The sequence below is a fragment of the Frigoribacterium sp. 2355 genome (assembly GCF_054060695.1).
The window spans coordinates 1-113,317 of the sequence record NZ_JBSSDL010000001.1; the positions used below are offsets into that span (position 1 = coordinate 1).

The following is a 113,317-nucleotide window of genomic DNA, read 5'->3' on the forward strand; positions in this document are numbered from 1 at the left end:
GCGACCAGCCACTCGCCTCGACGAGCTCGAGTTCCTCCGGGCCCGTGGGCCGCCAGAGCACAACGCTGCTGTCAGCGTCCGATCGTGTGGTCATGGGAACAGAATGCTGGATGGAACGCTCATTTCCTAGCTGTTTACCCGTCGACGTGGGCGAGCGTCGACGAGGCTCCTCCGCGGCGCCCGATAGACGATCGGTGAGCGAACAGCTAAAGCATTGAGGGGCATCCTCGCGCCACACTTGATGGGTGACACGCATCGTTCAGGCCGAGACCGGCGACGCGGACGCGATCGGTCTCTTTCAGACCCGTTGCTGGGAGCAGACGTACAGAGGTATCGCCCCGGACGAGTTCCTCGACGCGACGACCACTCAGACTCGAGCCAATCGCTGGGCAGAACGGATCGCTAACGGTTCTCGTCGGGTATCAATGGCCTTGTCTGACGACGGCCTCCTCCTCGGCGTCGCCAGCACCACACGTCCCGACCAGGCCGTCGGTGGTCTGCCGGCGCTGGAGCTGTCCACGATCTATGTCGATGAGCGAGCGCACGGCACCGGTGTTGCTGCCCAATTGCTGCAGGTAGCGCTCGGGGATGAGGACGCGCACTTGCTCGTGTTCTCGTTCAACGAGCGAGCGCAGCGTTTCTACTCCAAGCACGGCTTTCACCACACCGGGGACAGCCAGACCGACCCCGGAACGGGACTAGAGGAACAACGATGGGTACGCCAAGGACTACAGCAAGCTCCGTTCCGATAGGGGATCGTCCATCGAGGCAGCGTGTGCTCACTGCTGCGCGACGTCGCGGTTAGAGGCCTCCCGCGACCCTGAGGGTCGCCCCCGTCGTGTAGGCCGCGTCTGAGGAAAGCAGCCACGTCACGGCTCCGGCGATCTCATCGGGCATGCCGGCTCGTCCGAGGGGTATGGACGAGGCGACCTTCGCGGGCCGGTCGGGGTCTTGGTGAAAGTCCGTCCACACGGTGCCTGGTTCTACGCAGTTGACGCGTATGCCGTCGGCGGCGACTTCTTTGGAGAGCCCCAGGCTCAGAGCGGCCACGCCGGCCTTGGCGGCGGCGTAGTGCACATAGCTCCCAGGGCTGCCGAGGGTTGCCGCTGCCGATCCGATCAGGACGAGAGACCCGCCTGCTCTGGCCAAGTGGTGCACTGCGGCACGGCTGGTCAGGACGGCACCGAGGAGGTTGACCTCGAGGTCCTCCTTGAGGTCGGCGGGGTCGAGATCGAGGAGTCGACCGACACCTCGGACGGCACCCGCAGCAGCGACGACGCCGGTCAGCTGCCCCAAGTTCTGCGCTTCTCCCAGGAACGCGTCGAGCGATTGGGGGTCTGTCACATCGACGGCTGCGGTCACCGCTTCGCGCCCGAGGGCTCGAACTTCAGCTGCTACACGAGTCGCGGCGTCGGCATCGTCGCGGTAGCCGATGATCACATGGTGTCCTTCGGCTGCTAGTCGTCGCACGACCGCTGCTCCGATGCCGCGAGATCCGCCAGTGACGGCTGTGACTGGTACGAGGTTCTGCATGCCGCCATCCTCGTGGACGGAAGCAACCGGGCTGGCATCGGCACCGCCCGGTAGGGGATCGTGCTCCGGTCGCTACCGTGAACGAATGACAGTCACGCTGATCACCCTGTCGTCGGACGACTGGAGAGTCTGGCGCTCCTTGAGGCTTGCGGCGCTGGCTGAGGCCCCGAATGCTTTTGGCTCTCGGTTGGCCGACTGGATCGATGCTGATGAGAGCCGGTGGCGCGAGCGCCTCTCTATCCCAGGGGCGATCGACCTCGTAGCCCTTGATGGAGGAGCGGGCAGTCCGATCGGCATGGTGACCGGAACGCCGTCAGCACGGCCCGGTGCTGGCGCAGAACTCATCTCCATGTGGGTGGACCCCGCCGCACGAGGACAGGGAGTGGCGACCTTGCTCATCGACGCCGTCGCAACGTGGGCAGCAGCCGCAGGGGCACCGCGCCTCGAGCTGTCGGTCATGGCCCAGAACGAGCCCGCCCGGCGCACCTACGAGAGGAGCGGATTCGCCGTCGCAGCCAGCTCCAGGGATGAGCTCACGATGATACGGGCTCTCTGACGGCGGCAGCCGACTGGCACGCCCGCCTCCTGCCCGACAGGGGATCGATTACCGAACTGGCGGTGGCAGTCAGCTACTTCCAGCGTCGACGCCAACGCTCGGCGTATGTCGCAAAGGCGAGCATTGCGAGACCTAAGACATACCCGAGCGCTATCCACCCTCAGCCCGGAAGGGCAAGACTTCGTCCCGAGGTCCATTCCACGAAGTCGTCGGGACCACTCGTCGCCCACCGGTAGGAGCTGTAAGCAATGGAGAGGACACCGGCGATGTAGAAGGCGATGACCGCCCAAAGTGCCGGCTTACGTGTGGGCTTGGGCATGCGTTCGACCGTAGAGCGAATGCGCCTCACAAATCTGCCCGATAGCCGATCGACCACCGGCCGAATGGCAGCAGCTCAGCTGGTCCGTCCTCGGCGGATCACGACGGCTCTGGCGACGCCGATGACGAGGAGCAGGCCTATAACTGCTGGGCCGTAGGTGAGCCCGGTAAGAATCCACGCATCGCCAGCCCCTCGCGTCGTCTCGATGACTGCCCCATTCATGTAGGTGCACTCGCGGCCCAGCGGCCAGGCAGAGAACGAACCGGAAACGAGCTGGGCCTCGCCAGAAGAATGTCCGAGAAAGGGCCCATCGACGGCGCACTTGTATGTCACGCCCTTATAGACGTAGACCAGCCGTACGGCGAGGAAGAACGCTCCCGACGCTACGAGGAGTGCGACGCCAGCCAAGCCCTGCAGGCGGTAGGACGTGAAGAGGGGGCGCATGTATCTACTCAAGAGGCCGTGCGAGTAAGACGCATCCACCGTGAGGGCGACTCTAGGGACGGCACCCTGCTCCTGTCCCGTTAGGGGATCGGTTTCCGGCACGGTGGGGACGATTCAGGGCCACGTCGCTTGGACGCCGCGATCGGTTCCGAATTGAGTAGCGATGTCGTTGTGCACGGCGAGCAACTCCGCCATGGGCACGGCCCGCTTGCTGGCGCTGCTGACGTCCTTTCCCTCTGCCGTGAACGGTTGAGGGTAGAGAGACAAGCCTTGCCTCGGCTGCAGTGTGGCGATGTCGGCCTGCCACCCCGGCCACCGGAGGGACTCGTAGAAGCTCGTGGTCGCACCGGCGAGCATCCTGGTCACAAAGGCCGCGTGGCCCAACTCGAGGTCTTCCCAACTCAAGGAGTCGACCGAGAAGTGGTGGACGGAGCCGTTGCCTGTGCCGAGGGCACCCCCGTCCAGGGCGAAGACGCCGCCCAATACGTCGAACGCAACCACCAGCAGCCCCGTGGTGCCGGCACTGGCCTGGTCGAGACCAGGCAGGCCATCGGCGCTGGAACTACCTCCGAGGAGGCGCAGCCACCCGTCGTCCACCATGACGCCAGAAGTGTTGCGAGCGAACGCGCCGAGAAAGGAGCCTGTGCCAAGTCCCAGTGTCGCCGCGGTGGCTGAGGCGTCGTCTGGTGGGCACACCATGACATTCAGGGGCGAGGTGGCGATGAGGTTCGACAACTCGGACCAGGCGTCACCTCGAGAATCGACCATGCCTCGATTGTGGTCCACCATCGGGTCTTCTCGCGGTCGGGGCGTGAGCTTCTGCCCACACGAGGGTGACCTACCGGTCACGTCGGCGTCGTGTCCTCTCCGACATGGCCCTCTTGCTCGTTCCCGTCTTCGTCGTCGAAGTCGACGACACCCAAGCCTTGACGCATCTCGCGCGTTGTCGCGCTTCGGCTCCATGAGTATGCGCCCGGCCAGCCGCTGGGAGGAAGCCAGGGTGCAAGCCAATCGGCGAGGGTCGCAGCGTCGTCCGGGTCGCACAAGACGACGTCGACGCCGCCGTCGTAAGCACTGATCGCCCAGCTCAGGTCCTCGGCCAAGAGGATGAGGTCGTCGTCGTGTTCGTGGACGAGCATGACCAAGGCGTCGAGGAGGCGATCCTCGACTGGGCCTGTCGTGAACGAGTGCGTCGGCAGCGGCCACTCCTTCCCGTCCTCGTCTTCCCCGTCCTCATCCCGGTCGGAGTCTTGCCAGTCCACGTCGGTCCCGAAATCCATGGGCGGGTCGGTGACCCATGACTCGAGGTGGGGAAGAACTGACAGCGCCCGATCGCGCAAGGGCCCGGGCCGAGGGTCGTCGGCAAGCACGATCACCATGGCGGGCAGATCCGTCAGTTGCTCGACAGCGCGGACGATTCGTCGGAAGCGACGGCGGACCGCCCGGGCATCACGACGGTGACGAATCTGTTGCCTGCCCTCGGTCAGCGTGTGGAAGCGCACCCATGCCTCCGGCCGCGCTTCTCGGGGTGCCCACCGCCAGGGCAGCACACCCTGCCATTGGACATTCCACCGGTCGAGGAGGGCCTGCGCTCGAGGGGACCCGCCGGGTGTCAGCGTGAGCGGTGGCGTCGAGTCGGTGTCGGTCACGGGGCGATCCTTCCATAGGGCGGCAGGCGGTCGGCGAGGTGGCTGCCGGTCAGTGGCCCGCGCACAGGAGTTGGTCGTCTGGGCCATCCTCATCACATGCAGTTCTCGTGGTGGACCTGGTCGGGGCTCGTGATCGTCGCCCTCGGGGGACTCGGGCTGATCGGACGCGCCTGTGTGATGGCCGTTCGCCGAGACGGCATCGCGGGGGCCAGGGCGGAACGCGGTCCGAGCGCTCCGTGGTTCTGGTCCGGAATCGGGTTGCTCGTGGTGACCGGTGTCGTACTGGCCCTCTGGGTCCTCGCGCTCGACAGCTGACTGGCTCACGTGCAGCTCTGACCGGGCGGCCAGCCGTCCGGATGGACGATCTTTCATCGGACCCCATCTGAGACCGAGGTCTGCTGCGGTGGAGGTGATGATCGGGACTGGGGCCCCGAGGTGTTCTGTCGTGAGGGTGTCGGCTGTTTGTCGGGTCCGTGTCGTGGACCTCGGGGCTGGTCGTTCTTAGTGTGAGGTGCATGAACGAGACACGGATCGTCGATCTCCGGACCCAGATGGGTTGGACCCAGGAACGCCTCGCAGACGCGAGCGGCGTGACCGTCCGCACCGTCCAGAGGCTCGAGGCGGGCAATGACGGGAGCCTCGACACGCTGTCGCGGGTGGCGAAGGCCTTCGGCGTTCCAGTCCGTGACCTCTTCGTCACCGTCACCGAGGACGACTACGGCCGCTCGGTCACCGCCCTCGACGAGCGGACGACTCGCCAGCAGGATCGGCGAGGCCGGGTCGAGGAGGGCTTCCGAGCCCTGTACTACGGCGTGGGCGTGCTCGTCACGATCACCGTGGTCGTCGCAGTCGCCACCGACGTCGTGCCGAACGTCGTGATCTTCTCGATTCCCGCCTACTGGGTCGCCGGGTGGTTGCTGTCGATGTTCTTGTTCCTCGTCGTCCTCAGCCCCCGCCTGGACCGCGCCTATCCCCTCTCCCGTGCCGCCACGGATGAGGCGACGAGCGGGTAGCCACAGCGTGTCGATGGACGACGACCGTCCGGTCGACCTGCGAAGCTCGGGTCATGTCATGGCCCCGGGCTGACGCCCTTCGAACGGATCGTCTCTCTCTCGAGCCGCTCGCCGTGGAGCACGCGAGCGAGATGGTGGTCGCTCTGGCGCCACAGGATCTGTACCGGTTCACGGGTGGGGAGCCTCCGACGCTCGAGGAACTCGAAGCGCGTTATCGCCGTCAGTCGACGGGTCAGTCCGAAGAGGGACGTGCCGTGTGGCTGAACTGGATCATGCGATCTGCTGGCGGTGGGCCGGCCGTCGGATTCGTCCAGGCGACGCTCACACGCGAGGGCGCTGACCTCGTCGCTGATCTCGCGTGGTTGGTCACGGCCTCGGAACAGGGTCGCGGTCTCGCCGGGGAGGCGGCGACAGCCGTCGTGACGTGGCTGACCTCGCTGGGTGTCGGGCGTCTTCAGGCCTACGTCCACCCCGACCACGAGGCGTCAGCCCGGGTGGCCCGTCGGCTCGGGCTCGTACCCACGTCGACGGTCGTCGACGACGAGATCCTCTGGGAAGCCGTCGTCGCTCCCATGGCACAGCGGCACGAGGGCGTCCGTCAGCCGATCGTCCAGCGGGGGTAGGTGCAGATCGGCCGTCGGGCATCAGCCTCGTGGTGGAGTCGGGGCTCGTCCGGCCACCCCAACCGGCCACGGGGGCGACGGCTGCGGGCGACCCGGTGCGGCGTCCCAGCCCCGCGGCGCATCATGAGGCCATGCCCGCCTTCCGCCGCCCCTCCCGTCCGTCCCACCCCGTCCGCGTCGAGCCCGGCCCCGGGCAGGAGTCCGTGTGGGACTACCCCCGCCCGCCGCGCGTCGAGCCCCGCACCGAGCGCGTCGTCGTCCGTCTCGGCGGCGTCGTGGTGGCCGACACGACGGCCGCGATCCGCGTGCTCGAGACGAGCCACCCGCCCGTCTACTACCTGCCCCGCTCGGACTTCGCCGCAGGAGCCCTGTCTCGCGCCGAGGGGCGAAGCCTCTGCGAGTTCAAGGGCCAGGCCGGCTACCTCGACGTGACCGGCGGGGGAGTCGTCGCGCGCCGCGCCGGCTGGTCCTACGCCGAGCCCTGGCCCGGCTACGAGTCCCTCGTCGACCACGTCGCGCTGTACCCGGGCGCCATGGACTCCTGCGAGATCGACGGCCAGGTGGTCCAGGCGCAGGAGGGCGACTTCTACGGCGGCTGGATCACCGCGAACCTGGTCGGTCCGTTCAAGGGCGCACCCGGCACGATGGGCTGGTAGGGACGAGGGCCCCGACAGGAGGAGACTGGACGGATGTCCAGACGACCCCGCCCCCGCCCCACGTCCCTCGCCCGCACCCTGGGCCGCATCGCCCTCGGTGGCGCCCTGGTCTTCGCCGGCACGAGCCACCTCACGTTCGCCCGTGAGCCGTTCCAGGCCCAGGTGCCCGAGTGGTTGCCGCTCGACGACGACTTCGTCGTGCTCGCCTCCGGCGTCGTCGAGATCGGCATCGGCGCGGCCCTCGTCGTCGCCCCCAAGCACCGCGTGACGGTCGGCTGGGTCGCCGCGGCGTTCTTCACCGCGATCTTCCCCGGCAACATCTCGCAGCTCGTCACGCACACCGACGCGTTCGGCCTCGACACCGACGGCAAGCGCGCCTTCCGCCTGGTCTTCCAGCCGCTGCTCGTCCTGCTGTCGCTCTGGTCGACGGGCGCCTGGCGCGACCGTCGCAGCATCGGCCGCCGCGCCAAGTAGTCACGGTCGGCCCCGACGGGCCCCGTCCGGCCGACCGGCCCCGACCCGAGGAGGCGCGGCTCAGCTCGACAGCGCCGCCACGACCACCTCGGCGTCGGGGAACCACTTCGCGTAGTGGTCGGGGTCGGCGTTGACCTGGACGGCGTGCGCCGCCTGGGTCGGGGTGAGGTCCTTCCAGCCCGGGATGGCCACGAGCTTCGTGAAGAAGCTGGTCGCCGCCGTGTAGGGGTCCATCCGCTGCTCGTAGGTGCCCCACTGGCCGTTGTCCCGTTGCTGGAAGAGCCCTCGGCTGTCGGGCCCGACGGCGTCGCCGTAGTCGATGTTGCGAAGGCTCGACTCACCCATCGCGGTCATCACGCCGATCGCCTGGGTGTGCTCCCCGATGCCCTGCGCCCGGGCGGCCAGCATGATGTACGCGGCGTTCACCAGCCGGTCCTGGCAGTACCCGGCGACCGGCCCGGCCGGCACCTCGATGTCGCCGACCATCACCGGGTCGACCTCGGGGCAGGCCGGCACGGGCGTCGACGTGATCGCCGTGACGTCCTCGTCGCGGGGCGCCGTGAGCGCCGAGACGACCATCGCGACGGCGACGACGAAGGCGACGAGCCCCACGCCGAACACGACGGAGACGGCGATCAACACGCGGCGCACGGCGGGCCTCCTGAGGGTCGGGTGGGGTGGCGATCAGCGGGTGGCGACCCGCACGGAAGTCGTCGTCGAGGATAGGCGATCCGCTCGGCAGTTCGTCCCGCGTCGGCTGGGGGGTGGGTGTGCCTCCCTCCGAATGCCCTGGCAATGCGCCGCCGACATGCCGGTAACGTTGCCCGCCGTCGACCCGACCACTCGGGCCGCGGCAGCCGGGCACCGCCCCTCCGCAGCTCGATCGCCGCGGCGCCCGTCCCTGCGACCGGCGCCCGAGATCCAGAGGAACGTCGTTCATGGGAACCCCACCCACCCCTGCCCGCGAGACCCGTCCCGACCACCCGACCCGCGCCTCCGGACGGAGGCGCCCGCGGCGTCTGCGCGTCGACGACGTCACCGTCGTCGACCCGGCGATGATGAAGCGCGCCATCGGCGGCACCGTCGTCGGCAACACCATGGAGTGGTACGACGTCGGCGTCTACGGCTACCTCGCCGTCACGATGGGCCGGGTCTTCCTGCCCGAGGCCGACCCGTCGCTGCAGATCCTCTTCAGCCTCGGCGTCTTCGCCTCGACCTACGTCGCGCGTCCGCTCGGCGGGGTCGTCTTCGGCCGCCTCGGCGACCGGGTCGGACGTCAGAAGGTGCTCGCGACCACGCTCATCCTGATGGCGGGCGCGACCTTCCTGATCGGCGTGCTGCCCGACTTCGCCGCGATCGGCGCCCTCGCCCCGATCGCCCTCGTCGTGCTCAAGCTGCTGCAGGGCTTCTCGACCGGTGGTGAGTACGCCGGGGCGACGACGTTCGTCAGCGAGTACTCACCCGACAAACGGCGCGGGTTCTTCGCGAGCATCCTCGACCTCGGCAGCTACCTGGGCTTCGCGCTCGGCGCCGCGGTCGTGTCGGTGCTGCAGCTGCTGACCACCGAGCAGCAGATGCTCGACTGGGCCTGGCGCCTGCCCTTCCTGCTGGCCGGCGTGCTCGGCGTCGTCGCCATCTACTTCCGCCTGAAGATCGAGGAGTCGCCCGCGTTCCAGGCGACGCAGGACGCGCAAGAGAACAAGGTCGGCGAGATCGCCGACGCGCAGGGCCGTCCGCGCAACACCCTCGCCCTCGTCCGGCAGCACTGGCGTCCGATCGTCATCGCGATCGGCCTCGTCGCCGCCTCCAACACCGTCGGCTACGCGCTGACCAGCTACATGCCGACCTACCTGACCGACTCGCTCGGCTACGACCCGCTGCACGGCACGCTGCTGACCATCCCGGTGCTCGTGCTGCTCGCCCTGCTGTTGCCCGTCGCCGGGCGCCTCAGCGACCGCATCGGCCGACGTCCCGTCATGTGGCTCGGTGCCGCATCGGTGCTGCTGCTCGCCCTGCCCGCGTTCCTCCTGATCGGCGTCGGCAGCATCGCGACGACCCTCGCCGGGCTGTCGCTGCTCGCCGTGAGCGTCGCGCTCTGGGTGTCGAGCCAGGCGTCGTCGCTGCCCGCGCTCTTCCCGACCGCGAGCCGCTACGGCGCGATGGGCGTGTCGTACAACGTCGCGATCGCCGTGTTCGGCGGGACGACGCCCCTGATCATCCAGGCGCTGCTGCAGGCGACCGGCAACGAGCTCGTGCCGGCGTTCTTCCTGATGGCGACCTCGCTGGTCGGAGCCGTCGCGGTGTGGTTCATGAAGGAGTCGTCGCAGCGCCCGCTGCCCGGCTCGATGCCGAGCGTGGCCACCGAGGCCGAGGCGCACGAGCTCGTCGAGACGCAGGACGCCAACCCGAACATCGACCTCGGCGACCTGCCCTTCCTCGACGCCGAGCCCGCCCAGCCCGTGGACCCCGCCGAGCCTGACGAGCCCGCGGCGACGACCGCGTCCGCTGCGTCGCCCTCGCGGGGGACCGTGCGCTAGAGCAGTTCGGCCCGATCGGCGAGGTACGCGGCGAGATCGCGGACCTCGCCGATCGCCGTGCCCCACCGCACGAGGGCGTGCCCGTCGCGGACGAGGAGGCGCTGCTCGCCGCCCTGCAACGCCGCGGTCGACAGGTCCACCGGTTCGTACCCGTAGTTGACGACCTCGCCCTCGGCGAAGTGGCCGCGCACGGCCGCCCGCCGTTCGGCCTTGCGCTGCTCGACCTGGGCGGACAGGTGCTGCGAACGGGTCGGTGTGACCGCCCGGGTGATGCGTCCGGTCTCGAAGACGCGGCCGTCGGTGCCGAGCAGCAGCACGCCGAGTCGCCAGGCGCGCCCGGCGGGCTCGAGCGACTCGGCGGTCTTCACCACGACGATGCGCCGGGCGGGCTTGTGGCGGGCGAGGGCCTCGGTGCGCGCCCCGCGCGCGGCCAGGTCGGCGGCCGCCTGCTCGACGAGGGTGCGGAGCGAGGCGGCCGCCTCGTCGTCGCACGGGGACTCGGGGGCCGGCACCGCGCCTCCTGCGGTCGGGTCGTCCACGTGATGCTCGGGCGGTGGGCTCAGGCGTCGTAGCCGTGGTCGAGGAAGTCCTCGATCACGTCGACGACGAACGCGTGGTCGTCGGCCTGCGGCAGGCCGGAGACGCCGGCCGAGCCGACGACGCCGACGCCCGTGACCCGCACGGGGAACAGCCCGCCGTGCGCCGCGTAGAGGCCGGTGTCGAGGCGCGACTTCTCGTCGAACGTGCCGCCCTGCACCCGGAACGACTCGCCCACCCGGTACGAACTCTGCCCGTAGCGCTCGACCACGCGGGCCTTGCGGTCGAGCCACTCGTCGTTGTCGAGGCTGCTGCCGGGCAGGGCCGCGTGGAACGCCCGCTGCCGACCGTGCCGCACGGTGACCGCGACGGCGAGGTCGCGGCGTCGGGCCTCGGCCAGGAGGTGGGCGCCCAGGTCGAGGGCGACGTCGAGGGTGAACCGCCGGAAGACGAGGCGCTCTTCTTGTTCGATGAGGGTCTGGAGCAGGGTGTCGTCGGTCATCGGTGGCCTCCTGGGGTGGTCGGGCGAGCTGGTGGGTCGGCACGGGCGCGCGGCGGCGCGCCGTCGCGGGACGACCCGAGCCTAGGCCCGGCCCCCGTCAACGGGCTGGTGGCGTCGGGAGGGGTCAGGCCGAGGCCGCGGCGCAGGGCGACCCCTGGCGGGCGAGCGACCCGCAGTAGACGCCCACGAGGTCGTCGGCCGAACGCGACCACGGGTGGTCGAGGGCGTGGGACCGGGAGGCGCGCGAGAGCCGGTCGCGCAGCCCGGCGTCCGCGAGCACCTGCGTCATCGCCCGGGCCCAGGCCTGCGGGTCGCGCTGCGGCAGCACGATGCCCGTGACGCCGTCGACCACCGACTCGCGGAGGCCGCCCGACGCCGCGGCGATCACCGGGACCCCGCTGGCCGCGGCCTCGAGAGCGATGAGCCCGTAGGTCTCGGAGTGGGAGGGCACGAGCACGAGGGCTGCGTCGCGCAGCAGTGCGGCGAGGCCGGGCCGTGACCGCGGGCCCAGGAAGTGCACGGTGAGGTCGAGGTCGTCGCTCAGGGTGCTCAACTCGGACTCGTACCCGGCGAACTCGGTCGAGGCGCCTCCGGCGATGACGAGGTCGGGGCGCACCTCGGCGGGGACCGCCGCCACCGCGCGCAGGGCGAGGTCGGGTGCCTTGAGCGGTTCGAGTCGCCCCGCCACGACGACGTACGGGCGGCCCGGGGCGGTCCGGCCCGCCTCCGCCGGGTGGAAGAGCTCGCCGTCGACGCCCGGCAGGACGACGTGGACGCGGTCGGGCGAGCCGCCGAGACGGGAGGTGACGGTCCCGGCCTCGGCGTGGCTGATCGCGACCACGGCGTCGGACTCGCGGGCGACCCGTTCTTCGCCGGCGATCCTGCCGGGGGACTCGGCGCGTTCGCCGTGCGAGAGGGGGGTGGAGTCGTGGGCGGCGATCGAGTGGAAGCTCTGCAGGTGGGGCACGCCGAGGGCACGGGCGACGGGAAGCGCGGCCATGCCCGAGAACCAGTGGTGCGAGTGGACGACGTCCCACGGGCCGAGCTCGGCGAGCCGGTCGCGGAACTCGTCGACGTAGAGCTCGTTGCGCCCCTTCGTGACCGGTTCGGCCGGGCCGGCGTCGAGGAACCGCAGCGTGACGCCGGGGGCGAGGGCCAGGCTCGCCGGCTCGTCGGGCGAGGACCGGCGGGTCAGGATCTCGACCTCGTGGCCCGCGGCGCCGAGCGCCTCGGCCTGGTTGCGGACGACGACGTTCATGCCGCCGACGTCGCCCGACCCGGGCTCGGCACCGGGGGACGTGTGCAACGACACGAGGGCGATGCGGAGCGGGGAGGAGGCGGTGGTCACTTCCCGAGGGTACCGGCCCACCGCCCCCGCGGTCTGCGCGTCGCCGGTCAGGCGACCCCGCCCGCCCAGAAGGCCCGGACGTCGTCGAGCACGGCCTCGGCCTGTCGGCGACCGGCCTCCGCCGCGGGGCGACGGGTGGTCGTCGCGAGGACGTCGGTGCCGAACGCCTGCAGGGACTCGGCGTCCGCCTGGACGACCAGGACGTCCCGGCCGGCGGTGCGGCGCGCCTCGACGACCTGCGGCAGCGTCGGGCCGAGCGGCGAGACGTCGAGCTCGGGTCCGCACGACAGCACGAGCACCCGGTCGTAGTCCTCGGCGAGGTCGGCGTTGGTGCCCGAGCGCACGCCGCCGTCCATGGTCGGGCGGCCGTCGACGTCGACGGTGGGCCAGACGACGGGCACCGAGCAGCTCGCGGCCACGGCCCGGTACAGGTCGACGTCCGAGCCGGCGTCCAGCGGACGGAACGAGCCGTCGGTGGCGTCCACGGTGCAGACGGTCAGGGCGGCGTCGGGCCAGGCCACGCCTCCGAAGCGCTCCCGCATGGCGGTGACGAGTTCGGGTTCGTCCGCGACCACGGGCGTCTCGCGCGCCAGGGCGCCGATGCGGGCCCGCGCCTCCTGCTGGTCGGTCGCCCCGGCGAGGGCCTGCCCGAGGGTCTGCTGGAACACCTCGGGGTCGATCGAGCCCGAGGGCAGCTCGGTCACGGCCTCGAACTGCTCCCGCAGGCCCTCGTCCACGCGGCCGAGCCGCACCATCGTCCCGACGACCGATCCGGCCGAGGTGCCGACGACGAGGTCGGCCTCGTCCACGGGCACGCCCGCCTCGAGCAGCCTCGACAGCACGCCGAGCTCCCAGGCGATGCCGGTGATGCCGCCACCGCCCAGGACGAGGGCGGTGCGAGTGGGGGTCGTGGTCGTGCTCATGTCTCTCCTCGGTCGTGGTGGCGGTCCGGGCAGGAGGCGCGGTGCGTCCCCCGGGGCCGCGCTCGACACTAGGCCGGTCACCTCGCCACGTCCTCGGGCGGGTGTCAGGCGGCGCGCAGCTCGTCGGCGCGGCCGAGGTCCTGCACGTGCCACTCGGTCTGTGCGAGGGCGGAGCCGAGCCGGTAGCCGTGCAACGAGGCGATGCCGCCGCTCCACGACATCCGCTCGGCGACCTGCCACACCGTCGGCCGGTCGAGCGCGTCCAGGGCGGCGGCCGCGTCACGGCTGCGGTCGGCGCGGTGCGCGATCAGGGCCTCGGCCCGTGCGCGGAGGCCGACGAAGCGGTACTCGTGGCCGGGGCACACCTCGAGGGCGTCGGGGCCGGCGACGTCGAGCGCCACCATGCGGTCGAGCGAGGCGAGGTAGTCGGTCAACGGGTTCGCTCCCGTACGCCCGCCGAGGCCGATGCCGGGGTTGATCCGCGGCAGTACGTGGTCGCCCGTGAAGACGAGTCGCTGCTCGGGCTCGACGAAGCAGAGGTGGCCCGCCGTGTGCCCCGGGGTGTGCACGGCCCGCAGCAGCCGTCCCGCGACGGGCAGCACGTCGCCGTCGCCGAGCAGCAGGTCGGCGGTGAGCGCGGGCAGGTGGCGACCCGACCCCCACGACGCGACCAGCGCCTGCTGGTCGTCCCGGGGCGCGCCCCACCGGGCGATGTCGGCGTCGGCGGCCGCGGCGTCGGACGGCCGTTCGCCCAGCGCGCGCTGCTCGGCGGCGTGCAGGGCGATCCGGGCGCCGGAGGCCCGGCGCAGCGCCTCGGCTCCGCCCAGGTGGTCGGCGTGCAGGTGGGTCACGGCGATCAGCTCGACGTCGGCCAGCGAGTGGTCGACGTCGGCGAGGGCGCTCTCGAGGCGGTCGAGGTTGGCGTCGACTCCCCACCCGGGATCGATGACCGTCAGGGCGCCGTCGGAGCCCTCGACGACGTAGCCCAACGAGTGGTCGTCGATGCCGTCGCCGAACTCGAACGCGACCGACCAGACGCCGTGCCGGACCTCCTCCACGGGCGGCAGTGCGCCGCGACGGACGGCGTCGGCCTGCACGGGGCTGAGCGGCACGGGAGGGGCAGGAGGCGCGGGTCGGCTGGTGGCGTCGGTCACCCCGCGAGCCTAGCCAGCGCCGCCCGCACCGACCCGCGTCCGTCGCGGCGGCGTCGGGCCACGCGCAGCCCGTCGTCGACGCGGCGCAGGTCGACTACTCGGCGGAGACCTCGATCAGCACCTTGCCGACCACGTCGCCCTCGACGGCCTCGTGGGCGGCGGCCGTGTCGGCGAGCGGGAAGGTGTGCAGCGGCAGGCCGGCGGCCTCGCCGACCGGCAGCACGCCGTCGCGCAGGGCCGCGGTGACGTCCTCGACGGCGGCCTGCAGCGCCTCCTCGCCCACGGTGTAGAGCAGGACGAACTGGAACCGGGTGTTCGTGATCATGTTCGCCCGGATCGGGATGGTCGTCGTGTCGCCGCCGTTGTCGGCGTAGATCGCCACGGAGGCGCGGTGGGCGACGACGTCGGCCAGCAGGTCGGCGTTCTGCGAGATGGCGACCTCGACGACGACGTCGACGCCGGCGGGGGCGATCTCGCGGATGCGGGCGGCGGCGTCGTCCGTGCGGTAGTTGACGACGTGGTGGGCACCGGCGGCCGTGGCCAGGGCGGCCTTCTCGTCGCTGCTGATGGTCGTGACGACGGTGGCGCCGGCCCAGCGGGCGAGCTGGATGGCGGCGTGACCGACCGCACCCGCGCCTCCGGCGACGAGGACGACGGCACCGTCGAGGCTGCCGGGGATCAGGCGGCTCGGGCCGTCCTCCCACACGGTGAGCGCGCGGTGGGCGGTCATGGCGGGGACGCCGAGGCTCGCACCGACGTCCAGGCCGACGCCGTCGGGCAGCGGGACGACGCGGGACGCGGGCAGGACGGTGAACTCCTGCGCGGTGCCGGTGGGGCGCTGGTGGGCCGAGAGGTAGGTCCAGACGCGGTCGCCGACCGACAGGCCGGTGACGCCCTCGCCGACGGCGTCGACGACGCCCGAGCCGTCCTGGTTGGGCGTGACCTCGGGGAACGGCAGCGACTCGCCGGGCCCACCGCCTGCGCGGGACTTCCAGTCGGTGGGGTTGACGCCCGAGAACACGACGCGCACCCGCACCTCGCCGGCGGCGGGTTCGGGCAGGTCGCGGTCGACGAGCTGCAGCACGGTGGGGGCGGGTCCGGTCTCGGAGTACACGATCGACTTCATGCCCGGAGCCAACCAGACCCGGCCCCGCCGTGTTCCCTCCCGAGCGCGGTCGGACTCGGCCCCCGAGCTCGGCCCCCGCTCGGCCCCGGGCCCAGCCCCGGCTCAGGACCCGGCGTCGCGGAACAGGGCGAGCGCCAGCAGGTCGTCCTCGAACCCGCCGCCCTCGTGCCCGTTGTACGGCCAGACCGTGACGTCGGCCGCCCCGGCGTACGCGTGGAACGCGCCGAACACCGTCGACGGCGGGCAGGTCGGGTCCATCAGCGCCGTCGTGAACAGGGCCGGGGCCGTGGCCCGCCTCGCGAAGTTGACGCCGTCGAAGTACGCGAGGACGTCGTGCACCGAGGAGGCACGGTGCCGGTGGACCGCCAGGTAGCGTCCGATCTCCTTGTACGGGTCGGCGTCGGTGATGACGGTCGCGCGCCGGAAGTCGCAGAGGAACGGCACGTACGCCGCGACGGCGGCGAGGTCGGGGACGAGTCCCGCGACGGCGAGGGCGATGCCGCCGCCCTGGCTGCCGCCGACGACGGACACCCGGGAGGCGTCGACGACGTCGAGCCCGCGCGCGGCCTCGACGGCGCGGACGGCGTCGGCGAACACCCGGCGGTAGTAGTAGGTCTCCCGCGAGTCGATGCCCCGCGTCATGACGCCGGGGTGAGCGGGACCCGAGCCGTCCGGGTCGGGGGTGGCGCCGAGGCTCCACCCCGAGCCCTGGCCGCGGGTGTCCATCTGCAGGTGAGCGAAGCCGGCCGACGACCAGAAGAGGTTCTCGACGGCGGCGCCGCGACCGCCGCCGTAGCCGACGAACTGCACGACCGCCGGCAACGGTCCCTCCGCTGCGGCCGGCACGCGCAACCAGGCCCGCACGGGCTGACCCGCCCACCCGGAGAACGTCACGTCGTAGACGTCGACCGTCGTCAGCCCCGTGTCGACCCGGTCGACCCGCAGGTCGAGCGGGTGCGCCCGCGTCTCGGCGAGTGTCGTCGCCCAGAACTCGTCGAAGTCGTCGGGGTCGGTCTGGGTGCTGCGGTACTCCCGCAGGGCGGGTTCGGGCAGGTCGGTGAACATGCCCCCTTGTCTACCGCAGCCCGCGACGACAGCCGAGGAGGCGCGGTGCAGGAGGCGCGGCTCAGCTCGCGCGGGCCAGGTTCGGCACCCAGCCGAACGCCGGGGCGACGTGGTCCGCCACCGTCTGCAGCAGACGGGCGTTGTAGGCGACCCCCAACTGGTTGGGCACCGTCAGCAGGATCGTGTCGGCGTCCCGGACTGCGGCGTCGGCGGCCAACTGCTCGGCGATGACGTCGGGTTCGCCCACGTAGCTCTTGCCGAAGCGTGACTGCACGCCGTCGAGCAGACCGACCTGGTCCTGCGAGTCGGCCTGGGCGCGGACGCCGAAGTAGCGACGGTCCTCGTCGGTGGTGATCGGGATCACGCTGCGGCTGACGGACACCCTCGGCTCACGGGCGTGCCCGGCGGCGCGGTAGGCCTCCCGGTACAGCGCGATCTGCTCGGCCTGCAGCTCGTCGAAGGGCACCCCCGTGTCCTCGGTCAGGAGGGTGCTGCTCATCAGGTTCATGCCCTGCTCGCCGGTCCAGACGGCCGTCGACCGGCTGCCGGAACCCCACCAGATGCGCTCGCCGAGGCCGGGGGAGTGCGGCTCGATCGAGAGCCCGTGCGACCAGCCGGTCATCCTGGGGTCCGACTCGGCGACGTCGGCGCCGTCGATCGCCGCCCGGAACGCCTCGGTGTGCCGGCGGGCGAGGTCGGCGTCGCTCTCGCCGTCGAGGGGGACGTGGCCGAAGGCCTCCCAGCCCCGCAGGGCGGGCTCGGGTGATCCGCGGCTGACGCCGAGCTGCAGACGCCCCGCGCTGATCAGGTCGGCGGCCGCCGCCTGCTCGGCCATCGAGAGCGGGTTCTCGTAGCGCATGTCGATCACGCCGGTGCCGAGTTCGATGCGGGTCGTCCGCGCGGCCATCGCCGCGAGCAGCGGGAACGGGTTGGCGGCCTGGCGCACGTAGTGGTGCACGCGCACGGCGGCCACGTCGACGCCGATCTCCTCCGCGGCCTCGGCCAGCTCGATCGACTGGACCAGCGCCTCCCGGGCGGTCGGCGTCGCCGAGCCCCGCACGTCCTGGTAATGGCCGAACGACAGGAACCCGATGCGCTTCTTCATGACCGGGCGAACCCCCGACGTCGCCCGGCCATTCCGTCGGGCGGCCGTGCTGGGTAGCGTGGTGCCGTGGAGAACCGCTTTCGCATCGACGGTGACGACCTCGGCATCGACCTGCGCGCCTCCTCGGTCACGCTCGGAGATGACGGCGTCGTGGACGCCCGCATCGTCGCGGGTCGGGTGCCCGAGGTCGCGGACTGGTCCGACGAGCCGCCGTCGCTGGTGTTCCGTGACGTGCCCGTGAAGTTCGACGGTGCCACCTTCGGCGCCACGGTCGACGACGACCTGCTCGACGAACACGAGATCGTCTTCCGGCTCGGCGAGAACCTCGACGTGCACGGGGTGCTCAGCCTAGGTGCCGGCGACCGGCTGCGCTTCGTGGGCACCACGCACGTCTCGGGCGAGCCGAAGGCCTGGCGCCTCGACGTCTCGATCGGCTTCGGCGGATCGGCGCGGCGCACCGCGATCTGACGCGGCTCGCGGTCGACGCCGGGAGGCGCGGGTCGTGCCCCTTCGACGGCTTCCGACCGGGAGTGGGTTGCGGGGTGCGCGACCGGCCTGGGGACGTGGTGAGGGTCGGACGGTCGCGCACCCGCGCGTTCTCCTGATGCTTCGGGTTCACCAGGCGATCACGATGGTAGCGCCTGGATACCCGTCGGTATGCGCCTTCTCCGGGGGCGGCGCGGGTGACTTCTGAGGATCACCCGCACCCGTTAGGGTCGCAGCATGGCCACCACCTCCGGGGCTCCGATTCCCCGCATCCCACGAGTCGAGGTCAAGCAGCGGCTGCTCGACGCGGCGGCCGAGCTGTTCTCCCGACGCGGGGTGCACGCGACCACCCTGGACGACGTCGCGCGGGCCGCCGGGTTCAGCAAGGGTGCGGTCTACTCGAACTTCTCGTCGAAGGACGACCTGGTCCGCAGCCTCATGCGTCGCGAGACCGACGGCGCGCTCGGCGCCCTCGAGGGCATGTTCTTCCCGGGCACCTCGCTCGACCAGCTGCCCGAGAAGATCGGCACGGCGTTCGCGCCCTACGGCCCCGGGCAGGTCGAGGACTTCGCGTTGATGAGCGAGTTCCGCGCGCACGCCCTCTCGCACCCCGAGGTGATGGCCGACTTCGTCCGTCAGCGCCGCGAGGTGCTCGACGCCCTGCACGGGCTCGTCGAGGAGGTCTTCAAAGGGCAGACCGTCCCCGTGACCGGGCTCGAACCGCGGACGCTCGCCCGCGTCCTCATCTGCATCACGCTGGGCGTCGCCTTCGACTGGCCCGCCACGGGTGAGCAGGCGGCCGGCGACCTCATGGGCGACGTCGTCGCCGCCCTCACCCGCGGCGTGACCCCCTGACGCCCGCCCGGCCTAGCGCTGCTCGATCGTGACGACGGGCACGTGCCAGCGGGTCCGCACCTGCAGGGTCAGCTGACCCCGCCGGGCGAGCACCAAGGCCGTCACGGCGGCGGCGACGGCCGGCACGCCGCCCGAGACGATCATGCCTACGTGCGTGCCGAAGGTCTCGACGATCACGCCCATCAGTGGTCCGCCGATCGCCTGGCCGCCGAGCAGCACGAGGATGTACAGCGACATCACGCGCCCCCGGATCGCGATGTTGCTCGACATCTGCACCAGCTGGTTCGCGGCCGTCAAGAACAGCAACGACGCGAGCCCGACGCCGACGAGGACGACGGCGAACGGCACGAGCGAGGGCATGGAGCCGGCGACGGCCTGCAGCACGCCGGTGACGAGCACGCCCAGCACGATGGTGCGCAGCCGGATCGTCGCGCGCCGCGTCGACAGCAGGGCGCCGGTCAGGGCCCCGACGGCGATCATCGAGTTGAACAGGCCGTACCCGCCGGGCCCCACGTCGTAGACGTCGGCCGCGAACGACGCGAGCAGCACGGGCATCGTGAGGCCGAACACGGCGTAGACGCCGACGAGCAGCACCGGCACGACGATGGTCGGCTTCGAGCGGGCGTAGGCGAGGCCCTGCCGCAGCTGGCCGCGGCCTCGTGCCGACGAGGCGACCCGGGTCATCTGCGCGGTCCGCAGCATCGTCAGCATCACGACGACCACGAGGCAGGCGACGCCGTTGACGACGAACGCCCACCCCGCGCCGACCGCCAGCAGCAGCACGCCGGCGATCGCGGGGCCCACCATGCCGCCCAGCTGGAACACGCTCGAGTTGACGCTGATCGCGTTGCGGAGGTGGGTGTGACCGACGAGCTCGGTGACGATCACCTGTCGGGCCGGGTTGTCGACGACGGTGACGAGGCCCGTGGCGAAGGCGATGGCGAAGACGTGCCAGGCCTCGACGACGCCCGCCAGGGTCAGGGCGGCGAGCCCCAGGCTGAGCACGGCGAACACGCTCTGCGTGACGAGCATGAGGGCGCGCTTCGAGAAGCGGTCGACGATGACCCCGCCGAGCAGGCCGAAGAACAGCATCGGGGCGAACTGCATCGCCACGGTGATGCCCACGGCGGTGGCGCTGCCGGTCAGTTCGAGCACGAGCCAGTCCTGGGCGATGCGCTGCATCCACCCGGCGGTCATCGCCACGACGTTGCCGGCCGTCCAGAGACGGAAGTTCGGCACGCTGAGGGCGATGAAGGTGTGCCGCCACGGCGGGCGGGTCGTGCTGATCGGGAGCGGGGCGGTCGGGGGGAAGTCGGTGCGGGGCGGGGCGGACATCACGTTCCTGCGCTGGTGGTTCGGTTCACGGTCTGCACCAACGGTAGGGCCGGCCTGGTCATTCGGACCCCGGTGGGGGATGATCAATCACATTGGCTTCGTGAATGACGAGGCCCGAGACCCTTCGACGGAGGAGGCGCGGTGTACGACCCCACGCTGCTCGCGACGTTCCTCGTCGTGGCCGAGACGCGCAGCTTCACCCGGGCCGCGCAGCGCCTCGGCATCAGCCAGCCGACGGTCAGCCAGCAGGTCGGCCGGCTCGAGAAGGCCGCGGGCCGCACGCTCGTCGCCCGCGACACCCGGGACGTCCGACTGACCGACAACGGCGACGCCATGGCCGGCTTCGCGCGCACGATCCTCGCCGCGCACGCCGCGGCCGAGAGCTACTTCAGCGGCTCGGCCATGCGGGGCCGCCTGCGCTTCGGCGCCGCCGACGACCTCGCCATCACCCAGCTGCCGCGCATCCTGCGCCACTTCCGCCAGCTCTACCCGCAGATCAACCTCGAGCTGACCGTCAACCAGTCCGCGCCGCTGCGCCGTCGACTGGCCGCGGGGCACCTCGACCTGATCTTCGTGAAGCAGACCGCGGGCGAGTCCGACGAGGGCACGCGGGTCGCGGGCGACGCCATGGTCTGGATCGGCCAGGAGAAGCTCGTCGTCGAACCCGGCCAGCCCGTGCCGCTCATCGCCTACCAGGCGCCCAGCCTGAGCCGCCAGATGGCCATCGACGCCCTCGAGCGCGCCGGCCGCACCTGGCGGATCACCTGCAACACCCGTGACGTCAACGGCGTCCTCGCCGCCGTGCGGGCCGGCATGGGGGTCGCCGTGTTCCCGTTCTCGCTGATCCCCACCGACCTCGTCAAGGTCAGCGACCGGTTCTCGCTGCCCACCCTCGGCGACGTCGACTACGTGCTCGTCGCCAACCCGGGTGCCGCCCGTGAACCCGTCGACGCCCTCATGTCGGCCATCACCAGCCGGGGCGTCAGCCGCGCCGTCTGACCCGGTCCGACGGGACGCACCGGTCAGCCACTCCGGCGCGCCGCCCCCGCCCGACCCCGGGAGGCGCGCGCAAGATGGTCGCATGAGTCACCGCCCCACACGCCGTCAGAAGTCCGCCGCCCGTCGGGACGCCCGCGTCCTCGCCGCGATCCTGGGCGGTTCCGGCCTCCTGCACCTCGCCACACCCGCGGTCTACGACGCGGTCGTCCCGAGGAGCGTCCCGGGGCCGGCCCGCTTCTGGACGATCGGCTCCGGTCTCGCCGAGGTCGGCATCGCCGCCGCCCTCCTCGCCCCGCGCACGCGTCCGGTCGGCGGGCTCGCCGCCGCCGCGCTCTTCGTCGCCGTCTTCCCGGCCAACGTCTCGATGGCCCTCCGCGCCCTGACGAGCGAGCGGGCCACGACGGCTCGCCGGGCCGTCACCCTCGTGCGGCTGCCGTTGCAGGTGCCCCTGGTGACGCGCGCGCTCGGCGTGCACCGCGCCTCCTAGGCGTCCGGGCGCGTCGCGGTCGCGGGGCGGGGCCGTTGCTGGGTGCACCCTGGGCACGCCCTATCCTGTTCTCTTCCCCCTCGACATCCGATCTCACCGGAGACGCATCGCCATGGCCACGAACGCCCCCGTCACCACCCCGCCGAGACCCGGAGTCGGGGGCACCCTCGACCGGTTCTTCGAGATCACCCATCGCGGCTCGACCTGGGCCCGCGAGATCCGGGGCGGCGTCGTCACCTTCGTCACGATGGCGTACATCGTCATCCTGAACCCGTTGATCCTCGGCGGCTTCAGTGCCGACCAGGCCGCCAAGGACGTCGCCGGCAACTGGCTGCAGAACGGTCAGGTGGGCGCGGTCACGGCCCTCACCGCCGGCGTCATGACGATCCTCTTCGGAACCGTCGCGCGCCTCCCGTTCGCGTTCGCCGCCGGACTCGGCATCAACTCGTTCCTGGCCGTCAACGTCGTGCAGGACGTCACCTGGCCCGAGGCCATGGGTCTCGTGGTGATCAACGGGCTCGTCATCACGATCCTCGCCGTGACCGGTCTGCGCAGCATGATCTTCACCGCGGTGCCCGCCGCGCTCAAGACCGCGATCACGGTCGGCATCGGCCTGTTCATCGCCTTCATCGGCCTGGTCGACTCGGGCTTCGTGCGCACCAGCGGGACGTCGTCGCCGCCGCTGCAGCTCGGTGACTCCGGCTCGGTGGCGACCCTCCCGACCATCACCTTCGTCATCGGCCTGCTCGTCATCGGCGTGCTGATGGCCCGCAAGGTGCGGGGGGCGATCTTCATCGGCATCGTCGCGTCCACCGTCATCGCCATCGCCCTGCAGGCGATCTTCCAGGTGCCGCCGTCGAACGGCCAGAACCTCGACGACTGGAACCTCAACGCCCCCGTGCTGCCCACCCAGATCGTGGCCCTGCCCGACCTCTCGCTGGTCGGCCAGTTCAGCTTCGGGGCCTTCGCCCGCATCGGCGTGCTGTCGGGGGTCATGCTGGTCTTCACGCTCGTCTTCACCAACTTCTTCGACGCCATGGGCACGATGACCGGCCTGGCCAAGGCCGGCGACGTCGCGGACGCCGACGGCACCTTCCCCCGGCTCCGTTCGGCCCTGATCGTCGAGGGCGTCGGCGCGGTCGCGGGCGGTGCGACGAGTTCGTCGTCCAACACCGTGTTCGTCGAGTCCGCCTCGGGCATCGGCGAAGGCGCCCGGACGGGCTTCGCCTCGGTCGTCACCGGTGCGCTGTTCCTGCTCGCCATGTTCTTCACGCCGCTGACCCAGGTCGTCCCGCTCGAGGTCGCCGCCTCGGCGCTCGTGATCGTCGGCGCGCTCATGGTGTCGCAGATCAGCCAGATCGACTGGACCGACTTCTCGATCGCCCTGCCGGTGTTCCTGACGATCATCACCATGCCGCTGACCTACTCGATCGCGAACGGCATCGGCGTCGGCTTCGTCAGCTGGGTGGTCGTGCGGGCGTTCGCGGGCAGGGCCCGCACGATCAGCCCCCTGCTCTGGGTCGTCGCGGCGGGGTTCCTGGTCTACTTCGTGCGCGGCCCGATCGAGGCGCTGATCGGCTAGGCATCCACCGGGACGTCACGACGTGCCGCTCGGCGTTCTGGCCGCGCGGTACGACGTGACGTCTCGTGCCACGATCCGCTCCGCAGTACGCTGACCGGCAGCAGGCGGCGACGGCGCCGCCTGCCCACCCCGAGGAGGCGCGTCATGCCCCGCATCACCCCCACGCTCTGGTTCGGTCGTGACGTCGAGACCGCAGCGGACTTCTACGTCACCCTGTTCCCGTCGTCGCGCGTCACCGACGTGTCGCGCTATCCCGACGACTTCCCCGACGCAGCCACGGCCGGTCAGGCCCTCGTCGTCGACCTCGAGCTCGACGGCCAGCCCTACCGCCTGCTGAACGGCGGCGACGGAGGGCCGAGGCCGACCGAGGCCACGTCGTTCTCGATCTCGGTCGAGACCCAGGACGAGCTCGACCACTACTGGGACGCCTTCGCGGCCGACGGCGGACAGGAGGGGCGGTGCGGCTGGGTGACGGACCGCTGGGGCTTCTCCTGGCAGGTCGTCCCGTCGGTGATGGACCGCTACCTCGGCGGGCCCGACCCCGAGGGCGCCGCCCGGGCCATGACCGCGATGATGGGCATGACGCGGTTGGTCATCGCCGAGCTGGCGGCGGCCTACGAGGGGTGACCGACGCGCTCGCCCGCGCCGCGCCTCCTCGTCACCAGTCGTGGACGGTCCCGTCCGCGAGGCGGTTGTAGGGCAGGTAGGCCTGCGCGTAGGGGTACGCCGCGGCGGCCCGCTCGTCCAGCTCGACCCCGATGCCGGGCTGCTCACCCGGGTGCAGCATGCCGTCCTCGAACGTGAAGCTCTGCTCGAAGACCTCGTCCGTCCTCGCGCCGTGCTTCATGTACTCCTGGATGCCGAAGTTGTGGATCGCGAGTCCGAGGTGCATCGCGGCCGCCATGCCGACCGGTGAGATGTCGGTCGGACCGTGCATGCCCGACTTGATCTGGTACTGCGAGGCGTACTCGAGCACCTTCTTGAGGTGGGTGATGCCGCCCGTGTGCGTGACGGCGCTGCGGACGTAGTCGATCAGCTGCTCGCGGATGATCTGCTGGTAGTCCCACACGGTGTTGAAGATCTCGCCGATGGCCAGCGGGGTCGTCGTGTGCTGCCGGACGAGTCGCAGGGCCTCGGAGTTCTCGGCCGGGGTGACGTCCTCGAGCCAGAAGAGGTCGAAGGGCTCCAGGCTCTTGCCGAGCCTCGCCGCCTGGATCGGCGTCATGCGGTGGTGACCGTCGTGCAGCAGGGGGATCTCGGGACCGAACTCGTTCCGCACCGCCTCGAACACGGTGGGCACGTGCCGCAGGTACGAGCGGGTGTCCCAGTCCTCCTCGTTCGGCAGGGCCCCGCGTTGGGCGGGCTCGTGGTCGTAGCGCACGCCGCTGTTGGCGTCGAAGGTGGCGTTCGAGGCGATGCCGTAGATCGACTTCAGGCCGGGCACCCCGGTCTGCACGCGGATGGCCTTGTAGCCCTGTTCCTGGTGGTCTCGGACGCTGTCGAAGAGCTCTTCGAGGTCCTTCCCCGAGGCGTGGCCGTAGGTCAGCAACCCCGTGCGCGAGGCTCCGCCGAGCAGCTGGTAGAGGGGCAGGCCGGCGACCTTGGCCTTGATGTCCCAGAGGGCGACGTCGACCGCGGCGATGGCGGCCATCGTGACCGGCCCGCGCCGCCAGTACGCGCTGCGGTAGAGGAACTGCCAGGTGTCCTCGATGCGAGCCGGGTCCCGCCCGATCAGCAGGGGCACGACGTGTTCGGTCAGGTAGGCGACGACGGCGAGTTCGCGCCCGTTCAGGGTGGCGTCGCCGAGGCCGGTGACGCCGTCGGAGGTCGTGATCTTCAGCGTCACGAAGTTGCGGTCGGGGCTGGTGACGATCACGTCGGCTCTGTCGATGATCATGCGGTGTCCTCTGGAGCTCGCGTCCGGGTGACGTCGATGTCACCCGGGCTGGTCCCTCCACTCTGGCGCATGCGCGAGCGCGAGGCGAGCCCGTCGGGCGCTTGCGCGGGCGCGAGGCGAGCCTGGGAGGCGCGGGTCAGCGCATCTCGAGCGGCACCCTGGTCGTCGGCGCGGGGAACGCGCGCTCGAGCTGCACGAACGCCTGGTCGTCGAGGTCGACGGCCAATGCGGCCGCGTTCTCGAGGGTGTGCCCGGCCGTGCCCGCCTTGACGGCGACCATGATGTCGGGCACGAGGCGCAGCACCCAGGCGAGGGCGAGTTGCGCCGACGAGACGCCGAGATCGGTCGCGACCTGCTCGAGCACGGGGTGACCGAGCAGCTCGCCGCCGTCGACGGGGGAGTACGAGGTGAGCGGCACGCCGTGCTCTCGCGCCCAGGGCAGCAGGTCGAACTCGGGTCCGCGACGGGCCAGGTTGTACAGGACCTGGTTCGTCTGGACGTTCTGGCCACCGGGCACCGAGAGCAGCTCGTGCAGGTCGTCGACGTCGAAGTTGCTGACGCCCCAGCCTCCGATCGCACCCTCGGCGACCAGCGCCTCCAGGGCCTCGACGGTCTCGGCGAGCGGGTGGCGCCCCCGCCAGTGCAGCAGGTAGAGGTCGAGGCGGTCGGTGCCCAGGCGCTCGAGGCTGGCGTGGCAGGCCTCGACCGTGCCCCGGCGCGAGGCGTTGCCCGGCAGCACCTTGCTCACCAGGAACACCTCGTCGCGCCGGCCCGCGATCGCCTCGCCGACCAGCTGTTCGGACCGCCCGCCGCCGTACATCTCGGCGGTGTCGATCATGGTCAGGCCGGCGTCGAGGCCGGCCCGCAGGGCGGCGACCTCGTCGGCGCGGCGCCGCGGGTCGTCGCCGATGTTCCAGGTGCCCTGGCCGAGGGCCGGGACGACGCGCCCGTCGGGCAGGGCGACGGCGGGATTGGTCGGAGTCGCGGGGGTGGTCATGCCGGGGGATGGTAGTCGTCGCGCGGGGAGGGTGTGACCGGCCCCGCCGTGGTCGGGCCCGCCGTGCTCGGCCCCGTCGTGACCTCGCGGGCCAGCAGGGTGGCCGCGGCGACGGCGGCCGGCATCACGAGCACGGCCCCGAGGGGGACGAAGAACAGGAGGTAGGTGGCGGTGCCCAGCCCCACGGTGCGCGCCCGGTTGACGGCGAGTCCACGGCGGCGCTCGGCGAGCGAGCGGCCCCGGGCGTCGAAGGCGTACCCGGTGAGCTCGACCGCTAGGAACCATCCGCCGGTCAGGGCGCCGAGCACGGGGACGACCGTCTGGCCGAGCACCGGAACGAACCCGCCGACGAACAGGAGGACGCCCACGCCGGCCGTGGCCAGCAGCAGTCGGAGCGAATCGCCGGCACTCCGGGCGAGCCTGCACCAGAAGCCCCGGTCGACGTCGGCCGGCGGGTCGCCCTCTCGCTCCTCGACGCGACGCCAGATGCGCTCGTAGAAGGGATCGCCGACGAGGAGCGTGACGGCGGTGATCGCGACGACCGCGAGCAGCACGGCCAGGGCCGCGACGGCCAGGCCGCCGCCGAGACGCACGAGGGTGCGGGACCACTCGGGCCATCCGTCGGCGAACGGCGTCAGGGTGCGGGCCAGGTCGTCGGCGGCGAGGCCCACGCCCACGAGGGCCGCGGCGAAGACCGCACCCACGACGAGGGCGGGCACCGCGCCCAGCAGCATCAGCCGCGGGGACGTCGCCCACAGGCGCAGGCCCCGGCCGAGCAGGCCCACCCCGCCGAAGAACTCCCCGATCACCGACACGGGGCGAGCGTACCGAGTGCCGGAGGCGCGGGTGCGGTCGGACGACGCGTCACGGCGCGGGGGCGGCGCGTAGCGTCGACGGCGTGCCGCATCGAGGCGGCACCACCGAGAAAGGTCGTCCATGAAGTTCAGGTACCTCGGCAACAGCGGGCTCAAGGTCAGCGAGCTCACCTACGGCAACTGGCTCACCCACGGGTCCCAGGTGGAGAACGACACGGCGACGCGCTGCGTCCGTGCGGCTCTCGACGTCGGCATCAGCTCGTTCGACACGGCCGACGTCTACGCGAACACGCAGGCCGAGACGGTGCTCGGCGAGGCGCTGAAGGGCGAGCGGCGCGAGTCGCTCGAGATCTTCACCAAGGTCTACGGTCCCACCGGGCCCAAGGGTCACAACGACACGGGCCTCAGCCGCAAGCACGTCACCGAGTCGATCAACGGGTCGCTGAAGCGCCTGCAGACCGACTACGTCGACCTCTACCAGGCCCACCGGTACGACGTCGAGACGCCCCTCGAGGAGACGATGGAGACCTTCGCCGACCTGGTCCGCCAGGGCAAGGTGCTCTACATCGGCGTCTCGGAGTGGAACGCCGAGCAGCTGCGCGAGGCGCACGCCCTGGCTCGCGAGCTGAAGATCCAGCTCGTCTCGAACCAGCCCGAGTACTCCCTGCTCTGGCGCGTCATCGAGGACGAGGTCGTCCCGGCCTCGGCCGAACTCGGCATCTCGCAGATCGTCTGGTCGCCCGTCGCCCAGGGCGTCCTGACCGGCAAGTACACCGTCGGCGCCGAGCTGCCCGCGGGCAGCCGGGCCACCGACCAGAAGGGCGGTGCGGGCATGATCGAACGCTGGATGCGCGACGACGTCCTCGACGCCGTGGCCCAGCTCGAGCCGATCGCGTCCGACCTGGGGCTGACCCAGGCGCAGCTGTCGCTGGCGTGGGTGCTGTCGAACGAGAACGTCGCCTCGGCGATCATCGGGGCGTCGCGTCCCGAACAGGTCGAGTCGAACGCGAAGGCGTCGGGCGTCACCCTCGAGGCGGACGTCCTGTCGCGCATCGAGTCGATTTTCGACGGCCTCGCCGAGACGGACCCGCGCAAGACGCAGATGCCGGCCGGCCGCGAAGCCTGATCGGCCGTCGCCCGACGCGACGACGCCCCGCCACGAGATCGTGGCGGGGCGTCGTCGTGCGTCGGCTCGGCGTGCGACCGCTCAGGCCCCGGGCTCAGGCCCCGGGGACCTCGAACGTCGCGGAGATCACCGCGCGGGCCAGCGTGTGGAAGTGCAGGTTGAAGCCGAGGTACGCCGGGCTGGCGGTCTCGTCCACCCCGATCTTCTCGACGTCGAGGGCGTGCACCGCGACGAAGTACGTGTGCGGTCCGTGGCCCTCGGGCGGTGCCGCACCGACGTAGCGGGCGAGCCCACCGTCGTTCTTCAGCTGGAGGGCCCCCTCGGGCAGGCCCGAGCCTTGGTCGTCACCCGCACCGGAGGGCAACGACGTCGTGTCGGCGGGGACGTCGGCCACGGCCCAGTGCCAGAAGCCCGAGCCCGTCGGGGCATAGGGGTCGTAGACCGTGACGGCATAGCTCTTGGTGCCCTCGGGGGCGCCGGACCAGCTCAGCTGGGGGCTGGCGTCGTCTCCGCCCGGGCCCATGATGCCGCTCACCTGCGCGCGCTGCAGTTCACCCCCGTCGGTGAGGTCCGTGCTCGAGAGCTCGAACCCGGGCACGATGCCGATGATGTCGTAGGGGCGGGTGAGGTTGGCGTCGGCCATGGCTGTCTCCTGTTCGTCGGGGATGGTCGTGACGGTGCGCCCGCCCCGAGGGGCGGGCGCACCGGGTGTGCGATCAGGCGGCGTCGAGCCGCTGGATCTCGTCGGTCGAGAGCTTGATCGACGTCGCCGTCGCCGAGTTCATGATCGTCTGCGGTCGGGTCGACCCCGGGATCGGGATGACGAGTTCGGACTTGGCGAGCTCCCAGGCGAGCGTCAGCACCTGCGGCGTGACCCGCCGGGCGTTGGCGATCTCGGCGAACACGGCGTGCTTCGCTCCGAGCTCACCGGCGTTCGTGATGCCGCCGAGGGGGCTCCACGGCAGGAACGCGATGCCCATCTCGTCGCACAGCGCGAGTTCCACCTCACTCGACCGGAACGCGGGCGAGTACTGGTTCTGCACCGACACGAGTCGGTCGTCCAGCACCTCGTTCGCTTCGCGGATCTGGTCGGGCGTGGCGTTCGAGATGCCCGCCATGCGGATGACGCCCTCGTCGAGCAGCTCCACCAGGGCGCCGATCGAGTCGGCGTAGGGCACCGCCGGGTCCGGTCGGTGGAACTGGTACAGCCCGATCGTCTCGACGCCCAGCCGTTTCGCCGAGGCCTTGGCGGCCTCCTTGAGGTAGGCCGGGTCGCCGTTCTGCGCCCACGCCCCCGCCTCGGGGCGGAGGTGTCCACCCTTCGTGGCGACGAGCACCTGGTCGGTGTCGGCGTGGTAGCTCTTCAGCGCCTTGGCGATGAGCAACTCGTTGTGCCCGACCTCGTCCTTGCCCGCCTGGTGGTAGGCGTCGGCCGTGTCGATCAGGGTGATGCCTTGCTCGAGTGCGGCGTGGATGGTCGCGATGCCCTGCTTCTCGTCGGGTCGGCCCTCGATCGACAGGGGCATGCCGCCCAGGCCGATCGCACTGACCGTCACGTCTCCGATTGTCCTGGTCTTCATGTCGTCCTCCGGTTCACCACGCGTAGTCCTCGGGCGACGTCTCGTGCCCGGGGAAGATCTCGTCCAGCCGCGCCAGCGCGGCCTCGTCCAGCTCGACGTCGACGGCGGCGACCGCCGACTCCAGTTGCGCCATGGTCCGCGGGCCCGTGATCGGCCCGGTGACGCCCGGCTGGTGCAGCAGCCAGGCGAGGGCGACCTCGCCGGGCGCGTGGCCCAACTCGCGGGCGAACGCCTCGTAGGCCTCGAGCTGGTCGCGGTGTTCGGCGACGTACTCCGCGCTCCGCCCCTCGAGTCGTCGTGAGCCCTCTTCGGTCTTCTCGATGACGCCGCCGAGCAGACCGCCGTTGAGCGGCGACCACGGGATCATCCCGAGACCGTAGTGACGGGCGGCGGGCAGGGTCTCGCGCTCGACGTCCCGCACGATCAGGTTGTAGATCGACTGTTCGCTCACGAGGCCGTTGAAGTGACGTGCCTTGGCGGCTTCCTGGGCCTGCGCGATGTGCCAGCCGGCGAAGTTGCTGCTGCCGACGTAGAGGACCTTGCCCTGCTGGACCGCGACCTCCATCGCCTGCCAGATCTCGTCCCACGGCGTCTCGCGATCGACGTGGTGGAACTGGTAGAGGTCGATGTGGTCGGTCTGCAGACGCGTCAGGCTCGCGTCGAGCGCCCGACGGATGTTGAGGGCGCTGAGCTTGCCGTCGTTGGGCCAGTCGCCCATGTCGCCGTACAGCTTCGTGGCGAGGACGGTCTTCTCCCGTCGCCCGCCCCCACGGGCGAACCACCGACCGATGATCTGCTCGGTGATGCCTTCGCCCTTCTCCCAGCCGTAGACGTTGGCCGTGTCGAAGAAGTTGACGCCGAGCTCGTGGGCCCGGTCCATGATCGCGTGGGAGTCGTCTTCCGTGGTCTGGGGCCCGAAGTTCATCGTGCCGAGGACGGCCCGTGAGACGGACAACCCTGTGCGTCCGAGGTGTGTGTAATCCATGTTCCCTGGCTACCCCCTCCCGGGCCGTGCTGCTCACAGGAACGCCCCCTAACGTCGCCGGCATGGACGAGCAGCCCGAGAGCCCGGACGGTGTGCCCCTCGACGAGCGTCGCGGGGCCGGTCCGCACCGCGGTGCTCGGCGCCGCGCACTGCGCGACGGTCACGCGAAGATGCGCCTGAGGCTCGACGCGCACCCTCGGCTCCGGTTGCTCTACAAGATCGGCGTCGGGGTGCTCGGAGCCCTGATCGTCGTCGTCGGCCTCATCCTGGTCCCGCTGCCCGGACCCGGTTGGCTCGTCGTCTTCCTCGGGGTCGCCGTGCTGGGCACGGAGTTCCCGGCCGCCCATCGCATCACCCTGTGGGTGCGTCGACTCGTCGGCCGCGCCCGTCTCCGGTGGCGGGCGTGGCGGGTCGCCCGGTCGGCGCGGCGGGCGTCGAGCGTCGAGCCCTCGGCCGCCCCGTCGCGGTGAAGCACAGGGCCCACACGGTCCCGGCGGCCGTCGACCGGACGTCCAGCGCACGTTCGGTAAAGTCGCCGTCGTGACGCCCAGCCCCGCCTCCGCCACGCCCTACGAGGTGCTCGGCGTGCCGTCGACGGCGTCGACCGACGACCTCCGTCGCGCCTATCGACGGCTGGCCCGCCAGACCCACCCCGACCTCGGCGGCACCGCGCAGGCGTTCCGTGACGTGCAGCACGCGTGGCAGCAGGTGGGCACGCCCGAGGCCCGCGCCTCCTACGACCAGGGGTCGGCATCCCGGAGCACCGCCCCCTCGGGCAGCGCGCGGTCCGCGGGTTCGAGCGCCCCCGGTTGGTCACCGCCGCCCCGGGAGCCGGCTCGCACCGATTCGAAGCCCAAGGCCCGGGTGCACGGCCACCCCGGTGGTGCGAACCGCGAGCGCTACCTCGGCCTGATGCGCGAGTGGGTCGGTCGGGGAGTCCCGCTCGACGATCCGTACGACGAGCGCCTCGTCCGGAGCGCGCCTCCCGAGATCCGTCACGTGCTCGCCGACGCGATGGCCGAAGAGGCCACCGTCGCGGCCGTCACCGACCTCGGCATCGGCTTCACCATCTGGAGCGACGTCGACGCGGGGGTCGAGGGCAAGCTCGACCACGTCGTGTTGGGGCCGTCGGGCCTCTTCGCCATCCAGTCCTCCGACTGGGGCAGCGAGGTGCAGGTGTCGCGCGGCGAGCTCGTCGGCAGGGGCATCCCCGCCGACGAGGAGCCCGTCCGCGACCTCACGCGTCAGGCCCGCGCCGTGCGACGGGAGACCCGCGTGTCGTTCACGGCCCAGTTGATCGTGGTGCCCGACGACGACTTCGGGCCCGCCCTCGAGAAGGTCGGGCGTCGTGCCGGGGGCACCTGGGTCGTGCGCCGCTCGCTGCTGCCGCAGGTCCTGCGTCACGGTCCCGAGCTCGGCGACCGCACGAGCATCTCGGACGTCTTCGAGGTCCGGGCCCGACTGCAGCAGGCCATCCGGTTCGTCTGACCGGGGCTGGCGCCCGGGCCCGTCAGGGTCCACGCTGGGGCGCGAGACGCCGGCGTCCGTCGGCCGTCCCGCGTCAGAGAGGGGCCATCCGTGTTCCGTCCTCGGTCCGGCTACTCCGGGTTCAGCGTCGACGACGTGGCGGCCGCCACGTCCTTCTACCGCGACGTCCTCGGCCTCGAGATCGAGGTCCTCGTCGACGGTCAGATGTTCCGCCTCCGCCTCCCGGGAGGCGCGGCGTGGGTGTTCGTGTACGGCAAGCCCGACCATGTCCCCGCGTCGTACACCGTCCTCAACCTCGTCGTCGACGACGTCGACGCCGCCCTCGACGAGCTGGCCGAGCGGGGCCTCGAACCGCTCCACCTCGGCGGGTACTCCGACGAGCGGGGCGTCATGCGGGGGCGCAGCGTCGACCTGGGCCCCGACATCGCCTGGTTCACCGACCCGGCGGGCAACGTCTTCTCCGTCCAGCAGCCCTGATCGCCCGGTCCGACGCGCGAGCCGGGGAGGCGCGGTGCCGGACCCGGGGAGGGCTGGCCCGACATCGGGTTCCGGGCCAGCCCCAGGTGAGCCTTCGGAACTGCCGCACCCATCGGTTTGGTCGCCCGTCACCGGGTCGACCGGTCGACGTGACGTCCTGCGCACGACGCGGCCACCGCCTCCTCGTCCCTGTGGCAAGCTCGACCGTGTGAACACGCACGAGCCCGCGGACGGCTGGGTCGAGGCCCCCGACGGGCGTCGGTTCTGGGGCCGTGCCGGTGCCGCGGGCCTGCTCGTCGTCGACCCGGACGACCGGGTGCTGTTGCAGCACCGGGCCGACTGGAGCCACTTCGGTGGCACCTGGGGGCTCCCCGGCGGAGCCCGCCACCACGACGAGAGCGCGGTGCAGGGCGCTCTGCGCGAGAGCGGCGAAGAGGCGGCGGTGCCGGCCGACGCGCTGCGCCTGCTGTTCGCCGCCGAGCTCGACCTCGGCTTCTGGTCGTACACGACCGTCGTGGCCCGGGCCGTGCGCCCGTTCGAGCCCGTCGTCTCGGACGCCGAGAGCATCGCCCTGGGCTGGGTGCCCGTCGACGAGGTGGCCGACCTCCCGCTCCATCCCGGATTCGCCGCGTCGTGGCCGAGGCTCCGGTCCGAACTCGGGGGCCGGGTGCACGTCGTCGTCGACGTCGCGAACGTCCTCGGCTCACGTCCCGACGGGTGGTGGCGCGATCGGGTCGGTGCCACGACCCGGTTCCTGGAGTCCCTCTCGCGGGGTGCCCGGGACGGAGTGGCCGAGGCGCTCGTCGCACCCGGTGGCGGCGGGACCCCCGCGGCGACGGGTCGGCCGGACGCCGACGACTCGCCGAAGGACGCCGCGGCGTTCGCGGACGGCTCCACCGGCGAGCCTCCCGGGGCGCCCACCTGGCGGTGGCCGGACGTGACGGCCGTCGTCGAGGGCGAGGCCCGTGCCGTCGGTGGATCGTTCCCCGGCCTGACCGTCGTCCGGGCCGAGGCCGACGGCGACTCGGCGATCGTGGCCCGCGTGCATGACCTGCGGGACGTGTCCGGCGTGCCGCCGCGCGTCGTCGTCGTCACCGCCGACCGCGGCCTCGCCGACCGGGTCCAAGCCCTCGGGGCCACCCTCGTGCGTCCAGGCGCCCTCCGCCGCGCGGTCGGCCTCGACTGACACGGACGAACGGCCCGCTCCACCGGTCGGTGGAGCGGGCCGTTCGCGTCCGGTCCCGGGTCAGGCGGCGGGGCCGTCGCCCAGCGTGACGGTCGCGGTGTGGGACGCGCCCGTCGTGTCGGTCCAGGTGACGGAGACCTGGTCACCCGAGTCGTGCGCCTGGATCGCGGCGGTGAGTGCGGACGCGTCCGCCACGGCCGTGCCGTCGATCGCGGTGATCACGTCCCCGGCGACCAGGCCGGCCGACGCCGCCGCGCTGCCCTCGACCGTGCCGGCGATCGTGACGCCGCCCGCGGTGCCGGTCGCCGTGCTCGAGATCTGCGCGCCGAGGAAGGCGGGCAGGCCGATCTGCACGGTCGAGCTCCCCGTGCCCGACTGGATCTGCTTGGCGATGGCCAGGGCGTGGTCGATCGGGATGGCGTAGCCGGTCACCGTCGACGATCCCTGCGATGCGGCCGTGACGATGCCGACGACGTCGCCGTCACCGTCGCGGAGGGGACCGCCGGAGTCGCCCGACACCACGTCCGCATCGACCTCGATGAGACCGGACAGCGACTCGGTCCCCAATCCCGACTCGCTCTGCACCGTGATCGACTGGTCCGTGGCGAGGACGGTGCCCTGGGCGGTGACGAGGTCGCCCGTGCCCTCGGCGTTGCCCGTCGAGTGGACGACGTCCCCCGTGGCGACGTCGCCGGACGCGTCGAAGCTCACCGGGGTGAGGCCCGTCGCGTCCTGCAGCTTCAGCACGGCCACGTCGTTCGTGGCATCCGTGCCGACGACGTCGGCCGTGTAGGTCGTGCCGGTGGACTCGACGGTCACCTGGATGCTGGTCGCGCCCTGCACGACGTGGTTGTTCGTCAGGATGAGCCCTCCGGAGGTCAGGATCATGCCCGTGCCGGCGGATTTGTACGAGGCGTCGTAGTTCAGCGTCGACACGATGGTCACGACGCCGGCCGTCTCCTCGGCGGTGGCCGCGGTGGCGCTGGTCTGGGTCGAGGTGCCCTGCGACGAACCGTCCTGCGACGACCCGTCCTGGGGGCTCGAACCCCCGAAGGGCGATGCCGGGTCGCTCGATCCACCTCCCGGCCGCGTGAGCTGGGGGAGCAGCTCGAGCGCCTGCCGTTCGCTCGCGGCCTGGGCCGCCGCGGTGCCGGCGGAGCGACCGGCGGCGTAGGCGCCGCCGCCCGCCGCACCCGCGACGATGACGACGGCGGCGGCCGCGCCGGTGAGGGCGAACCACTTCTTCGAGCGGCGCGGCCTCGGGGTGCCGCCGAAGGCCGGGGGCACCGTGCCGTCCGCGCCGTCGCCACCCCGCTCCGTCGACGCGCCGGCCGCCGCGTCGTAGGCCTGGTGGGCGTCGTCGCGGGCCATCCAGGTGGGAGCCGCCGACACGTAGCGTGCGTCCGACGCGCCGGTGACGTGGGGGAGCGTGTGCGCCTCGGCGGGCTGCTCGACGCCCTCGCCGGCAGGCGGGGCGGTCGACGGGGAGGGCGTCACGGGCGTGGCGTCGTTCGGGGTGCCGGTCGTGTTGTCGCCGTCTCGGTCGTTCATGGTGTGCCTCCTGTGGCGGTGGTGGTGACGTGGGGTCCATGGAACGGCGTGACCCCAAGAGATCCCTATGACCGGACCGTGAGGCGGTGGGGAGTCCCATGAGGAGGCGCGGTGAACGGAGCCGAGATCGGCTCACCATCGCGCGCACCGCGATCCGCGCGGGTCGGTCCCCGAAATCGGTTCCCGACGAGGGTCGGAGTTCCGATACGCTGGGACGCCAAAGGAGGTCCACGATGGCAGAGCCCGCCAACCCGGCACCCGGCGAGCAGGACCGCGCTCCCGGCGCCCCTCGCGAGGTCGACACGACCCTCAGCTTCAACGAAGAGTTCCAGGCGCAACTGGCCGCTCTCGAGAGCGGCGTGTCCACCGACGAGCGTGACGCCGTCGCCGCACTGCCTTCGGGCTCCGCGCTGCTCGTGGTCCGTCGTGGCCCCAACATCGGCGCCCGGTTCCTCCTCGACTCGGACGTCACGGTCGCCGGACGTCACCCCGAGGCCGGCATCTTCCTCGACGACGTCACGGTCAGTCGCAAGCACGCCGAGTTCCGTCGCGAGGGCAGCACCTTCAGCGTGCGCGACCTCGGGTCGCTGAACGGCACCTACTTCGACGGCGTCCGCATCGACGAGGCCCGGCTCTCCGACGGAGCCGAGGTCCAGGTCGGCAAGTTCCGCCTCACGTTCTACGCATCGCGGGTCGACCTCGCGAACCTGGCGATCAAGTAGTCGTGCCCCGCACCGCCACCGCCCGGTCGTCGCAGACCGGGCCGTCCGACCTGCTGACGATCGGGCAGGTCCTCTCACGGCTCAAGCCCGAGTTCCCCGACCTGTCGAACAGCAAGCTGCGCTTCCTCGAAGAGCGCGAGTTGGTCACCCCGGTGCGCACGCCGTCCGGCTACCGCAAGTTCTCCCCGGCGGACGTCGAGCGCCTCCGCTTCATCCTCGGTCTGCAGCGCGACCACTACCTGCCGCTCAAGGTCATCAGGCAACACCTCGCCGACCTCGACGCGGGCCGACCGGCGTCGCTGCCGTCCGGGGCGGCGCCCGTCTCGATCCTGACCCACGGTCGGCGACTCGGTCGCGACGAGTTGCTCCGCGAGACCGGCGCCACGACCGCCCTGCTCGACGAGGCCGTCTCGGCTTCTCTCCTCCCGTCGGCGGGGCACTACGGCGACGAGTCGATCTCTGTGCTGTCGGCCCTGGTCGAGCTGGGCAGGTCGGGCATCGAGCCTCGTCACCTCCGGACGGTCCGGGCCTCGGTCGACCGCGAACTCGGCCTGATCGAGACGGCCCTCGCGCCACTCGCCCGGAAGCACGACGCGGCCTCCCGGGCGCGGGTCGCCGAGCTCTCCCGTGAGCTCGCGGCGCAGGTCGACGTCGTCCGGTCGGGGCTCGTCCGGTCGGCTCTCGGGCGACTCGACGCCTAGACGTCTGCCCTCCGGGCGAATATCCTCGACACGCCGACCCGTCGATGCGAATGTCGCCCAGGCAGCTCCCCGTTGTGGGTACCGTGAGTCCTGTACAACCATCAACCCGATGTTGAACGTTGAGCTCCGGAAGTAGAACGTGGAAGGCAACAGCATGAGTGAGTCAGGTTCCTCCGAGGAATCCCGCTACGAGCTGGGTCTGCTCTTCACCGACGGCCTGCCCGAACACGACGCCGACAGCGGCTACCGCGGTACGGTCGCGGCCAAGGCCGCCGGCATCAGCTACCGCCAGCTCGACTACTGGGCCCGCACCGAACTCGTCCAGCCGACCATCCGCGGCGCGGCCGGCTCCGGTTCGCAACGCCTCTACGGGTTCCGCGACATCCTCGTCCTCAAACTCGTCAAGCGCCTCCTCGACACGGGCATCTCGCTCCAGCAGATCCGCACGGCCGTCAACCAGCTCCGTGAGGCCGGGGTGAACGACCTCGCCCAGACGACCCTGATGAGCGACGGTGCGAGCGTCTACCTGTGCACGTCGGACGACGAGGTCATCGACCTCGTCAGCCGCGGTCAAGGCGTGTTCGGCATCGCCGTGGGCAAGGTCCTCCGCGAGGTCGAGTCGAGTCTCGTCGAGATCGACAGCACCCCCGCCGCCGATCCCTCCGACGAGCTCGCGGCGCGACGCGGCACCCGAGCCAGCTGACCACACCTCGACCGCGAGTGGCGGTCGAGGACGACGAAGGCCCCGCACGAGATCGTGCGGGGCCTTCGTCGTGTGCAGCTGGGACCGCGGAGGTCAGCGGGCAGCAGGCTCGGCGTAGTCGCCGATCTTGGCCGTCCGCATGATGCGTTCGAGGAGCTGGTCGAAGTTGCGGGCCATCTCCTGGGCGCTCTCACCGGGCCAGGCGTGCAGCGGCTTGGCGGCACCCTGTGCCTGTTGCAGCGACGTACGCTCGGGCAGCTGGGGTGACAGGACGAGGGGGCCGAACATGTCACGCAGCTCCTTGATGCGGAACTGGTGCTCGAGGGACTGCACCCGGGCCCGGTTGACGATGATGCCGAGGGGCTGGAGGCGCGGTGACAGGCCTCGACGGATCTCCTCGATCGCCCGGAGCGCCCGGTCGGCGGCGGCCACGCTGAACAGACCCGGTTCGGTGACGACCGTCACGCGGTCGGATGCGGCCCAGGCCGTGCGTGTGAGGGCGTTGAGTGACGGGGCGCAGTCGATCAGGACGAGGTCGTAGTCGGCCTCGACGTTGGCGAGGGCCTCTTCGAGCTTCCAGATGTCGCGGATCGACGGGTGCGGACCGTCGAAGTTGATGGCCGAGGGGCTGCCGATCATGACGTCGACCTTGCCCTGGCGGCCCTTGGTCCACCCGCTGGGGGCGATCGCCGCCCGGACCGTCTTCTCTTTGGGCGACGCGAGGACGTCCGCGACGTTGAGGTGGCCCGAGACCGTGATGTCGAGGCCGGTCGAGACGTCGGACTGGGGATCGAGGTCGACGACGAGGGTCCTGAGACCTTTGGCGAAGGCGGCCGACGTGAGTCCGAGCGTCACCGTCGTCTTGCCGACGCCCCCTTTGAGAGAGCTGACGCTGAGTACATGCACGACACAGACGATACCTTCACTACTGTTGAATCACCCAACAGCCACGTCGATGCGGCGTGCGTCGGCTTCTGCGAAGCGACAGCACCAGCCCACCCGTCGTCGTCACGGTGTCGGGACCCGTCGACCGCACCACACCCCGACCCACCCCAGGAGGCGCGCCGTGAGCGTGAGACCCATCCGCCTGTTCGGCGATCCCGTCCTTCGATCGGCGTCCGACCCCGTGACGGTCGGCGATCCTCGGCTCGCGTCCCTGGTCGAGGACCTCCTCGACACCGTTCGCGAGCCGGGACGAGCCGGGGTCGCGGCCGCCCAGATCGGCGTGTCGCTCCGAGCCTTCAGCTACAACGTCGACGGTGAGGTCGGATACGTCCTCAACCCCGTCGTCGTCGAGGTGTCCGGAGAGAAGACCCTCGTCGACGAGGGGTGCCTCTCGGTGCCGGGGTTCTGGTTCCCCACCCCCCGCTACGAGTACGCCCGTGTCGAAGGGGTCGACCTCGACGGCCAGGAGGTCGTGCTCGAGGGCACCGGACTCATGGCCCAGGCCCTCCAGCACGAGACGGACCACCTCGACGGGACGCTCTACGTGCTCACCCTCGAACCCGAGACGAAGCGCGAGGCCATGCGAGAGATCCGCGCCGCCGACTGGTGGCGCGCCTGATCACCGTCCCCGTGCGGTGACCGTGCGCACCGACTCGGTGTCGGGGTGGGCGGTGTAGATGTCGGCGATCTGCTGGGCGAAGTCGTTCAGCACGACGGCACGCTTGACGCTCATCTTGGGCGTGAGATGCCCGCCGGCCTCGGTGAACTCGACCGGCAGGATCTCGAACTTGCGGATCGACTCGGCACGCGACACGGCGGCGTTCGCACCGTCGACGGCTCGTTGGACCTCGGCGCGGACCTTGGGGTGCCGGGCGGCCTCGGCCAACGGCATGTCGGCGGCCTCGCCGGCGTTGTTCAACCACACCGGCAGCATCTCCGTGTCGAGGGTGACGAGGGCCGCGACGAACGGCCGCTGGTCGCCCACGACGATGACCTGGCCGACCAGCGGATTGGCCCTGATCGGGTCCTCGAGGGCCGCAGGGGAGACGTTCTTGCCTCCGGCGGTGACGATGATCTCCTTCTTGCGACCGGTGATCGTCAGGTAACCGTCGGCGTCGAGCGAGCCGAGATCGCCGGTGCGGAACCAGCCGTCGTCGAGGACCTCGGCCGTGGCCTCGTCGGCCTTCCAGTACCCCGCGAAGACGTTGACGCCCTTGACGAGCACTTCTCCGTCGGCGGCGATCGTGATGCCGACGCCGGGGAGTGCCGGGCCCACCGTGCCGATCTTGAACTTGGAGACGAGGTTGACGGCCGCAGGCGCCGTGGTCTCGGTCAGTCCGTACCCCTCGAGGATGCGGATGTCGAGACTCCGGAAGAAATGACCCAGTCGTGTGCCGAGCGGAGCCGAACCCGAGACGGCGTAGCGGATGTTGCCGCCCATGGCCTTCTTGAGCTTGCTGTAGACCAGGCGGTCGAACAGTGCGAAGCGGAGCTTGAGCCCCAGGGGCACGGTGCCCTCGTCGAGCGCGCGACTGTGGGCGATCGCGACGGCCACGGCCTGCCGGAAGATGCCGCCCTTGCCCCCGGCCTCGGCTTTCTGCTCCGCCGAGTTGTAGACCTTCTCGAAGACGCGGGGGACCGCGAGCAGGAAGCTCGGCTTGAACGAGGCCAGCGACGGCAGCAACTGCTTCGTGTCCGCCTGGTGCCCGACCTTCACGCCGGCGTGGACCGACATCACGGCGATGAAGCGCGCGAAGACGTGTGCGGTCGTCACGAACAAGAGGGTGGAGGAGCCGGGCGCCACGACGTCGCTCATGGCGACGGCGGCGTTCCGGCTCGTCTCGACGAAGTTGGCGTGGGTGAGCACGCAGCCCTTGGGCCGGCCGGTGGTGCCCGACGTGTAGATGATCGTCGCGACGTCCCCGGCGACGGCCGCGCTCCGGCGGCGTTCGAGTTCGTCGTCGGAGACGTCGACACCGGACGCGGCCAGCTTGTCGAGGTCTCCGAGGTCGACCTGCCAGACCCGTGTCACGGCGGGCAACTCGGGGTGCACCTCGTCGAACCGCGAGAAGTGGTCAGCGGTCTCGACGATGACGGCCACGGCCTCGGAGTCGCTGAGGTTCCAGTGGACCTGTGCCGGCGACGACGTCTCGTAGACGGGCACGAGCAGGGCGCCTGCGAACCAGGTCGCGAAGTCGATGAGCGTCCACTCGTAGCGCGTGCGGCACATCAGGCCGATCTTGTCGCCCGGTTCGACGCCCGCGGCGATCAGGCCCTTCGCGAGTGCGCGCACCTGCTCGAGGAACCGAGCCGCCGTGATGTCGCGCCAGCCGCCTCGTCCGTCCGGCACGGAGAAGAGTGGTTCGTCGGGCGTGGCCGCCGCCCGCGCGAGCAACAGGTCGGTGGCGTTCGCCGACGGGTCGGCGGGGACGGCGGGGGGGACGATGTGTTCGTTCACGGCAGCTCCTTCGGTACCGAACGATGGTCCGACCACCCTAACGCGGCCTCGCAGGAGCGGGTGCCCGAGGTGGTGGGTCGTCGAGGATAGACTCGATCCTCGTGCAGGCAATCGGAATCGACATCGGTGGGACGAAGATCGCGGGCGGGGTGGTCACCGAGTTCGGCGAGATCGTCGACGAAGAGCGCGTGGCGACGCCCGCGGGCGACGCGGGTGCGATCGTCGACGCGGTCGTCGAGATGGTCACCTCCTTGCAGGCACGCCACCCCGACGTCGCCGCCGCCGGTGTCGCGGCGCCCGGCTTCATCGACGCCGCACAGTCGACCGTGTACTACACGCCCAACATCGCGTGGCGCAACGAGCCCCTCCGGGCGCGGCTGTCCGAACGTCTCGACCTGCACATCACCATCGACAACGACGCCAACGCCGCCGGCTGGGCCGAGTTCCGGTTCGGGGCCGGTCGTCTCGCCAGCGACATGATCATGCTCACCATCGGCACGGGGGTGGGCGGTGCCATCGTGGCGCAGGATCGCCTCCTGCGCGGAGGATTCGGCACGGGTGGCGAACTCGGCCACATGCGCATCGTGCCCGACGGTCTGCCCTGCGGCTGCGGGGCCCGTGGGTGCATCGAGCAGTACGGCTCGGGGCGCGCGCTGCTGCGCATCGCCGGTGAGGTGGCCGACGAGGGCGGCCTCGGCCGGGGTCTCGCGGACGTCCGCACGGCGAACGGCGGCGAGCTCTCCGGTCACGACGTCAGCTTGTTGCTGCAGTCCGGTGACGACGGTGCCGTCGAGGCCCTGCGCCGCCTCGGGACCTGGCTCGGACAAGCCGCCGCGTCGCTGAGCGCGATCCTCGATCCGCAGGTGTTCGTCTTCGGCGGCGGGGTCGCGCAATCGGGCGAACTGCTGCTGGCACCCGTCCGCGCGGCCTACCTCGAGCACCTGCCCGCTCGCGGTTACCACCCCGAGCCCGAGTTCGTGATCGCCGAGCTGGTGAACGACGCGGGGGTCGTGGGCGCCGCCGACCTCGCCCGCCTCCACGCCGGCGACCGCTAGACTCCCGACGCCCCGACGAGAGGAGCACCGATGCTCTACTGGTTCCTGAAGACGATGGTCGCGAGTCCGCTCGTCCTGTCGATCTTCCGACCGTGGGTCAGCGGTCGTGAGCACGTCCCGGCCTCGGGTGCCGTCATCTTCGCGAGCAACCACCTCTCGTTCGTCGACTCGATCTTCCTGCCGCTCGCCCTCGATCGGCGCATCTCCTTCCTCGCCAAGAGCGACTACTTCACCGGCAAGGGCATCAAGGGGTGGGCCATCCGTCTGTTCTTCACGGCCACGGGTCAGCTCTCCATCGACCGATCCGGGGGCAAGGCCTCCGAGGCGTCGCTGGCGACGGGCCTGTCCGTCCTCCGTCGAGGCGAGCAACTCGGCATCTACCCCGAGGGCACCCGCAGCCCCGACGGCAAGCTGTACCGCGGTCGGACGGGCGTGGCGCGCATGATCCTCGAGGGTCACGTGCCCGTGATCCCCGTCGCCATGATCGGAACCGAGAAGGTGATGAAGACCGGTACCAAGATCCCTCGCCTGCACCGGGTCGGGATCGTGTTCGGTGAACCCCTCGACTTCAGCCGCTTCGAGGGCATGGAAGGCGACCGCTTCATCCTGCGGTCCATCACCGACGAGATCATGTACGAGCTCAACGCCCTCAGTGGCCAGCAGTACAGCGACGTCTACGCGACCAGCGTCAAAGAGAAGCGCCCGACCCTTTCACGGTAGGCTCGCCTGTCGAGGTCGTTCGGCCTCGAGACCGTCAAGTGGCAAGGAAGACCGTGGCCCAGCTCACCGAACCGTTCGTCGTCACCGATCCCGACGTGATCGACGGTCTCGACCATTGGCGCACGCTCCCCATCAAGCAGCAGCCCACCTGGCACGACGGTGCAGCCGTCGAGGCCGCCTCGGCCGAGCTGTCCACCCTGCCTCCGCTCGTCTTCGCCGGCGAGGTCGACACGTTGCGCACCAGGCTGGCGTCGGCGGCCCGGGGCGAAGCGTTCCTGCTGCAGGGTGGTGACTGCGCCGAGACCTTCGCGGGAGCGACCGCGGACCAGATCCGCGACCGCGTCAAGACCATCCTGCAGATGGCCGTCGTCCTCACGTACGGCGCGTCCGTCCCCGTGATCAAGATGGGCCGCATGGCCGGGCAGTTCGCCAAGCCGCGCTCGAGCGACACCGAGACCCGGGACGGCGTCACCCTGCCGGCCTACCGCGGTGACATCGTGAACGGATACGACTTCACCCCCGAGTCCCGACGTGCGGATGCCTCGCGGCTCGTGAAGGGCTACCACACCTCCGCCTCGACCATCAATCTGATCCGGGCCTTCACGCAAGGTGGGTTCGCCGACCTCCGCCAGGTGCACAGCTGGAACCAGGGCTTCGCCCGCAACCCGGCCAACGCCGAGTACGAGCACCTCGCCCGTGAGATCGACAAGGCGATCCGGTTCATGGAGGCGGCGGGGGCCGACTTCGACGAACTGAAGCGCGTCGAGTTCTACACCAGCCACGAGGGCCTGCTCATGGACTACGAGCGCCCCCTGACCCGCATCGACTCGCGCACGGGTACGCCGTACGTGCTGTCGTCGCACTTCGTGTGGATCGGCGAGCGGACCCGCGACCTCGACGGTGCCCACGTCGACTTCCTCTCCCGGGTGCGCAACCCGATCGGCGTCAAGCTCGGCCCGACGACGACGGCCGACGACATGTTGCGCCTCATCGACAAGCTCGATCCCGAGCGTGAGCCCGGGCGCCTGACCTTCATCACCCGCATGGGGGCGGGCACCATCCGGGATGCCCTGCCTCCCCTCCTCGAGGCCATCAAGAAGGCCGACGCGACGCCCCTGTGGGTCAGCGATCCGATGCACGGCAACGGTCTGACGACGCCCACGGGCTACAAGACCCGGCGCTTCGAAGAGATCATGGACGAGGTCAAGGGGTTCTTCGAGGCACACCGTGCCGCGGGCACCCACCCGGGCGGAATCCACATCGAGCTGACCGGCGACGACGTCACCGAGTGCCTGGGTGGTTCCGAGCACATCGACGAGGCGACGCTCGCCACGCGCTACGAGTCGCTCTGCGACCCCCGCCTCAACCACATGCAGTCGCTCGAACTGGCCTTCCTGGTGGCCGAGGAACTCGCGGCCGACTGAGCCCGGTCGACACGGCGACGGCCCCGGGACCCTCGGTCCCGGGGCCGTCACCCTGTCGGTGCCCTCGACCTCAGAGCTCGTCGGTGCCCTCGGCCTCAGGGGAGGCCGAGACTCATTCCACCCGGTACGTGAGCGTGATCGTCGCACCCTTGGTCGCGGTCAGGCCGGCTACGGGGTTCGTCTCGGTGACCGGCAGGCGGGCCTCCCAGTCGTAGAACGCACACGTGAAGGCCGTGCAGGTCGGGTAGCTCACCCGGAAGCCGAGACCCTGCAACTGGGACGTGGCCGCGTCGATGGTCTTGCCTCGGACGTCCGGGATGGTGATGGGCGGCGGGCCCTTCGACACGACGAGGTTGACCGTGTCGCCTTGTCGGAGCGGACCCTCGGCCTGCTGTTCGTACCGGATGACCTCCCCGGAGGCGACCGCATCGCTGAATTCCGTTCCGCTCTCCACACCCGTCAACTGTGCCCCCGCGAGAGCGCCCTGCGCGTCCGCCACCGAGAGGCCCGCCACGTCCGGGACGGGGCCGAGCGAGACGGTGAGCGTCACGGGTCGTCGTTCTCCGTACTGGGCTGTTCCGGCGAGATCGACCGGCGTGCCCGCGTCGTCCACGCCACTGATCCCGAGGACGGTGCCGGCGGCCGACTCGTCGAACTGGCTCGACGTCGGCTCCAGCGTGAAGTCCGAGAGTGCTTCGGTGGCCGCGGTCTCGGTGTCGCCGACGACGGTCGGGACCGGGAGTTGCCGGGGCCCCTGGGAGACGACCAGGGTGATCGTGGACCCCTTCTGCACTCGGGTCGTGGCGTCGGGGTCCGTGCGCGCGACCTGGCCCGAGGGCACCACCGGGGAGAAGTCCGTCTGGGGATCGGGGGCGACCACGAAGCCGGCCGACGTGAGGGCGGCCGTCGCCGCGTCCGGTGCCCGTCCTGACACGTCGGGGACGGACGCCTGCGCCCCGGGACCCGAGCCGAACCACCAGCCGGTCCCTCCGGCGAGCAGCGCAACCGCGACGACGACGGCCATGAGCACCCGTCCCCGCCGCCGACGACGGTCGGCGACGGCCGCGAGCGTCGTGGCGGCGTCGTCGGGTGCGGCCTGGACCGGCCCGGTCCGGTGTCGTGCCTTGGGCAGGATCTGCGTCTCGCCCGTGCCGCCGGACGGCAGGACGGAAGTCGCGCCCGCGGCAGGGAGCACCATCGTCCGGTTCGCGGGTGGTCCCGAGGGATCGGCCAGGACCCGTTGCACGTCGAGGAGTTGGTCGAGCAGGGCCCGGGCGTCCCTCGGTCGCTGTTCGGGGTCGCGAGCGGTCGCCCAGAGGACGAGCTCGTCCAACTCGACCGGCACGCGGGGGTTGGCGGAGCTCGGGGTGGGGACCGTGTCGTTGGCGTGCTGGTAGGCGATCTGCATGGGCTGGTCGCCCTTGTAGGGCTGCTCGCCCGTGAGCATCTCGTACATCATGATGCCGAGCGCGTAGATGTCGCTGCGGGTGTCGGCGATGCCGCGGGTCACGAGTTCGGGGGAGAGGTACGCGATCGTCCCCAACAGCGCGGCACCCGTGGCGGTGTTGGCCGTCGCGGCCCGCGCCAGGCCGAAGTCGCCGATCTTGATGCGTCCGTCGTCGGCGAGGAGGACGTTCTCGGGCTTGAGGTCGCGGTGCACGATGCCGGCGCGGTGGGCGGCGGCGAGACCGGCGAGGACGGCTTCGAGGATGTCCATCGCCTGCTCGGGCGTCAGCACCTTGTGGTCCTGCAGGAGTTCGCGCAACGTGATGCCGGGCAGGTACTCCATCACCAGGTAGGCCGACTCGTCGTCCTGGCCCTGGTCGAAGACGTTGACGACGTTGGGGTGGGCCAGGCGGGCGGCCGAGCGCGCCTCCTGGATGAAGCGCTCCTTGAACGACGCGTCGTCGGCCAGGTGGCCGTGCATAATCTTGATCGCGACGCGACGTTCGAGTCGCAGGTCGGTGGCCAGGTACACGGTGGCCATGCCACCTCGGGCGATGCGCGAACGGACCTCGTACCGGCCCTCGATGAGACGGCCGATCATCGGGTCAGTCTGGTTCACGCTCACCTTCGTGATTTTACGGACCGAGGGCCGTGCGGGTGTCCCAACTCACCGCACGGCGGAAAACCGCCCAGCAGGTGGGTCGTCCGGGGTTCAGCGCAGGGTCGCGAGCCAGGTGGTGGCCGGAGCTTCCCACTTGGCGTAGGCATCCGGGAACGCCGAGTACTGGACGGCCTGGGCCGCCTTCGTCAGGGACATCGACTGCCACCCCTTGACGTCCAGGAGGCCGCGCGTCTTGCCGGTGTTGGGGTTGCTCGCGCCACCGAAGAAGAGCTTGGTCGCGTGCACCGGGTCGCGCAGCTGGGCGGGGGTGCCCCAACCCGTGCTCGGACGCTGTTGGAAGAGGCCGAGGGAGTCACGGTCGCCGTGGTCGAGGTTGCGGAGGCTGCTCTCCTGGGCGGCCGCGGCCAGGGCGATCACGATCGCACGGTCTCCGACCCCGAGCTGGCGTCCGACCGAGATGATGACCCGGGCGTTGGCGGCCTGCTCGGCGGTCAACGTCGCGCTGACGCCCAGGGGTGCGGCCGACGTCGACGCGACGACGGTCGTGGCGGTCGGCGCGGAGGCGCCGGGGAGGGTGAGGGTCTTGCCGGCGTAGATGGTGCTGGTGAACGAGAGGCCGTTCGCGGCGAGGAGGGCCTTGACGCTCGTCCCCGACTTCGCGGCGATCGAGGCGATGGTGTCACCCCGCTGGATGACGTAGCTGCCCACCGCGGGCCCCCCGGCGGGGGCCGGTGTCGGGGCGGCGGCGGAGGCGCCCGTCGGGACGGTCAGGGTCTGGCCCGGGTAGATGATGCTCGACAGTCCCAGCCCGTTCGCCTGGATGAGCGCGCTGGTCGTGACGCCGTGCGCACGCGCGATGGAACTCAGCGTGTCCCCACGGACGATGACGTACCGGCCGCCCGTCGCTTTGGCCGGGGCGGGCGCGGCGGACGGCTTGGCTGCGGCGCTCGTGGCGGCGCTCAAGCTCAGGGTCTGCCCCGGGAAGATGGTGGACTTCCAACTGAGGCCGTTGAGGGCGAGCACCGACGCGGTGCTCAGACCGAACGAGCCGGCGATGCTCGCGACCGTGTCGCCCGACTTGACGGTGTACGTGGCGGGGGCCGCGCCGAAGACCGTGGCAGAGGTCGCGGCCGTCTCGACCGTGGCCGCGGTCTTCTGCTCGGGCGCGGACAGTCGAGGAGGCAGCACGGGACGCGGTGACGCGTCGGGCTTCTTCGTCGGGTTCTGGTCGAGGGCGAACACGGGGCCCGTGACGCCCATGCTGAGGGCCATCGAGCCCGCCAGGACGATCGGGACGGTGTTGAGCATCGACCGGGCCATGCGGGAGAGGGGCTTGCGCTCGTCTCCGCCACCGAGGGGGCCGAAGGCACTGGTCGACCGGGCGTCCTGGGTCGTCACGGACTCGGAGTCGGGGCGGGCGGAACTGACGTCGTTCATGGGCTGATCCTCGGTTCGGGGGCGGGGACACGGTCGCTGGGTGATCGGTGAGCCGCGGTGCCACGTCGTCCAAAGTTGGCACACGTGGATATCCAAGTCAATCAGCGTGACGGATGTTGCGCATGTGACTCGACCCCCCGAGAGGGAGACGAGGAGGCGCAGCGAGGGCCACGAACCCGTGGCAAGGTTGTGGCGTGACCGATCTCTCTCAACGCCCCTGGTTCGCCGACACCGAATGGCTCACCGTGCCCGACCTCGTCGAGCGGCTCGGCCTCGGCGTGAGCCGCGTCCGGCGCCTTCTCGAGGAGCACGTCCTCGTCGGGACCCGCGTGGACGGCGTCACCAGGGTGCCGGCCGTCTTCCTCGACGGCTCCGAGCCGAGGCACGACCTCCGGGGCACCCTGACGGTCCTGTCGGACAACGGGTTCGACGACGACGAGGCCCTCGACTGGATGCTGTCGCACGACGAGGCCCTCGGCACGAGCCCCGTCGCCGCCCTCCAGGCCGGACGCAAAGCCGAGGTCCGGCGCATCGCGCAGAGCCTGCTCTAGACCTGATCCGTCCCTCTGGCGGCTGCCGATCCTCGGCCGCCCTGGCGCAGGGGGCGTCAGGAGGTGCGGCGCGTGACGGTCTCGGCGAGTCGCGTCAACTGCGTCCGGGCCGACGGCGCGAGTCCCGACCTCTCGAGTGCGTGGACGGCACGCTCCACCTGATCGGTGATCGTCTGCTCGACGGCGTCGACGGCACCGCTGTCGCGGAGCGTCGCCTGGAGCATGCTGATCTGGTCGTCGTCGAGTTCGGGGTCACCGAGGAGTTCGTCCAGCAGGCGGACGGCCCCGGGGGGCAGGGCTCGGCGGGCCGTCGCCACGAGGACGGTGCGCTTGCCCTCTCGGAGGTCGTCGCCCGCGGGCTTTCCCGTGACCGAGGGATCGCCGAAGACGCCGAGGAGGTCGTCACGCAGCTGGTAGGCAATGCCGAGGGGCAGCCCGAAGTGCCGCAGGGACTCGAGGGCTGGCCGGTCGGCCCCGGCCATGGCCGCGCCGACGGTCAGCGGGGCTTCGACGCTGTACTTCGCCGACTTGTAGACGATGACGCGCTGGGCACGCGGCAACAGCTGCACCTCGTCGACCGTCCGCCAGGCGTTCTCCTCGAGGATGTCGAGGTACTGGCCCACCGTGACCTCGGTCCGCATCCGGTTGAGCTCGAGGCGGGCCGCGCGGGCGGCGTCACGGGACGGGAGGGAGTCCAGGGCCTCGCTGAGGAGCTCGTCGCTCCACGCCAGGAGGAGGTCTCCCATGAGGAGGGCTCCCGAGCGACCGAACGCCTCAGGGGACCCGAGCCAGGCCCCCTCGCGGTGCAGGGACTCGAAGCGCCGATGCGCCGCCGGGAGTCCGCGGCGCGTGTCCGAGTTGTCCATGATGTCGTCGTGCACGAGCGCGGCGGCGTGGAAGAACTCGAGCCCCGCCGAAGCGGTCATGACGGCGTCGATCTCGCGTTCGTCGCGGGGCTCCCCGAGGGGATCGAATCCGGTGTCGAGCCCGGCGACGGACTGCCAGCCCCAGTAGCAGAAGAGAGCCCGGAAGCGTTTCCCGCCGCGGAGCAGATCGCCCGAGTAGAGCGAGAATGGATCGAGGTCGGGAGCGATGCCCATGAGGGCCGGTCGCTGACGCTCGAGGAACCGATCGATGCGCTCTTGAACGACGTCCACTAACCGCGTACTCTCAGCCACGCTGCCTAGCCTAGCGATAGCTGTCGGGCATACACTCGCAGCTACTCATCGCGTCGATCCCGAGGCTCCCGCCTCGCGCTTGAGAGCCCGTGCTCGAAGGGAACACCAAGATGCCACTTTCCGAACAGGAGCAGCGGCTCCTCGAAGAGATGGAGCGGAGTCTCTACAACAACGACTCCGACTTCGTGGCGACGGTCGGGACCCGCGGCGCCAGACCCAACTACACGCTGGTCGTGGTCGGGGTCCTCGGGGCGCTCGTCGGCATCGCCGTGATCGTCGCGGGCGTCATCTTCCGCCAGCCCTTGATCGGCGTGGCGGGGTTCGTGGTCATGCTCGCCGGCGTGCTGTTCGCCATCGCGCCTCCCAAGCGGAAGCGGTCCTCGACGGCCTCGATGCCGTCGGCTCCCCGTTCCTCCACCTCCCGCCCCGCGCATCCCGCCAAGGGGGGCCTGATGGATCGACTCAACGACCGGTGGGACCGCCGCCAGGACGGCGACGAGCGCTCCTAGACGCCACCAGCACCACGACCACAGGGGTCGGCCTTATGGCCGGCCCCTTTTTCGTGCGCCCATCCATCCTGCAGGAGGCGCGCGACACGCAGGACGCGCCTCCTCGTGGTCCTTTTCCTCCACCGTCCTCCACCCGTGTGGCCCCCGAACTGGAGCGGATCGCAGGCCGGACACGCGGCGGAGGACCCGCCTTTTCATTGTCTCGTGGTGGGTTGTGGAGTAAAGTGGAGGTACGTGCCACAGACGGGGTGCGGGGCGAGGGGAGACGGGCGCATGTTCCTCGGCACCTATTCGCCCAAGCTCGACGAGAAAGGGCGCATCATCCTCCCCGCGAAATTCCGTGACGAACTGGCTTCCGGCCTCGTCATGACCCGTGGGCAAGAGCGGTGCGTCTACGTCTTCAGCCAGCGCGAGTTCGAAGACATGCACTCGCGCATCCGTCAGGCGCCCGTCACGAGCAAGCAGGCCCGCGACTACATGCGCCTCTTCCTCTCGGGCGCGAGCGACGAGATCCCCGACAAGCAGCACCGGGTCACCATCCCGGCGACACTGCGCGAGTACGCCGGCCTCGGCCGTGACCTCACCGTCATCGGCGCGGGAAACCGTGCCGAGATCTGGGCCACCGACGCCTGGAACACCTACTACGAGGCCCAGGAGGCCGAGTTCGCCAACACCACCGAGGAGGTGATCCCCGGGCTCTTCTAGCCCGTGGGCCCCGACCCTCAGCCGTCAGCCCTGGCGCACCTTCCCCGGTGCCAGGTCCCGACGGATGGGGATCAGGGCCGACGAGCACAGCCCGTGTCGTCATGGCCGATCAGATCCACACCCCCGTCCTCCTCGAGCGGACCCTCGAACTCCTCGCCCCGGCCGTCTCGCGTCCCGGCGCCGTCGTCGTCGACTGCACCCTCGGCATGGGTGGCCACAGCGAAGCGATGCTGCAGGCCTTCCCTGAGCTCACCGTCGTCGGCCTCGACCGCGACACGGAGGCACTCGCCCTCGCCGGTGAGCGGCTCGCACCCTTCGGCGACCGGGCTCGCCTCGTGCACACGACGTACGACGGCATCGCCGACGCGCTCGACGACCTCGATCTCGACACCGTCGACGGGGCGCTCTTCGACCTCGGCGTGTCGTCCCTGCAGCTGGACCGGGTCGAGCGCGGTTTCTCGTACTCCAAGGACGCGCCCCTCGACATGCGCATGGACCCCACCTCGCCCGTCACGGCGGAGCGCGTCCTCGCCGAGTACCCCGAGAGCGAGCTCCGGCGCATCTTCTACCAGTACGGCGAAGAGAAGCTGGCTCCGCGCTACGCCCGGCGGATCGTCGAGCACCGGGCCGACTCCCCGCTCACCCGCAGCGGTGAGTTGGTCGACCTCCTGATCGCGGCGACGCCCATGGCCCTGCAGCGTGCCGGTCACCCCGCCAAGCGCGTCTTCCAGGCGCTCCGCATCGAGGTGAACGGCGAGCTGGCCTCGCTCGAGGCGGCCGTCCCGGTCGCCCTCGACCGTCTCGCCGTCGACGGGCGGATCGTCGTCCTCGCCTACCAGTCCCTCGAAGACCGTTTCGTCAAGCGGGAACTCGCCGCTCGGACGACCTCGACGGCGCCGCAGGGCCTCCCGGTGGAGTTGCCGGAGCACCGTCCCGACTTCCGCCTCCTCGTCCGAGGGGCCGAGCTGGCTTCCGACGCCGAACGCGACCTCAACCCCCGCGCCAAGCCCGTGAGACTACGCGCCGCCGAACGAATCCGGAGAAAAGCATGAGCAGCAACCTGGCCATCGCGACCCCGTCGAGCCGTCCGCAGCCGTCGTCGACCCCGACGGCGCGCCCGGTCGAGATCGTCACGAGTCGGTCGCAGCGACGGGCCCGTCCGAAGATCGCCTACGCGCTCATCGCGACGGCGGCGCTGTTCGTCCTCCTGCTGGCCCAGCTCGCCATCAGCATCGCCCTCAGCGACGGCGCCTACAAGATCTCCGACCTGCAGGCCGCGAAGACCGAGCTCGTCCGCGACCAGCAGAAGTTCAGCGAGCAGCGCGACGTGCTGTCCTCGCCGCAGAACCTCGCCGCCAACGCCGACGAACTCGGCATGGTGCGCAACTCGAACCCCGTCTACCTCGATCTGGCCACGGGCGCGGTCCACGGCTCGCCCGCCCCCGCGGCGGGGGCGGACGAGGCGACGTCCGGCAACCTGATCCCCAACACCCTGCTCAAGGGCGTCCCGCTGACGACCAAGACCCCCGCGACCGCCGCCGACGGCACGGCGACCACCGACTCCTCCGCCTCGTCGGTCGGTGCTCCGACCACGGCGGGCGCCGTGGCCGTTCCGACCGACGCAGGCGCGGCGGACGAGGGATCAGCCGGCGAGTCGGTAGCGTCGGGCGCGAACGAGCTGGCGGCTCCGCAGACCCGCTAGCGGCGTGCCCGTCACCGGTACATCGAACGACGACAGCGGGTCGGGCAGGCGCCCGGCCGCGGTGAGGAACCTCTCGTGAAAGCAGCTCCCCGAAGCCGCCGTCTCCGCGCGACGCTGGCGATGGCGCTGATCATCGCGCTCGTCGGCGTGTTCGTGGTGCGCCTGGCGGACATCCAGCTCGTGCAGGCGGCCGAGCTCAACGAGCAGTCGCAGAACAAGCGCGAGATCGTGCAGACGACCTACGGCGATCGTGGCGACATCACCGACGTCGACGGCACCGTGCTCGCCGGCAGCGTCACCCGGTACAACATCACGGCCGCTCCGGCCTTCGCCACGACGGCCAAGGTCAAGGGCGACGACGGCACGACCACCGAGCTGACGGTCGACCAGGTGGTCGAACGCGTCGCCGAGATCACCGGGGGTGACGCCGCGACCATGACGGAGGCGTTGACCACCGACCCCGAGGCGAACTTCGCGTACCTGGTCAAGGGCGTCGACGTCGACGCGTTCCGCGAGGTCCGCGAGATGGGCGTGTCGTGGGTGTACTTCCAGCGCCAGGCCGCGCGCACCTACCCCAACGGCGCGGTGGCGGGCAACCTCACGGGCTTCATCGGCACCGACGGGCCGCAGGCCGGACTCGAGCTCAGCCAGGACGCCTGCCTGGCGGGCACCGACGGCTCGGAGACCTACGAACGCGGAGCCGACGGCGTCCAGTTGCCCGGCAGCACCGTCACGACCAAGAAGGCGGTCGCCGGGGGCACGCTCCGTCTCACGGTCGACAGCGACCTCCAGTACATGACCCAGCAGGCGCTGGGCGAACAGGCCGAGGCCATCGGAGCCGAGTCGGCGACGGCCGTCGTCATGAAGGCGAGCGACGCCTCGCTGCTCGCGGTCGCCGACTACCCGGCCGTCGACCCCAACGACGTCAACGGCACCGCCGTCGACGACCTCGGCAGCAAGGCCTTCACCTACTCGTACGAGCCGGGTTCGACCTTCAAGGCGATGACCGCCGCCATGTTGCTCGACTCGGGCAAGGCCGATCCCGCGACGCGGGCGACGGTGCCGTACTCCCGCACGTTCCCCTGGGGCGGCGAGATCCACGACGCCACCTTCCACCCGACCGAGAACCTCACGCTGACGGGCATCCTGCGCGACTCGTCGAACGTCGGCATCTCCCTGCTCGGCCAGGCGCTCTCGGCCCAGCAACGTCACGACTACATGGTGAAGTTCGGTCTGAACGACCCGACCGGCGTGGCCTTCCTCGGTGAACCCACGACGGGCATCCGGCCGGCATCCCAGTGGGACCAGCAGACGAGCATCAACACGATGTTCGGACAGGGCGTCTCGACGACCGCCATCCACATCGCGAGCATCTACCAGACGCTGGCCAACCACGGCACCCGGTTGCCGGTCAACCTCGTCGCCGGGTGCACCGCCCCCGACGGCACCGTCACCGACGCGCCCTCCGCCGAGGGCACGAGCGTCGTCTCGCCGTGGGCCGCCGACACGACCGTCAACATGCTCGAGAAGGTCGTCAGCGACGGCGACCTCAAGGACGTCCTGTCGATCCCCGGCTACCGCGTGGCGGCCAAGACCGGTACCGCCGAGGTCGCGCGCTCCGACGGAACCGGCTACGGTTCTGACCGCATCGTCTCGGTGGCGGGCATCGCTCCGGCCGAGAACCCGCAGTACGTCGTCGTCGTGACCTTCACCAAGCCCAGTACCATCAAGACGTCGGCCGCTGCGGCGCCGACCTTCAACAAGATCATGTCCCAGGTCCTCGAGATGTATCGGGTCCCTCCGTCGACGGAGCCGGCACCCAGCCTGCCCGAGACCTGGTGAGAGAAGAGGATTCTTTGAGCGCCCGGATCCCCCCGGTCCTTCGACCGGAACATCCGTCGGCGAGGTCACTCGCCCAACTGGTCAGCGAGTTCGGACTCGAGCACGAGGGTTCCCTCGACGGCATCGAGATCACCGGCATCACGCTGAGCACGGCGGACCTCCACCCCGGCGACCTGTACGTGGGCGTGCCCGGTGCGCACCGGCACGGAGCCGAGTTCGCCGACCAGGCACGTGACGGTGGCGCGGTCGCACTGCTGACCGACGCCGCGGGGGCCGAGCTGGCCCGGTCCAGCGGTCTCCCCGTCGTCCTCGTCGATTCGCCCCGGGCGGCCCTCGGCGAGCTCTCGGCATGGATCTACCGCACGGACAGCGACGACGCACCCCTCCTCCTCGCGGTCACCGGCACCAACGGCAAGACCAGCACCTCGTACCTGCTCGAAGGCGTCCTGCGACAGCTGGGCCTCGTCACCGGCCTCAGCAGCACGGCCGAGCGCCACATCGGCGACCTCACCGTCGTCAGCCGCCTCACCACCCCCGAGGCCAGCGAGATGCACGCCCTGCTGGCCCGCATGCGTGAGAGCGAGGTGCGCGCGGTGGCCGTCGAGGTCAGTGCCCAGGCACTCAGCCGCAACCGCGTCGACGGCCTCGTCTTCGACGTCGCCGCCTTCACGAACCTGAGCCACGACCACCTCGACGACTACGCCGACATGGAGGAGTACTTCCAGGCCAAGTTGCCGCTCTTCCAGCCCGACCGTGCCCGTCGTGCCGTGGTCTCGCTCGACTCGCCCTACGGACAACGCGTGGTGGACAACGCCCGCATCCCCCTGACGACGATCACCATCCTCCCCGACGTCGAGGCCGACTGGACGGTCCAGATCCTCGACGAGCAGGCCGCCTACACCGAGTTCCGTCTGTCGGGCCCCGAGCAGCGTTCGCTCGTGACGCGCGTCCCGCTGATCGGGTGGCACATGGTCGCGAACGCGGCCCTGGCGATCGTCATGCTGGTCGAGGCGGGCTTCGAGCTCGAGGCCATCGGCCAGGCGCTCGACGCCGACGGCGGCATCGTCGCGTACCTGCCCGGGCGCACCGAGCGGGTGTCCGGCGACACCGGCCCGAGCGTCTACGTCGACTTCGGCCACAGCCCCGACGCGTTCCTGACCACCCTGGCCGCGGTGCGCACCTTTACACCCGGCAAGGTCATCATGCTGTTCGGTGCGGACGGCGACCGCGACACGACGAAACGCGGCGAGATGGCCCGGGTGGCCGCGGCCGGTTCCGACATCCTCGTCGTGACCGACCACCACCCCCGTTTCGAAGACCCGGCGTCCATCCGCAAGACGCTCGTCGACGCCGCCCGCGAGGCGTACCCCGAGCACGAGATCCACGAGGTGAGCCCGCCCGAGGCGGCCATCCGGGCGGCCGTGGCCCTGGCCCGAGAAGGCGACTCGATCCTCTGGGCCGGCCCCGGCCACCAGGACTACCGCGACATCCGTGGTGAGCGCACCCCGTACTCCGCTCGCGACGAGGCCCGTGCCGCCCTGCGCGAGGCCGGGTGGTCCGAGTGATCGCGCTCACGCCTCACCAGATCGCCGACATCACCGGCGGGCGCCTGGTCCACCCCGAGGAGGCGCGGGTCGCGACCCCGGTCGACGGCACGGTCGAGACCGACTCGCGTCTGGTCACCCCGGGGTCGATCTTCTTCGCCCTGCGCGGTGAGGTCACCGACGGGCACCTCTTCGTCGATGCCGCCACGTCGAACGGCGCCGCCCTCGTGGTCGCCGAGCGCGAACTCGAGACGACCGCACCGCTCGTCGTCGTCGACGACGGGGTCGTCGCGCTGTCCCGACTCGCCGCCGCCGTCGTCGACCACGTCCGGCGCCTCGGACGCCTGAAGGTCGTCGGCGTCACGGGTTCCAACGGCAAGACGAGCACCAAGAACATGCTCCGCGCGGTACTGGGCGACGTCGCGCCGACCGTCGCCCCCCAGGGGTCGTTCAACAACCACGTCGGTGCCCCGATCTCGATGCTGCGCATCGACGAGACCACCGAGTACCTCGTCGTCGAGATGGGTGCGAGCGGCCCGGGCGAGATCGCCCGGCTCGTCGACATCGCCCGTCCCGACACCGGGGTCGTGCTCAAGGTCGGCCTCGCCCACGCGGGCGGCTTCGGCGGCATCGAGGGCACCCGTGCGGCGAAGGCCGAGATGGTGACCGACCTGCCCGCCACGGGGACGGCCGTCCTCAACGCCGACGACGACCGCGTCGCCGGCATGGCGGCCGTGACGGCCGCACGGGTCGTCACCTTCGGTCAGGGTGCCTCGGCCGACTACCGGGCGTCCGACATCGACGTCTCGGCGTCGGGCACCTCCTTCACCTTCGAGCACGGCGACGCGAGCCGCCGGGTGTCGCTGCGCATCCTGGGCGAGCACCACGTGATGAACGCCTTGGCGGCCCTCAGCGTCGTCGGCGAATGGGGCGTCGACCTCGATCGGGCCGTGACGGTCCTCGAGGGCGTGACACGGGCCGAGCGCTGGCGCATGGAGGTCCTGGACGCGCCCGGCGGCGTGACGGTCGTGAACGACGCCTACAACGCGAGTCCCGACTCGGTCGCCGCGGCGTTGAAGACCCTCGCCCAGATCACCGGCCCCGAGCACCGCTCGGTGGCCGTGCTCGGCGAGATGGCCGAGCTCGGCGAGTACGCGCGTGACGAGCACGACCGCGTCGGCCGCCTGGTCGTCCGGCTCAACGTCGGCCAGCTCGTGGTCGTCGGCCACGAAGCACGACACATCCACATGGCGGCGGGCCTCGAAGGCTCGTGGGACGGAGAAAGCGTGCTGGTCGACACGATCGACGAGGCGTACGACTTCTTGCAGGGCACCCTGCGAGCCGGGGACGTCGTCCTCGTGAAGTCGTCCAAATCGGCCGGCCTGCGCCTCCTGGGTGACCGCCTGGCCGGGGTGACCGCATGATCGCGCTGCTGATCGGCGGCGGGTTCTCCCTCGCCTTCACGCTGCTGATGACGCCGGCCTTCATCAAGCTCTTCCACCGTCTGGGCTGGGGTCAGTTCATCCGCGACGACGGCCCGCAGTCGCACCACACCAAGCGCGGCACGGCGACCATGGGCGGCATCGTCCTGATCATCGGCACCGTGCTCGGCTACTTCATCGGTCACCTGGTCGGCGGGGACGAGCTCACCCTCAGCGGCATGCTCGTGCTGTTCATGATGGTCGGCCTCGGCGTGGTCGGGTTCCTCGACGACTTCCTCAAGGTGCGCAACCAGCGCAGCCTCGGGCTCGGCGGGTGGGCGAAGATCGCCGGGCAGGTCGTCGTGGGGGCGGTGTTCGCCGTCCTGGCACTCTCGTTCACGAACGATCGCGGGCTCGCCCCCGCGTCGACGATGATCTCGGGCCTGCGCGACATCCCCTGGCTCGACTTCATGTTCTTCGGCACCATCGTCGGGGGCGGGCTGTTCCTGATCTGGGTCGTCCTGATCACCGTCAGCACCTCCAACGGCGTGAACGTCGCGGACGGCCTGGACGGTCTCGCCACGGGCGCTTCCATCCTCGCGATCGCGTCGTACATCTTCATCGGCTTCTGGCAGAACAACCAGCTCTGCACGAGCGTGCGCCTCGACGAGGCCACGCGGGCGGCCTGCTACCAGGTGGCCGACCCGCTCGACCTGGCCGTGGTCGCCGCCTGCATCTGCGGAGGCCTCATCGGGTTCCTCTGGTGGAACACCTCGCCTGCACAGATCTTCCTGGGCGACACCGGTTCGTTGGGCCTCGGCGGGGCTCTGGCCGCCCTGGCCATCCTGAGCCGCACCGAACTCCTGCTCGTGCTGATCGGTGGTCTCTTCATCGTGGTCACCGGCTCGGTGATCCTGCAACGGGCGTACTTCAAGATCACGAAGGGCAAGCGGATCTTCCTGATGAGCCCCCTGCACCACCACTTCGAGCTCAAGGGCTGGGCCGAGGTGACCGTCGTGGTCCGGTTCTGGATCATCGCCGGGCTCTTCGTCGCCGCCGGCGTCGGCACCTTCTACCTCGAATGGATCCTCCGCACCTCATGAGCGACGGCAGCACCGCCCCCCTCGCCGAGCGGCTCGCCGGGCTCGACAGCTGGCACGCCGACTGGTCGGGCCTGCGCGTGGTCGTCCTCGGGCTCGGCGCGACCGGTTTCTCGGTGGCCGACACCCTGGCCGAACTGGGCGCCGACGTCCTCGTCGTGGCCCCCGCGGTCGACGCCGACAAGGCCGAGCTTCTGCAGCTGATCGGGGCCCGTCTCGACGAGGTCGAGTCCACCGACACACCGTCGGCCACGCTCACGGCCTTCGACGCGCACCTCGTCGTGGCCAGCCCGGGCTTCGCCCCGCACCACCCCCTGGTCCGCTGGGCCGTCGACTCGGGGAGGGCCGTGTGGGGTGACGTCGAGCTGGCCTGGCGCGTACGCGACAAGGTCGAGCGCGTGGCCGAGTGGGTGCTCGTCACCGGGACGAACGGCAAGACCACGACGACGCAGCTGGCGTCGGCGATGGCCGGCGCCGACGGTCGCCGCGTGGCGGCCTGCGGCAACATCGGCGTCCCCGTCCTCGACGCGGTGCGCGACCCCGACGGCTTCGACCTGTTCGTCGTCGAGCTCTCGAGCCACCAACTGCACTACCTGCCGACCGGGGGAGCCGGTGCCCTCAGGCCCCAGGCCTCCGTGTGTCTCAACCTCGAGGCGGACCACCTCGAGTGGCACGGCGGGGCGGACGCCTACCGTGCCGCGAAGGCCAAGGTGTACGAGAACACGGTCGTGGCCTGCGTCTACAACAAGGCGGACGAGGCGACCCTGCGCATGGTCGAGGAAGCCGACGTCGAGGAGGGCTGCCGCGCCGTGGGCTTCGGCCTCGACGCCCCGGGGCCCAGCGAGGTCGGCATCGTGACCGGCGACGGGGTCTCCGTCCTGGCCGACCGCGCCTTCCTCGCCGAGCGCCACACGCGAGCGCTCGAACTGACCACCCGGGAGGCCCTCGAGGGCGTCGGCCTCGGCGCCGACCACCTCGTCGAGGACGTGCTCGCGGCCGCCGCGCTCGTGCGTGCGGTGGGCGTCGCTCCCGTCTCGATCCGCGACGCCCTCGCCGGTTTCGCGGTGGACCACCACCGCACCGAGGTCGTGGCCGAGTCCGGCGGCGTGACCTGGATCGACGACTCCAAGGCGACGAACCCGCATGCCGCGCGCGCCTCCCTGACGTCCTTCCCGTCGGTCGTCTGGATCGTCGGAGGCCTGTTCAAGGGCGTCGACGTCGAGCCGCTCGTCCTCGAGTCCACGGACGCCGTCCGGGCGGCCGTGTTCGTCGGCGTCGACCGTGAGCCGCTCCGCCGGGCCTTCTCCCGACACGCGCCCGGCATCCCCGTCTTCGAGGTCGACGCCACCGACACTGGGCAGGTGATGCCGACGGCCGTGCGCCTCGCCGCGAGCGTGGCCCGTCCCGGGGACACCGTGCTCCTCGCCCCGGCGGCGGCGTCCATGGACCAGTTCACCGACTACACGGCCCGAGGGCGATCCTTCGCCCGGGCCGTACACGAACACTTGAGGGGTGACGTCGATGGCCAACCCGCCGTCCAGCCTCCCGCGCCGTCGGCCGACTGAGTCGAGCCGCACGCGCCGCGGGCCCGTCCGACCGACCGACGACGCCTCGAGCGGCCTGGGGTCCTCGAAGCGCACCGCCGGCGCCGTCGTCCGCGTCAAGAAGCTCTTCGCCGCCGAGACGGGCTCGTACTTCGTCATCCTCGGGACGACGTTGTTCATGGTCGTGCTCGGGCTGGTCATGGTGCTCTCGTCGTCCTCGGTCGAGCAGTACATCTCGTCACGACACACGTCGTTCTTCGGTGCGTTCATCCGACAGGGCACGTACGCGGCCGTGGGCATCCCGCTCATGCTCATCGTGTCCCGGCTGCCGGTGTCGTTCCTCAAGCGCTGGGCGTGGCACGTCCTGGGGGCGACCATCGTCCTGCAACTGCTCGTCTTCTCGCCCCTCGGCTACGAGATCGGCGGCAACCGCAACTGGATCGACCTCGGCTCGTTCACGGCGCAGCCCTCCGAGGCCGTCAAGCTCGCGTTGGCGATCTGGCTCGGCATGATCCTCTCGGTCAAGCGCGACCTGCTCGACGACTGGAAGCACCTGGCGATCCCACTCGTGCCCGTGGCGGGAGTCGCGATCGGCCTCGTCGTGCTCGGTGGCGACCTCGGGACGACCATGATCATGCTCCTGCTCGTCTTCGCGGCCGTCTGGTTCGCCGGCGTCCGGCTGCGCTACCTGCTGGCGCCCCTCGCGTTCCTCGCGGTCGTCGTGCCCCTGATCGCCCAGGGGTCGAGTTCGCGCAACTCGCGCATCGCCGCGTGGCTGTCGGGCTGCTCGGACTCGAGCCAGTACCAGGCCGAGTGCTGGCAGACCCTTCACGGAACGTGGGCGCTGGCCTCGGGGGGACTCTTCGGCGTCGGTCTCGGCAACTCGAAGTCGAAGTGGTCCTGGCTGCCCGAGGCCGACAACGACTTCATCTTCGCCATCATCGGCGAGGAGCTCGGCTTAATCGGAGCGATGGTCGTGTTGGCCCTCTTCATCGTCCTCGCCGTCGGTTTCGTCAAGATCATCCGCCGGACGAACGACCCCTTCGTCCGTGTGACGACCGGGGCCATCACGGCGTGGATCATCGGTCAGGCGCTCGTCAACATCGCGGTCGTCCTGGGGCTGCTGCCCGTCTTGGGCGTCCCTTTGCCGCTCATCTCGGCCGGTGGATCGGCGTTGATCGTCACGCTCGTGGCCATCGGCGTCGTGCTCTCGTTCGCCCGGGTGCCCGAAGAGCCCGCGACGCCGCAGGGGCTCCCGCGACAGCGGGTAGGGTCTCTGCGGTGACGACGTATCTCCTCGCCGGCGGTGGCACCGCCGGGCACGTGAACCCCCTCCTCGCCGTGGCCGATCGGCTCCGCCGGCGCGAGCCCGACGCGACCGTGCTCGTGCTCGGCACCGCCGAGGGGCTCGAGGCACGGCTCGTCCCGCAACGCGGGTACGAACTGCTCACCGTGCCGCGGCTGCCCTTCCCCCGCAAGCCCTCCGCGGCGGCGCTGCGATTCCCCGGCCGACTCGCCGGCGCGATCGACGGCATCCGGTCCTTGCTCGCACAGCACGACGTCGACGTCGTCGTCGGATTCGGCGGCTACGCAGCCGCCCCGGCCTACGTCGCGGCCTGGCGGTCGAAGGTGCCCGTGGTCGTCCACGAGGCCAACGCGAAACCCGGCATGGCGAACGTCCTCGGCTCGTTCCTCTCGTCCCACGTCGGCGTCGTCTTCCGCTCCACCCGACTCCGGGGCGGGCGGCAGGTCGGCATGCCGTTGCGCGACGAGATCGAGTCCCTCGACCGACGGGCCCGCCGCGACGAGGCGGTCGCGGCCTTCGGCCTCGACCCGGCACGGCCGACCCTGCTCGTCACGGGTGGCTCGACCGGTGCGCGGCGGCTGAACGAGACCATGTCGAGGGCAGCCGTCTGCGTGCTCGGCGCCGGCTGGCAGATCCTGCACATCACGGGTGAGAAGTCCGATCTCACCTCGACCGACCTCGACGGCCACCACCTCCTGCGGTACTGCGACCGCATGGACCTCGCGCTCTCGGCGGCGGACTTCGTCGTCTCCCGGGCCGGCTCGGCCACGGTGAGCGAGCTCACCGCGCTCGGGTTGCCCTCGGTGCTCGTCCCGTACCCGGTGGGCAACGGCGAGCAGCGACACAACGCCACCGACGTCGTCGGTGCCGGGGGAGCACTGCTCGTCGCCGACGCCGACTTCACGCCCGCCTGGGTCGAGCGCACGCTCGTCCCCCTGCTGCTCGACCGGGCCGTCGTGGCGGACATGGCCGTCCGCGCCGCCTCGGTCGGGGTGCGCGACGGCACCGACCGCACGGTCGACCTCGTCCTCGACGCCGTGGGCCGCGCCTCCTCGTCCTCCCCGAACCCCGACCTCAGCGAGACATCATGATCAAACCCGACCTCGACCAGCCGATCCCCGCCGAACTCGGTGCCGTCCACTTCGTCGGCATCGGCGGCTCGGGGATGAGCGGCATCGCCCGGGTCTTCCTCGCCGCCGGCCACCGTGTCACCGGGTCGGACGCCCGCGACAGCGCGGCCGTCGAGTCGCTCCGGGCGGCAGGCGCCGAGATCGCGATCGGCCACGACGCGGCCAACGTCGGCGACGCCGACACGCTCGTGGTGACCGGCGCCCTCTGGCAGGACAACCCCGAGTACCAGCTCGCGCTGTCGAAGGGACTGCCCGTCCTGCACCGATCGCAGGCGCTCGCCTGGCTCGTCGGGCAGCAGCGGCTCGTCTCGGTCGCCGGGGCGCACGGGAAGACCACGTCCACCGGCATGATCGTCACCGCCCTGCTCGCCGCGGGGCACGACCCGAGCTTCGTGAACGGCGGGGTCATCCAGTCGTTGGGCGTCAGCGCCCGTGGCGGTGACGACGATCTGTTCGTCGTCGAGGCCGACGAATCCGACGGCTCGTTCCTGCTCTACGACACCTCGGTCGCCCTGATCACGAACGTCGACGCCGACCACCTCGACCACTACGGCTCGCACGAGGCGTTCGACGACGCCTTCGTCCGGTTCGCGTCGGCGGCGCGGGAGTTCGTCGTCGTCTCGAGCGACGACGACGGTGCCGTCCGTGTCACCGAACGCCTCGACCACCCGCGCGTCGTGACCTTCGGCGAGGCCGCCGACGCCGACGTCCGTCTGAGCGACGTCGCCACGACCGGTCCGGTCTCGTTCACCCTGCACGCCGAGGGTCGTTCGTGGCCCGTGCAGTTGCGCGTGCCCGGGCGGCACAACGCCGTCAACGCCGCCGGTGCCTTCGCGGTCCTCGTCGGCCTGGGCGTCGACGCGGAGGCCGCCATCGCGGGTCTCGAGACCTTCGGCGGCACCGAGCGGCGGTTCGAACTGCACGGCGTCGTGCGGGGCGTCAGCGTGTACGACGACTACGCCCATCACCCCACCGAGGTCGCCGCCGCGCTGCAGGCGGCGCGTTCCGTGGTCGGCGACGGGCGCCTCATCGCCGTGCACCAACCCCACCTCTACAGCCGCACGCGGATGATGGCCGGCGAGTTCGCCGAGACCTACGAGCGACTCGCGGACCACACCATCGTGCTCGACGTGTACGGCGCGCGTGAGGACCCCGAGCCCGGCGTCACCGGCGCGCTGGTGTCCGAACGCTTCGCCGACCCCGACCGCGTCGACTTCGTGTCCGACTGGCAGGCCGCGGCGGACCGGACGGCCGAGGTCGCTCGAGAGGGCGACTTCGTCATCACGCTCGGCTGTGGCGACGTCTACCGCATCGTGCCGCAACTGCTCGGCTCACTCGACGCGGCCCACGAACCCGTCGTCGCCGTCGCGGAGGACTCCGCGGAGTGACTCGTCACGACAGGTCCGTGGTGTCGGGGGCCCTCCGATGAAGCGGCCCGACGGATTCGACGAACCAGAACCCACCCCGACTCCTCCGGCGGCGCCCAACCGACGCCGTCGGGGACGGGACCCGGAGGCCACCGGGCCCGTCCCCGTCGTCGGTGCCTCGCGGCCTCCCCGAGGTGCTGCCGGTGACTCGCGGGCGGCCGACGCCGACGCATCCGATCCGTCGTCCCCGTCGTCGCTCAAGGGCCGCCTCGGGTCGATCACCGGAGCCCCCACGGCCTGGCGTGACCGCCTGACGAAGCCCTCGACCTCCGACGCGAGCGAGCACCCCGGGCGGGTCGCACCTCGGGGCTCCGAGCCTCCGCGCATCGTGGCACCCGACGGCACGGCCGCCGAGGCCAAGGCACGGGCTGTTGCGGCACGCCGGCAGGCGCGTCGGGCATCGAGCGAACGGAGGCGCGTCGAGCGCGTCGAGGTCCGTCGCTTCACGCGTCGCAGCCGACACCGTCGGGCGACCCTGGTGTCGCTCGGGGCCGTCGTGCTCCTCCTCGTCGCGTCCGTCGCGGTCGCCGTGTTCACGCCGCTCCTGTCGTTGCAGACCATCCGTGTCGAGGGGACGGACCGCGTCGACGCCGCGGCCGTGCAGACCGCCCTCGACGGGCAGCTCGGCACGCCCCTCGCCCTCATCGACTTCGACGAGGTCACCCGCGAGCTCGGGGCGTTCCCCCTGATCGCCAGCTACGTGACCGAGACCGCTCCGCCCCACACGCTCGTCGTGCGCATCCAGGAGCGGCAGCCCGTCGCCACGGTCGCCGCGGGGGAGGGGTTCGACCTCGTCGACCCCGCCGGCGTCGTCGTCCAGACGCTCGACGCCCGGCAAGAGGGAGTACCCCTGGTCGACGTCGGGGGAGCAGCCCTCGACGGCCCCGCGTACCGTTCGGTGGCCGAGGTGCTGCTGGCCTTGCCGGTCACGTTGCGTTCGACCGTCGACACCGTGACGGCGTCGACGGCCGACGACGTGACCCTGCAACTCACCTCGGGTGAGCGGGTCGTGTGGGGCAGCGCCGACGAGTCGGCGAAGAAGGCCCAGGTGCTCACCGGACTCATCGCCGACCAGGCCCGGCGCGACCCGGGCGCGAGCGTCGAGTACGACGTGTCCGCGCCCGACAACGGGATCATCAGGACGAGATGAGAGGGTGTGTTCGCGACACGCTGGCCACCCTGGCGACAGCGCCTGCGGCGCACCCATACCTTGTGACTGCAGAACTTGCATACCATGTACAACTTTAACCTTCAACTGCAAAGTTAAGGTTCAAGCGGAGGCCCGGACGTGACAACGAACCATAACTACCTAGCCGTGATCAAGGTCGTCGGTGTCGGCGGCGGTGGCGTCAACGCCGTCAACCGCATGATCGAACTCGGGCTCCGCGGGGTGGAGTTCATCGCCATCAACACGGACGCCCAGGCGCTGCTGTTGAGCGATGCCGACGTCAAGCTCGACGTCGGTCGCGAACTCACCCGGGGCCTCGGCGCCGGTGCCGACCCCGAGGTCGGGCGCCGCGCGGCGGAGGACCACGCCGAAGAGATCGAGGAAGCCCTCGCGGGTGCCGACATGGTCTTCGTCACGGCCGGCGAGGGCGGTGGCACCGGCACGGGCGGGGCCCCGGTCGTCGCCCGCATCGCGAAGTCGATCGGCGCACTGACCATCGGTGTCGTCACCAAGCCCTTCGGCTTCGAGGGCAAACGCCGTCAGGCCCAGGCCGAAGCCGGCGTGGCCGCCCTGAAGGACGAGGTCGACACCCTCATCGTCGTCCCCAACGACCGCCTGCTCGAGATCAGCGAACGCGGCATCAGCATGGTGGAGGCCTTCGGCACGGCCGACCAGGTGCTCCTCGCCGGTGTCCAGGGCATCACCGACCTGATCACCACGCCCGGTCTCATCAACCTCGACTTCGCCGACGTCAAGTCGGTCATGCAGGGTGCCGGCTCGGCCCTCATGGGCATCGGATCGTCGCGGGGCGCGGACCGCGCCATCAAGGCGGCCGAGCTGGCCGTGGCGTCTCCGCTCCTCGAGGCGAGCATCGACGGCGCACACGGGGTTTTGTTGTCCATCCAGGGCGGTTCCAACCTGGGCATCTTCGAGATCAACGACGCGGCGCGCCTGGTGCAAGAGGCCGTCCACGCCGAGGCCAACATCATCTTCGGTGCCGTGATCGACGACACCCTCGGTGACGAGGTCCGCGTGACGGTCATCGCGGCGGGGTTCGACGGTGGTGAGCCCTCGACGAAGGTGAAGGATCGCCGGTCGAGCTTCGTCGACTCCGACGGCCCCACGGCGACCTCGGTCGCCGGTGTCTCGGCCATCGCCGACAGCGGTGCGACGCACGAGCCCGCGGCGTGGAAGCGGCCCGAAGAGCCCGCGACCCAGGCCGTCGACCCGGCCTTCGACGACGGTGACGACGACCTCGACGTCCCGGACTTCCTCAAGTAACGACGAGTGACCGATCCGACGAGTGTCGACGGCGACCTGGGCGAGCGTCTCGCCCGGGTCGCCGCGGCCGTCGATGACGCCTGCACCGCTGTGGGACGCTCTCCGGGCGAGCTCACGACGATCGTCGTCACGAAATTCCATCCGCCCGGCCTCATCAGGGCGTTGTACGCCCTCGGGGTCCGCGACGTCGGCGAGAACCGTCACCAAGAGGCGCAGACCAAGGCCGTCGAATTGGACGACCTCGACGGACTCCGGTGGCACTTCGTGGGCCAGTTGCAGTCGAAGAAGGCGCGCCAGGCCCGGCGCTACGCGGACGCCGTCCACTCGCTCGACCGTGACTCGGTCGTCGACGCGCTCTCGGACGACTCCGGGTCCCTCGTCGACGGATTCGTCCAGGTCAACCTGACCGACGACCCCGGCCGCGGGGGAGTGGCCGAGCACGAGGTCGAGCGGCTCGCCGAGCGGGTGCTCTCGACCCCGGGGCTGCGACTGCGCGGCGTCATGGCCGTGGCCCCCCTGGGTGAGGAGGCGCGTCCGGCCTTCGCGCGCCTCCGTGCGGTCTCCGAGAGGGTGCGGTCCCTCGAGACCACGGCCGTCGCCATCTCGGCCGGCATGTCTCCCGACTTCGTCGAGGCCGTCGCCGAGGGCGCGACACACCTACGGATCGGCACGGCAATCACGGGTTCTCGCCCCGATGCTCGTTAATGTCGGTCCTGACGATCCACTGACTCGGAGGAACACCATGGCCAACCCGCTGCGCAAGACGATGGTCTATCTGGGCCTCGCCGACGAAGAGCTCGAGTACGACGAGCAGCCTCACGAACGAGCGCAGCCCCAGCAGTCGCCGCGACCGCAGGCGGCCGCACAGGCTCCGGCTCCCGTCGCCCCGGTCCACTCGGCTCCCGCCGCCCCCGCGCCCACCCGCGCCCCCGTGACGCCGCTGCGTCGCTCCTCGACCCCGAAGAACACGGTGCCCCACGACATGAACGAGATCCTGACGGTCCACCCCCGCGAGTACAAGGACGCCCAGGCGATCGCCGAGAGCTTCCGTGACGGCATCCCGGTGATCATCAACCTGTCGCAGATGACCGAGGCGGACGCCCGTCGTCTGGTCGACTTCGCCAGCGGTCTCTCGCAGGGGTTGTACGGCAAGATCGAGCGCGTGACCAACAAGGTCTTCCTGTTGTCGCCGGCGCACATCGCGGTGAGCGGTGATCAGGCTGAGGTAGAATCCGACATCGAAGCGTCGTTCTTCGCCCAGTCGTGACGAGTCCGTCGTCGCGGCTCCTCTGCGTCGACGTGACGACCTGCCCGTCCGCGAGTCTCCTCGCGCCGACTCGTGTGAGCTGATGACCCCCCGATGATCACTTACCTGATCGCCACGATCGCGTACTACGCGTTGCTGATCTTCTTCCTGCTCATGTGGGCCCGCTTCGTGCTCGACCTCGCGCAGTCGTTCAGCCGCGGGTGGCGCCCCAAGGGGCCGGTGCTCGTCATCGCCGAAGTGGCCTACACGGTGACCGACCCGCCCATCCGCCGCGTGCGGAAGATCCTGCCCCCCGTGCGCCTCGGATCGGTCGCGCTCGACTTCGGCTGGAGCATCATCATGCTGGCCGTCATCATCCTGATGAGCGTCGCCTCCGGGCTCCGCACCTTCGGCTGACCACGTCGTCCGTGGACGACAGGGTAGGCTCACTGCAGCGCCCGAACGGCACGATCCCGGCCCGACCGGGCCCCGCTCCTCTACGGTGTAGAAGAACGACCCAGACCACGATCACACGATCCAACAGATGCACGAGGTGACGGCAATGGCTTTGACGCCGGAAGACGTAGTCAACAAGCGGTTCCAGCCGACGAAGTTCCGCGAGGGATACGACCAAGACGAGGTCGACGACTTCCTCGACGAGGTCGTCGCCGAGCTGCGACGTCTCAACCAGGAGAACGACGAGCTGCGTCAGCGCCTCTCGTCCGGCGACTCCGCCCCCGTGGCGCAGGCCGCTCCCGTCTCGGCTCCGGTGGCCAGCGCGCCGGCTCCTGCGTCGGCACCGGCTCCCGCGTCGGCGCCCGAGGCCGTCGAGCCCGAGCCGGTCGTCGAGTCCGAGCCCGTCGTCGCGGCCCCCGCCGCCGTCGCGTCCGCTCCGGCCTACTCCGCCCCCGCGGTGTCCGAGGCCGACGAGACCAGCAGCACCAACAGCCTGCTGCAGCTCGCTCGCCGTCTGCACGAAGAACACGTCCGCGAGGGCGTCGAGAAGCGCGACCAGCTCATCGCCGAAGGCCACGCGACCGCGGCTCGTCTGGTGTCCGAGGGCGAGGCCCGCCAGCGTGAGGTCGTCGCCGAGGCCGAGACGAAGTCCCGCGACATCATCGGTGCCGCCGAGACCCAGCAGCGCGAGATCCTCGACCGCCTCAACACCGAGCGTTCGAGCGTCGAGCGTCGCATCGACGACCTGCGCTCGTTCGAGCGTGACTACCGCTCCAAGCTCAAGAGCTACATCGAGGGTCAGCTGCACGAGCTCGACGGCGAGGGCACCGGCGAGGCCGGTCGGCCCACTCCGGCCAGCGCCCAGGGCTTCGGCTCGAACTAAGGACTTGTCGAGCGACAAGCCCGCCACGAAGGCCAGCGTCCGCGTTCTCGCGACGCTGGCCTTCGTCGCTGTCGTGGCCTACGGCCTCGACCAGGGCACCAAACTGCTGGTCACCCGGACTCTCGTCGAAGGAGGTTCCGTCGACGTCGTCGGCGAGTTCTTCCAGTTGCACTTCGTCAAGAACCCCGGTGCCGCCTTCTCGTTCGCGAGCGGGTCGACGTGGATCTTCTCGATCGCCGCCGCCGGCGTCGCCGTCGCGATCCTGGTCGTGGCCCGACGCATCCGATCGCTGGCCTGGTCGATCATGCTGGGCATGCTTCTCGGCGGCACCCTCGGCAACCTGACGGACCGCCTGCTCCGAGAGCCGTCGTTCGGCCAGGGGCACGTGGTCGACTTCATCTACTTCCCTTCCCTGCTGCCGGCCATCTTCAACGTCGCCGACGTCTTCATCGTGTCCAGCATGGGATTGCTCCTCCTGCTCACGCTGCTGGGCATCGGGCTCGACGGCACGCGCACGCCGAGCGCCGGTAAGTCGGGTCGACCGGCGAGCGACGGTCGCGACGGCGACCCTCAGGTGGCAGGCTCCACGGCCGTCGGCGACCCGGGTACGTCCGGTGATCAGCCCAGCGGTCCCGTCGACACGGCGCCTCCTGCCGATCACCGGAGCGCCTCGTGAGCGAGACCCGCGCCCTCCCGGTCCCCGACGGGCTCGCCGGCGAACGTGTCGACGCCGCCCTGGCCAAGCTGCTCGGCTTCAGCCGGACCTTCGCGGCCGAGGTCGCCGCCTCGGGCGGGGTGACGGTCGACGGGCGCACGGTCGGCAAATCGGACCGGCTCGAGGCCGGTGCGTGGCTCGACGTCACATGGTCACCGCGTGAGGCACCGGCCGTGGTCGCCGTCGAGGTGCCCGGCATGGCGGTCGTCCACGACGACGACGAGATCGTTGTCGTCGACAAGCCGGTCGGAGTCGCAGCACACCCGTCGGTGGGCTGGACGGGACCGACGGTGCTCGGCGGACTCGCCGCCGCGGGCTTCACCGTGTCGACCTCGGGGGCGTCCGAGCGTGCCGGCGTCGTGCACCGCCTCGACGTCGGAACGAGCGGCCTCATGGTCGTCGCCAAGACCGAGCGGGCCTACACCCTGCTCAAACAGGCCTTCCGCGAACGCACCGTCGAGAAGATCTACAACGCGGTCGTCCAGGGCCACCCCGACCCGTTGACCGGGACGATCGACGCACCCATCGGGCGGCATCCGTCGTCCGACTGGAAATTCGCCGTGGTCGTCGACGGCAAGCCGTCGGTCACCCACTACGAGACCGTCGAGGCGTTCCCGTCGGCGTCGTTGCTCGAGATCCACCTCGAGACGGGTCGGACCCACCAGATCCGCGTCCACATGGCCGCCCAGCGACACCCGTGCGTCGGTGACGCGACCTACGGAGCCGACCCGACGCTGTCGGCGACCCTCGGTCTCACGCGGCAGTGGCTGCATGCCGTCCAGCTCGGATTCCGACACCCCGGTACGGGTGAGCCGGTGGTCTACCGCTCGACCTACCCCAGCGACCTGCAGCACGCCCTCGACGTCCTCCGTCACGGTTAGGCTGTTCCCCTAGTCGCCAGATCCACCACCAGACGAGGAGCCCCGTGGCCTCGAGCAAAGACTCATTCGTCCATCTGCACGTGCACAGCGAGTACTCGATGCTCGACGGCGCCGCCCGGGTCAAACCGTTGGTCACCGAGGCCGCGGCACAGGGCATGCCCGCGGTGGCGGTCACCGACCACGGCAACGTGTTCGGTGCGTACGACTTCTGGAAGACGGCGACCGAGGCGGGCGTCAAACCCATCATCGGCACCGAGGCCTACATCACGCCGGGCACGCACCGGGGCGACAAGACTCGCGTGCGCTGGGGCGACGGTGGACGAGACGACGTGTCGGGCTCCGGTGCCTACACGCACATGACGCTGTTGTCCGAGAACACCACGGGCATGCACAACCTGTTCCGGCTCTCGTCCCGGGCCTCCCTCGAGGGCTACTACTTCAAGCCGCGCATGGACCGCGAGCTGCTCTCGCAGTACTCCGAGGGCCTCATCGCGACGACCGGCTGCCCGAGCGGCGAGGTCCAGACCCGCCTGCGGCTCGGCCAGTACGACGAAGCACTCAAGGCGGCCTCCGACTTCCGCGACATCTTCGGCCGTGAGAACTACTTCGCCGAGATCATGGACCACGGGCTCGGCATCGAGCGGCAGATCATGGGCGACCTGTTGCGCCTGGCGAAAGACCTCGACCTGCCCCTCGTCGCGACGAACGACCTCCACTACACGCACGAGCACGACGCGACCAGCCACGCGGCTCTCCTCTGCGTCCAGTCCGGCTCGACGCTGAACGACCCCAACCGGTTCAAGTTCGACGCCGACGAGTTCTACCTCAAGTCCGCCCAGCAGATGCGGCATCTCTTCCGCGACCACCCCGAGGCCTGCGACAACACGCTCCTCATCGCCGAGCGCTGCGACGTGCAGTTCAACACCTCGGCCAACTACATGCCGCGTTACCCGGTGCCCGAGGGCGAGACCGAAGAGACCTGGTTCATCAAAGAGGTCGAGAAGGGGCTCGTGTACCGCTATCCCGCGGGCATCCCGGACGACGTGCGCAAGCAGGCCGAATACGAGATCGGCGTCATCACCGGCATGGGCTTCCCCGGCTACTTCCTCGTGGTCGCCGACTTCATCAACTGGTCCAAGGAGAACGGCATCCGGGTCGGTCCGGGCCGTGGTTCGGGGGCCGGCTCGATGGCCGCCTACGCCATGCGCATCACCGATCTCGATCCTCTGCGCCACGGTCTGATCTTCGAGCGGTTCCTCAACCCCGATCGCGTGTCCATGCCCGACTTCGACGTCGACTTCGACGACCGTCGTCGCGGCGAGGTGATCCAGTACGTCACCGAGAAGTACGGAGACGAACGCGTCGCCCAGATCGTCACGTACGGCACCATCAAGGCCAAGCAGGCCCTGAAAGACAGTTCACGGGTGCTCGGGTTCCCCTTCGGCATGGGTGAGAAGCTCACCAAGGCCATGCCCCCCGCCGTGATGGGCAAGGACATCCCGCTCACCGGCATCTTCGACAAGCAGCACGAGCGCTACAAAGAGGCCGGCGACATCAGGACGGTCGTCGAGTCCGACCCCGAGGCCAAGACCGTCTTCGACACGGCGTTGGGGCTCGAGGGCCTGAAACGTCAGTGGGGCGTGCACGCCGCAGGCGTCATCATGTCCAGCGATCCGCTCATCGACATCATCCCGATCATGAAGCGTGAGCAGGACGGGCAGATCGTCACGCAGTTCGACTATCCGGCCTGCGAGTCCCTGGGCCTGATCAAGATGGACTTCCTGGGGTTGCGGAACCTCACGATCATCAACGACGCCCTCGACAACATCAAGACGAACCGCGGTTTCGACCTCGTGCTCGAAGACCTCGAGCTCGACGACCGGGGGGCCTACGAGCTGCTGGGTCGCGGCGACACGCTCGGGGTGTTCCAACTCGACGGCGGGCCCATGCGCGGGCTCCTCCGGCTGATGAAGCCCGACAACTTCGAAGACATCTCGGCCGTCATCGCGCTGTACCGCCCGGGGCCCATGGGCGCGAACTCGCACACGAACTACGCGCTCCGCAAGAACGGCGCGCAAGACATCACCCCGATCCACCCCGAGCTCGAAGAGCCGCTCAAAGAGATCCTGTCGACCAGCTACGGCCTGATCATCTACCAAGAGCAGGTCATGGCCATCGCGCAGAAGGTCGCCGGCTTCTCGCTCGGTCAGGCCGACATCCTCCGGCGGGCCATGGGCAAGAAGAAGAAGTCCGAGCTCGACAAGCAGTACGCCGGGTTCGAGCAGGGCATGTTCGACAACGGCTTCTCGCCCGATGCCGTCAAGATGCTCTGGGACATCCTGCTGCCCTTCTCGGACTACGCCTTCAACAAGGCGCACTCCGCGGCGTACGGCGTCGTCTCGTACTGGACGGCCTACCTCAAGGCCCACTACCCGGCCGAGTACATGGCCGCCCTGCTCACCAGCACGGGGGACTCCCGCGACAAGCTGGGTCTCTACCTCAACGAGTGTCGCCGCATGGGCATCAAGGTGCTGCCACCCGACGTCAACGAATCCATCGGCTTCTTCGCGGCCGTCGGCGACGACATCCGATTCGGCATGGGTGCCGTGCGCAACGTCGGCTTCAACGTCGTCGACCACGTCATCGCCGCGCGCAAGAAAGAGGGGGCGTTCACCTCGTTCCACGACTTCCTGCGCAAGGTGCCGCTCCCCGTGGCGAACAAGCGCACCGTCGAGTCGCTCGTCAAGGCCGGCGCATTCGACTCCCTGGGGTCGACGCGGCGTGCCCTCGTCGAGATCCACGAGTCCGCCGTCGAGGCGGCGGTCAGCGAGAAGAGGGCCGAGGCGAACGGTCAGGTCGGCTTCGACTTCGATTCCCTGTGGGACGAGCCGCAGGACGTCCAGCACGTGCCCGAACGTCCTGAGTGGTCCAAGCGCGACAAGCTGGCCTTCGAGCGCGACATGCTGGGCCTGTACGTCTCCGACCACCCGCTCGCGGGCCTCGAGCTCCCCTTGGCCAAGCATGCCCAGACGACGGTCACCGACATCCTGGCGAGCGACCCCGCGACCATCGACGGCGAGACGGTCACGATCGCGGGGCTCATCACCAGCGTGCAGCACCGGGTCGCACGCAACTCGGGCAACCCCTACGGAATCATCACCGTCGAGGACTTCGGGGGCGAGATCTCCGCCATGTTCCTCGGCAAGACCTACCAAGAATTCGGGCCGTCGCTCGTCGGGGACTCGATCATCGTCCTCAAGGGTCGGGTCAGCGTCCGCGACGACGGCATGAACATGCACGCCGCGAGCATGTTCATGCCCGACCTCGGTGTCGGCGTGAACCACGGGCCGCTGCTCCTGCAGATGCCCGAGCACCGGGCGACGCACGACACGGTCACCGAGCTGGCAGCGGTGCTCGGGCGTCACGCCGGTGGCACCGAAGTCCGTCTCCGACTCGTCAAGGGCGAAGCCGCACGGGTCTTCGAGATCCCCATGCCGGTCGACGTCACGGCCGACCTGTTCGGCGAACTGAAGAGCCTGCTGGGCCCCGGCTGCCTCGTCTGAGGTGGCCGGTGCTCCGGCGGGTCCTGGTGCCCCGACCGGTTCCGGCGCCCGGCACCCGTTCGGCGTCAGTCCTCGAGGTGGACCGGTCTCAGGTACCGACGGTCGTGGTACAGCAGGGCGTCGTCGTCCTCGCCCACCCCGCCGGTTCCGATGCGCACGACCACGACGGCGTTGCCGTGGACGGGCACCCGCTCGACGATCGTCCCGGTCATCCACGCGGTCACGCCCGTGAGCAGAGGTACCCCGTTCGGACCGTCGGTCCAGTGGTCGCCCGCGAAGCGTTCGGCGGCGGGACCCGCCATGCGGCGGGCGAGGTCACGGTTGCGCAGGCCGAGCAGGTGCACGATGACCTGGTCCGTCTCCGAGAGGGCGGGCCACGAGCTCGCCGTCCTGGCCATGTTGAACGTCGCGAGGGGCGGGACGGCGGCCAGCGACGCCAGCGACGTCGCCGTGAACCCGACCGGTGTGCCCTCACCGTCACGCGCCGTGACGATGGCCACGCCGGCGGCGTGTCGTCGAAAGGCCTCCTTGAACACCTCGAGAGAGTCGTCGGGCCGCGGAGCAGCCGCGTTGTCGTCCGTCATGCTCCCGACCCTACTGACTAGGCTGGACGGGCCATGATCCAGACCACAGATCTGCGCGGTCTCGCGCCGACCCACGCCCAGCTGCTCGACCTCGTCCCCCGGTCCCATGCCGACGTGGGCGCCGCGACGGACGCCGCGCGTCGACTCGTCGACGACGTCCGCGAGCGGGGCGCCGCCGCACTGCGGGACCAGGCCGCGCGCTTCGACGGCGTCCGCCCCGACGCCCTGCGCGTCACGACGCAGACCATCGACGAGGCCGTCGCGGCCCTCGACCCGCTGGTCAAGGAGGCGCTGGTCGAGTCGATCGCGCGCGTCACCCAGGCCAGCCGCGCCCAGGTCCCGGCACCGACCACGACCCGCCCGGCGGCGGGGGCGACCATCGAGCAGCGGTGGCAGCCCGTCACGCGGGCCGGCGTGTACGTGCCCGGCGGCAAGGCCGTGTACCCCTCCAGCGTGGTGATGAACGTCGTCCCGGCTCAGGTCGCGGGGGTGTCGTCGATCGCCCTCGTCTCCCCGGCGCAGCGCGAACACGGCGGGGGAGTCCACCCCGTCATCCTGGGTGCCGCCGGTCTGCTCGGCATCGACGAGGTCTATGCGATCGGGGGTGCCGGCGCGATCGGTGCGCTCGCCTACGGCGTTCCCGAGCTCGAGCTCGAGCCGGTCCAGGTCATCACCGGTCCCGGCAACAACTTCGTCGCCGCGGCGAAGCAACTCGTGCGCGGTCGTGTCGGCATCGATTCGGTGGCCGGTGCGACCGAGATCCTCGTCATCGCGGACGACTCGGCGGACGCCACGTTGGTCGCCGTCGACCTCATCAGCCAGGCCGAGCACGACGAGGAAGCCTCGGCCGTCCTCGTGACGGACTCCGCGCCCTTCGCCGAGGCCGTCGTCGCCGAACTGACCAGGCTCGTGCCCCGCACCCTCAGCGCCGCCCGGGTCCGGACGGCCCTCTCCGGTCGGCAGTCGGCGGTGGTCCTCGTCGACGACCTCCGGCAGGCTGCTGCCTTCAGCAACGCCTACGGCCCCGAGCACCTCGAGGTCCAGACCCGTGACGACGACGCGGTCCTGGCCGACATCACCGACGCCGGAGCGATCTTCGTGGGGCCCGACACGCCCGTCAGCCTGGGTGACTACCTCGCCGGGTCGAACCACGTCCTGCCCACCAGCGGTCAGTCGCGCTTCTCGTCGGGGCTCGGGGCGTTCACGTTCCTCCGACCACAGCAGATCGTCCGGTACGACGCCGAGGCCCTGGGTGCCGTGGCCGAGCGGCTCGTGGCGTTGTCGAACGCCGAGCTGTTGCCCGCCCACGGCGAGGCCGTCGCGGCTCGGTTGTCGCGCCCGTGAGCCGGGCGGGGCCTCCGCGATCCGGTGCTCGGGTGGCCCTGGCGTCCGGCGGCGCGTCCGCCGTCCGATAATCTGGCCGCACCATGTTCTGCCCCTTCTGCCGCCACCCCGACTCACGAGTCGTCGACTCCCGGACCAGTGACGACGGCACGTCGATCCGACGTCGGAGGCAATGCCCCAACTGCAGTCGTCGGTTCAGCACGACCGAGACCGCGAGCCTCAACGTCGTGAAGCGCAACGGCGTCCTCGAACCGTTCAGTCGCGACAAGATCATCTCGGGTGTCCGCAAGGCCTGCCAAGGGCGCCCGGTGACGGATGGCGATCTCGCCGTGCTGGCACAGAAGGTCGAAGAGGCCGTCCGGGCGAGCGGTGCGTCGCAGATCGAGGCGAACGACATCGGTCTGGCCATCCTCCCTCCGCTCCGCGACCTCGACGAGGTGGCCTACCTCCGGTTCGCGAGCGTCTACCAGGCCTTCGACTCGCTCGAGGACTTCGAGGCCTCGATCGGACAGCTGCGCGAAGAGCACGCTTCACGGCCGCTCTCCACCCGATCGGTCGACGAGTGAGGACCCCGTACCGCGTCCTCTTCGACGTCGTCTTCGCGAAGATGGACCCCGAGGACGCCCACCACCTCGCCTTCCGGGTCATCAAGGCGATCCCCAAGCTGGGCTTCGCCGGCCTCGTCGGGCGCTTCACGGCCCCGGCCCCGTCCCTGGCGGTCGACGCGCTCGGACTCCACTTCCCCTCGCCGTTCGGTGTCGCAGCCGGTTTCGACAAGGACGCCAAAGGCATCGCCGGCCTCGGCGCTCTCGGGTTCGGGCACGTCGAGGTGGGGACGGTGACCGCTCGACCGCAGCCCGGCAACGAACGACCTCGTCTCTTCCGACTCGTTCCCGACCTCGCGGTCGTGAACCGCATGGGGTTTAACAACTCCGGGGCCCACGCGGCGGCCCTCGAACTCAGCCGGGCTCGGTCGGCTCCGTCACGGCCCGTGATCGGCGTCAACATCGGGAAGAGCCGCGTCGTCGACGTCGACGACGCGATCGACGACTACCTGGCCAGCACTCGCCTCCTGGCTCCTCTGGCGGACTACCTCGCCGTGAACGTCAGCTCGCCGAACACCCCGGGGCTCCGCGGGTTGCAAGAGCTCGAGAGGCTCGCTCCACTCCTCGAGGCCGTGCGCGACGCCGCCGGGCACACTCCGGTGTTGGTCAAGATCGCTCCCGACCTCGACGACGACGGCGTTCGTCGGATCGGTGCCCTCGTCACCGAGCTCGGCCTCGCGGGCGTCATCGCGACCAACACGACGGTGTCGAGGGAAGGCCTCGCCACCGAGGGGGCGGTCGTCGAGGCCGCCGGAGCCGGCGGTCTGTCGGGTGCCCCGCTCGCCGTCCGGTCGTTGGAGGTCCTCGAGCTGGTCCGTGAGTCCGTCCCGAGCAGCATGTGCGTCATCTCGGTCGGTGGGGTCTCGAGCGCCGCCGACGTCGACGCGAGGCTCCGGGCCGGAGCCACGCTCGTGCAGGGCTACACGGCGTTCCTCTACCGCGGGCCCCTCTGGGCCCGACAGGTCAACCGGGGGCTCGTCGCCCTGGATCGGCGTCGACGCATCACCTGACGAACCACGCGGTCGGCGAGGTTGAGAACGCGAAACGGCGCCACCCACCGGGGGTGACGCCGTTCGTCGTACGGGGAGCCGCGTCGGCTACGCGGTCGGGTACTCGCCGCGCTTGACCTGCGGCTTCGGCAGGCGCATGGGCTTGAGCTGCATCGCGCGCATCGCCGCGTACCAGCGGTTGCCCTTCCGGACGTTCTCCGCGCCGTACTTGGCAGCCAGCTTGCGGTTGACGCTCCGGCCGACGATCAGGCAGTCGACGACGGCGAGGGCGAAGAATCCCCACAGCACGAGCAGGGTGATGGACTGGATGGCCGCAGACTGCACGAGCGTCATCGCGATGACGACGACCATGATGGGGATCATTGCTTCGCCGACGCTGTAGCGGGCGTCGACGTGGTCGCGGATGAAGCGGCGCTGCGGCCCCTTGTCGCGGTCGGGCAGGAAGCGCTCCTCGCCGTTCGCCAAGCCGACGCGAGCGCGGTCACGCTGTTCGGCGAGACGGGCCCGCTGGGCCTTCTGGGCTTCTTTGCCCGAGGCCACGAGGGGCCTCTGGTTGGCGGCTTCGCGCTCACGTCGCGTGGGCGTCGGGCGACCCTTGCCGACCGCGGTCGACTCGGGCTCGGCGACGGTGGTCGTCTCGGTCGTCTTGCTGTCTGGCTTGGCCACGGGAGATCCTCAGGGTTGTCCGAGTTCCTAAGATTACCTGCATGAGCGACTCGCAGCATCCCGTCCGACCGACCGATCCCCGTACTGTCAGCGAACTCGCGGAGGCCGTGCACGCGGGTCTACCCGCGACGATCGCCGACCTGGGTGCCCTCGTGCGCATCCCTTCCGTCTCGTGGGACGCCTTCGACCCCGAGAACGTGAGACGTAGTGCCGAGGCCGTGGCCGCCCTGGTCGAGGGGACGGGCCTCTTCGACGAGGTGACCGTGAGCCGGGCGCCGATCGCCGAGGGCGGCCCCCTCGGCCAGCCCGCCGTACTCGCCCGACGCCCGGCCCGCGAGGGCAAGCCGACCGTCCTCCTGTACGCCCACCACGACGTGCAGCCGCAGGGCGACGACGCCGACTGGGACACCCCTCCGTTCGAACCGACCGTGAAGGGCGACCGGCTGTACGGGCGTGGGGCGTCCGACGACAAGGCCGGCGTGATGACGCACGTCGCGGCGCTGCGCGCGGTGCACGAGGTGCTCGGAGACGACCTCGGTGTCGGCGTCTCGTTGTTCATCGAGGGCGAGGAGGAGTTCGGTTCCCGCTCCTTCGCCGACTTCCTCGTGCAGCACGAAGACGAGCTCCGTGCCGACGTCATCGTCGTGGCCGACTCCGACAACTGGAGCACGACCGTCCCCGCCATCACCGTGGGCCTGCGCGGCAACGTGACCTTCCGCCTGACCGTCCGCACCTTGGCCCACGCCTCCCACTCGGGCATGCTCGGCGGCGCCGTCCCCGACGCCATGCTGGCCATGGTCAAGCTCCTCGCGACCCTGCACGACGACGACGGCAGCGTCGCCGTCGCCGGGCTGACGAGCCGCGAGGCCGACCACCCGGAGCAGAGCGAGCAGCAGCTGCGCGACGAGAGCGGCCTGCTCGAGGGGGTGACCCCCATCGGTCGGGGACCGATCCTGAGCCGGGTGTGGTCGCAACCGTCGATCACCGTGACGGGCATCGACGCCCCGTCGGTCGCCAACGCGTCGAACACCCTGAGTCCCGAAGTGTCCGTCCGCATCAGCGCCCGCATCGCTCCCGGGCAGACCGCCGAGGACGCCTACGCCGCTCTCGAGGCGCACCTGCACGCGCACGCACCGTTCGGCGCCCACGTCCAGATCGACGACGTCGACCGGGGTGACCCCTTCCTGGTGGACACCACGGGCACGGCGATCGCCGACGCGACCGTCGCGATGACCGAGGGGTGGGGCGAGGCCCCGGTCCAGACGGGCATCGGCGGGTCGATCCCGTTCATCGCCGACCTCGTGCGCACGTTCCCCGAAGCCCAGATCCTCGTGACCGGCGTCGAGGACCCCGACACCCGAGCGCACAGCCCGAACGAGTCCCAGCACCTCGGAGTCCTCCACCGGGCCGTCCTCAGCGAGGCGATCCTGTTGGCGCGCCTCGACGCGAGGGGCTGACCGGTCCGCCCGCGCCTCCCCACCACCGGCGACACCCGGGGAGGCGCGGGTCCGGAACAAAACGAGGCTTCGGCTGCTTACACTGGTCGACGACGAGTGCCCCGCACTCGACCCGGCCCGAAGGAGGCACCATGACCGACATCGCAACCGCTCCCGTCGACGCGAAGGCGCACGGCGTGACGATCACGTCCACCGCCGCGGACAAGGTGAAGAGCCTGCTCACGCAAGAGGGGCGAGACGACCTCCGCCTTCGCGTGGCCGTCCAGCCCGGTGGCTGCTCGGGGCTCATCTACCAGCTCTACTTCGACGAGCGCATGCTCGACGGGGACGCCACCGTCGACTTCGACGGCGTCGAGGTCATCGTCGACAAGATGAGCGTCCCTTACCTCGACGGCGCAGCCATCGACTTCGAGGACACCATCCAGAAGCAGGGATTCACCATCGACAACCCCAACGCACAGGGCAGCTGCGCCTGCGGCGACAGCTTCCACTGATCGTCGAGGGGCGGCTCCGGCCGTCGAAGGACGACTCCGGGCCGTCCGTCGCGGGGGAGCCGGCGTCACCGAGGGGACCATCCGACAGGGTGGTCCCCTCGGTCGTACCACGACGGTTCTCGCTCGACGTCGAGAGGCTTCCGGCGCGTGCCGTGCGTTGGGGAGGCGAACCTGCGAGTAAGCTAGGCAGGTCCCCGTCAACACTGGGAACACCCCCACTGTCGTGTCATCCGAGAGGTAACAGTGCGTTCTAACCGCCGTCTTCGTTGGGCTGCCGCCCCCATGGCAGTCGTCCTGGCTCTCGTGCTAGCGGGGTGCACCACCGACCAGCTCCAGGGGTGGCTGCCCACCACCGCGGGCACGACCAACCACGTGGACCGTGTGATCGGACTCTGGGTCACCTCGTGGATCGTCCTGCTGATCGTCGGCGTCATCGTGTGGGGCCTGATCATCTGGGTCTGCGTCGCCTACCGACGTCGCAAGGGCCAGACCGGCCTCCCGGTCCAGCTGCGGTACAACATGCCGATCGAGATCTTCTACACCGTCGTCCCCCTGATCCTCGTGCTGGGCTTCTTCGCCTTCACGGCCCGCGACCAGGCCGCCATCGAGGCGCCCACCGCGAGCCCCGACGTCAAGATCGACGTCTACGCCAAGCGCTGGGCGTGGGACTTCAACTACATCGACCAGCAGAACGAAGACGAGAGCGTCTACTACCAGGGCATCCAGGCGCAAGAACTGGGTGACGGCACGATCGACGAGAGCCAGCTCCCCGAGCTCTACCTCCCCGTCGGCAAGACGGTGCAGATCGACCTCAAGTCCCGCGACGTGGCTCACTCCTTCTGGATCATCGACTTCCTCTACAAGAAGGACACGATCCCCGGCAAGACCAACTCGATGTACTTCACGCCCGAGAAAGAGGGCACGTTCAGCGGCAAGTGCGCCGAGCTGTGCGGCGAGTACCACTCGTTGATGCTGTTCAACGTCAAGGTCGTGTCGCAGTCCGAGTACGACCAGTACATCCAGACGCTCGATGCCGAGGGAAACACCGGCCTGCTGGGCGACCAGTACAACACCAACACCAACCAGCCCGGCACCGAGGCTCCCGCCAACGCCGCCGGCACCGAAGACTCCGAGAAGTAAGGCACGGTTCGATGAGCTCAGCCACCGCCACCCGTCCCACCACCGGCGGGACCTCGTCCGGTCAGAACTTCGGCGCCACGAAGGTCGGCCGCAAGGGCAACGTCGTCGTCAACTGGATCACGTCGACCGACCACAAGACGATCGGGTACATGTACCTGATCACGTCGTTCCTCTTCTTCTGCCTCGGTGGGGTGATGGCGCTCATCATCCGTGCCCAACTCTTCGCACCGGGCCTCGAGATCGTGGCCACGAAAGAGCAGTACAACCAGCTCTTCACCATGCACGGCACGATCATGTTGCTCATGTTCGCGACCCCACTCTTCTCGGGATTCGCCAACGTGCTCATGCCGCTGCAGATCGGTGCACCGGACGTCGCCTTCCCCCGTCTGAACGGCTTCGCGTTCTGGCTGTACTCGTTCGGCTCGATCATCGCCGTCGCCGGCTTCCTCACCCCGCAGGGTGCCGCATCGTTCGGCTGGTTCGCCTACGCACCGCTGAGTGACACGACGTTCTCGCCAGGGCTCGGCGGCAACCTGTGGGTCTTCGGTCTCGGCCTCACCGGCTTCAGCACGATCCTCGGTTCGGTGAACTTCATCACGACCATCGTCTCGATGCGTGCTCCGGGCATGACGATGTGGCGCATGCCGATCTTCACCTGGAACACCCTCATCACCTCCATCTTGGTGATCATGGCGTTCCCCGTGCTGGCGGCCGCACTGTTCGGCCTCGGGTTCGACCGCGTCTTCGACGCCCAGGTCTTCAACCCCGCGAACGGTGGCGCCATCCTCTGGCAGCACCTGTTCTGGTTCTTCGGTCACCCGGAGGTCTACATCATCGCCCTGCCGTTCTTCGGCATCGTGTCCGAGGTGTTCCCGGTCTTCAGCCGCAAGCCGATCTTCGGGTACAAGACGCTCGTCTACGCCACCATCTCGATCGCCGCCCTGTCCGTCACCGTGTGGGCCCACCACATGTACGTGACCGGCTCGGTCCTGCTGCCCTTCTTCTCGCTGATGACCATGCTCATCGCGGTGCCCACCGGCGTGAAGATCTTCAACTGGATCGGCACCATGTGGCGCGGTTCGGTGACGTTCGAGACTCCCATGCTGTGGGCAATCGGATTCCTCATCACGTTCACCTTCGGTGGTCTCACCGGCGTCATCCTGGCCTCGCCCCCGCTCGACTTCCACGTGTCCGACACGTACTTCGTCGTGGCTCACTTCCACTACGTGGTCTTCGGTACCGTCGTCTTCGCGATGTTCTCCGGGTTCTACTTCTGGTGGCCGAAGTGGACCGGCAAGATGCTCAACGAGCGTCTCGGCAAGATCCACTTCTGGATGCTGTTCGTCGGCTTCCACACCACGTTCCTCGTGCAGCACTGGCTCGGCGTGATGGGCATGCCCCGTCGCTACGCCACCTACCAGCCCGAAGACCACTTCACGTGGATGAACCAGCTCTCGACCATCGGTGCCATGTTGCTCGGTGTCTCGATCCTGCCGTTCCTCTACAACGTCTACATCACGGCTCGGCGTGCGCCCAAGGTCGAGGTCAACGATCCCTGGGGTTACTCTCGCTCGCTCGAGTGGGCCACCTCGTGCCCGCCGCCGCGACACAACTTCACGTCGATCCCGCGCATCCGTTCGGAGTCGCCGGCATTCGACCTCAACCACCCAGAGGCCGGACTGCCCGTCGGCATCGGGCCGGTGAAGGATGCCCCTGACGCCCCCACGTACGACGCGTCCAGCGAGAAAGTGAAGTAGACCTGATGAAGACCAACGCGACGCTGTTCTGGATCCTCGCGATCTTCTTCTTCCTCATGTGTGCGGTCTACGTGCTCTGGAGCCTCCTCGACACCGGTCAGGTCGAATGGGCCGGTACGCTCGGCATCGGTCTGGCCGGCATGCTCGGAGCATTCCTGGCGTTCTACATGGGTCGCTCGCACGCGACCCAGGGAGGCGAGCTTCCCGAGGACCGTCTGGACGCCAACATCGACGACGGTGACCCCGAGATGGGCTTCTTCAGCCCCTGGTCGTGGTGGCCCATCATCTTGGCCGCCGGTTGCAGCCTGATCTTCCTGGCGCTGGCCGTCGGCATGTGGATCATCTACATCGGTGCGGCCCTGACGGCCGTTGCCTTGGTCGGCTGGGTCTACGAGTACTACCGCGGAAACTTCGCACACTGACATCACTGCTCCCTCGAGTGTTAAGGGCGTCGGTCTCCGGGCCGGCGCCTTTCGTCGTGTTCGCCACGGGTGTTGTGGCCAGACGCGAGGAATGCAGATCTGAACTGATGAGTGGCCACTGGGCCTCTCGTTCCCACGTGCGGGACAGGCCGCCCTGGGCCGGCCCAGACGACCAGTTTGGTGATCGTGTGAGCCATGCGTCAGCCGCTGTCCGCTGTCCGCTGTCCGCTGGCCTCCGTCCGATGGCCGCCGCCGCCCGCCGCCCGCCGCCCGCCGCCCGCTGTCCGCTGTCCGCCGTCCGCTGGCCGCCGCCCGATGGCCGCCGCCCACGAGCCGCTGCCGCTGCCTACGGGCCACGGGTTGCTGCCTCTACGGGCCGCTGGCCGCTGCCTTCGGCCACTGGCCGCTGGTCGGTGCCGAGCGCGGGTGGACAAGCGCCGGTAGCCGTAGCCTTCCCGTGGCAGTGCCTGGGCCTGGCCCGGGCCTGCGCCTGTGCTGTCACTCTGGCTACGCAAGCGTCCGTCCCGGTGGCGACGGCACCGGCGGTACCGGATTCCTTGCTCCACACGGCTGCCTTGGGTTCGGTCGCAGGGCCGGGTTTTGGTCGTCACGGTGTCCACCGGGGTCGCGGTCGCTCCTGGTGCTGGTCGATGCGCGGTCCTGAGGCGCGGGGACGCGGCCAGGAGTGGGAGGTAGGCGCCATGGCCCTGAGGCTCCGGACGACGTGAGTGAGGCTGGGGGAGTGCTGCCCGAACCACGGTTGCCGTTCTCGCCGAGCCGGGTGTGGCTCTGGATCTCGTAAAGCGACCGATGCATCGTCGGCTGTCCGGGCCAGTCAGAGCCGGCTCAGGGACGTATACAGGCTTCCTCGGGGTGCCGTCCGGATGGGGAACGTGGGCCTTGTCGCTGGGGACGACAGCGCGTGTGTGGTCGATCGTGACGGATTCATGCGGTCGTCAGCTGGGGATGGTTAGCACGCCCCTCGAGGGAGCTGACATCGGTCCTCCGAGCCCGGAGCGAGTGGTGGGCGGAGCCAGAGTCATCCTGAGGGCTCGCGTGGAGTGGGCACAGGGAGCACACGAGGTCGAGAATCCGGGCGGTGATCGCCACTGCCGACCGTGACATGCGCTCAACCGAGGGTGTGACGTCGTGGCTGAGAACCTGGCCGCAGGCCGCGGTGATGTAGCGATCACCGCGGCCGGGATCACTGTGTCAACTCCGTGCAGGACTGGAGGAGTCATGATAGCCAGGTACCACGCAGCATCCTTGGGACGAGGCCCGCTCGTGCGGTCGGCCGGGATGTCTCAGCCTCGACCGCTCTGAGGGAGAAGCAGTCGCGGCGTCTCGACACTCGATTCGATGACGTCCAGAGGGGTTGTCGCCGGAGATCCCATCTCACCCAACGGTTGGACTCGTCGGCTGCGCGAGCGTGGGCCGACTGAACTGCCGTTCGCCACTCCAGGAACGCCGAAGGCCCGGCCGCACACGATGTGCGACCGGGCCCAGGGGCTAACGAAGGTCAGTGTCCTTCGTCGTGGTGCGATGCCTCGATCTCGGAACGCTTCACCGGGGCGATGCGGTCCTCGAAGAAGAACGACGACGCTGATGCTCGGGCCCGCTGCAGAGCCGTGATCTTCCCGTTGGCGTTCGGTCGGACCATGAGGGGCTCGTACTCGTTGAAGTCGAGCAAGCGCCAGCGCTCGTACTCGTCGAGCTGCTCGTGCACCTCGATGTACTCACCACCCGGCAGGCGAACGATGCGTCCCGACTCGTAGCCGTGGAGGGCGATCTCACGGTCCTTCTTCTGAAGGGCGAGGCAGACCCGCTTCGTGACCCAGAAGGCGATGAACGGCCCGATGATCAGGGCTGCCTGGCAGGCATGGATCACATAGTTCAACGACAGGTGGAAGTGCGTCGCCATGATGTCGGAGCTCGCCGCTGCCCAGAGGCTGGCGTAGAACACGATGCCGGCGGCGCCGATGGCGGTACGCGTCGGGGCGTTACGAGGACGATCGAGGATGTGGTGCTCGCGCTTGTCGCCGGTGACCCAGGCCTCGAAGAACGGGTACAGCAGCACGACGACGATGAAGAGACCCAGGACCGTGATCGGCACGAGGATGTTCATCGAGACCGTGTAGCCGAAGGCGACGAACTCCCAGCCCGGAGGAACGAGACGAAGGGCACCGTCGGCGAAACCGATGTACCAGTCGGGTTGCGTACCTGCCGACACGGGGGAGGGGTCGTACGGGCCGTAGTTCCAGATGGGGTTGATCGTGAACAGCGAGGCGATCAACACGATGACGCCGAAGACGATGAAGAAGAATCCACCGGCCTTGGCCGCGAACACGGGCATGACGGGCACGCCCACGACGTTCTGGTTCGTCTTGCCGGGGCCGGCGAACTGCGTGTGCTTGTTGATGATGAGCAACAGCAGGTGCACGCCCAAGAGGGCGATCAACAGTGCGGGGAGCAGCATGATGTGCAGCGAGTAGAACCGGCCGACCATGTCGGTACCCGGGAACTCTCCACCGAACACGAGGTACGAGATCCAGACGCCGATCACGGGGATGCCCTTGATCATGCCGTCGATGATGCGGGCACCGTTGCCGGAGAGGAGGTCGTCGGGAAGCGAGTACCCGGTGAAGCCCTCGGCCATCGCGAGGATCCAGAGCGTGAAGCCCACGACCCAGTTGATCTCGCGGGGCTTGCGGAACGCGCCGGTGAAGTAGACGCGCAGCATGTGCAGCATGATCGCGGCCACGAACAGCAGTGCGGCCCAGTGGTGGATCTGGCGGAACAGGAGGCCGCCACGGATGTCGAACGAGATGTCGAGCGTCGAGGCCATCGCCGCCGACATGTTGAGGCCCTTGAGCGGAACGTACGAACCGTTGTAGTTGACCTCAGCCATCGAGGGCTGGAAGAAGAACGTGAGGAACGTGCCCGAGAGCAGGATCACGACGAACGAGTAGAGAGCGACCTCGCCCAACATGAACGACCAGTGGTCAGGGAAGATCTTTCGACCCACCTCTTTGACCAAGCCGGACATGCTCGTGCGCTCGTCGATGTAGTTGGCCGTCGCGCCGAGGAATTTGTTGGTCTTCGTCGGTGCGAAGGCAGGGGCCTTGCCGATGTTCTCGGACGTGGCCGGTTCGGCACCGTGTGCCGGGGTGGTGGTGATCACTTTTCGCGCTCCCAGAAGCTCGGGCCCACAGGTTCGTGGAAGTCGCTCTGCGCGACGAGGTACCCGTCGGCGTCGACAGTGATGGGCAGCTGCGGCAGGGGGCGCTTGGCGGGCCCGAAGATGACTTCGCAGTTGTTCGTCACGTCGAACGTGGACTGGTGGCAGGGGCAGAGCAGGTGGTGTGTCTGCTGTTCGTAGAGGGCCACGGGGCACCCGACGTGCGTGCAGATCTTCGAGTAGGCGACGATTCCGTCGTACTGCCAGTCTTCGCGTCCCTCGGCCGGGTTGAGGTCTTCCGGCTTCAGGCGCATGAGAAGGACGGCCGCTTTGGCTTTCTCTTCGAGCAGGTGTTCTGATTCGTTGAGGTTCTCGGGGATGACGTGGAACACGGAACCGAGGGTGACGTCCGACGCCTTGATGCGGGTCCCGGAGGGGTCGGCGGCGAGGTGCATGCCTTCTTCCCACAAGGTGTGGCGGAGGACCGCGTTGGGGTCTTCCGCAGGTGCGAGGTCGCGGAACAGAACCACGGCGGGGAGGGGCGTCGCGACGAGAGCGCCGATCAGGCTGTTGCGGATCAACGAACGACGACCGAAGCCGCTCTCGTGATTGCCCAGTGCAAAGACCTCGACGGCCTTCTCACGCGTCGGCTCGGAGCCACGCGTGTCGTGGCGCATCTCGGTGATCTCTCGCGCCGGCATGAGGGTCTTGGACCAGTGCACCGCACCGATTCCGACGGACAACAGACCGAGGGCGATCCCGAGGCCCAGGAACAGGTTGTTCAGGCGGACCGAGCCGGAGTCACCCGACGTGATCGGGAAGGCCACGTACGCGCCGATGGCCGCGATGCTGCCGACGATCGACAGGAAGAAGAACAGGCTGACCTGACGCTCCGCACGCTTCTCGACCTTGGGGTCGATGTCGGTGACGCGGTCGCGGTGGGGCGGTTCACCCGGGTTCTGGAACACGTCGGACGTCACGACCGCCGTGCCGGCCGAGACCTGTCGAGGCTCACGCTTCTCGACAGCCGAGCCCGCCGTGGGGGCCTCGTCGTCGTGCTCTGCCATTGATTCTGCCTTTCGTGAAGTACGGAGAGAACGCGGGTCAGTTCGACCGGGCGGTCAGCCAGATGGTGATCGCGACGATCGCACCGAGTCCGAAGATCCAGATGAAGAGACCTTCGGCGACGGGGCCGAGGCTCCCGAGCTCGAATCCACCCGGCGACGGGTTGTTCTCGACGTACTTGAGGTACGTGATGATGTCGGCCTTGTCTTGGGGCGACAGGTTGAGGTCGTTGAAGACCGGCATGTTCTGCGGGCCCGTCTGCATGGCCTCGTAGATGTGGTGGGCGGTGACGCCGTCGAGTGCGGGGGCGAACTTGCCCTGGGTGAGCGCGCCACCCGCACCGGCCACGTTGTGGCACATGGCGCAGTTGATGCGGAACAGCTCGGCGCCGTTGGTCGTGTCGCCGTCGGCCTGGAGCAGCGACTCGTCGGGGATGGCCGGACCCGGGGCGAGGGATGCGACGTAGGCGGCCATGGCGGCGACCTGCTCGTCGGAGAACTGCGTGGGCTTCTGCTCGGCCTGAGGACCGTTCACGGCCATGGGCATGCGACCGGTGCCGACCTGAAAATCGACCGAAGCCGCCCCGACGCCGATCAGGCTGGGACCGCTGTCGGTGCCGGCGGCGCTCAGACCGTGGCAGGTCGCACAGTTCGAGGCGAAGAGCTTCTGACCCTCGTCGATGCTCTGCTGCGACGTGGCGGTGGCGCTGCTCTCGTCTGCCGAGGCGGTCGAGGAGAAGAGCGCGTAGGCACCGCCCGTGGTGAGCAGACCGACGAGCAGGAGGGAGGCGGTGGCGACGGGGCCGCGACGGCCGGCCTTCTTGGTGCGTCGGGAGGACGAGGTTCTGGAGAACATGCTGTGCAGACGATCCAATGCCTATTTGAGGAGGTAGATGACGATGAAGAGGCCGATCCAGACGACGTCGACGAAGTGCCAGTAGTACGACACGACGATGGCCGTCGTGGCCTCTTTGTGCCCGAAGTTCTTGACTGCGTAGGCACGACCGATGGTGAGCAGGAAGGCGATGAGGCCACCGATGACGTGTGCGCCGTGGAAGCCGGTCGTCATGTAGAAAGCCGAGCCGTATGCGCTCGAGCTGAGGGTGACGTGCTCGGAGATCAGCGTCGCGTACTCGAACACCTGGCCGCAGACGAACACCGCGCCCATGGCGTAGGTGAGGAAGAACCACTCGACCATGCCCCAGCGGCCGACCTGGAACAGGCGGCCGGTACGGTGCGGCTGCATGCGCTCGGCCGCGAACACGCCGAACTGGCAGGCGACCGAGGACAGCACCAGGGTGATGGTGTTGGTCAGTGCGAACGGCACGTTGTGCAGCGCCGTCTGGTCGGCCCACAGGCCCGGAGACGTCGAGCGGAGCGTGAAGTAGATCGCGAAGAGGCCGGCGAAGAACATGACCTCGCTGCCGAGCCACACGATGGTGCCCACGGCAACCGTGCTGGGTCGATTGACGACGGGGCCGCCAGAAGGTCTCGAGAGAGAGGTACTTGTCACGAGGTCCATTATGCCTGGTAAGTCGCTTTGGGTTTGCGCTCGAAACCCCGGGTCGGGAATTTCCCTTGACGCCGAGACATCGGAGCCGCCCGTGCTCCGCCGGTAGCCTGGGCGCATGACCTCCGAGCTCACCTGGCCCCTGATCATCGACGCGCTCCTCGTCGGTCGCGACCTCTCGATCAGCGAGGCGACTTGGTCGATGGAGCAGGTCATGACCGGCGACGTCACCCCGGCCCAGCTCGGGGCCTTCCTCGTGGCCCTGCGGGCCAAGGGGGAGACGGTGGACGAGATCGTGGGATTCCGCGACGCCGTCCTCGCCCACGCCGTGGCCCTGCCGGTCGACAGCATGGCCGTCGACATCGTCGGCACGGGCGGAGACCGTTTCGGGACGGTCAACGTCTCGACCATGGCCTCCGTCGTCGTGGCGGCCACCGGCGTGCCCGTCATCAAGCACGGCAACCGGGCGGCGAGTTCGTCGTCCGGTTCCTCGGACGTCCTGTCGGCCCTCGGCATCGACCTGACCATCGGCGCCGACCGTGTGGCCGAGGTCCTGCGCGAAGCCGGGCTGACCTTCGCCTTCGCGGCCGCCTTCCACCCGGGCTTCGGCAACGCCGCCGCCGTGCGGCGTGAGATCGGCGTCCCGACGGTCTTCAACTTCCTGGGGCCCCTCGTGAACCCGGCACGACCCGAGGCGAGTGCGGTCGGCGTCGCGTCGCTCGACAAGGTGCCGCTGATCGTGGGCGTGTTCCAGACCCGGGGCGCGACGGCGCTCGTGTTCCGCGGCGACGACGGCCTCGACGAGTTGACCACCACCGGTCACAGCCACATCTGGGAGGTCACCGGAGGCTCGGTGACCGAGCACGACCTCGACCCGCTCGAGTTGGGCATCCCGCGGGCGCGCATCTCCGACCTCGTCGGCGGCGACGCGGCGTACAACGCGGCCGTCGCCCGCGAGGTGCTGGCGGGGGAGCGCGGCCCCGTCCGCGACATCGTGCTGCTCAACGCGGCGGCCGGACTGGTCTCGTACGGGCTGGCCGCGGACCCGGGCCAGCGCGAACGGCCGCTCCTCGCCCGCTTCCGGGAGCAGCTGGACGTCGCGGCCCGCGCCGTCGACTCGGGGGCGGCGATCGCGAAACTGGACCAGTGGGTGGCGGCGACCCGCGCCTCCTGAGACCAACCGTGCCTCCTCGTCCTCGGGCGGGCGGGCGGACGACGAAGGGCCCGTCCGATCGGACGGGCCCCTCGCGCGGAGGATCAGTTGACGTCGTCGTCGACCCAGTCGAAGGTCTTCGTGACGGCCTTCTTCCAGAGACGCAGCGTGCGGTCACGCTCGTCGGCGTCGATGTTCGGCGTCCAGCGCTTGTCCTCCTGCCAGTTGGCACGGAGGTCGTCGAGCGTTTCCCAGAAGCCGACCGCGAGACCGGCCGCGTAGGCCGCTCCGAGCGCGGTGGTCTCGGCGACCACGGGGCGGACGACCGGGACGTCGAGGATGTCGGCCTGGAACTGCATGAGCGCGTCGTTGGCGGTCATGCCACCGTCGACCTTGAGCTCGGTCAGGTCGACGCCGGAGTCGGCGTTGACCGCGTCGAGCACCTCGCGGGTCTGGAACGCGGTCGCCTCGAGCGCGGCGCGGGCGATGTGGCCCTTGTTGACGTAGCGGGTGAGGCCGACGAGGGCGCCACGCGCGTCGGACCGCCAGTAGGGCGCGAACAGACCCGAGAAGGCGGGCACGAAGTACACTCCGCCGTTGTCCTCGACGGTCTTGGCGAGCTCCTCGACCTCGGGGGCGGAGCCAATCATGCCCAGGTTGTCGCGCAGCCACTGGATCAGCGAACCCGTGACCGCGATGGACCCCTCGAGGGCGTAGTGGGGTGCGGCGTCGCCGAGCTTGTAACCGAGCGTCGTGAGCAACCCGTTCTTCGAGTGGACGATCTCTTCGCCCGTGTTGAAGATCAGGAAGTTGCCGGTGCCGTACGTGTTCTTCGACTCGCCCTGGTCGAAGGCGGCCTGGCCGAAGGTGGCGGCCTGCTGGTCGCCGAGGATGCCGGCGATGGGCACCTCGCGCAGCAGGCTCGAGGCCTCGACCGTGCCGTAGACCTCGGACGAGCTCTTGATCTCGGGGAGCATCGACCTCGGCACGTCGAAGGCCTCGAGGATGTCGTCGCGCCACTCGAGCGTCTCGAGGTCCATGAAGAGGGTGCGCGAGGCGTTCGTCACGTCGGTGACGTGGACACCGCCGTCGGTGCCGCCGGTGAGGTTCCAGAGGACCCAGGTGTCGGTCGTGCCGAAGAGCAGGTCGCCCGCCTCGGCCTTCTCGCGGGCGCCCTCGACGTTCTCGAGGATCCAGACGACCTTCGTGCCCGAGAAGTAGGTCGCGAGCGGCAGGCCGACGATCGGCTTGAAGCGCTCGACGCCACCGTCGGCGGCCAGGCGGTCGACGATGGACTGCGTGCGGGTGTCCTGCCAGACGATGGCGTTGTAGACGGCCTTGCCGGTGTTCTTGTCCCAGACCACGGCGGTCTCGCGCTGGTTGGTGATGCCGACGGCCTTGATGTTGTGGCGCGTGATGTCGGCCCGGGAGAGGGCCTGACCGATGACCTCGCGGGTGTTCTCCCAGATCTCGGCGGGGTCGTGCTCGACCCAGCCGGCACGGGGGAAGATCTGCTCGTGCTCTTTCTGGCCGGTGGCCACGATCGAGCCCGAGTGGTCGAAGATGATGGCGCGGGTGCTGGTCGTTCCCTGGTCGATGGCCAGGATGTAGTCGGTGTCGCTCACGGGTGGAACTCCTTCGTCGTTGATGGATGCGGCTCGCACGGAGGCCCGGGTCGGTCCAGTGGAGCGGACGGGCCCGAGCCTCTGCGGGGAGCGGGTGGATCGATGGGCGTCGGACGGCGCGGGGGAGCCGGCCTCGGCCGATCAGCGGGTCGCCGGGTCAGGCGGCCAGGGGGAGGAGCGGGAAGGACAGCAGTGCCGCGAGGGCACCGCCGACGAGGGGGCCGACGACCGGCACCCAGGCGTAGGACCAGTCGCTGCCGCCCTTGCCCTTGATGGGCAGGAAAGCGTGGGCGATGCGCGGGCCGAGGTCGCGGGCCGGGTTGATGGCGTAGCCCGTGGGACCACCGAGCGAGGCGCCGATGCCGACCACGAGGAGTGCGACGGCCAGGCCGCCGAGCGGGCCGAGGTTCGCGGCGTTCGGGGAGGCGCCGTTGGTGATGGCGATGATCGTGAAGACCAGCACGAAGGTGCCGATGATCTCGGTGACGAGGTTCCAGCCGTAGTTGCGGATGGCCGGGCCGGTCGAGAACACGCCGAGCTTGGTGGCCGGGTCGGGCTCCTCGTCGAAGTGCTGCTTGTAGGCCAGCCAGACGACGACCGCACCGATGATCGCACCGACCATCTGCGCCGCGACGTAGACGAGGAACGCGGCGAACGTGATGTTGCCGAGGATCAGCTGGGCGATGCTGACGGCCGGGTTGAGGTGCGCCCCGGACGAGTACGAGGCCAGGATGCCGACGAAGACCGCGAGGCCCCAGCCGAAGTTGACCATGAGCGTGCCGCCGTTGAAGCCCTTCGTCTTCGTCAGGGCGACGTTGGCGACGACTCCGCCACCGAGGGTGAGCAGCAATGCGGTGCCCACCGTTTCTGAAAGAAAAATCAATCCCAGGTTCACGTCGACCTTCCTTGTCGTACGGCGGGGCGACAGTGCACCCGCGGTGAGCGTGTGTCAACACCTTAGTGCGGTGATCACACGTGATGAGAAGGAAAGATCCGGTGATTGCACATATGTGCATGAGGGGGTGCCGGGAGTAGGTTGAGCGGCAGCCTGGTGCACCAGAGCACCGTTCCCGGCGCCGAGAAAGGGACTTCGATGAAGAAGCTCATCAACGATCCGTCCGACGTCGTCGCCGAGGCCGTGGCCGGCTTCGGCGCGGCTCACGCGGACCTCGTGGTCGTCTCGCACGACCCGACGTTCGTCCGCCGATCGGCGGCTCCCGTGGCCGGCAAGGTCGCGATCGTGAGCGGCGGCGGCAGCGGTCACGAACCGTTGCACGCGGGGTTCGTCGGCTTCGGCATGCTCTCGGCCGCCGTGCCGGGTCCGATGTTCACGTCGCCCACGCCCGATCCGATCGTCGCCGCCACGCAGGCGGTGGACGCCGGAGCGGGCGTCCTCTACATCGTCAAGAACTACACGGGCGACGTCCTCAACTTCGAGACGGCTGCCGACCTCGTGGAGGCCGAGGGCATCCAGGTGCGCTCGGTGGTCGTCGACGACGACGTCGCGGTCAAGGACTCCCTCTACACGGCCGGTCGCCGGGGCGTCGCCGGCACGGTCGTGGTCGAGAAGACCGCCGGCGCCGCGGCCGAGCGGGGCGATTCGCTCGACGCCGTCGCCGAGGTGGCTCGACGCACGAACGCGGCGACCAGGTCGATGGGCGTCGCCCTCACCGCGGGCACCGTCCCCCATGCCGGAGAGCCGAGCTTCACGCTGGCCGACGACGAGGTCGAGATCGGGATCGGCATCCACGGCGAACCGGGCCGGGAGCGCATCCCGCTCGAACCGGTCGACGCCATCGTCGACCGCCTGCTCGACGCGGTCACCGACGATCTGGGACTCTCCACCGGCGAGCGGGTGCTGCTCTTCGTCAACGGCATGGGCGGCACCCCGCTCGTCGAGCTCTACATCGCCTACCGTCGTGCGGCCGAGGCCCTCGAAGCACGAGGCGTCGAGGTGTACCGCAGCCTCGTCGGTTCGTACGTCACGTCGCTCGAGATGCAGGGCATGTCGATCACGGTGACCCGCCTCGACGACGAGCTGGCCGAGCTCTGGGACGCCCCGGTCGAGACCGCGGCCCTGCGCCGGGGCCGGTAGGCGTCCGCGTGGACGCCGAGAGCAGGGCACGCCGCGCCGCATCACCGAACCACCGCACGATGAGAGGAACGACCACCGCATGACACTCGACGCCACCTGGACCCGGGCCTGGATCGACCGGACGGCCGACGTCGTCGCCGCCCACCACACGGCCCTCAGTGAACTCGACCGCCAGATCGGCGACGGCGACCACGGCGAGAACCTGTCCCGCGGCTTCACCGCCGTGCGCGCCCGGCTCGCCGACCTCCCCGCCGACGCGACGCCCGGAGCAGCCCTCAAACTCGTCGCCACGACGCTCATCTCGACGGTCGGCGGCGCGTCGGGCCCCCTGCTGGGCACGGCGTACCTGAAAGGGTCGGCGGCCCTGGGCGACGCCACGGAGCTGGACGCGGAGGCGCTGGTCGCCTTCCTGACCGCGGCCCGCGACGGTGTCGTGCTGCGGGGCAAGGCCGAGGTCGGCGACAAGACCATGATCGACGCGTGGACCCCGGCCGTCGACGCAGCAGCCGCCGCAGCTGCGGACGGTGCCTCGCCCGCAGGCGTCCTCCGTGCCGCAGCGGACGCCGCGGCGACCGGTGCCGCCTCGACCGAACCCCTCGTCGCCCGCAAGGGCCGAGCCAGCTACCTCGGCGAGCGTGCCGTGGGTCACCGCGATCCCGGCGCGCAGTCGTCGTCCCTCATCATCGCCGCCGCGGCCGACGCCGCGGACGGCTCGAGCAAGGAGTCCTGAGCATGCCCACCATCGGAATCGTCGTCGTCTCGCACAGTGTCAAGATCGCCGAGGGCGTGGTCGACCTCGCTCGCCAGATGGCCCCCACGACCACCCTCGTGGCCGCCGGAGGGACGGACGACGGGTCCATCGGCACCAGCTTCGACAAGGTCTCCGCCGCCCTGGCCGAGGCCGGGCGGGACGGCGGTGCGGTCGTGCTCTGCGACCTCGGTTCCGCCATCCTGACGAGCGAGACGGCCGTCGACTTCCTCGACGACGCCGACAAGCAGCGGGTGCTCATCGCCGACGCGCCATTGGTCGAGGGAACGGTCGCCGCGGCCGTCTCCGCCGAGACCGGGGGAGACCTCGAGGCCGTGGCGGCGGCCGCCCGGACGGCCACCGGAGTCGCCGACGCGCACGCCGACGAGCGCGACCTCCGAGGTGGCGACGCCGTCGAGCGCTCGGCCGTCCTCGTCAACGCGTCGGGGCTGCACGCCCGTCCCGCCGCCGACCTCGTCACGCACGCGTCTCGGTTCCAGGCCGACGTCACGGTCAACGGTGTCGACGCCAAGAGCCTGCTCCGCATCATGGGGTTGAACGTGGGCGTCGGTTCGACGGTGGCCGTCATGGCGACCGGTCCCGACGCCGCGGCCGCCGTGGACGACCTCATCGCCTTGATCGAAGGCGGTTTCGGCGAGCAGGCGAGCTGATCGTCCGCGGAGCCCGCGCCTCCTGACCTCGCGTCGCGCGGCCGCGACCTGGCGCGGCCGCGACCCAGCGCCGTCGCGACCTAGCGCCGTCGCGACCATTTCGTGAGGAGCATGTCGCCCGACACCAGGACGTGGTCGAGGGCGAGGCCGCGCAGGGCCATCTCGTCGCGGGCCGCGACGATGCGCGGGCCGGCTCCGCCCTCGAGGTTGGGCGACACGGTGAGGCACAGCTCGTCGACGACGTCGGCGGCGACGAGGTCGCCGAGCAACGCCGGGCCTCCTTCGGTGTGGATCTGGGGAAGCCCTCGCTCGACCAGGACCCGGACGAGGAGGCGCGGGTCCACCCGGTCGCGACCGCACGACACGACGTCGGCGACCTCGTCGAGTCGGGCCCGAGCCGCGTGAGGTGCCGCGTCGTGGGTGAGCACCAGGGGGCGGACCGGGGCGTCCGCGAACACGCCGCTCGCCGGGTCGAGGCCGAGTCCGCTGGAGACGACGGCGAAGACGGGATGGTCGGACAGGCCCGCGGCTCGTCGCCAGGCGACGGCCTCGTCGTCGAGTCGCATCGGGCCGTAGCCCTCGTCGCGGACCGTGCCCGCCCCGACCACGACCACGTCGCAGAGTCGGCGCAGCAGGTCGAAGACGAGCAGGTCGGCCGGCCCGCCCAGGTCACGCGTCCTGCCGGCCGCCGTCGCCGATCCGTCGACGCTGGCGACGAAGTTCGCCCGCACGGACGGCGTCGTCCGGTCGTGGGGCCGGTGGAGCTCGACGAGGTCGTCGATCGTCAGTGCGCCACGGCCGACCGGGGGAGCGGGGTGCAGCTGCACGAGGGTGGTCGCGGTCACAGGGCGGCCTCGTCGAGGTTGTGGCGCTCGACGAGGGGGTCCCGCCAGCCGAGGATCGCCTCGACCATCCGGACGGCGTCGACGCTGGCCCGGACGTCGTGCATGCGGACGATGCGTGCGCCCTGCAGCACGCTCACCGTGGCCGCCGCGAGCGAGCCCGCCAGGCGGTCGGGCTTGTCGCGACCGAGCGACTCGCCGACGAAGTCCTTGTTGGACACCGCGGCGAGCGTCGGGTGACCCAGGGCCGCCACCTCGGACAGGCGCCGGGTGAGTTCGAGCGAGTGCCGGGTCGTCTTGTTCAGGTCGTGCCCCGGATCGACGACGAGTCTGTCGTCGGGCACGCCGTGGGCACGGGCGACGTCGACCCGCCGCGCGAGGAACTCGACGACCTCGGCCACGACGTCGACGTAGTGCGGACGGGGGTGCGGACGCCGTGGTGCCGCCAGGCTGTGGGTGACGACGAGCGTGGCCTCGCCGTCGGCGACCACGTCGGCCAGGCGCGGATCGTGGAGCCCCGTGGTGTCGTTGACGACGTGCGCCCCGGCGGCGATGACGCGCTCGGCGACCTCGGGGCGGAAGGTATCGACCGAGATGACGACGTCGGACCGGCTCGCGAGCGCCTCCACCACGGGCAGCACCCGGTCGAGTTCGTCGGAGGCGGACAGCTCGGGCCCGGGCGCGAAGGGGACGCCCCCGATGTCGACCCAGTCGGCGCCCGCCTCGGCCGCGTCCACGGCGGCCTGCACGGCGCGGTCGAGGGCGAAGGTCGCGCCACGGTCGAAGAACGAGTCGGGCGTGCGGTTGACGATCGCCATCACGGCGACCTGGTGCGAGAAGTCGAAGGTCCGCGACCCGATGCGGCGGCGGGGGACGAGGAGGGGCGGCACGGCGAATCCGGCGGGGTCGGCCGCGGGGGAGGGAGCGGCCGCCTCAGCCACGGGAGGTGCCGATCAGGGCGACCGCCTCGGCCCGCGCCGACGGCGTGGACAGGACGCCCCGGCTCGCGAGCGTCACCGTCGTGCTGCCCGTCTGACGGGGGCCCCGGGTCGTGACGCATCCGTGCGAGGCGTCGAGCACCACGAGGACGCCGTCGGGGCGGGCGCCGGTCTCCACGGCCTCGGCGATCTCCTCGCCGAGCCGCTCCTGGAGCTGGGGGCGCGAGGCGACCGCGTCGACCACGCGGGGGAGCGCACCCAAGCCGACGATCGTCTCGCCCGGGACGTAGGCCACGTGAGCGACGCCGACGAAGGGCAGCAGGTGGTGCTCGCACACCGACCGGAACGAGATGTCGCGAACGATCACGACCTCGCCCAGCTGGTGCGCTTCGGCCGGGACGGTGGCCTGGCGGACGAGTTCGGCCGCGTCGACCGTGAGCCCCGAGAAGAACTCGGCGTAGGCGTCGGCCACGCGTCGGGGGGTCGACTCGAGCCCGGGCCGGTCGACGTCCTCACCGATCGCGGCGAGCAGTTCGAGCACGGCGGCCTCGATGCGGGGCCCGTCGATCGGCGGAGGAGTCATCGCACCATCCTCTCAGGCGGAGGGGCCGACCGCGCCGTCCCTGCTGCTCCCGAGGTCGACGGCGGTCTCGCGGGGGAGCGCCTCGTGGTGGCGCCGTCCGTGGCTGCGCCGCGCCTCCTTCATCTCGGCCTCGAAGAGGTGCTTCTTGCCGTCCGCCAAGGAATCACGTACGTTCTTCTCATGGTCGCGGAACGCGGCGTAGTAGCCGTCGTCGTAGTCCTCGACGAGTTGGTACGTCCAGCGTCCCTCGACGACGTTGCGACCGACGAGGTCCCGGTCCAGCAGGTCGGCGATCTCGTCGTGCCCGGCTCGGCGAAGCGATTCCACGGCATCGCCGAGGGCGAGGTCGGCCTTGCCGGTCAGTCGGTGGAATCCGTAGAGGAATCCACGGGCCTGCTCGACGATCTCGAGCGCGGCGGAGAGCTCGCCGAGCGCCGCGACGGTGTCGTCGTCGAGCCCGTGGGGTCGGCGATGCGCGTCGTCGGGCGGCGTGGGGGTCGTGTCGGTCGTCATGCGACCAGGAAACTCCGAGGAGGCGCGGCGTGCGTCAGCGGGGAGCGCTTCCGCCGCCCCTCTCGACGTTACTTGACATAATGTGCATTATCAGTCACGAGCGGATGACGCCGAGAGGGGTGCACGGTGGCTCGGGTGGCGCCCCGCCCTCACGCCCCTGACGACTCGGCCAGCACCCGACGCAGCAGCTCGGCCAGGTCGCCGGGTTCGACCGGCTCGTCGGTGGTCGCCAGCTCGTCGAGGGTGAACCAGCGCGACTCGGCGATGTCGCTGCGCTCGTCGTCGGTCCAGTCGTCGTCGACGACCTCGAAGTGCGGAAGGCGGACGACGTAGAACTCGGCGTGACCGTGCGTGTGGTCGGCGTCGTCCCAGGACACCTCGAAGTCGTCCACGCGCACGACGTCACCGACCTCGGTGACCACCTGACCGGTCTCTTCGTGCAACTCGCGGATCGCCGCCTCGACATGGGTCTCGCCCGGGTCGACCCCGCCACCCGGCGTGATCCAGCGAGCGAAGCGACTCGTGTCGGGCGCCACCGTCTTCATCAGCAGCACGCGGTCGTCGTCGTCGAGGACGAGGAGGCGCGAGGTCGGTCGGACGATGCGCTCGGTCACGAAGGGGCCCGTCTCAGACGATCGGGGCGAAGTCGCTGGTGTCGCCCACCAGGCGGGTGTGGTCGGCCGGGACGGGGTCGACGGCGGCCGACGCGACCTCGGCGGCGAACTCGGCGACGTTGTACAGCTTGCCCGCGCTCTCTTTCCGCGACGAGATGGCACCGGGGTTCGAGCGTTCGAGCAGGGTCGCCGTGATCGTGCCCTCGATCATGTCCCCCGAGACCACGACGAACTCGACGCCCGCGGTCTCGAGCTGCGGCAGCATCTCGCGCAGGGCGTCCTCGCCGGCACGCTTGCTGAGGGCGACGGGGAGGTACTCGGGCATCGTCTCGGTCGTGCGGATGAAGTGCGCCTGGTGGCTCGTGACGAAGACGACGCGCGACCCCGGGGCGAGCAGCGGCAGGGCCGCGGTCAACAGCGCCACCTGGGCGTCGCGGTTGAGCTTGAGCGCGTAGTCCTCGGCCATGCCCGTCTCCATGCCGCCCGAGGCGTTCATCACGAGCACGTCGAGGCCGCCCCAGGCGTCACGCACCGTGTCGAACATCGCCGCCAGGCTGGCCTCGTCGGTGAGGTCGGCCCCGATGGCGATCGCCTCGCCGCCCGCCTGCTCGATGGTCGAGACGAGCTGCAGTGCGCGCTTCTCCTTGTTGCGGTAGTTCACGACGACCTTGGCTCCGGCCTCGGCGAAGTAGCGCACGGTGTCGGCACCGATCCCCCGGGACGATCCGGTGACCAGGACTCGGGCTCCGGCGAGGGACTCTGCGGCGAGGGGGTTGGACAAGGCGTGCTCCAGACTGTGCGGGGATCGATCGGCCCGTGGGCCGGACTCGACCCTACCAATCCCCCTCGTCATCGTCAGGGGCGGGTGATAGTTTTCATAACAGGGGAACGAGAGAAGGTCGATGTGGACGTCTTGAACGATTACGCATGGGTCGCGTGGATCGCGCTCATCCTGGTGTTCGTCATCGTCGAGGTGACGACGCTCGAATTCACCTTCCTCATGCTCGCCATCGGCAGCGTCGGCGGTCTGCTCGCCGGCCTCTTCGGTGCCCCGTGGTGGCTGCAGGCGATCATCGCGGCCGTCCTCGCGGTCCTGTTGCTGTTCACCGTGCGGCCGCCGTTGCTGCGGGCGCTCCGCCGCGGGGGCGATCCGACCCCCAGCAACGTCGAGGCGCTGCTCGGGCTGCGCGGCACGGTCGTCGTGCCCATCGGCTCCGACCCCGGCCAGGTCAAGCTGTCGAACGGCGAGACCTGGACGGCCCGCGTGCTGTCCTCCCCCGCGACGTCGGCAGGCGCCGACCTCGCACTCGACACCGGGGCCCCGGTCGTCGTGACCGCCATCGAGGGGTCGACCGCCTTCGTCGCCCCCGCAGAGAGGTCCTGAAGCCATGGACACCATCAGTGCCGGAACCGTCGTCACGATCGTGGTCGTCGCGATCGTCGTCGTGCTCGTCCTCGTCATCCTCTTCCGCTCGGTCCGCATCATCCCGCAGGCGAGTGCCGGCGTGGTCGAACGTCTGGGGCGGTACCACAAGACCCTCTCCCCCGGGCTCAACCTGCTGGTGCCGTTCATCGACCGCGTGCGGCCGCTGATCGACATGCGCGAGCAGGTCGTCTCGTTCCCGCCGCAGCCCGTCATCACCGAGGACAACCTGGTCGTCTCGATCGACACGGTCGTGTACTTCCAGGTGACCGACGCCCGGGCGGCCACCTACGAGATCGCCAACTACCTCGGGGCCGTCGAACAGCTCACGACGACCACGCTGCGCAACGTGGTCGGTGGGTTGAACCTCGAGCAGGCCCTCACCAGTCGCGACAACATCAACGGCCAGTTGCGCATCGTGCTCGACGAGGCCACCGGCAAATGGGGCATCCGGGTCGGCCGCGTCGAGCTGAAGGCCATCGATCCGCCCCTGTCGATCCAGGACTCGATGGAGCAGCAGATGCGTGCCGAGCGCAACCGTCGCGCCGCCATCCTCACCGCCGAGGGCACCAAGCAGTCCCAGATCCTCGAGGCCGAGGGGTCGCGACAGTCGTCGATCCTCAAGGCCGAGGGCGACGCCAAGGCCCAGGTGCTGCGGGCACAGGGCGAAGCCGAGGCCATCGCGACGGTCTTCAACGCCATCCACGCCGGCGACCCCGACCCGAAGCTGCTCGCGTACCAGTACCTCCAGACCCTGCCGAAGATCGCGGACGGCTCGGCCAACACGATGTGGATCATCCCGAGCGAGTTGACCGAGGCCCTGAAGGGCATCGGGCAGGGCTTCTTCGCCCCGCGCGACCCGAACGCCCCGGGGTGGACCCCGACCGAGGCCCCCAAGGTCTCCGAGATGGACGTCACGCCCGACCTCGCATCGACCGTCGACCTCGAGGCCGAACCGGACCTCGGCTTCCCGACCGTCACCACGCCCGGTGAGACCGGCTCCGGTGTCGGTTCCGGAGGCGCGGGTGCGGCCGGCGCCGATCGGCCGGCTCCCGGGGCGGGCGCGTCGGACGCCGGGCCGACCACTCCTCCGGCGACCTCGTAGTGCCGTCCGCTCCCCCGGTCTCGGACGGCTGGTTCGCTCCGGCCGGCCCCCGGGTGTTGGCGCACCGGGGCCTGGCCGTCGACGCCCCGGAGAACACGAGGCTGGCGTTCGCCCTCGCCGTGTCGGCCGGGGCGACGTACGTCGAGACCGACGTGCACGCCACGCGCGACGGCATCGCGGTGATCAGCCACGATCCCGACCTGACGCGGCTCGCGGGACGCGAGCAGCGCCTCCTCGACCTCGACCTCGCGGAGGTCAAGATGGTCCGGCTCGACGGTGAGCACGAGATCCCCACCCTCGACGAGGCGCTCGACGCCTTCCCCGAGACCCGGTTCAACATCGACCTCAAGTCGGACGAGGCCGTCGCGCCGGCCGTCCGAGCGATCGCCCGCGTCCGGGCGACGGATCGCGTCCTGGTGACCTCGTTCGACCACCGGAGGCGTCTGCGGGCGGTCCGGGCGCTGCCGGGAGTCGCGACGTCGGCCTCGTCCCGGGGCATCGTCGCGGCGGTGGCCGCAGGCCTCGTCCCGCTCCCCCGCCTCCGGCGATCGCTGGTGCGGCGCGCCCTCGTCGGGTGCGGGGCCGTCCAGGTCCCTGAGCGCAAGGGCCCGGTCCGCATCGTCACGGCTGCGCGCGTGGCCGAGTGGGCGGCACTGGGGGTCGAGACGCACGTGTGGACCGTCAACGAGCCTGCCGACATGGTGAGGCTGCTCGACCTGGGCGTGCACGGCATCGTCACCGATCGCGCCGAGCTGGCGCTCGACGAGGTGCGTCGGCGCGACGTGTGACCCTGGCCCGAGACTGCCCGGGCACTGTGAAGGGACTGTGAAATCGCACGGCTCGGAACGGCGGAGGTCCAGAACGGGTTACAACGGGTGATTGCAACGCGAGAGGAGACCACACAATGGCAGATCGCAGTTTGCGCGGAATGAGGCTCGGCAGCCAGAGCCTGCAGAGCGAAGAGGGCGTGGAGTTCTCGCCCCGCAAGAAGGCCGTCTACCAGACGACCGACGGTCAGACGTTCGACATGGTGTTCGCTGCGGACGCCGAGATCCCGGACATCTGGCAGTCACCCAAGAGCGGCCAAGAGGGTCGTCTGCTCTCGGCCGACGGCAAGCCCGTCGAGATCGACGCCGGAGACGTGAAGGTCCCCCGGAGCCACTGGGACATGTTGCTCGAGCGACGCAGCCGCGACGAGCTCGAGGAGCTCCTCCAAGAACGACTCGACTTCCTCAGGGCCCGAAAGGGCCAGCACAAGATCGGCGCCTGACGACCCGTCCGGCAGCGATCCGACGAGAAGGCCCGACCACCTCACGGTGGTCGGGCCTTCTCTCGTCTCGGCGGGGCCGGACCGTCAGTCGACGACCCGCCACCGCGGCAGGATCGGGTCGGGTGCCTCGTCGAGCCGGCGTCGACGAGTGGAACGCCGGGTCCCGATGAAGAGGCGCGACAGCAGCAGCATCGCGAGACCGAAGAACGACACGAGGAGTTCGATCGCCCGGCTCGCCACGACGGCGGGCGTCGTCCCGGTGCCGAGGTCGACGACCGCCACCATCGTTCCGGGCTCGTAGTCGGGGATGCTCGCCGTCGTACGGCCCGAGGCGTCGATGGCCCGCGTCGAGGCGACGGTCGAGACGTTGACGAGGGGACGCGCCGTCTCGATCGCCCGCAGGCGTGCGATGGCGAGCTGTTGCTCGTTCTCGTCGGTCTGCCCGGGACGGGTCCCGAAGTCGGCGTTGTTCGTCTGGCCGATGATGACCTGCGCGCCCTCGTCCATCATGTTGGTGATGAGCTGGTCGTCGACGATGTCGAAGCAGATCGAGATCCCGGCACGGAAGTCGCCGAGGTCGAAGACCTCGTCCCGCGTGCCCGGCGTGTAGTCCCGCCCGATGAGGTCGATCAGGTCGGGAGCGAAGGGCCGCCAGAAGGCGCGATCGGGGACGTACTCCCCGAACGGGACCGGGTGCTTCTTGTCGTACTGGTCCGTCACCCCACCGCCCGACCAGAGCAGGGACGAGTTGTGGACGGTCTCACCGTCGTCGCTCTCGGTGATGACACCCGACACGAGGGGGGCGTCGTAGCCACGGGAGATCGCGTCGAAGACGTACTGGCCGGTGGCGTCGCGGGTGGGATCACGGTCGCTGCCTCCCTCCGGCCACACGATCATGTCGAGGGAGCGCTGGTCCTCCGGCAGCCGTGCGAGCTGGGCCTGCAAGTCGCTCATCGCGAGGACCTGGGCGTTGGTCAGGTCGCCGTACTGCCGGTCGGCGAAGTAGCCGGCGTCGCCGTCGCCCTGGACGGCGGCGATGGTGGCGGTGCCCGAGGAGTGCGTCGGCCAGTGCGGCACCGCGAGGGCGGCGACCACGACCGTGGCAGCGGCGAGCACGCGGGTCGAACCCCGGACGGTCGTCTGCAGGGCGAGCTGGATCAGTGCGGCGATGATCGCCACCATGAGGAACGACAGCCCCGAGATGCCGAGCCAGGCGACGAGACCGGCGAACGGGCTCTCGGACTGGCTGAGGGCCACGCGACCCCAGGCGAAGCCGCCGTAGGGCCAGTTGCCGGCGACGAACTCACGGAGCGTCCAGAGCCCCCCGACGACGACGGGCAGGAGGACCGTGCGGCCCAGGGTGCCGGGCCAGATGAGCGGGACCCAGCGGTACGCGAGGGTGATGAGCATCGCCCCGGCGGCGAAGAAGAGCGCCTCGAGGGTCGACAGCGCGGCCCAGGGCACGACACCGAGGAAGAGCGTCGCCCACGAGATGTGGATCAGGTAGAAGGACAGGCCCGCCACGAGGCCGACCAGGAAGGAACCGCCGAGCGACCGGCCCCGGAGAGCCACCAGCACGAACCCGATGCCGACGAAGGTCAGCGGCCAGACGTCGCCGTCCGGGAAGCCACCGTCGAGGACGGCGCCGGCACCGAGGGCGACGATCAGGGCGAGCCAGAGGGGCAGTCGGACGTCGGTCGCTCGGGAAGACACCCCGTGATTCTAGGTGGCGGCGTCTGGGAGGCCGGTCGTCCTCGGCGGACGTCCGGCCTCGTCGGGGAGGAGGGTCAGGGGCCGACCGCGGTGTAGGCCACGATGCCGCGACGGACGGCGTCGAGCGCCTGCCGGGCCGTCGGACCGACCGGCAGGTCACCCACGACCGACAGCTGGTCGAGCAGGTCGATCGTCTGTTTCGTCCAGCGGACGAAGTCGCCGGCGGCGAGGTCGGCGTCGTCGAGCACCGAATCGAGTGCGGCACCGCGGGCCCAACGGTGCATCGCGAGGGCGAGACCCGGTGCCGGGGGCTGGCTCCCCGGAAGGTGGTGCTCGTGCTCGAGGTCGTCGAGCTCCGCCCAGAGCAGCTGCGTGGCGTCGAGCGCGGCACGGAACTCGCCGCGAGGCAGGAATCGCTCGGAGAGCTGGCCTTCGTCCCGACGGGGCTCGTACACGAGGGTGGCAGCCATGGCCGCCATGGACGGCACGTCGAGCATGTTCCACACACCGAGGCGGAGGCTCTCGGCCACGAGCAGGTCGCGATCGCCGTAGATGCGCCGCAACGTGCGACCGGTCGGGGCGACGGTGACCTCGGCGTCCCGCGGGACGCGACCCGCCCCTCCTGCGTTCGTGCCCGTGGGGACGAGGTAGCCGCGGTCGAGCAGCACGTCGGTGACCCGGTCGAAGACCTTGGCGACGGCGCCGGTCCGACTGCGGATCTGCGCCGACAGTTGGTCGGTCTGCTTCTTCAGCTTGAACCAGCGCTCGGACCAGCGGGCATGCTGTTCGCGCTCCGGACAGGCGTGGCAGGGGTGCGTCCGCACCTGCCGACGCAGTTCGCCGATGCGACGCTGACGCTTGTCGCGCTCGGCTCGCGACTGCGAGTCGGCCCGGGCCGCCCCCTGCTTCTCGAGGTCGCCGACCTCGCGACGCAGCATCGTGTACTGGCCGAAGTCGCCCAGGTGGCAGGCCATCGACGCGGCGTAGCCGTCGAGCGACTGCTGCTGCGACCGCACCTTGCGGGCCAGGTCGACGACCGAGCGGTCGGCCTGGAACTGGGCGAACGACGTCTCGAGCACCTCGCGGGTGCGGGATCGTCCGAACTGCTCGATGAGGTTGACGGCCATGTTGTACGTCGGCCGGAAGCTGCTGTTCATCGGGTAGGTGCGCCGCGAGGCCAACGAGGCGACGGCCTGCGGGTCGAGACCCTGCTGCCACTGGATGAGCGAGTGGCCCTCGACGTCGATGCCCCGGCGACCGGCTCGACCGGTCAACTGGGTGTACTCGCCGGGCGTGATGGGCACCCGAGCCTCGCCGTTGAACTTCTCGAGCTTCTCGAGCACGACGGTGCGGGCCGGCATGTTGATGCCGAGCGCCAGCGTCTCGGTCGCGAAGACGACCTTGACGAGCTTCTTCTGGAAGAGCTCTTCGACGACTTCCTTGAAGGCCGGCAACAGGCCGGCGTGGTGAGCCGCCACACCTCGCTCGAGCCCGTCGAGCCACCGCCAGTAGCCGAGGACCGCGAGGTCTTCGTCGCGCAGGGTGCGACAACGGGCCTCGACGATCTCGCGGATCTCGCGACGCTGGTCGGCGGTCGTGAGACGGATGCCCGACCTCAGCACCTGGGACACGGCCTGGTCGCAGCCGACCCGGCTGAAGACGAAGAAGATGGCGGGAAGCAGGTTCTGGTCGTCGAGCATCTCGACGATCTTCCAGCGGTCGAGGCGACCGGGACCGCCTTGCGTGGGGGGTACGACGTGGCCCCGGGGGCCGGTCCGACCCGCCGAGTGGCCGTCTCGACGACCACCGCTCCGCCCGCCGCGTCGGCCGAGCGAGGTCGCGCGCAGGAGCTCGGGGTTGACCCGGTTCGTCGCGGCCTGCCCCGAGGAGTCGAAGAGGTCGAGGAACTTGCCCCCGACCAGGACGTGTTGGTCGAGGGGCACGGGACGGTCCTCGGAGACGATGACCTCGGTGCTCCCCCGGACCGTCTGGAGCCAGTCGCCGAATTCTTCGGCATTCGACACCGTGGCGCTCAACGAGATGAGCCGCACGTCGAGCGGCAGGTGGATGATGACTTCTTCCCAGACCGCGCCGCGGAACCGGTCGGCCAGGAAGTGGACCTCGTCGAGGACGACGTACCGCAGGTCGGTCAGCATCTCGGACCCGGCGTAAATCATGTTGCGGAGCACCTCGGTCGTCATCACGACGATGCGCGCCCGGGAGTTCACGTTCGTGTCACCGGTGAGCAGCCCGACCTCGGACGCTCCGTACTCGGCCACGAGTTCTTGGAACTTCTGGTTGCTCAGTGCCTTCATGGGTGCGGTGTAGAACACCTTGGCCCGCGGGTCCTGCATGGCGAGGTGGATCGCGTACTCGGCCACCAGGGTCTTGCCGGCGCCCGTCGGTGCCGCGACGAGGACGCTGTCGCCCGCTTCGAGGGCGGCGCACGCGGCCAGCTGGAACGGGTCGAGCGCGAAGCCGAGACGGGACCGGAAGGCCTGGAGCTTGGGGGTCTTGTCTCGCGTCTTCGCCGCGGCGAAACGTTCAGCGGGACTGAGGTCGGGGCTCACCGGGTCACCCCGCCGCGAGTTCGGCGTCGAGCGCGGCCGCCCGCTTCGCGACCCGGCGGTCGTGCAGCCAGGCGACGCCGGCGGCGAGGAAGAACAGCACGATCATGGGGATGGCCAGGAGGAACATCGAGAAGATGTCGGCCGACGGGGTCGCGATCGCGGTGAACAGGACGATGACGAGGATGGCCACCCGCCAGCCCTTGCCGATGGCGGCGGCCGAGACGACGCCCACGAAGTTCAACAGCACCAGGAACACCGGCATGACGAAGGCGATGCCCACGGCGAGCACCAGCTTGAGGACGAAGTCGTAGTAGACCTTCGACTCGATGATCGTCGCGTCCTGGGTGTCGACGAAGCCGGTCATGACCTCGACGATGTGGGGCAGCACGTACCATCCCGCCAGGCAGCCGCCCAGGAAGAGCGGGATGGCGGTGCCGATGAAGCCGACGGCGTAGAGCTTCTCTTTGCGCACGAGGGCGGGGACGATGAAGGCCCAGACCTGGTAAAGCCAGACGGGACTCGAGATGACGACCCCGACGGTGACCGCGATCTGGAGCTTGAGGTCGAAGGCGCCCGTGATGTTCGAGTAGTTGAGGGTGGTCTCACCCGTGCGTGCCGCCGCGATCGCCTCGACCGGAGACCTCAGGGCGTCGAGGACGAAGGGCGCGAGGAACCAACCGGCGACAGCTGCCAGGATGAGGGCCAGGGCGGAGATGAAGAGTCGCTTGCGCAACTCGAGCAGGTGTTGCCCGAGGGACATCTTGCCGTCGCGACCTCGGCTGCGGGCCGTGCCCCTCCCCTGGGTGCTGTCGCCACGAGTCGTCGTCGTGGCCACGCGTCAGGACTTCGGCGGGACGTCGCGGCCCGGCGACGGGTACGAGTCGTCGACGCGGCGTGCGGTCGGACCGTCGGTGTACCGGGCGGACGAGTCGTCCGGACGACGCAAGGGACGGTCGTCGAGGTCGTCGTCGACGGCCGACTCTTTCTTGTCGCTGTTGACCTCGTTCTTGAAGATGCGCATCGACTGGGCGATGCTCTTCGCGAGGGCCGGGAGCTTCGGCGCACCGAAGAGCAAAAGGACGATCGCCAGGATGATGATCAGGTGCCAGCCTGAGAGCGCGTTTCCGAACATGATGGGGTCTCCTTGCGGGGCAGGGTGACGTCCACTCTACCGTGCGGCCTCGTCTGCGGCAGGCACGGCGCAGGCGATGCACAGGGCGTGCCACAGCCGGACCTTCAAGGGGCGACGGACGGGTCGACGTCGTAACGCTCGATCGCCCGACGCGCCCAGTCGGCGACGGCAGAGCGCGCCGACTCCGGCCCGACGACCTCGGGGTGACCCGGGAGTCCCGCCACGAGGCGACAGAGCGTGCCGAGTCGGTTGACGCGCAACCGGAGGCGCACGCGGTCGTGCGGGAGGGGTTCGGGTTCGTCGGGACCGTAGTCCGCGAGGAGCGGCGCCGCGGCGGCGTCGAGGTCGAGCACCACGACCAGGTCGTCCGGAGACCCCTCGAACAGCGTCTCGGGCAGGGTGACGTCGTCGGCCCGGTGAGCGATCGGAGTCGCGGTGAGCGCCGGGGAGGCGATGCGGTCGAGTCGGAACGTCCGGGGCGCCTCGCGCAGGTGGTCCCAGGCCCTGAGGTACCAGTCGGCGTCGACCGACTCGACCCGCAGCGGGTCCACCCGCCGTCGTTCCGCGACCCCCCGGGTGCCGCGATAGTCGAACTCGAGCTGGACGCCCGCCTCGACCGCCCGGCCGACGAGCCCCAGGACCTCGTTCGTCTCGGACTGGTCGACGGCCACCTGGCTCGGTTCGCTGGACGCCCCACGCGACAGCTTGCTCATCAGTGTGGCGATGGCCGCGCGGTCCGCGTTCTCGGGCAGCGACGAGAGGTACTGCAGGCCCGCGATGAGGGCGGCCGCTTCGCGAGCGGAGAACCGTGGCGAGTCGTCGATGGCGACGAGGTTGGTCAGCACGATGACGTCGTTCTGCTCGAAGTCGTCCCACGCGATGTCGAAGAGGTCGCCGTGCTGGTACTGCGTCGTCTCGCCAGGGACGCCCGAGACGGCGATCAGCTCGACCGCACGCCGGATCTCGCCCACGCTCACGCCGAAGTGCGCGGCCGCCTCGGCCACGCTGACTCGCTCGTGGTCCATGAGCCACGGGACGAGCGACAGCAGGAAGGCGAGCTTGTCGGCCGCGTGGAGGGCACCGCGGGGCTCAGCCACGGGCACCCCCGTCGACCGGGCCGGTGGTGTGGGCGGCGAGCACGGCCTCGAGGCGGGTGCGCACCAGGGCACGGAGACCGTCGGGTTCGACGACGGTGACCTCGGGACCGAAGGAGGCCAGCTCGTCGGCGAGCAGGTTGTCGTCGGTCCAGTGGACGAGGAGCGTGTCGGGATCGAGACGGGTCGTGCCACGGCGCTTGCCGAGTCGGGTCTCGGCGTCGGACAGGGGCTCGACGCGGACGGTCGCGGTGCGATCGCGCCAGACCTGCTCGAGGTCGGCCAGCGCGCGCTCGGCCGTGGCGTCGTCGGGTCTCGTGTACGGGGTGGTGGTCAGCTGGACGGGGCCGACGACACGGGACAGGAGGAAGGTCTTGAGCGCCCCCGTGCCGACCTCGACCGCCGACACCAGCCACCGGCCCTGGTGCTGCACCAAGGCTGCCGGGGCGACCTCGCGCCGGCGGGCGGACTCGTCACCGGGCTTCAGGTAGTCGAACCGGACGACGACGCCCCGGTCGAGCGCCGTCCGCAGCGGCTCGAAGGCCGCGTCGCGGGAACGGAGCCGAGGGGCGTACTCGAGCTCGGGCACGCTCGCCGCGCCGCCGAGCGAGCGCAACTTGAGGAGTGCCCGTCGGGACTCGTGGGAGAGCGACCCCTCGCGCCACACCATCGCCGCCAAGGTGAGGAGGGCGGTCTCCTCGGACGAGAACGAGATGTCCTCGGGCAGTTCGTACGCGCCCCGCGGGATGCGATAGCGGAGGGTCTGGTTGTTGCCTGCCGCCGCGGGATCGTCGATCGTCTCGAGGGGGACGCCCAGTTCGCGGATGTCGTCCTTGTCCCGCTCGAACTGCCGCTCGAGCGCGGCGTTGTCACCCGAGCGCGAGTACCTCTGGCGGTACCCCTGGACGGTCGACAGGATCTCGGTCTTGCTCAACCCGGAGTCCGTCGCGAGCAGGGCCAACACGAGGCTGAACAGTCGCTCTTCGACGGGGACGCGGGGGGTGCGGGCAGTGGGCACGGCGACCGGCTCAGCAGGGCCGGGTCATCGGATCGCCCCGAGCACGTCGAACACGTACACGTAGGCGGAGCCACCGCTGTCGGACGTCGCGGGGAGCACGACCATGACCTGCGAGCCGACCTGCTGGCCCACGAGGGCCGACCGGATGTCGTCGGGGATCTGCTCGTCGCCGAGGTCGACCGGCGTCGCCGAGCCGCCGTTGGTCCAGGTCGACCCCGCGACCGTGGACGGCTGGCTCCAGGTGACGGCCGTGAACTGCACCACGGCGGAGTCGTCGGCGGTCAACCTCGGACCGTGCCCCTTGCGGACGAGGTGCACGACCTCGTCGGTGGGGGCGTCACCCGCGGGGATCGTGATGCCGGGTGCACCGTCGGGGGCGGTGACCACCGCGGGCAGGCCGTCCGCGCCGAGCTGGAGGGCCCCGTCGGCCTTCGCGAGGAACGCCCGCTTGACGTCGACGACGGCGACGTAGGCGGCGTCGGGATCGTCGTTCGGGGTCGTCGCGGCGCCGTTGATCGATGCCGAGAGGTCGCTGGCCTTGACGGCGACCGCGACGCGCGAACCCACCGTGGAGCACTCCAACGCGTCGACGAGCGGGGCGAGCGTCTGCCCGCCCACCGTCAACGGGACGTTCGTCGAGCCGTCGTAGCCGCTGTCCTCGAGTTCCTGGCCCGTGCTGCCGTCGAACAGGGTGTAGTCGATGACGACCGGGGTGCCGTCGACGAGTCGTTGACCGTCGCCCTCGATGAGCGTCGAGACCTCGGTCTTCTTGGTCACGATCGGCGTCGGCACGTCGACGTCGGGCTTCGTGCCGAAGTCGCCGGTCGCGGTGACGACCGAGGCGGCGTCACCCGTGGGAGGGCAACCGGCGGAGCCGGGGCCGGCCGTGCTCGAGCAGGCCGTCATCGAGGCGAGCAGGCCGACCGTCACGACGAGGGCGGGGATCTTGCGCACGGGGACTCATTTCGTGGAGGCGACCGGGGGGTCGGGTGGGGCGACCGGTCGGGTCGTTCGGATGCGGGGACAGCTTAGCGGGGGTGGTCGGAGCCCTCGATGATGCTCAGGCCGGGGCGGAACCGGTCGACGTGCCGTCGGCGCCGGCTCCGTCGGTGGTGCCGTCGACGGCCTCGGTCGCCGCGATCGCGGCCTCGGCCGCCGTCCGGGCCTGGCGTGCCGTCTTGCGCAGCTTCTTGTCGCTGGCCGACCGCTCGCCGAGTGCGCCGGGCGTCCAGGCCTCGACGTCGGCATCGCTGTAGTCGGACTTCGAGGGGCGTCGTTTGAGCTGCGGGAGCACCGCTCCCGGTGCCAGACGGCGGGCGGTGAGGAGGAAGCCGGTGTGCCCGATCATGCGGTGGTCGGGGCGGACGGCGAGGCCCTCGACGTGCCAGCCGCGGACGAGCGTCTCGGACGCGTCGGGCTCGGTGAAGGCCCCGGAGGCGCGCAGGGCCTCGGCCGTGCGCGAGAGCTGTGTCGCGGTGGCGACGTAGCAGATCACCAGACCGCCCGGCTTGAGGGCGTCGGCCGTGACGTCGACGTTCTCCCACGGCGCGAGCATGTCGAGCACGACCCGGTCGACCGTCCCGTCGGGCATCGCCGCGGGCAACTCGTCGGCCAGGTCGCCGACCGTGACCGTCCAGTTCTCGGGCTCGGCACCGAAGAAGCTCGCGACGTTGCCCTCGGCGACGTCGGCGAACTCCCGTCGGCGCTCGAAGGACGCCAGGCGACCCTCGGGGCCGACGGCCCGCAGCAGCCAGAGCGACAGCGCACCCGAACCCACGCCCGCCTCGACGACCGTCGCGCCGGGGAAGATGTCGGCGAACGCCACGATCTGGGCGGCGTCCTTCGGGTAGACGATGGCCGCGCCCCGGGGCATGGACATCACGAAGTCGCTCAGCAGCGGACGAAGGGCGAGGTACTCGTCGCCCGTCGTGCTGGGGACGACGGACCCGTCGGGCAAGCCGACGACGTCGTCGTGCGCGATCATGCCGCGGTGCGTGTGGAACACGGCGCCCGGGGTCAGCACGATGGTGTTCATCTTGCCCTTGGGGCCCGTGAGCTGGACCTTGTCGCCTTCGACGAAGGGGCCGGACTGGCGGCGGAACGCGGTCATGCGAGGGTGCTGCTTTCGATCGGGTCGCACCCCGAGGGGTGCAGGAGGCGCGGCGTGCGCACCGGGGTCAGGAGTCGGAGGTCGCCTGGTCGCGGACGGCACGGCCGGCCCGGTGCAACGCGCGGAGGTCGTCGACCGTGGTGCCGACGAGGGTGTCGCGGCGGATGTAGGGGCCGTCGTCGGCGAGCGGTGCGTGGTGCTCGACGCCGATCGCGACGGTGCCGGCGGCGACGGCCGAGGCCAGGCCGGGCGTGCTGTCCTCGATGGCGATGCAGTCGGCGGGGTCGACGCCCAGCAGGGCGGCGCCCCGGAGGTAGGCCTCGGGGTGCGGCTTGGCGTGCTCGACGTCGTCGCCGGCGACGATCGCGTCGAAGGCCTCGAACTCGATGGCGTCGACCATGAACTGGGCCATGCGGCGGATGGACATGGTGACCAGGGCGGTCGGGACGCCTTCTCGGCGGAGCTCGGCGAGGAGTTCCTTCGCCCCGGGACGCCAGGGGATCTCGACCGCGGCCCGCTCGAGGACCGCCGTGGTCAGGCGGTCGATGATCTCGTCCTCGGTCAGGTCGACCCCGTGGGACTGCAGGACCCGGGCGGACTGCCACAGGCCGCTCCCGATCATGGCGTCGCCGTCCTCGCGGCTCCAGGTGCCGCCGAACGACTCGACCAGTTCGACCTGGCAGAGGAACCAGTACGGTTCGGTGTCGACGAGGGTTCCGTCCATGTCCCACAGGACGGCGGCAGGCAGGGTTTCGGTCACGGCGGACGAGTCTACCGGGCCTGGTCGACGTGGCCTCCCGGCCCGCGCCTCCTGGTGGCGGTCACGGTCTATCGTGGAGGGTCAAGCGCCGGACGCCCTTCCGGCACGGTGAGGACTCAGGTTGACGAACACGTCGGATTTCGCTGCGGGACGCCTGCTGGTGGTCGCCTTCGAGGGCTGGAACGACGCCGGCGAGGCCGCCAGCGGCGTCGCGCGCAGCCTGGTCGAGACCCTCTCGCTCGAACCGGTGGCCGAACTCGATGGCGAACGGTACATCGACTACCAGTTCAACCGCCCGCAGGTGGGGCTCGACG

The 113,317-nt window shown here is 70.3% G+C and carries 114 protein-coding genes (1 of these 114 cut by a window edge); 65 read left to right on the top strand and 49 right to left on the bottom strand.

The features are described from left to right. Window positions 1-245: 245 nt before the first annotated feature. Window positions 246-752 carry a GNAT family N-acetyltransferase gene (locus tag ACVJ1F_RS00005; RefSeq protein WP_159825145.1) on the top strand — a complete coding sequence of 169 codons (507 nt, stop codon included), beginning with the start codon at window positions 246-248 and terminating at the stop codon, window positions 750-752. Window positions 753-801: 49 nt separating this feature from the next. Here the strand turns inward: ACVJ1F_RS00005 and ACVJ1F_RS00010 are convergent, their stop codons facing one another. Then, window positions 802-1,533, bottom strand: coding sequence for an SDR family NAD(P)-dependent oxidoreductase (locus ACVJ1F_RS00010; RefSeq protein WP_456884015.1), 732 nt, complete (start codon window positions 1,531-1,533; stop codon window positions 802-804). Between the two features lie 85 nt (window positions 1,534-1,618). Here ACVJ1F_RS00010 and ACVJ1F_RS00015 point away from each other — a divergent pair, with 85 nt between their 5' ends. After that, the gene (locus ACVJ1F_RS00015; protein ID WP_456884016.1) at window positions 1,619-2,089 is read left to right on the top strand and encodes a GNAT family N-acetyltransferase; all 471 of its coding nucleotides are present in this window, start codon (window positions 1,619-1,621) and stop codon (window positions 2,087-2,089) included. 394 nt (window positions 2,090-2,483) lie between these two features. Here ACVJ1F_RS00015 and ACVJ1F_RS00020 read toward each other — a convergent pair whose 3' ends face one another. The 3 genes from ACVJ1F_RS00020 to ACVJ1F_RS00030 form a co-directional block, all read right to left on the bottom strand. Next, a complete protein-coding gene (locus ACVJ1F_RS00020; protein ID WP_456884018.1) occupies window positions 2,484-2,852 on the bottom strand; it encodes a hypothetical protein in 369 nt (122 codons plus the stop codon). Window positions 2,853-2,966: 114 nt separating this feature from the next. Beyond that, window positions 2,967-3,641 carry a DUF2625 family protein gene (locus ACVJ1F_RS00025; protein WP_456884019.1) on the bottom strand — a complete coding sequence of 225 codons (675 nt, stop codon included), beginning with the start codon at window positions 3,639-3,641 and terminating at the stop codon, window positions 2,967-2,969. Between the two features lie 56 nt (window positions 3,642-3,697). Further along, entirely contained in the window at window positions 3,698-4,501 is an 804-nt protein-coding gene (locus ACVJ1F_RS00030) for a DUF3885 domain-containing protein (protein ID WP_456884021.1), read from the bottom strand. A gap of 96 nt (window positions 4,502-4,597) precedes the next feature. Here ACVJ1F_RS00030 and ACVJ1F_RS00035 point away from each other — a divergent pair, with 96 nt between their 5' ends. The 5 genes from ACVJ1F_RS00035 (at window position 4,598) to ACVJ1F_RS00055 (ending at window position 7,267) form a co-directional block, all read left to right on the top strand. Further along, the gene (locus ACVJ1F_RS00035) at window positions 4,598-4,816 is read left to right on the top strand and encodes a hypothetical protein (protein ID WP_056044946.1); all 219 of its coding nucleotides are present in this window, start codon (window positions 4,598-4,600) and stop codon (window positions 4,814-4,816) included. 200 nt (window positions 4,817-5,016) lie between these two features. Further along, entirely contained in the window at window positions 5,017-5,514 is a 498-nt protein-coding gene (locus tag ACVJ1F_RS00040; protein WP_456884023.1) for a helix-turn-helix transcriptional regulator, read from the top strand. Between the two features lie 53 nt (window positions 5,515-5,567). Next, window positions 5,568-6,137: a GNAT family N-acetyltransferase gene (locus ACVJ1F_RS00045; RefSeq protein WP_456884025.1), complete on the top strand. Its 570-nt coding sequence runs from the start codon at window positions 5,568-5,570 to the stop codon at window positions 6,135-6,137. Between the two features lie 131 nt (window positions 6,138-6,268). Beyond that, the gene (locus ACVJ1F_RS00050) at window positions 6,269-6,793 is read left to right on the top strand and encodes a DUF427 domain-containing protein (protein WP_456884026.1); all 525 of its coding nucleotides are present in this window, start codon (window positions 6,269-6,271) and stop codon (window positions 6,791-6,793) included. 33 nt (window positions 6,794-6,826) lie between these two features. Beyond that, window positions 6,827-7,267, top strand: a complete 441-nt coding sequence (locus tag ACVJ1F_RS00055) for a DoxX family protein (protein WP_173150784.1) — start codon at window positions 6,827-6,829, stop codon at window positions 7,265-7,267. A 60-nt stretch (window positions 7,268-7,327) separates the two neighbouring features. Here ACVJ1F_RS00055 and ACVJ1F_RS00060 read toward each other — a convergent pair whose 3' ends face one another. Continuing rightward, window positions 7,328-7,918, bottom strand: coding sequence for a hypothetical protein (locus ACVJ1F_RS00060; protein WP_456884028.1), 591 nt, complete (start codon window positions 7,916-7,918; stop codon window positions 7,328-7,330). A 287-nt stretch (window positions 7,919-8,205) separates the two neighbouring features. Between ACVJ1F_RS00060 and ACVJ1F_RS00065 the strand changes: the two genes are divergently transcribed. Next, complete coding sequence (locus tag ACVJ1F_RS00065) at window positions 8,206-9,804, top strand: MFS transporter (RefSeq protein ID WP_456884030.1); 1,599 nt, start codon at window positions 8,206-8,208, stop codon at window positions 9,802-9,804. Here ACVJ1F_RS00065 and ACVJ1F_RS00070 read toward each other — a convergent pair. The 8 genes from ACVJ1F_RS00070 to ACVJ1F_RS00105 all read right to left on the bottom strand — a co-directional run bounded on the left by ACVJ1F_RS00070 (window position 9,801) and on the right by ACVJ1F_RS00105 (window position 17,564). After that, complete coding sequence (locus ACVJ1F_RS00070; protein WP_456884031.1) at window positions 9,801-10,343, bottom strand: hypothetical protein; 543 nt, start codon at window positions 10,341-10,343, stop codon at window positions 9,801-9,803. The genes ACVJ1F_RS00065 and ACVJ1F_RS00070 overlap by 4 nt on opposite strands. Window positions 10,344-10,363: 20 nt before the next feature. Beyond that, window positions 10,364-10,843: a heme-degrading domain-containing protein gene (locus ACVJ1F_RS00075; protein WP_123569985.1), complete on the bottom strand. Its 480-nt coding sequence runs from the start codon at window positions 10,841-10,843 to the stop codon at window positions 10,364-10,366. A 124-nt stretch (window positions 10,844-10,967) separates the two neighbouring features. Further along, on the bottom strand, window positions 10,968-12,191 hold the full coding sequence (locus ACVJ1F_RS00080) for a glycosyltransferase (protein WP_456884034.1): 1,224 nt from the start codon (window positions 12,189-12,191) through the stop codon (window positions 10,968-10,970). 47 nt (window positions 12,192-12,238) lie between these two features. Next, window positions 12,239-13,114 (bottom strand): patatin-like phospholipase family protein, encoded by an 876-nt coding sequence (locus ACVJ1F_RS00085; RefSeq protein ID WP_456884035.1) that lies wholly within the window; start codon window positions 13,112-13,114, stop codon window positions 12,239-12,241. 104 nt (window positions 13,115-13,218) lie between these two features. Next, the gene (locus ACVJ1F_RS00090; protein WP_456884037.1) at window positions 13,219-14,268 is read right to left on the bottom strand and encodes an MBL fold metallo-hydrolase; all 1,050 of its coding nucleotides are present in this window, start codon (window positions 14,266-14,268) and stop codon (window positions 13,219-13,221) included. Between the two features lie 94 nt (window positions 14,269-14,362). Further along, window positions 14,363-15,394, bottom strand: a complete 1,032-nt coding sequence (locus tag ACVJ1F_RS00095) for an NADPH:quinone reductase (protein WP_456884039.1) — start codon at window positions 15,392-15,394, stop codon at window positions 14,363-14,365. Window positions 15,395-15,496: 102 nt separating this feature from the next. Beyond that, window positions 15,497-16,459, bottom strand: a complete 963-nt coding sequence (locus ACVJ1F_RS00100; RefSeq protein ID WP_456884040.1) for an acetylxylan esterase — start codon at window positions 16,457-16,459, stop codon at window positions 15,497-15,499. 61 nt (window positions 16,460-16,520) lie between these two features. Further along, entirely contained in the window at window positions 16,521-17,564 is a 1,044-nt protein-coding gene (locus ACVJ1F_RS00105) for an LLM class flavin-dependent oxidoreductase (protein WP_456884041.1), read from the bottom strand. Between the two features lie 66 nt (window positions 17,565-17,630). Between ACVJ1F_RS00105 and ACVJ1F_RS00110 the strand changes: the two genes are divergently transcribed. Then, window positions 17,631-18,032, top strand: coding sequence for a hypothetical protein (locus ACVJ1F_RS00110; RefSeq protein ID WP_056044973.1), 402 nt, complete (start codon window positions 17,631-17,633; stop codon window positions 18,030-18,032). Window positions 18,033-18,287: 255 nt separating this feature from the next. Continuing rightward, the gene (locus ACVJ1F_RS00115; protein ID WP_456884043.1) at window positions 18,288-18,905 is read left to right on the top strand and encodes a TetR/AcrR family transcriptional regulator; all 618 of its coding nucleotides are present in this window, start codon (window positions 18,288-18,290) and stop codon (window positions 18,903-18,905) included. 12 nt (window positions 18,906-18,917) lie between these two features. Here ACVJ1F_RS00115 and ACVJ1F_RS00120 read toward each other — a convergent pair whose 3' ends face one another. Then, window positions 18,918-20,240 (bottom strand): MFS transporter, encoded by a 1,323-nt coding sequence (locus ACVJ1F_RS00120; protein WP_123569994.1) that lies wholly within the window; start codon window positions 20,238-20,240, stop codon window positions 18,918-18,920. Window positions 20,241-20,381: 141 nt separating this feature from the next. On the opposite strand from ACVJ1F_RS00120, the gene ACVJ1F_RS00125 reads away from it, so the two are divergent. From ACVJ1F_RS00125 to ACVJ1F_RS00140, 4 genes are all read left to right on the top strand, one after another. Continuing rightward, window positions 20,382-21,239, top strand: coding sequence for a LysR substrate-binding domain-containing protein (locus ACVJ1F_RS00125; RefSeq protein WP_043594893.1), 858 nt, complete (start codon window positions 20,382-20,384; stop codon window positions 21,237-21,239). Between the two features lie 82 nt (window positions 21,240-21,321). After that, window positions 21,322-21,726, top strand: coding sequence for a DoxX family protein (locus ACVJ1F_RS00130; protein ID WP_456884045.1), 405 nt, complete (start codon window positions 21,322-21,324; stop codon window positions 21,724-21,726). Window positions 21,727-21,838: 112 nt separating this feature from the next. After that, window positions 21,839-23,308: an NCS2 family permease gene (locus tag ACVJ1F_RS00135; RefSeq protein ID WP_456884047.1), complete on the top strand. Its 1,470-nt coding sequence runs from the start codon at window positions 21,839-21,841 to the stop codon at window positions 23,306-23,308. Window positions 23,309-23,452: 144 nt separating this feature from the next. Next, window positions 23,453-23,935: a VOC family protein gene (locus ACVJ1F_RS00140; RefSeq protein ID WP_159826753.1), complete on the top strand. Its 483-nt coding sequence runs from the start codon at window positions 23,453-23,455 to the stop codon at window positions 23,933-23,935. Between the two features lie 31 nt (window positions 23,936-23,966). Here ACVJ1F_RS00140 and manD read toward each other — a convergent pair whose 3' ends face one another. From manD to ACVJ1F_RS00155, 3 genes are all read right to left on the bottom strand, one after another. Then, a complete protein-coding gene (gene manD / locus ACVJ1F_RS00145) occupies window positions 23,967-25,205 on the bottom strand; it encodes a D-mannonate dehydratase ManD (protein ID WP_456884049.1) in 1,239 nt (412 codons plus the stop codon). Between the two features lie 136 nt (window positions 25,206-25,341). Beyond that, window positions 25,342-26,202, bottom strand: coding sequence for an aldo/keto reductase (locus ACVJ1F_RS00150; RefSeq protein WP_456884051.1), 861 nt, complete (start codon window positions 26,200-26,202; stop codon window positions 25,342-25,344). Next, window positions 26,199-27,017, bottom strand: coding sequence for an EI24 domain-containing protein (locus ACVJ1F_RS00155; protein WP_456884053.1), 819 nt, complete (start codon window positions 27,015-27,017; stop codon window positions 26,199-26,201). The genes ACVJ1F_RS00150 and ACVJ1F_RS00155 overlap by 4 nt, the downstream gene beginning before the upstream one ends. A gap of 121 nt (window positions 27,018-27,138) precedes the next feature. Here ACVJ1F_RS00155 and ACVJ1F_RS00160 point away from each other — a divergent pair, with 121 nt between their 5' ends. Continuing rightward, window positions 27,139-28,143, top strand: a complete 1,005-nt coding sequence (locus ACVJ1F_RS00160) for an aldo/keto reductase family protein (protein ID WP_056044991.1) — start codon at window positions 27,139-27,141, stop codon at window positions 28,141-28,143. 94 nt (window positions 28,144-28,237) lie between these two features. Here ACVJ1F_RS00160 and ACVJ1F_RS00165 read toward each other — a convergent pair whose 3' ends face one another. The 3 genes from ACVJ1F_RS00165 to ACVJ1F_RS00175 form a co-directional block, all read right to left on the bottom strand. After that, window positions 28,238-28,786 carry a YbhB/YbcL family Raf kinase inhibitor-like protein gene (locus ACVJ1F_RS00165; protein ID WP_192123723.1) on the bottom strand — a complete coding sequence of 183 codons (549 nt, stop codon included), beginning with the start codon at window positions 28,784-28,786 and terminating at the stop codon, window positions 28,238-28,240. Between the two features lie 73 nt (window positions 28,787-28,859). Beyond that, window positions 28,860-29,723 carry an aldo/keto reductase gene (locus tag ACVJ1F_RS00170; RefSeq protein ID WP_056044995.1) on the bottom strand — a complete coding sequence of 288 codons (864 nt, stop codon included), beginning with the start codon at window positions 29,721-29,723 and terminating at the stop codon, window positions 28,860-28,862. A gap of 13 nt (window positions 29,724-29,736) precedes the next feature. Beyond that, window positions 29,737-30,708: an aldo/keto reductase gene (locus ACVJ1F_RS00175; protein ID WP_456884056.1), complete on the bottom strand. Its 972-nt coding sequence runs from the start codon at window positions 30,706-30,708 to the stop codon at window positions 29,737-29,739. 62 nt (window positions 30,709-30,770) lie between these two features. Here ACVJ1F_RS00175 and ACVJ1F_RS00180 point away from each other — a divergent pair, with 62 nt between their 5' ends. The 4 genes from ACVJ1F_RS00180 (at window position 30,771) to ACVJ1F_RS00195 (ending at window position 33,859) form a co-directional block, all read left to right on the top strand. Further along, on the top strand, window positions 30,771-31,178 hold the full coding sequence (locus tag ACVJ1F_RS00180) for a TIGR02611 family protein (RefSeq protein ID WP_456884058.1): 408 nt from the start codon (window positions 30,771-30,773) through the stop codon (window positions 31,176-31,178). 70 nt (window positions 31,179-31,248) lie between these two features. After that, the gene (locus ACVJ1F_RS00185; RefSeq protein ID WP_123570004.1) at window positions 31,249-32,196 is read left to right on the top strand and encodes a J domain-containing protein; all 948 of its coding nucleotides are present in this window, start codon (window positions 31,249-31,251) and stop codon (window positions 32,194-32,196) included. A gap of 90 nt (window positions 32,197-32,286) precedes the next feature. Then, window positions 32,287-32,673, top strand: coding sequence for a VOC family protein (locus ACVJ1F_RS00190; protein WP_285063381.1), 387 nt, complete (start codon window positions 32,287-32,289; stop codon window positions 32,671-32,673). 208 nt (window positions 32,674-32,881) lie between these two features. Beyond that, window positions 32,882-33,859 carry an NUDIX hydrolase gene (locus tag ACVJ1F_RS00195; protein WP_456884060.1) on the top strand — a complete coding sequence of 326 codons (978 nt, stop codon included), beginning with the start codon at window positions 32,882-32,884 and terminating at the stop codon, window positions 33,857-33,859. A gap of 60 nt (window positions 33,860-33,919) precedes the next feature. Here ACVJ1F_RS00195 and ACVJ1F_RS00200 read toward each other — a convergent pair whose 3' ends face one another. Next, window positions 33,920-35,410 (bottom strand): S1C family serine protease, encoded by a 1,491-nt coding sequence (locus ACVJ1F_RS00200; RefSeq protein ID WP_456884062.1) that lies wholly within the window; start codon window positions 35,408-35,410, stop codon window positions 33,920-33,922. Window positions 35,411-35,643: 233 nt separating this feature from the next. Between ACVJ1F_RS00200 and ACVJ1F_RS00205 the strand changes: the two genes are divergently transcribed. The 3 genes from ACVJ1F_RS00205 to ACVJ1F_RS00215 all read left to right on the top strand — a co-directional run bounded on the left by ACVJ1F_RS00205 (window position 35,644) and on the right by ACVJ1F_RS00215 (window position 37,536). Continuing rightward, window positions 35,644-36,132, top strand: coding sequence for an FHA domain-containing protein (locus tag ACVJ1F_RS00205; RefSeq protein ID WP_056045006.1), 489 nt, complete (start codon window positions 35,644-35,646; stop codon window positions 36,130-36,132). Between the two features lie 2 nt (window positions 36,133-36,134). Further along, window positions 36,135-36,833, top strand: coding sequence for a transcriptional regulator FtsR (gene ftsR, locus ACVJ1F_RS00210; RefSeq protein ID WP_173150803.1), 699 nt, complete (start codon window positions 36,135-36,137; stop codon window positions 36,831-36,833). 154 nt (window positions 36,834-36,987) lie between these two features. Then, the gene (locus ACVJ1F_RS00215) at window positions 36,988-37,536 is read left to right on the top strand and encodes a MerR family transcriptional regulator (RefSeq protein WP_192123714.1); all 549 of its coding nucleotides are present in this window, start codon (window positions 36,988-36,990) and stop codon (window positions 37,534-37,536) included. Between the two features lie 93 nt (window positions 37,537-37,629). On the opposite strand, the gene ACVJ1F_RS00220 is transcribed toward ACVJ1F_RS00215, so the two are convergent. Continuing rightward, the gene (locus tag ACVJ1F_RS00220) at window positions 37,630-38,442 is read right to left on the bottom strand and encodes a ParA family protein (protein ID WP_054146774.1); all 813 of its coding nucleotides are present in this window, start codon (window positions 38,440-38,442) and stop codon (window positions 37,630-37,632) included. A 160-nt stretch (window positions 38,443-38,602) separates the two neighbouring features. On the opposite strand from ACVJ1F_RS00220, the gene def reads away from it, so the two are divergent. Beyond that, complete coding sequence (def, locus tag ACVJ1F_RS00225; protein WP_056045010.1) at window positions 38,603-39,100, top strand: peptide deformylase; 498 nt, start codon at window positions 38,603-38,605, stop codon at window positions 39,098-39,100. Here def and ACVJ1F_RS00230 read toward each other — a convergent pair whose 3' ends face one another. Next, on the bottom strand, window positions 39,101-40,939 hold the full coding sequence (locus tag ACVJ1F_RS00230) for an AMP-dependent synthetase/ligase (RefSeq protein WP_456884064.1): 1,839 nt from the start codon (window positions 40,937-40,939) through the stop codon (window positions 39,101-39,103). It abuts the gene before it with no gap. Window positions 40,940-41,040: 101 nt separating this feature from the next. Here ACVJ1F_RS00230 and ACVJ1F_RS00235 point away from each other — a divergent pair, with 101 nt between their 5' ends. From ACVJ1F_RS00235 to ACVJ1F_RS00245, 3 genes are all read left to right on the top strand, one after another. Continuing rightward, window positions 41,041-41,994: an ROK family glucokinase gene (locus ACVJ1F_RS00235; RefSeq protein WP_285063384.1), complete on the top strand. Its 954-nt coding sequence runs from the start codon at window positions 41,041-41,043 to the stop codon at window positions 41,992-41,994. 30 nt (window positions 41,995-42,024) lie between these two features. Next, window positions 42,025-42,714 carry a lysophospholipid acyltransferase family protein gene (locus tag ACVJ1F_RS00240; protein ID WP_056045016.1) on the top strand — a complete coding sequence of 230 codons (690 nt, stop codon included), beginning with the start codon at window positions 42,025-42,027 and terminating at the stop codon, window positions 42,712-42,714. Window positions 42,715-42,809: 95 nt separating this feature from the next. Further along, window positions 42,810-44,138, top strand: a complete 1,329-nt coding sequence (locus ACVJ1F_RS00245; protein ID WP_056047376.1) for a class II 3-deoxy-7-phosphoheptulonate synthase — start codon at window positions 42,810-42,812, stop codon at window positions 44,136-44,138. A 112-nt stretch (window positions 44,139-44,250) separates the two neighbouring features. Here the strand turns inward: ACVJ1F_RS00245 and pknB are convergent, their stop codons facing one another. Then, complete coding sequence (pknB, locus tag ACVJ1F_RS00250) at window positions 44,251-46,203, bottom strand: Stk1 family PASTA domain-containing Ser/Thr kinase (protein ID WP_456884066.1); 1,953 nt, start codon at window positions 46,201-46,203, stop codon at window positions 44,251-44,253. Between the two features lie 93 nt (window positions 46,204-46,296). Continuing rightward, window positions 46,297-47,643, bottom strand: coding sequence for a LysM peptidoglycan-binding domain-containing protein (locus ACVJ1F_RS00255; protein WP_456884068.1), 1,347 nt, complete (start codon window positions 47,641-47,643; stop codon window positions 46,297-46,299). A gap of 194 nt (window positions 47,644-47,837) precedes the next feature. On the opposite strand from ACVJ1F_RS00255, the gene ACVJ1F_RS00260 reads away from it, so the two are divergent. After that, on the top strand, window positions 47,838-48,194 hold the full coding sequence (locus ACVJ1F_RS00260) for an Rv2175c family DNA-binding protein (RefSeq protein WP_456884070.1): 357 nt from the start codon (window positions 47,838-47,840) through the stop codon (window positions 48,192-48,194). A gap of 56 nt (window positions 48,195-48,250) precedes the next feature. On the opposite strand, the gene ACVJ1F_RS00265 is transcribed toward ACVJ1F_RS00260, so the two are convergent. Beyond that, window positions 48,251-49,372 (bottom strand): polyprenyl synthetase family protein, encoded by a 1,122-nt coding sequence (locus ACVJ1F_RS00265; RefSeq protein ID WP_456884071.1) that lies wholly within the window; start codon window positions 49,370-49,372, stop codon window positions 48,251-48,253. 110 nt (window positions 49,373-49,482) lie between these two features. On the opposite strand from ACVJ1F_RS00265, the gene ACVJ1F_RS00270 reads away from it, so the two are divergent. From ACVJ1F_RS00270 to dnaE, 21 genes are all read left to right on the top strand, one after another. After that, on the top strand, window positions 49,483-49,881 hold the full coding sequence (locus ACVJ1F_RS00270; RefSeq protein ID WP_456884073.1) for a DUF3040 domain-containing protein: 399 nt from the start codon (window positions 49,483-49,485) through the stop codon (window positions 49,879-49,881). A gap of 273 nt (window positions 49,882-50,154) precedes the next feature. Continuing rightward, window positions 50,155-50,586 (top strand): division/cell wall cluster transcriptional repressor MraZ, encoded by a 432-nt coding sequence (mraZ, locus tag ACVJ1F_RS00275; protein WP_055973040.1) that lies wholly within the window; start codon window positions 50,155-50,157, stop codon window positions 50,584-50,586. 101 nt (window positions 50,587-50,687) lie between these two features. Then, window positions 50,688-51,638, top strand: a complete 951-nt coding sequence (gene rsmH / locus ACVJ1F_RS00280) for a 16S rRNA (cytosine(1402)-N(4))-methyltransferase RsmH (protein ID WP_456884075.1) — start codon at window positions 50,688-50,690, stop codon at window positions 51,636-51,638. Beyond that, window positions 51,635-52,288 carry a hypothetical protein gene (locus ACVJ1F_RS00285; RefSeq protein ID WP_456884076.1) on the top strand — a complete coding sequence of 218 codons (654 nt, stop codon included), beginning with the start codon at window positions 51,635-51,637 and terminating at the stop codon, window positions 52,286-52,288. Before rsmH ends, ACVJ1F_RS00285 begins: the two co-directional genes overlap by 4 nt. A gap of 75 nt (window positions 52,289-52,363) precedes the next feature. Beyond that, window positions 52,364-54,130 carry a peptidoglycan D,D-transpeptidase FtsI family protein gene (locus ACVJ1F_RS00290; protein ID WP_456884078.1) on the top strand — a complete coding sequence of 589 codons (1,767 nt, stop codon included), beginning with the start codon at window positions 52,364-52,366 and terminating at the stop codon, window positions 54,128-54,130. 14 nt (window positions 54,131-54,144) lie between these two features. Then, entirely contained in the window at window positions 54,145-55,695 is a 1,551-nt protein-coding gene (locus ACVJ1F_RS00295) for a Mur ligase family protein (protein WP_056045031.1), read from the top strand. Next, window positions 55,692-57,098, top strand: a complete 1,407-nt coding sequence (locus tag ACVJ1F_RS00300; protein ID WP_456884526.1) for a UDP-N-acetylmuramoyl-tripeptide--D-alanyl-D-alanine ligase — start codon at window positions 55,692-55,694, stop codon at window positions 57,096-57,098. Before ACVJ1F_RS00295 ends, ACVJ1F_RS00300 begins: the two co-directional genes overlap by 4 nt. After that, complete coding sequence (gene mraY, locus ACVJ1F_RS00305) at window positions 57,095-58,198, top strand: phospho-N-acetylmuramoyl-pentapeptide-transferase (protein ID WP_043594922.1); 1,104 nt, start codon at window positions 57,095-57,097, stop codon at window positions 58,196-58,198. The genes ACVJ1F_RS00300 and mraY overlap by 4 nt, the downstream gene beginning before the upstream one ends. Then, the gene (gene murD / locus ACVJ1F_RS00310; protein ID WP_456884081.1) at window positions 58,195-59,760 is read left to right on the top strand and encodes a UDP-N-acetylmuramoyl-L-alanine--D-glutamate ligase; all 1,566 of its coding nucleotides are present in this window, start codon (window positions 58,195-58,197) and stop codon (window positions 59,758-59,760) included. Before mraY ends, murD begins: the two co-directional genes overlap by 4 nt. Further along, a complete protein-coding gene (gene ftsW / locus ACVJ1F_RS00315) occupies window positions 59,717-61,024 on the top strand; it encodes a putative lipid II flippase FtsW (RefSeq protein WP_456884528.1) in 1,308 nt (435 codons plus the stop codon). The genes murD and ftsW overlap by 44 nt, the downstream gene beginning before the upstream one ends. After that, entirely contained in the window at window positions 61,021-62,136 is a 1,116-nt protein-coding gene (locus tag ACVJ1F_RS00320) for a UDP-N-acetylglucosamine--N-acetylmuramyl-(pentapeptide) pyrophosphoryl-undecaprenol N-acetylglucosamine transferase (RefSeq protein WP_456884082.1), read from the top strand. Before ftsW ends, ACVJ1F_RS00320 begins: the two co-directional genes overlap by 4 nt. Then, window positions 62,133-63,563, top strand: a complete 1,431-nt coding sequence (gene murC, locus ACVJ1F_RS00325) for a UDP-N-acetylmuramate--L-alanine ligase (RefSeq protein ID WP_056045036.1) — start codon at window positions 62,133-62,135, stop codon at window positions 63,561-63,563. The genes ACVJ1F_RS00320 and murC overlap by 4 nt, the downstream gene beginning before the upstream one ends. Window positions 63,564-63,930: 367 nt before the next feature. Further along, window positions 63,931-64,752: an FtsQ-type POTRA domain-containing protein gene (locus ACVJ1F_RS00330; RefSeq protein WP_236556990.1), complete on the top strand. Its 822-nt coding sequence runs from the start codon at window positions 63,931-63,933 to the stop codon at window positions 64,750-64,752. 138 nt (window positions 64,753-64,890) lie between these two features. Further along, the gene (ftsZ, locus tag ACVJ1F_RS00335; protein WP_043594926.1) at window positions 64,891-66,051 is read left to right on the top strand and encodes a cell division protein FtsZ; all 1,161 of its coding nucleotides are present in this window, start codon (window positions 64,891-64,893) and stop codon (window positions 66,049-66,051) included. 6 nt (window positions 66,052-66,057) lie between these two features. Beyond that, window positions 66,058-66,756: a YggS family pyridoxal phosphate-dependent enzyme gene (locus tag ACVJ1F_RS00340; RefSeq protein WP_456884084.1), complete on the top strand. Its 699-nt coding sequence runs from the start codon at window positions 66,058-66,060 to the stop codon at window positions 66,754-66,756. A 37-nt stretch (window positions 66,757-66,793) separates the two neighbouring features. Further along, a complete protein-coding gene (locus tag ACVJ1F_RS00345) occupies window positions 66,794-67,318 on the top strand; it encodes a cell division protein SepF (RefSeq protein ID WP_123570020.1) in 525 nt (174 codons plus the stop codon). A 93-nt stretch (window positions 67,319-67,411) separates the two neighbouring features. Continuing rightward, window positions 67,412-67,714, top strand: a complete 303-nt coding sequence (locus ACVJ1F_RS00350; protein WP_056045042.1) for a YggT family protein — start codon at window positions 67,412-67,414, stop codon at window positions 67,712-67,714. 145 nt (window positions 67,715-67,859) lie between these two features. Next, complete coding sequence (locus ACVJ1F_RS00355) at window positions 67,860-68,636, top strand: DivIVA domain-containing protein (protein ID WP_056045044.1); 777 nt, start codon at window positions 67,860-67,862, stop codon at window positions 68,634-68,636. Between the two features lie 4 nt (window positions 68,637-68,640). After that, window positions 68,641-69,312 (top strand): signal peptidase II, encoded by a 672-nt coding sequence (gene lspA / locus ACVJ1F_RS00360; protein WP_456884087.1) that lies wholly within the window; start codon window positions 68,641-68,643, stop codon window positions 69,310-69,312. Next, entirely contained in the window at window positions 69,309-70,232 is a 924-nt protein-coding gene (locus ACVJ1F_RS00365) for an RluA family pseudouridine synthase (RefSeq protein WP_402751583.1), read from the top strand. Before lspA ends, ACVJ1F_RS00365 begins: the two co-directional genes overlap by 4 nt. Before the next feature lie 98 nt (window positions 70,233-70,330). Beyond that, complete coding sequence (dnaE, locus tag ACVJ1F_RS00370) at window positions 70,331-73,795, top strand: DNA polymerase III subunit alpha (protein WP_056047386.1); 3,465 nt, start codon at window positions 70,331-70,333, stop codon at window positions 73,793-73,795. 65 nt (window positions 73,796-73,860) lie between these two features. Here the strand turns inward: dnaE and ACVJ1F_RS00375 are convergent, their stop codons facing one another. Next, window positions 73,861-74,379 carry a flavin reductase family protein gene (locus tag ACVJ1F_RS00375; RefSeq protein WP_456884089.1) on the bottom strand — a complete coding sequence of 173 codons (519 nt, stop codon included), beginning with the start codon at window positions 74,377-74,379 and terminating at the stop codon, window positions 73,861-73,863. 33 nt (window positions 74,380-74,412) lie between these two features. Between ACVJ1F_RS00375 and hisD the strand changes: the two genes are divergently transcribed. From hisD to ACVJ1F_RS00390, 3 genes are all read left to right on the top strand, one after another. Beyond that, on the top strand, window positions 74,413-75,723 hold the full coding sequence (gene hisD, locus ACVJ1F_RS00380; RefSeq protein WP_056045050.1) for a histidinol dehydrogenase: 1,311 nt from the start codon (window positions 74,413-74,415) through the stop codon (window positions 75,721-75,723). A gap of 83 nt (window positions 75,724-75,806) precedes the next feature. Continuing rightward, entirely contained in the window at window positions 75,807-76,289 is a 483-nt protein-coding gene (gene nrdR / locus ACVJ1F_RS00385; RefSeq protein ID WP_456884091.1) for a transcriptional regulator NrdR, read from the top strand. Next, window positions 76,286-77,338, top strand: a complete 1,053-nt coding sequence (locus tag ACVJ1F_RS00390; protein WP_456884093.1) for a quinone-dependent dihydroorotate dehydrogenase — start codon at window positions 76,286-76,288, stop codon at window positions 77,336-77,338. The genes nrdR and ACVJ1F_RS00390 overlap by 4 nt, the downstream gene beginning before the upstream one ends. Window positions 77,339-77,425: 87 nt before the next feature. Here the strand turns inward: ACVJ1F_RS00390 and ACVJ1F_RS00395 are convergent, their stop codons facing one another. Next, on the bottom strand, window positions 77,426-78,004 hold the full coding sequence (locus ACVJ1F_RS00395; RefSeq protein WP_056045052.1) for a DUF3043 domain-containing protein: 579 nt from the start codon (window positions 78,002-78,004) through the stop codon (window positions 77,426-77,428). Window positions 78,005-78,045: 41 nt separating this feature from the next. On the opposite strand from ACVJ1F_RS00395, the gene ACVJ1F_RS00400 reads away from it, so the two are divergent. The 5 genes from ACVJ1F_RS00400 to ACVJ1F_RS00420 all read left to right on the top strand — a co-directional run bounded on the left by ACVJ1F_RS00400 (window position 78,046) and on the right by ACVJ1F_RS00420 (window position 83,274). Beyond that, on the top strand, window positions 78,046-79,461 hold the full coding sequence (locus ACVJ1F_RS00400; RefSeq protein ID WP_456884095.1) for a M20/M25/M40 family metallo-hydrolase: 1,416 nt from the start codon (window positions 78,046-78,048) through the stop codon (window positions 79,459-79,461). A gap of 131 nt (window positions 79,462-79,592) precedes the next feature. Next, window positions 79,593-79,955, top strand: coding sequence for an iron-sulfur cluster insertion protein ErpA (gene erpA / locus ACVJ1F_RS00405; RefSeq protein WP_043594936.1), 363 nt, complete (start codon window positions 79,593-79,595; stop codon window positions 79,953-79,955). Window positions 79,956-80,198: 243 nt separating this feature from the next. Beyond that, window positions 80,199-81,095, top strand: a complete 897-nt coding sequence (gene ctaC, locus ACVJ1F_RS00410) for an aa3-type cytochrome oxidase subunit II (protein WP_431521884.1) — start codon at window positions 80,199-80,201, stop codon at window positions 81,093-81,095. Between the two features lie 11 nt (window positions 81,096-81,106). Then, window positions 81,107-82,852 (top strand): aa3-type cytochrome oxidase subunit I, encoded by a 1,746-nt coding sequence (gene ctaD, locus ACVJ1F_RS00415; protein ID WP_082460211.1) that lies wholly within the window; start codon window positions 81,107-81,109, stop codon window positions 82,850-82,852. Between the two features lie 5 nt (window positions 82,853-82,857). Continuing rightward, window positions 82,858-83,274 carry a cytochrome c oxidase subunit 4 gene (locus ACVJ1F_RS00420; RefSeq protein ID WP_054146161.1) on the top strand — a complete coding sequence of 139 codons (417 nt, stop codon included), beginning with the start codon at window positions 82,858-82,860 and terminating at the stop codon, window positions 83,272-83,274. A 1,519-nt stretch (window positions 83,275-84,793) separates the two neighbouring features. Here the strand turns inward: ACVJ1F_RS00420 and qcrB are convergent. The 4 genes from qcrB to ctaE are packed head-to-tail and all read right to left on the bottom strand — an operon-like array spanning window position 84,794 to window position 89,038. Then, complete coding sequence (gene qcrB / locus ACVJ1F_RS00425) at window positions 84,794-86,404, bottom strand: cytochrome bc1 complex cytochrome b subunit (RefSeq protein WP_043595069.1); 1,611 nt, start codon at window positions 86,402-86,404, stop codon at window positions 84,794-84,796. Between the two features lie 47 nt (window positions 86,405-86,451). Continuing rightward, complete coding sequence (qcrA, locus tag ACVJ1F_RS00430; RefSeq protein WP_043594939.1) at window positions 86,452-87,519, bottom strand: cytochrome bc1 complex Rieske iron-sulfur subunit; 1,068 nt, start codon at window positions 87,517-87,519, stop codon at window positions 86,452-86,454. Window positions 87,520-87,556: 37 nt separating this feature from the next. Next, window positions 87,557-88,372, bottom strand: a complete 816-nt coding sequence (qcrC, locus tag ACVJ1F_RS00435; protein WP_056045057.1) for a cytochrome bc1 complex diheme cytochrome c subunit — start codon at window positions 88,370-88,372, stop codon at window positions 87,557-87,559. 21 nt (window positions 88,373-88,393) lie between these two features. Then, the gene (gene ctaE / locus ACVJ1F_RS00440; protein WP_082460212.1) at window positions 88,394-89,038 is read right to left on the bottom strand and encodes an aa3-type cytochrome oxidase subunit III; all 645 of its coding nucleotides are present in this window, start codon (window positions 89,036-89,038) and stop codon (window positions 88,394-88,396) included. 106 nt (window positions 89,039-89,144) lie between these two features. Here ctaE and trpD point away from each other — a divergent pair, with 106 nt between their 5' ends. After that, window positions 89,145-90,200, top strand: a complete 1,056-nt coding sequence (trpD, locus tag ACVJ1F_RS00445; RefSeq protein ID WP_123570026.1) for an anthranilate phosphoribosyltransferase — start codon at window positions 89,145-89,147, stop codon at window positions 90,198-90,200. Window positions 90,201-90,283: 83 nt separating this feature from the next. Here the strand turns inward: trpD and glpK are convergent, their stop codons facing one another. Both glpK and ACVJ1F_RS00455 read right to left on the bottom strand, forming a co-directional pair. After that, window positions 90,284-91,804 (bottom strand): glycerol kinase GlpK, encoded by a 1,521-nt coding sequence (gene glpK / locus ACVJ1F_RS00450; protein ID WP_456884099.1) that lies wholly within the window; start codon window positions 91,802-91,804, stop codon window positions 90,284-90,286. Window positions 91,805-91,961: 157 nt separating this feature from the next. Continuing rightward, a complete protein-coding gene (locus ACVJ1F_RS00455; RefSeq protein WP_123517649.1) occupies window positions 91,962-92,699 on the bottom strand; it encodes an MIP/aquaporin family protein in 738 nt (245 codons plus the stop codon). 198 nt (window positions 92,700-92,897) lie between these two features. Between ACVJ1F_RS00455 and dhaK the strand changes: the two genes are divergently transcribed. From dhaK to dhaM, 3 genes are all read left to right on the top strand, one after another. Then, window positions 92,898-93,899 (top strand): dihydroxyacetone kinase subunit DhaK, encoded by a 1,002-nt coding sequence (gene dhaK / locus ACVJ1F_RS00460; RefSeq protein ID WP_456884101.1) that lies wholly within the window; start codon window positions 92,898-92,900, stop codon window positions 93,897-93,899. 79 nt (window positions 93,900-93,978) lie between these two features. After that, a complete protein-coding gene (gene dhaL, locus ACVJ1F_RS00465; RefSeq protein ID WP_056045063.1) occupies window positions 93,979-94,629 on the top strand; it encodes a dihydroxyacetone kinase subunit DhaL in 651 nt (216 codons plus the stop codon). 2 nt (window positions 94,630-94,631) lie between these two features. Further along, the gene (dhaM, locus tag ACVJ1F_RS00470; protein WP_456884102.1) at window positions 94,632-95,318 is read left to right on the top strand and encodes a dihydroxyacetone kinase phosphoryl donor subunit DhaM; all 687 of its coding nucleotides are present in this window, start codon (window positions 94,632-94,634) and stop codon (window positions 95,316-95,318) included. Between the two features lie 80 nt (window positions 95,319-95,398). Here dhaM and ACVJ1F_RS00475 read toward each other — a convergent pair whose 3' ends face one another. From ACVJ1F_RS00475 to ACVJ1F_RS00500, 6 genes are all read right to left on the bottom strand, one after another. Next, window positions 95,399-96,163, bottom strand: a complete 765-nt coding sequence (locus ACVJ1F_RS00475; RefSeq protein ID WP_456884104.1) for a pyrimidine reductase family protein — start codon at window positions 96,161-96,163, stop codon at window positions 95,399-95,401. Beyond that, window positions 96,160-97,101 (bottom strand): dihydropteroate synthase, encoded by a 942-nt coding sequence (gene folP, locus ACVJ1F_RS00480; RefSeq protein WP_456884107.1) that lies wholly within the window; start codon window positions 97,099-97,101, stop codon window positions 96,160-96,162. Before folP ends, ACVJ1F_RS00475 begins: the two co-directional genes overlap by 4 nt. Beyond that, the gene (gene folE, locus ACVJ1F_RS00485; protein WP_123570028.1) at window positions 97,094-97,681 is read right to left on the bottom strand and encodes a GTP cyclohydrolase I; all 588 of its coding nucleotides are present in this window, start codon (window positions 97,679-97,681) and stop codon (window positions 97,094-97,096) included. Before folE ends, folP begins: the two co-directional genes overlap by 8 nt. A 12-nt stretch (window positions 97,682-97,693) precedes the next feature. After that, on the bottom strand, window positions 97,694-98,194 hold the full coding sequence (locus ACVJ1F_RS00490) for a hypothetical protein (protein ID WP_456884108.1): 501 nt from the start codon (window positions 98,192-98,194) through the stop codon (window positions 97,694-97,696). Between the two features lie 149 nt (window positions 98,195-98,343). Further along, complete coding sequence (locus ACVJ1F_RS00495) at window positions 98,344-98,808, bottom strand: NUDIX hydrolase (protein ID WP_456884109.1); 465 nt, start codon at window positions 98,806-98,808, stop codon at window positions 98,344-98,346. 13 nt (window positions 98,809-98,821) lie between these two features. Then, complete coding sequence (locus ACVJ1F_RS00500; RefSeq protein WP_056045077.1) at window positions 98,822-99,589, bottom strand: SDR family oxidoreductase; 768 nt, start codon at window positions 99,587-99,589, stop codon at window positions 98,822-98,824. A gap of 123 nt (window positions 99,590-99,712) precedes the next feature. On the opposite strand from ACVJ1F_RS00500, the gene ACVJ1F_RS00505 reads away from it, so the two are divergent. From ACVJ1F_RS00505 to ACVJ1F_RS00520, 4 genes are all read left to right on the top strand, one after another. Next, window positions 99,713-100,192, top strand: coding sequence for an NfeD family protein (locus ACVJ1F_RS00505; RefSeq protein WP_123570043.1), 480 nt, complete (start codon window positions 99,713-99,715; stop codon window positions 100,190-100,192). Between the two features lie 4 nt (window positions 100,193-100,196). Then, the gene (locus ACVJ1F_RS00510; RefSeq protein ID WP_456884110.1) at window positions 100,197-101,336 is read left to right on the top strand and encodes an SPFH domain-containing protein; all 1,140 of its coding nucleotides are present in this window, start codon (window positions 100,197-100,199) and stop codon (window positions 101,334-101,336) included. Further along, the gene (locus ACVJ1F_RS00515; RefSeq protein ID WP_456884111.1) at window positions 101,336-102,124 is read left to right on the top strand and encodes a glycerophosphodiester phosphodiesterase family protein; all 789 of its coding nucleotides are present in this window, start codon (window positions 101,336-101,338) and stop codon (window positions 102,122-102,124) included. The genes ACVJ1F_RS00510 and ACVJ1F_RS00515 overlap by 1 nt, the downstream gene beginning before the upstream one ends. Before the next feature lie 116 nt (window positions 102,125-102,240). After that, window positions 102,241-102,606: an RNA polymerase-binding protein RbpA gene (locus ACVJ1F_RS00520; RefSeq protein WP_043594952.1), complete on the top strand. Its 366-nt coding sequence runs from the start codon at window positions 102,241-102,243 to the stop codon at window positions 102,604-102,606. 84 nt (window positions 102,607-102,690) lie between these two features. On the opposite strand, the gene lnt is transcribed toward ACVJ1F_RS00520, so the two are convergent. From lnt to ACVJ1F_RS00565, 9 genes are all read right to left on the bottom strand, one after another. After that, window positions 102,691-104,319 carry an apolipoprotein N-acyltransferase gene (lnt, locus tag ACVJ1F_RS00525; protein WP_456884113.1) on the bottom strand — a complete coding sequence of 543 codons (1,629 nt, stop codon included), beginning with the start codon at window positions 104,317-104,319 and terminating at the stop codon, window positions 102,691-102,693. Window positions 104,320-104,393: 74 nt separating this feature from the next. After that, complete coding sequence (locus ACVJ1F_RS00530) at window positions 104,394-106,889, bottom strand: DEAD/DEAH box helicase (RefSeq protein ID WP_456884115.1); 2,496 nt, start codon at window positions 106,887-106,889, stop codon at window positions 104,394-104,396. A gap of 4 nt (window positions 106,890-106,893) precedes the next feature. After that, window positions 106,894-107,649, bottom strand: coding sequence for a twin-arginine translocase subunit TatC (gene tatC, locus ACVJ1F_RS00535; RefSeq protein ID WP_456884530.1), 756 nt, complete (start codon window positions 107,647-107,649; stop codon window positions 106,894-106,896). A 78-nt stretch (window positions 107,650-107,727) separates the two neighbouring features. Then, on the bottom strand, window positions 107,728-108,021 hold the full coding sequence (gene tatA / locus ACVJ1F_RS00540; RefSeq protein ID WP_456884117.1) for a twin-arginine translocase TatA/TatE family subunit: 294 nt from the start codon (window positions 108,019-108,021) through the stop codon (window positions 107,728-107,730). Window positions 108,022-108,125: 104 nt separating this feature from the next. Next, a complete protein-coding gene (locus ACVJ1F_RS00545; RefSeq protein ID WP_456884119.1) occupies window positions 108,126-109,118 on the bottom strand; it encodes a helix-turn-helix transcriptional regulator in 993 nt (330 codons plus the stop codon). Beyond that, entirely contained in the window at window positions 109,111-110,133 is a 1,023-nt protein-coding gene (locus ACVJ1F_RS00550; RefSeq protein WP_456884120.1) for a helix-turn-helix transcriptional regulator, read from the bottom strand. Before ACVJ1F_RS00550 ends, ACVJ1F_RS00545 begins: the two co-directional genes overlap by 8 nt. Window positions 110,134-110,157: 24 nt before the next feature. Next, window positions 110,158-111,087, bottom strand: a complete 930-nt coding sequence (locus ACVJ1F_RS00555; protein ID WP_456884122.1) for a hypothetical protein — start codon at window positions 111,085-111,087, stop codon at window positions 110,158-110,160. Window positions 111,088-111,193: 106 nt separating this feature from the next. Continuing rightward, window positions 111,194-112,243 (bottom strand): tRNA (adenine-N1)-methyltransferase, encoded by a 1,050-nt coding sequence (locus tag ACVJ1F_RS00560; protein WP_456884123.1) that lies wholly within the window; start codon window positions 112,241-112,243, stop codon window positions 111,194-111,196. 67 nt (window positions 112,244-112,310) lie between these two features. After that, window positions 112,311-113,003 carry an HAD family hydrolase gene (locus tag ACVJ1F_RS00565; protein WP_233568315.1) on the bottom strand — a complete coding sequence of 231 codons (693 nt, stop codon included), beginning with the start codon at window positions 113,001-113,003 and terminating at the stop codon, window positions 112,311-112,313. 121 nt (window positions 113,004-113,124) lie between these two features. Between ACVJ1F_RS00565 and ACVJ1F_RS00570 the strand changes: the two genes are divergently transcribed. Continuing rightward, window positions 113,125-113,317, top strand: the 5' portion of a protein-coding gene (locus tag ACVJ1F_RS00570; protein WP_056045092.1) for a proteasome assembly chaperone family protein. Its footprint extends 719 nt past the window's final position; 193 of the gene's 912 nt are visible here — the first part of the coding sequence; its start codon is at window positions 113,125-113,127; its stop codon lies beyond the right edge, outside the window.

Coding starts and splice junctions, on each gene's coding strand:
- ACVJ1F_RS00010 (WP_456884015.1), bottom strand. CDS start 1,533: ATGCAGAACCTCGTACCAGTCACAGCCGTCACTGGCGGATCTCGCGGC.
- ACVJ1F_RS00015 (WP_456884016.1), top strand. CDS start 1,619: ATGACAGTCACGCTGATCACCCTGTCGTCGGACGACTGGAGAGTCTGG.
- ACVJ1F_RS00020 (WP_456884018.1), bottom strand. CDS start 2,852: ATGCGCCCCCTCTTCACGTCCTACCGCCTGCAGGGCTTGGCTGGCGTC.
- ACVJ1F_RS00025 (WP_456884019.1), bottom strand. CDS start 3,641: ATGGTGGACCACAATCGAGGCATGGTCGATTCTCGAGGTGACGCCTGG.
- ACVJ1F_RS00035 (WP_056044946.1), top strand. CDS start 4,598: ATGCAGTTCTCGTGGTGGACCTGGTCGGGGCTCGTGATCGTCGCCCTC.
- ACVJ1F_RS00040 (WP_456884023.1), top strand. CDS start 5,017: ATGAACGAGACACGGATCGTCGATCTCCGGACCCAGATGGGTTGGACC.
- ACVJ1F_RS00045 (WP_456884025.1), top strand. CDS start 5,568: ATGTCATGGCCCCGGGCTGACGCCCTTCGAACGGATCGTCTCTCTCTC.
- ACVJ1F_RS00050 (WP_456884026.1), top strand. CDS start 6,269: ATGCCCGCCTTCCGCCGCCCCTCCCGTCCGTCCCACCCCGTCCGCGTC.
- ACVJ1F_RS00055 (WP_173150784.1), top strand. CDS start 6,827: ATGTCCAGACGACCCCGCCCCCGCCCCACGTCCCTCGCCCGCACCCTG.
- ACVJ1F_RS00065 (WP_456884030.1), top strand. CDS start 8,206: ATGGGAACCCCACCCACCCCTGCCCGCGAGACCCGTCCCGACCACCCG.
- ACVJ1F_RS00075 (WP_123569985.1), bottom strand. CDS start 10,843: ATGACCGACGACACCCTGCTCCAGACCCTCATCGAACAAGAAGAGCGC.
- ACVJ1F_RS00085 (WP_456884035.1), bottom strand. CDS start 13,114: ATGAGCACGACCACGACCCCCACTCGCACCGCCCTCGTCCTGGGCGGT.
- ACVJ1F_RS00095 (WP_456884039.1), bottom strand. CDS start 15,394: ATGAAGTCGATCGTGTACTCCGAGACCGGACCCGCCCCCACCGTGCTG.
- ACVJ1F_RS00100 (WP_456884040.1), bottom strand. CDS start 16,459: ATGTTCACCGACCTGCCCGAACCCGCCCTGCGGGAGTACCGCAGCACC.
- ACVJ1F_RS00105 (WP_456884041.1), bottom strand. CDS start 17,564: ATGAAGAAGCGCATCGGGTTCCTGTCGTTCGGCCATTACCAGGACGTG.
- ACVJ1F_RS00115 (WP_456884043.1), top strand. CDS start 18,288: ATGGCCACCACCTCCGGGGCTCCGATTCCCCGCATCCCACGAGTCGAG.
- ACVJ1F_RS00120 (WP_123569994.1), bottom strand. CDS start 20,240: ATGTCCGCCCCGCCCCGCACCGACTTCCCCCCGACCGCCCCGCTCCCG.
- ACVJ1F_RS00130 (WP_456884045.1), top strand. CDS start 21,322: ATGAGTCACCGCCCCACACGCCGTCAGAAGTCCGCCGCCCGTCGGGAC.
- ACVJ1F_RS00135 (WP_456884047.1), top strand. CDS start 21,839: ATGGCCACGAACGCCCCCGTCACCACCCCGCCGAGACCCGGAGTCGGG.
- ACVJ1F_RS00140 (WP_159826753.1), top strand. CDS start 23,453: ATGCCCCGCATCACCCCCACGCTCTGGTTCGGTCGTGACGTCGAGACC.
- manD (WP_456884049.1), bottom strand. CDS start 25,205: ATGATCATCGACAGAGCCGACGTGATCGTCACCAGCCCCGACCGCAAC.
- ACVJ1F_RS00150 (WP_456884051.1), bottom strand. CDS start 26,202: ATGACCACCCCCGCGACTCCGACCAATCCCGCCGTCGCCCTGCCCGAC.
- ACVJ1F_RS00160 (WP_056044991.1), top strand. CDS start 27,139: ATGAAGTTCAGGTACCTCGGCAACAGCGGGCTCAAGGTCAGCGAGCTC.
- ACVJ1F_RS00165 (WP_192123723.1), bottom strand. CDS start 28,786: ATGGCCGACGCCAACCTCACCCGCCCCTACGACATCATCGGCATCGTG.
- ACVJ1F_RS00170 (WP_056044995.1), bottom strand. CDS start 29,723: ATGAAGACCAGGACAATCGGAGACGTGACGGTCAGTGCGATCGGCCTG.
- ACVJ1F_RS00175 (WP_456884056.1), bottom strand. CDS start 30,708: ATGGATTACACACACCTCGGACGCACAGGGTTGTCCGTCTCACGGGCC.
- ACVJ1F_RS00180 (WP_456884058.1), top strand. CDS start 30,771: ATGGACGAGCAGCCCGAGAGCCCGGACGGTGTGCCCCTCGACGAGCGT.
- ACVJ1F_RS00200 (WP_456884062.1), bottom strand. CDS start 35,410: ATGAACGACCGAGACGGCGACAACACGACCGGCACCCCGAACGACGCC.
- ACVJ1F_RS00205 (WP_056045006.1), top strand. CDS start 35,644: ATGGCAGAGCCCGCCAACCCGGCACCCGGCGAGCAGGACCGCGCTCCC.
- ACVJ1F_RS00215 (WP_192123714.1), top strand. CDS start 36,988: ATGAGTGAGTCAGGTTCCTCCGAGGAATCCCGCTACGAGCTGGGTCTG.
- ACVJ1F_RS00240 (WP_056045016.1), top strand. CDS start 42,025: ATGCTCTACTGGTTCCTGAAGACGATGGTCGCGAGTCCGCTCGTCCTG.
- ACVJ1F_RS00255 (WP_456884068.1), bottom strand. CDS start 47,643: ATGAACGACGTCAGTTCCGCCCGCCCCGACTCCGAGTCCGTGACGACC.
- ACVJ1F_RS00270 (WP_456884073.1), top strand. CDS start 49,483: ATGCCACTTTCCGAACAGGAGCAGCGGCTCCTCGAAGAGATGGAGCGG.
- mraZ (WP_055973040.1), top strand. CDS start 50,155: ATGTTCCTCGGCACCTATTCGCCCAAGCTCGACGAGAAAGGGCGCATC.
- rsmH (WP_456884075.1), top strand. CDS start 50,688: ATGGCCGATCAGATCCACACCCCCGTCCTCCTCGAGCGGACCCTCGAA.
- ACVJ1F_RS00285 (WP_456884076.1), top strand. CDS start 51,635: ATGAGCAGCAACCTGGCCATCGCGACCCCGTCGAGCCGTCCGCAGCCG.
- mraY (WP_043594922.1), top strand. CDS start 57,095: ATGATCGCGCTGCTGATCGGCGGCGGGTTCTCCCTCGCCTTCACGCTG.
- murD (WP_456884081.1), top strand. CDS start 58,195: ATGAGCGACGGCAGCACCGCCCCCCTCGCCGAGCGGCTCGCCGGGCTC.
- ftsW (WP_456884528.1), top strand. CDS start 59,717: ATGGCCAACCCGCCGTCCAGCCTCCCGCGCCGTCGGCCGACTGAGTCG.
- murC (WP_056045036.1), top strand. CDS start 62,133: ATGATCAAACCCGACCTCGACCAGCCGATCCCCGCCGAACTCGGTGCC.
- ACVJ1F_RS00345 (WP_123570020.1), top strand. CDS start 66,794: ATGGCCAACCCGCTGCGCAAGACGATGGTCTATCTGGGCCTCGCCGAC.
- ACVJ1F_RS00350 (WP_056045042.1), top strand. CDS start 67,412: ATGATCACTTACCTGATCGCCACGATCGCGTACTACGCGTTGCTGATC.
- ACVJ1F_RS00355 (WP_056045044.1), top strand. CDS start 67,860: ATGGCTTTGACGCCGGAAGACGTAGTCAACAAGCGGTTCCAGCCGACG.
- dnaE (WP_056047386.1), top strand. CDS start 70,331: ATGCTCGACGGCGCCGCCCGGGTCAAACCGTTGGTCACCGAGGCCGCG.
- ACVJ1F_RS00375 (WP_456884089.1), bottom strand. CDS start 74,379: ATGACGGACGACAACGCGGCTGCTCCGCGGCCCGACGACTCTCTCGAG.
- hisD (WP_056045050.1), top strand. CDS start 74,413: ATGATCCAGACCACAGATCTGCGCGGTCTCGCGCCGACCCACGCCCAG.
- nrdR (WP_456884091.1), top strand. CDS start 75,807: ATGTTCTGCCCCTTCTGCCGCCACCCCGACTCACGAGTCGTCGACTCC.
- ACVJ1F_RS00400 (WP_456884095.1), top strand. CDS start 78,046: ATGAGCGACTCGCAGCATCCCGTCCGACCGACCGATCCCCGTACTGTC.
- erpA (WP_043594936.1), top strand. CDS start 79,593: ATGACCGACATCGCAACCGCTCCCGTCGACGCGAAGGCGCACGGCGTG.
- ctaD (WP_082460211.1), top strand. CDS start 81,107: ATGAGCTCAGCCACCGCCACCCGTCCCACCACCGGCGGGACCTCGTCC.
- ACVJ1F_RS00420 (WP_054146161.1), top strand. CDS start 82,858: ATGAAGACCAACGCGACGCTGTTCTGGATCCTCGCGATCTTCTTCTTC.
- qcrA (WP_043594939.1), bottom strand. CDS start 87,519: ATGGCAGAGCACGACGACGAGGCCCCCACGGCGGGCTCGGCTGTCGAG.
- qcrC (WP_056045057.1), bottom strand. CDS start 88,372: ATGTTCTCCAGAACCTCGTCCTCCCGACGCACCAAGAAGGCCGGCCGT.
- ctaE (WP_082460212.1), bottom strand. CDS start 89,038: ATGGACCTCGTGACAAGTACCTCTCTCTCGAGACCTTCTGGCGGCCCC.
- trpD (WP_123570026.1), top strand. CDS start 89,145: ATGACCTCCGAGCTCACCTGGCCCCTGATCATCGACGCGCTCCTCGTC.
- dhaK (WP_456884101.1), top strand. CDS start 92,898: ATGAAGAAGCTCATCAACGATCCGTCCGACGTCGTCGCCGAGGCCGTG.
- dhaL (WP_056045063.1), top strand. CDS start 93,979: ATGACACTCGACGCCACCTGGACCCGGGCCTGGATCGACCGGACGGCC.
- dhaM (WP_456884102.1), top strand. CDS start 94,632: ATGCCCACCATCGGAATCGTCGTCGTCTCGCACAGTGTCAAGATCGCC.
- folE (WP_123570028.1), bottom strand. CDS start 97,681: ATGACTCCTCCGCCGATCGACGGGCCCCGCATCGAGGCCGCCGTGCTC.
- ACVJ1F_RS00490 (WP_456884108.1), bottom strand. CDS start 98,194: ATGACGACCGACACGACCCCCACGCCGCCCGACGACGCGCATCGCCGA.
- ACVJ1F_RS00510 (WP_456884110.1), top strand. CDS start 100,197: ATGGACACCATCAGTGCCGGAACCGTCGTCACGATCGTGGTCGTCGCG.
- ACVJ1F_RS00520 (WP_043594952.1), top strand. CDS start 102,241: ATGGCAGATCGCAGTTTGCGCGGAATGAGGCTCGGCAGCCAGAGCCTG.
- tatC (WP_456884530.1), bottom strand. CDS start 107,649: ATGTCCCTCGGGCAACACCTGCTCGAGTTGCGCAAGCGACTCTTCATC.
- tatA (WP_456884117.1), bottom strand. CDS start 108,021: ATGTTCGGAAACGCGCTCTCAGGCTGGCACCTGATCATCATCCTGGCG.
- ACVJ1F_RS00560 (WP_456884123.1), bottom strand. CDS start 112,243: ATGACCGCGTTCCGCCGCCAGTCCGGCCCCTTCGTCGAAGGCGACAAG.